Here is a 113,243-nt window from a genome sequence, read left to right on the forward strand (position 1 = left end):
GCCGGATGGCGACGGTCAGAGGCGTGGCGGTGTGGGAGGTCGGCTTCGACGATGACGAGCGCAGCCGGCGGACGTTCGCGATGCTGGCGCCGCCCGAGCTGGAGGCCAAGCTCGACGCGTGGGCCTGGACGCGTGGAGATGACCGGATGCCGCCGCTGGTGCGGCACCTCATGCACGCCGCCAAGCTCCGCTACGAGCTGCGCGTCTATCGCCAGGGCAAGGGCTTCCGCGCCGCCCGCCACCGGGTGGACGAACAGGTGGAGACCCTGCTGAAGACGCTCGGCGGCGACGACCTGCCGGCCGCTCGGCGTGAGCTGGCGGTCCGGCAGACCGCCGAGGCCGGCCTGATCTGGACCCTGACCAGGCTGCGGGAGATGCAGACGACCGTGGGGATCGCCCGGCACAACATGCGGGAGCAGTCCCTGGGCGACGACCTGGACCTGGCCGACTGGCTCCGCATGCGCCTGGACGACGATCTCGCCTACGCCGAGGCGACGCGGGAACGCGCCCGCGAGATCGGCGCCATCGCCGATCAGGTGATGGCGGAGCGGTTGCAGCGTAGGGCGGAGGAGACCGAGCGCCGCTGGGAGCGGTTCCGCGTGCTGGAGACGGCCGTGGTCGGGATGCTGCTCATGGTGCTGGCCGCGATTCAGGCACTGGGTTACCGCGTGCCCGTTCCCGAGAGCGTCAAGCCGGTCATCGTGGGAGGGCTGGGCCTGACGGCTTTCGCGCTGACCGCGTTCGGCTTCTTCAGATGGCGGAGGAGACCATGAACCCCGAGGTTCACATCGCCAGGTTCCTGCAGACCCGTGATCTGCGGGAGCTGGAGTCCGGCATCGCCGCCTACCACAGGGAGATCGCCCGCGACCCTGATCCGCTGCTGCTGACCGGCCTCGGCAACGCGATGAGCATGCGCTTCGACGCGCTCGGGCAGGAGCCGGACCTGACCGAGGCGATCACGCTGCACCGCCGCGCGGTGGCGGCCCTGGCGGGAAAGCCCGGATTGGCCGAGGCCCAGGCCGGTCTTGCGACCGTGCTGGGGAATCACCGGCACATCGCCGGCCATCACCTGGACGAGGTGCTGCAGCTGTATGCGTCGGCGCTGCGCGGTGACCTGGTGGACAGGCCGCTGGTGCTGGCCAACCACGGCATGGCGCTGGTGCTCGGCTACCAGATCACGGGCGACAGGCGGCACCTGCTCGACGGCATCGACGCGTTACGCGTGTCCGTGCGGGCCACGGACCCGGCGCACGCCGCCTACCTGTGGCGGCTGGCCAAACTGGCCAGCACCCTGGTGATGGCCAACGACGATCCGGACCGCGCCGCGGAGCTGAAGGAAGCCCTCCATGTCATCCGGGAGCGGTACGCGCAGGCCCCCGAGCCCGTCAAGCAGGAGATCCAACTGCTCGTCGGGGCGCTCCTGCACGCGGATGAGATTCCCGTCCTCCCGCCCGAGCAGTGGGAGCAGATCCGCCGCTCCATGGCCGGCCACCTGCCCTCCGGCCCGCAAGCCCGTCCCCAATTCCTGGCTGGTCTGGGCGGCATGCTGATCGAGGACGTGCGCCGATCAGGCCGGCTCGAACGTGCCGATCAGGCGGCCGAGCTGCTGCGCCAGGCCGTGGCTCAGACACCGCCCGGCTACCCCCAGCTGGCCGAGTTGTACATTGGGCTCGGCGCCGTCCTCGGCCTGCGCATGGAGTTCAGCGGCACGTACGAGGACCTCGACGAGATGATCGACGCCCTGCGACGCGGGGTCGCGGCGGCCAGGCCCGGCGACGACAACGCCGGAATGTACCACTCGGACCTGGGCAACGGGCTGATGCTGAAGTTCCGGCTCGGCGGCGGCCTGACCGTGCTCAACGAGGCCATCGCCTGTTACCGGCGGGCCCTGGCCGTCTCGCCGGACCATCCGGAACGGGCCATGGCGTACACCAGCCTCGGCTCGGCGCTGTTCTTCAGATACGACCTGACCGGAAAAGCGCCCGATCTCGACGAGGCGATCGACAGCCACCGCACGGCCACGTCGCTGACCGCTCCTGAGCACGCCAACTACGCGCTGTATCTGGCCAACCTGGGCGGCGCGTTGGAGCAGCGCTACAAGGTGACCCGCCGGGGCGAGGACTCCGAAGAGGCGGCGAAGGTGTTGCGCGAGGCGGTGGCCGCCACGCCGGAGACCAGCCCGTACCGCCCCGGCCATCTCGCGAACCTCGCCGAGATGCTGCTCGAGCGCTACAGGTTCACCGGGCAGAGCGCGGCGCGGGAGGAGGCCGACGAGCTGTTGCGCGAGGCCATGGGAACGATTCAGCCGGGAAACATCCAAGGGCCCTTGGTCCTCAACAGCCTCGGCACCGTGCTCATGGAGGGAGAGGAGGACATCGACGGGGCGATCGGCGTGTTCCGCCGCGCCCGCGATGCCGCCCCGGCCCGCACCTGGACGCGGACCCTCGCGACCGTCAACCTGGCCAATGCGCTGCTGTTGCGGTCCACGTCGAAGGAGACACCCAGGGCTCAGCTGGCGGCGATCACACGGCTGCTGGACCCGGCCGCCGAGAAGGGCATGTGGAGAAAACTGCTGCGGGGGGACCGCCGGGTGGAGGAGACGCCGGACCTGGACGAGGCGGTCGCGCTCTTCACCGAGGCGATCAAGGCCGACCCGCCCGGTGGTCCCGTCGCCTATAACGGGCTGGGCCTGGCGCTCAGCACGCGTTACGGACTCACCGGCAAGCCCAGGACACTCCTGCAGGCCGTCCGCGCCGCCCGCACCGCGGTCGAGACGTCGGCCCCCGGCGACTCGACCCGATCGATCGCGCTGTACTACCTGGCAGAAGTCCTTGTCGAGCAGTGGGAGCTGACCCGGGCGGAGGCCGACCGTGACGAGGCGCTGGCCCGTTTCCGCGAGGCCACCCAGGTGGAGACCGCCTCGGCCGGCTGGCGGGCGAGCGTGGGCAAACGCTGGGGCGAGGTCGCCATGGAGGCGGGCCTGGCCGTCGAGGCCGTCGAGGGGTTCGCCGTCGCGGTGGCCGCCCTGGACGAGGCGGCCTGGCGCGGGCTGGGCCGCGCCGACCAGGAGCGAATCCTGGGCGAATACGAGAGCCTGGCCCGCGACGCCGCCGCGGCGGCGATCAGGACCGGCGACGCCGGCCGGACGCTCGAACTGCTCGAACAGGGCAGAGGCGTCATGTTCGCCCAGGTCATCGGGGACCGCGCCGCCTACGACCGGCTGCGCGCGGCGGCGCCGGAACTGGCCGACCGATTCGGCGAGGTGCAGGATGAGCTGGACGCGGCCGAGCGTATGGACCTGAACGAAGACCTGGCCCTGTCCGGTGGCAGCGGCGGACCCGGAGCCCTGGGGATGGCAGGCGGCCCGAGTGCCGATCGCCGCCGGCTTCTGGATCACCGGCACACGCTGGCGCGCCGCCGCCGCGAGATCCTCGAGGCGATCAGGAAGCTGCCGGGCTTGACCGACTTCCTGCGCCCGCCGCACGCCGACGGCTTGCTGGCCGCCGCCGAGGACGGCCCCGTCGCGGTGGTGAACGTCAGCCGCCACGGCTGCGACGCGCTGCTCGTGACCTCCGAGGGCGTGCGGGTCGTTCCACTCGACTTCACCGCCTCCGCGGCCCAGGACCAGGCCGACCGGTTCGTCGCGGCCCTGCGCGGCAAGGCCGTCGACGAGGTGACCTCGTGCCTGGACTGGCTGTGGGCGCACGTCACCGGCCCGGTGCTGGAGGCACTCGGCCCGCTGCGCCGGATCTGGTGGTGCCCGACCGGCCCGCTGACCCTGCTGCCGCTGCACGCCGCCGGATCGGCACTCGATCTGGTCGTCTCCAGCTACACGCCCACGTTGCGGGCGCTCATGCACGCCCGCGGGCAGTCCGGGCCGCGGGCCGAGCGGCGTGTCCTGCTGGTCGGCGTCCCTGAGGTTCCCGGCGACGCCGCGCTGAAAGGCGTGGTCCGCGAGCTGGAGGCGGCCAGGCGCTGGCTTCCCGGCGCGCGGGAGCTGACAGCGGACGACGCGACTTGCGAGCAGGTGCTCAGCGCGCTGGATGACACCGCATGGGTGCACTTCGCCTGCCACGCCGCCCAGCGGCTGCACGACCCCTCCCACGCCAGGCTGATCCTGCACGACCGGCCGCTGACCGTGCGTGAGCTGGCCGCCCGCCGCCTCGGGCAGGCCGAGCTGGCGTTCCTGAGCGGGTGCGAGACCTCGCGCGGCGGGACCGTGCTGACCGACGAGGCGGTGAGCATCGCCTCCGCCATCCAGCTCGCCGGGTTCCCGCACGTGATCGGCACGCTCTGGCCGATCGCCGACGTGCACGCCCCGGCCGTGGTCGACGCGGTGTACGCGATGCTCACGGCCGGCGGCACCCGCGAGCCGCATCCGCACGGAGCGGCCGCCGCCCTGCACGCCGCCGTCCGCTCCCTGCGCGACCGCCGCCCCGGCTTCCCGATCTTCTGGGCCCCGTACGTGCACATCGGACCCTGACCGAAGATGATCTCGGGTCGGGGGATGGGCGAATACTGCAGGCAGCTCTCGCCGTCACATCGCCACAGCGCCCGGCGAATGCGCGGGGCCCGCAAACGGGGCCCGGCCACCTCACTTAGAATCTACCTCTGGGGAATTTCGGCCCGGGGCCGTATTTGACTCCGGTTCCCCCGCGTGCGTCTCCAATTTTCTCGAGTATTTGCCGCTCCCTCAGGCTGTTGAGCAGGTCGCGGGCGGCGTATACATGAATATCGAAGAGCCGACGAATCGTCTGGTTGGTGACGAAGCCGTACTCTCTCACATGGTCGACGACCTTCTGATCGGTGTCATCGACGGCGCGGCGCCGATACGAGACCGATCGTGACATTGCCGCGAGCACGTCAGACCGTAGCCGGTACGTTGGGAACGGCTTCTTGGCCGTTCTCTTGGTCGGCTCGACCAAGTCGTACTCCTCTGCCATGGCGAGCAAGACTTCTTGCGCCTCGACCGGAGTCCTCTGGATTATCCCAGCAAGTTTGCACGCTTCGATTCCGCTGTTGTGGCGGAGGTGCGCCATAGCGAGCAGCACATTCAGGTCTCGGCCCGCTTTGGGAGGCAGGTCATTGATGAAGCGCACGAATGCGTCATTTCCTATGCCACCCGCCAGCGTGGCGCGAACGAGTGTCCCGCTGTCCTCGAACAGGGGCGGCTCCTTGCCGACCCGCAGCATTTCCCGGTAGACCCGGTCCACTCCCTGTCCCGTGCGCTCCGCCAGTTGCAGAATGGAGACCGTTTCTGTGAGCAGTCGGTTTCTGGGCGTCGAAGGATATGTGAGGATGTTGGCGGGCGTCACCCCGGATACCAGGCCGCCGGGGCTGGTGATCACCAGGCGTTCGGGGGAGTGCTCGACGTCGACTGTGCCGCCCGTCTCGTACGATCGGTGAATAAGGGCGTTCACCACCAACTCTCGCACCGCTACGCTCGGATAATCGGTGAGTTGAAGCTGGATCCCGCCCGCCAGGTTGAGCGGATAGATTTCCCTGCGACTCTCTATGGCATCGGTCAGAGTCTGGATGGCCGCGATGAGTGGTCGGTTGCCCCGCATCCTTCCGGTGGCTTCACTTCCGGATGTGGGCCGGAATTGGTATGAGTATCCGTAGCCGGGCACGATCTCTGTGATCAGTGGTTCGCTGGCGAGTAGCAGTACGCCCGCGTTGGTGACGCTTCCGTTAGGTGCGATCAGCCGGAGAGACTCGAGAAGTGCCTGGTCTGACAAATGGGCGAGATGGTCACGACCAGCAGCTTCCAGAAGGCGGCGAAGTCTTTCGATTTCGACCCCACTGAGCCGGTCGATGCCGATGCTGGAGGCATCCGCCGACCAATCCACTTGGCCGCGTGCAATCATGACCTCCCGCTGTTGATGGGGAGGGAAGGGGAGACACTCTTTTCCAAGACGGCGCGTGGCCAATCCAGCCGCATTGCTGTGTGGCATGACACCCTGGGGAACGGTGACAAGCACGATGCGGACGCCGTCAATATATCTTTCGCTGACGAACGCCGTGATCGGCGGGCTCGTGCGGTCGAATATCCCTTTGCGTATAAGGTCGACCGTATAATTCGGCGGAACTCCGCGAAGCGCACGCTCGCGGTCGGTCGCCTTGTCGTCGATGCCAAGGATTACGGTGCCACCGCGAGCGTTTACGAAGCAGACAAGGGCGTCGGCGAGCATGTTGAGGCTCGCTTTGGGGGAGTTGGCGACAAGCTTGAAGTCCAGCGTGTCCGTCTCCAGGGAGTCCGCAGTGACTCCTTGCCCGAGCATGGCGAGTGCTGCGTCCGCTTCGGCGTGGTTCACGTCTCTGAGGCTAACTGAGAAGTGTAGTAATCACAACGCTTCTCAGTTGGTCCTCAATGAAAGGATGGCGGCGCGTCGTGTCGCCAGGCCTGTCGACCTGACCAGCCACGGGAGCCTTCGCGTCACCCGGACGGCCCCTTGCCCACTAGACGTCCTGGTTCCGGACTCGGCTCACGTCGCCTGCTGAGGTCGTCGATTCGCTTGTCATCATGGGTGGATGGTCGTTTGGGATGAGTCCGATTCCGTGGTGACGAGTCTGGAGTCGTTGCGGGGTCCGTTGACCGGATACTGCTATCGCCTCCTTGGCGCCTCGAGCGAGGTCGACGACGCCGTGCAGGAGACGATGCTCCGGGCGTTCCGGGCGATCGAGAGTTATGACCCGGATCGAGCGGGGCTCTCGACGTGGGTGCACAGGATTGCCACGAATGTCTGTCTGGACATGCTGCGGAGCGCAGAGCGACGGGCGTTGCCGTGGGACATGGGCCCGGCATCGAGTGGCACCGACATCGGTGTCCCTCTCTCGGCCGCGCGGTGGGTGGAGCCGTTGGCGGACTCTCGCTTGACGGGAACGGCCGACCCGGCGCACCTCGCCATGCGACATGAGACGCTGCGCCTGGCCTTCATCACCGCTCTGCAGTGGTTGCCGCCGCGTCAGCGTGTCGTGCTGGTGTTGCGGGATGTCCTCGGGTTCACCGCCACCGAGGCTGCCGCGATCATGGAGACGTCGGTGGCGGCGGCGAACAGCGCGTTGCAGCGGGCGCGGGCCACCCTGGAGAAGCACCGGCCGCGTCCAGCTGACGCGCCCGAGCCGGACGACGTGGCTCAGCGCGATCTTCTGCGGCGCTACGTGGACGCCTTCCAGACGCACGACGTCCACACGCTGGTCGGTGTGCTGGCCGACGATGTCCGGTCAGGGATGCCGCCCTTCCTGTGGTGGCTGGACGGGCCGGCGCATGTCGCCGCGGCGATGTCGAGTACGGATGCCTGTGCCGATGACCGTCTTGTCCGCGGCGGGCCGGCCAACGGGTGCTGGACGCTCGGTCAGTACCGGCCGGACGAGAGCGGGGTCCTGGTGCCGTTCGCCCTCTTGGTGCTCGAGCTCCGGAGTGGGCGCATCAGCGAGATCGTCACGTTCCTGGGCTATGGTGACCGCTTCGGCGCGTTCGGTCTGCCGGAATTCCTCGAAAACTGATCTAGGGCAACCGATGAGTCCAGCCGCCTTCCGTCGTACAAGGGATGACACGTCCACTACGACCCGAAGGTCACCTTCATGTCATCGACCGACGCAGACCTGAAGCAGCACATCCACGCCGAGAGAGAGCGTCTGGCGAGTCTGCTCGCCGGACTCCACGACAAGGACTGGGACCGTCCGTCCCTGTGCTCGGGATGGCGGGTGCGTGAAGTCGTCGCTCACATCACCGCACCCTTCCGCACGACCCTGCCCCGGCTGGTGGTGGGACTGGCCGCGGCACGGTTCTCCTTCGACCGGTACGCCGATCGGGCCGCCCGCATGGACACCACCCGCATGTCCGATGCCGAACTCCTCACTTCCCTGCGCGCCAACATCACCAACGCATGGCAGCCACCAGGCGGAGGGCCTGCCGGAGCACTGGCTCACGACACCATCCACGGCCTCGACATCACCGAGCCGTTGGGTCTGCCGTCGTCTCCGGTCGAGCGCATCGCCCTCGTGCTGGCTGGCACGAACGCCCGGAGCTTGTCGTACTTCGGGGTCGATCTCGCGGGCATCCAGTTGCGCGGCATGGACGCCGACGTACGCCTGGGCGAGGGCGAGCCCGTCGACATGCCGGTCAAGGACATCCTGCTGACCATCACCGGACGCCGGCCCCTACCGCAGGGCCGGGCCGCCTCGCACAGGGGAGAGTGATCGATGAGCACCGTAGACGAACTGCGCAGCCTGGTGCTCAGCCTGCCGGACGAAGCAGCCGCCTTGCGGTCTCCGGGGTCCATTGAGGTGATGGAGCGGAAGCCGATCGGTGTCCGAGCCGACATCGCCCGATGTGACGCCGGCCTTCTCGCCGACCTCGTCCACATCTGCTGGTCGCACGTCAAGGGTTAAGAGGCTCGGCGGAAAAGGCAGAAAGGGTGCCCATCGGGATCCAGGAGCACGCGGACATCCTCCTGCGGCTGGAACTCGGCCGGCACCGCACCGCACCCCACGGCCCACTCCACTGCCGCGTCCAGATCGTCGACCTCGATGTCGAGATGCTGGGAGGCGGTCTGCTTGCCGGAGACACTCGGCCACACCGGCCTTGCGTAACACCGCTCGTACTCGAAGTTGAGGGTGGGGGCGACCGTGTGCTCCGGCGGGCGGATCTGCGCCCAGCCGCCCTCCTCAGGTTCGTCTGGTGCCGGGCCTTCTTCGGTGGTGACGGGCAGGCCCAGCAAGTGGGAATAGAACCGCGCGAGCTCGCGCGGTTGTGATGTTCCGATCGTCACGGAGGTTACTTGCAGACGCGGCCGCATGGCCCGAGGCTCCCTTCGAAGGTCGCGTGGAGAAGAGCGATGACGCCGCTATGACAGAGCCCGGGCGGCGTGGATCAGCGGGACGTGGCTGAAGGCCTGGGGGAAGTTGCCCACGAGGCGGCCGTAGCGCGGGTCGTACTCCTCCGCCAGCAACCCCACATCGTTCCGCAGCCCGAGCAGCCGCTCGAACAGGTCCTTCGCCTCCTCCTTCCGCCCCTGCATCGCCATGACCTCCACCAGCCAGAAGCTGCACGCCAGGAACGCGCCCTCCCCGCCCGGCAGCCCGTCCACGTCGTTGTCCGCGGCGATCGGATAACGCAGCACGAACCCGTCCGACATGAGCTCCTTCTCGATCGCCGCCACCGTGCCCACGATCCGGGGATCGTCGACGGGCAGGAATCCAACGACGGGCATCATCAGCAAAGCGGCGTCCAGCTCCGACGATCCGTACGACTGCGTGAAGGTGTTCCGGCTCGGGTCGTACCCCTTGTCACAGATCTCCGCGTGGACGACGTCCCGCAACGTCCGCCACTTCTCCACGGGGCCGGTGCGGCCGAACCGCTCCACGTATTTGACCGCCCGGTCGAGCGCGGCCCAGCACATCACCTTGGAGTGCACGAAGTGCCGTCGCGGGCCCCGCACCTCCCACAGTCCCTCGTCCGGCTCGTCCCAGTGGTCCTCCACGTAGTCGAGCAGCTGCCGCTGGATCGTCCAGGCCCGGTCGTCGGCCGACAACCCTCGGCTGCGCGAGACGTAGAGGCAGTTCATGACCTCCCCGTACACGTCCAGTTGCAGCTGCTTGACGGCCTCGTTCCCGATCCGCACCGGGCGCGAGTCCTCGTAGCCGTCGAGCCAGTCCAGCCGCAGCTCCGGCAGGCGGCGTTCGCCGGCGACGCCGTACATGATCTGCAGGTCCTGCGGGCGGCCGGCGATCGCCCGCAGCAGCCACGAGCGCCAGTCCGCCGCCTCCTCCAGGTAGCCGGAGGAGATGAGCGCGTCGAGCGTCATCGTCGCATCGCGCAGCCAGCAGAAGCGGTAGTCCCAGTTGCGCACCCCGCCCAGGTCCTCGGGGAGCGAGGTGGTGGGCGCGGCCACGATGCCGCCGGTGGGCGCGTACGTGAGCGCCTTCAGCGTGATCAGCGACCGCATCACGGCGTCCCGGTACGGCCCGTCATAGGTGCATCGGGAGACCCAGTCCGCCCAGAAGGCCTCGGTCTCGTCGAGCTGGTCGTCGCAGTCGATCTGCGGCGGCATCGGCTCGTGCGAAGGATGCCAGGTGAAGATGAACGCCAGCCGGTCGCCCTCCTTGACGGTGAACGTGGCCCGGTGCGCGTAGTCGCCGCCCTTCAGCGGCACGGGGGAGTGCAGCCACGCCGAGTCGGGCCCGCCGATCGCCTGCAGGTGCCCGTTGGTGCGCCGCACCCACGGCACGATCCTGCCGTAGTCGAAGCGCACCCTGAGCACCGTGGACATCTCAACGGTCCCGGAGACGCCCTCGACGATCCGCACCACGTCGGGGTTGCGGTCGCGGGGCGGCATGAAGTCGACCACGCGGACCGTGCCGGTCGTGGTGTCCCACTCGCTCTCCAGAATGAGAGTGTCGGGCCGGTATCGCCGCCGGTCGGCGTGCCTGCGGCCGGTCGGGCCGAGCCACCAGTGACCGTTGCGTTCGCCGCCGAGCAGCGCCGCGAAACACGAGGGGGAGTCGAACCTGGGCAGGCAGAGCCAGTCGATGGAACCGTCCCTGGCCACGAGCGCGGCCGACTGCATGTCTCCGATCAGGGCGTAATCCTCGATCCGCATGCCTACAGACGCTACTCGCAAATGGGGTGATCCCGCGGCCGAGTCCGATCATGTCGCGTCATGTCCGGACCGGCCGCGGAGCTCACGTCAGCGGGAATCGAGCGGGAACCAGCGGGTGAACAGCTGCGTCAGCGGCCCGATGGCCAGCGCGAACGCCAGTGTCCCTATCCCGACGGTGCCGCCGAGCAGCCAGCCCGCCGCCAGTACGGTGATCTCGATGAGGAACCGGCCCAGGCGCACCGACAGCCCGAGCCGGACCAGGCCCGTCATGATGCCGTCCCGCGGTCCCGGGCCCAGGCCGGCGCCGATGTACAGCACGGTCGCCAGGGCGATCGCGACGACGCCCAGCGCCACGTACAGACTCTGCAACGCCAGATGCGCCGGCGTGGGCAGCAGGAAGATCGCGGCGTCGGCGAACAACCCCAGGAACACCACGTTGCTGATCGTCCCGAAGCCGGGCTTCTGCTTGAGCGGGATCCACAGCAGCATCACCAGCGCGCCCACGCCGATGATCACCGTGCCGATCGACACCCCGGCCCTGATCGCCACTCCCTGGTGGAACACGTCCCACGGGTCGTTGCCCAGTCCGGACTCCACCTGCAGGCCGATGCCCAGGCCGTAGAGGGCCAGCCCGCCGTACAGCCGGGCCAGGCGGGCGGGAAAGGAACTCACTCGGGGGACGGTCGTCTCGCTCATAATGGCCCCAGAGTGGCAGGCCACTGGCTTGCTAAAACAGGGCCAATCATGAAAAGTGGCCTTATGAGGCATCTCTCGGCGGCTCAGGTGGCCCGGCTGGTCAACGTCGACCCGGGCGCCCGCCCGTACTACCGGGCGCTCGCCGACGGCGTCCGCAACCTGATCATGGACGGTCAGATCCCGGTACGCGTCCGCATGCCCGCAGAACGCCACCTCGCAGAGATCCTCAAGGTCAGCCGCACCACGGTGACGTCGGCGTACGACCTGCTGCGCGAACGCGGCTACCTGGACAGCCGCCAGGGCTCGGGCAGCTGGACGGCCCTGCCCGACCCGGCCACCACGTCGGACAACCCCTGGCTCAGCACCGGCGGCGACGGCCTGATCCAGCTCCACTGCGCCGCCCCGCCCGCGCCCTCCGCCTTGCGGAGCGCGATGCTGGAGGCGGTCGAGGACCTGCCGAGATACGGCATGGGCAACGGCTACGACCCCATCGGCCTGCCGGCGCTCAGGGAACGCATCGCCGCCCGCTACACCGCCAGAGGGCTGGCCACCAGGCCGGAGCAGATCGTCGTCACCACCGGCTCCCAGCACGCCATCCAGCTCGTGCTCGGCCTGCTCGTCGGCTCCGGGGACCCGGTGCTGGTGGAGTCGCCGACGTACCCGCACGCCATCGACGTGGCCCGGCAGCGCTCCGCCCGGATCGTCCCGGTCGGCATCTCGCACGAGGGCTGGCAGGCCGACCTGCTGATCGGGGCCATGCGCCAGTCCGGCGCCCGCCTGGCCTACCTCATGCCCGACTTCCAGAACCCGACCGGCGCGCTCATGGACGACGCCACCCGCGCCGCCGTCGTCGGCGCGGCCCGGCGTACCGACACGCTGGTGCTGGTGGACGAGACCTGGCTGGAGCTGGCCTTGGACGAGGTGCCGCACACCTCTCCCATGGGCTCGTTCGACACCGACAGCCGAGTGATCAGCATCGGGTCGGCGTCGAAGTTGTGGTGGGGCGGGCTGCGCATCGGCTGGATCCGCACCACGGCGGCGCTGGCCCGCCGCCTGGCCGTGCACCGCTCGGCCGTGGACATCGCCAGCCCGGTGCTGGAGCAACTGGTGGTGGCGGGGCTGTTCGACCGGCTGGAGGAGACCCGCGCCGAGCGCCGCCGCACCCTGCGGGCCTCACGGGAGGCGCTGGTGCCGGCGCTGCGCGAGCAGGTGCCCGAGTGGACGTTCACGGTGCCGCGCGGCGGCGGCACGCTCTGGGTCCGGCTCAACGGCGACGCCGCCACTCCGCTGGCCGAGGCGGCCGCCGCCCATGGTGTGCGCCTGGCGCCCGGCCCGTGGTTCGGGTTGGAGGGCACGCTCGAGGGCTACCTGCGGCTGCCGTACACGTTGCCGCCCCAGGTCCTGTCGGAAGCGGTCACCCGCCTGCGCGCCGCCCGCGACCACGGCCCCCTCGGCGCCTCCCGCCCGCCGGACCCGCTCATCGCCATGGTGTGAGCGGACGCACCTCGGCCGTCGCCTGGTGACCGCACGCCCCCGCGACGACGATCACGCTATTCGCTGACCCCCCTGGCCAGCGGCGCGCGCCACTTCCGGCGCATCGCCGCGATCCGCAGCCCGAACGCCAGCACCGCCGCCCCCAGCGTCGCCGCCCACCCGTGCAACCCGTACGACCACTCCGCCGCCATCACCCCCGACCCCAGCATCGCCGGAACGGCGTACAGCTGGCGGTCGTACAGCAGCGTCGGGATCTCCCCGGCCAGCACGTCACGCAACATCCCGCCGCCCACCCCCGTCACCACCCCCAGCAGGGCCGCGTGCAGCGGGCTCAGCCCGTACTCCAGCGCCTTCTCCGTCCCCACCGCGCAGAAGAGCCCCAGCCCCGCCGCGTCCAGCACCAGGATGGCCGGCATCAGCCGGGCCACGTGCGGGTGCCAGAAGAACACGATCACCGTCGCCGCCACCGGCACGAGCACGTAGCCGACGCTCTGGAAAGCGGCCGGCCGCACGTTGAGGATGAGGTCGCGCACCACGCCGCCGCCCAGGGCGGTCATTCCGGCCAGCACCATCATCCCGACCACGTCCAGCCGTTTGCGCACTCCCATGAGCGCACCGGACAACGCGAAGACGAAGATGCCGACGAAATCGAGAAGCTGAGACACGGCATCCTGTCTACAGGATGGCCTCGGCGTGGTAGTGCTCCGCCATCAGCACCCGCAGCCGCCGCGTGAACATGAACAGCGCCACCCCGGCCACGATCGCCAGCGCGGCCAGCACCAGGTAGTACGCGGGATCCGACAACACCCGGCCCAGCCGCCCGGTCTGCCCGCCGACCGCGTCGCCCACCGACACCGCGATGAACCACACCCCGAGCATCTGCGCCTTGAACGCTTCCGGCGCCAGCTTCGTCGTCACCGACAACCCGACCGGGCTGAGCGACAACTCGCCGAACACCTGGATCACGTAGACCAGCACCAGCCACCACACCGACACCCGCCCGGCTCCCGCCAGCCCGGCCGCGATCGCCATGGCCACGAAGCTCAGCCCCACCATGACCAGCGCGAACCCGAACTTCTGCGGCGTGCTCACCCGCGTGCCCAGCCGCACCCACAGCGCCGCGAACACCGGCACGAAGATCATGATGAACAGCGGGTTGAACGACTGCGTCGTGGCCTGGTGGGTCCGCACTCCGAACAACGACAGGTCGGTATGGTGCTGGGCGAAGTACGCGACCGGCACCGCCAGGATGATCACCGTGATCACGATCGTGAGCCGGTCGATGGTCAGCGTGCCGGTCGCCGCCCACAAACCCAGCGCGACCACCGCCACGCCCGTCCCGAGGCCCGCCAGCCGGCCGAAGCGGCGCCGCTCGCCGGGGGACAGGCGCAGCCCCGGCCGCTCGCCGACGCCGCGCAGGGACCGGCCGCCCCACACGTACTGGATCAGGCCGAGCGCCATGCCGACCGTCGTAGAGCCGGCCCACCATGACCGAGGCGTTGGGCTTGAGCAGGCCCGTGCCGGAGATGATGAGCAGCAGGCCCAGCCACACGAACAACGGCGTCGTCACCGGGATCGCCATGCTGATGTGGCCCGACCCGGCCCAGTCCGCCCTGCGCCGGGTACGCCGCCAGGAACGTGGCCAGGATGGCGCGCATCCCGTACCAGCTGAACCGCTCCCACATCTCGGTGCCGAACAGCGTCGCCAGTCCCCACGGGTGCCCGAAGAACGTCCTGCCGACGGCCATGGATGAACCCCCCCCGAATCGCATCCGTTCGATCACTCTATGTGAACGCCGTCTGCGAGGTCTTGTCGCTACCCGGCACGTGTGGTGCGATGCATGCCACTCGTGCAAGTGAATACTGACGGGAGGCGCGCCATGGCCGAAGTCCTCGAGGTCCGAGCCGAGATCGAGCAGCAGATAGCCGGCCGTACCGTATGCCTGCAGCTCCAGCAGGTGGCCGAGCGGCATCCCGACGCACCCGCCTATTCCGACCCTGAGGGCGACGGCTGGCGCACGCTGACGTACGCGCAGGCGCGGCAGCGGGTCCTGGAGATCGCGGCCGCCTTCGCCACGCTCGGGCTCGAGCCCGGCGACTCCGTGGCGCTGATGATGGTGAACCGCAGCGAGCACGTGCTCGCCGACCTCGGCGCGGTGCACGCGGGCGGCGTCGGCTGCACCGTCTACTCCACGTTCGCCCCCGAGCAGATCGCGTTCGTGGCCGAGAACGTGGGCGCCAAGTACGCCGTCCTCGGCGGCCCCGCCGAGCTGGCCCGCTGGCAGCCCGTGCTCGACCGCCTCACCGGCCTGCGCAGGATCATCATGCTGGACGGGGCGCCGTCCGGCGACGACCGATTCATGACGTGGGCCGACTTCCTGGAGCTCGGCCGCGCCCGCCTCGCCGACGACCCCGCCCAGGTGGAGGACCGCTGGCGCGCTGTGACCCCCGGCGACGTCGTCACCGTCCTCTACACCTCCGGCACCACCGGCATGCCGAAGGGCGTCCCGCTCACCCACGGCAACGTCTTCTACGAGGTCGCCGCCACCGACCGGCTCACCTCGCTGCCGACGCTGGGCACGCAGATCTCCTACCTGACCTACGCGCACATCGCCGAGCGCATCCTCAGCCTCTACCTGCCGCTGCTCAAGGTCTCCCACGTGCACTTCTGCACCGACCTGGCCAACCTGGGCGCCACGTTAGGACAGGTCAGGCCGATGATGTTCTTCGGCGTGCCACGCGTGTGGGAGAAGATGATGGCCCGCCTGCTCGCCGTGCTCGCCACCCAGCCGGAGGAGCAGCAGGCCGCCGTGCGCGCGGCCATGGCGGCCGGCCAGGCGTACGTCGAGGCCGGCCAGTACGGCCACACCATCACGCAAGAGATCCGGGAGGCCTACGAGAAGGCCGACGCCTCCCTCCTGTCGATCATCCGCGGCATGATCGGGTTCGACCGCGCCGAGTGGACCGCCACCGGCGCCGCCCCCCTCGCCCCCGAGGTGCAGAACTTCTACGCCGGCCTCGGACTCAAGGTCATCGACGTGTACGGCATGACCGAGACCACCGGGGCGTTCACCGGCAACAGCCCCGCCTGCTACCGCCTGGGCACCGTCGGCAGGGCCGAGCCCGGCGTCGAGATCCGCATCGCCGAGGACGGCGAGATCCTCACCCGCAGCCCGCTCAACACCCGCGGCTACCTCAACCGCACCGAGGCCACCGCCGAGCTGATCGACGCCGGCGGCTGGCTGCACACCGGCGACATCGGCACGGTCGACGAGGACGGCTTCTACCGGGTGGTGGACCGCAAGAAGGAGCTCATCATCACCGCCGGCGGCGAGAACATCTCCCCGGCCGAGATCGAGAACCATCTCAAGCAGCACCCGCTGATCGGCCAGGCCCTCGCGTACGGCGACCGGCGGCCGCACCCGGTGGCCGTGCTGACGCTCGACGGCGAGGTCGCGCCCGGCTGGGCGCAGGCCCGGGGCATCACCTTCGCCTCGCTCGCCGAGCTGGCCGAGCACCCCGAGGTGCTCAAGGAGGTGGGGGCCGCCGTCGAGGCCGCGAACGCCAAGCTGGCCCAGGTGCAGCAGATCAAGAAGTGGGCGCTGCTGGGCACCGAGTGGACCGCCGAGACCGAGGAGCTCACCCCGAGCCTCAAGCTCAAGAGGCGGATCATCCACGCGAAGTACGCCGACGTCATCGAAGGGCTCTACGGCGAGCCGCGATAGCGGCACCGGTTTTGCCATTCGGGGCGTGTGTTGTGGTCCTCGCCATGACCGGGCGGTTCCTACCGTCTCGATCATGACCAGAGGACTGCTTCTCGTCTCGCTCACGGCGGGGGCGCTCACGGCGCTCCCCGCGCCCGCGCCCGCCGCCGTGACCCCAGCCGTGACCGAACTCGCCATCCGAGCCATCACCGTACGTCCCGCCGAGCCTGTGGTCGGGGCTCAAGGCTCCGTCCGCCTGGTGGTCGACGTGGTCGCCAGGGGTGCGCGGCCCAAGAACGGCGTCACCGTCAAGGTCGATCCGGGCGCCCCGCCCGGGCCGTTGCTGGTGTCCAAACCGCCCATCACGGACCCGACGGTCCCGGCACCGTCGCCATCGGACCCGGCCGGTTCGGTCCCGTCACCGCCGGCCGCCCAACCGGGCTCGCTCCACCCGATCGACCCGCTCCCCGCATACGACCCGTCCCAGTCCGGTCAGCCGCCGCAGAGCGCGGGACCGATCCAGCGCAGGGAGCCCTTCCAAGGAACAGAGCCGGTCCAAGGAACAGAGCCGCTCCAAGGCGCAAAGCCGGTCCAAGGCGCAAAGCCGGTCCAGGACGCAGAGCCGGTCCAGGGCGCAGAGCCGCTCCAAGGCGCAAAGCCGGTTCAGGGCGCAGAGCCGGTTCAGGGCGCGCCGGCCCCAGGGCCGCTCCAGGGCGGGGCGCCCGCGGTCCAGGACGGGAGCCTTGAGCGCGGTACGCGACCCGTCGCCGCCCCCGCCCTCCCGCCGCGGCTCGTGTGGCGCCTGGCGGCGAGCCCGCCCGCCCGGATGTCCAACGGCTGGCAGACCTGGCGTTTCCTGCCCGACAAGCGCCTGAGCCGCTTTTACCCGACCGGCACCTGGACCGTCACCGCCATCGCGCGGGGCCAGGACGGGGCGACGGTGACCGAGTACGCGTCGTTCCAGCTCCGGCGCGAGACCAAGCTCTCGGAGGTGCAGGCCGAGCGCGCCAGGGGCGCGGTACGCCTGCGCGGCTCGCTCACGAGGGTGGACCCGCGCGGCCTCACCGACTTCGGCCCGTTCGCCAAGCAGCGGCTGGAGATCCTGTGGCGCCAGGACGACGCCGCCGGCTGGGAACGGGTCGGCGAGGCGGTGACGGACGCCTCGGGGGCGTTCGACGGCACGATCCTGGGCCGGGCGGGTGGCCAGTTCCGCGTCCGCTACGCAGGAACGGCGCACTACGCCCCAGATGTCTCCAAATCCCAGCAAATAGCCCAATAGTCGGCCCGGCATCGCGCGGGCGTTGCGGAATCGTGATCAACTTTACTTCAACTTTTCCTTACCCTTACGCGTCATTGGCAGATGACGCGCCCCACTTGGGGCTCGTTTGACACGGGGAAGGAAAGTCACGTGAAGATGCGACGTCTCGCTGCCGGCCTGGCGGCCGCCGCACTGGGCGCCACCGTGGTGGCCACCGCGGCTTCGCCCGCGTTCGCGGACGAGGTCGACCCTGACTTCGCAGGCGGCAACACGAGCCTGGCGTTCGACGCGAACCCGGAGCCCGCCTGGCGCGGCAAGCCCATCGACCTCGAGGGCAAGCTCTCCGTGGAGTGCGAGGAGGACTACATCAGCGGGTTCGTGTCGGTGCACCACGCCGACACCTGCAAGAAGCAGGAGCGCTGGCACCGTCTCGGCTGGAAGCGGATCGTGATCCTCTTCCAGCCGGACGGCAGCGGCAAGTGGGAGTACGTCGAGACGGTCAGGACCGGCCGCAACGGCTACTTCCACACCACGGTGCCGGCCCGCACGTCGGGCACCTGGCGCGCGGTCTTCGAGGGCGCCAAGTGGCTGGAGCCCTCGGAGGGCACGGACTGGGTCAAGGTCATCGGCCGCCACCACCACTAGCGTCACCTGGGACGCCCGGCCGGTTCCGGCCGGGCGTCCGCCATGTCCGGGCGCCCAGTAGTCAGCACGCGTCAGTAGGACACGGCGACGTGCACGCGGTGATGCCGGCCGTCGCCGGCCTCGTCCACCACCGCCACCGCCAGGTCGGCGAACGAGAACACCGGCCCGCCCGCCGTCGCGTCCGGCACCCGCCCGTCGCTGATCCGGTACCGGCCGGTCCGGTCCGCCTCCTCGTCGAGGAACACCGGTGGCGGCGCGAGCACCACCCAGTCCAGGCCGGACTCCTCGTAGACGGGCAGCTCCGCCGCGTGCCCCAGCGAGAACGCCCGGGCGTCGCCGGGGAAGCCGGGCGTGTCCGCCAGCCGGACCCCCGGCGCCACCTCCAGCAGGCTGCCGACGCCGACCGCCACCAGGCGGCGCACCCCCGCCCGTGCCAGTCCTTCGACCAGAGCGCGGGCCGCCGCCGCGTAGAACTCCTCCGCCGGCACGTCCATCCGGGCGGCCGCCTGGACCGCCGCGTCCTGCCCGGCCGCGACGGCCGCCACGCTCGAGGCGTCGGTGACGTCCCCGGCGACCACCCGGACCCCCTCGCGCGCCAGGCCCTCGTGCCTGCCGGGATCGCGTACCACCGCCGTCACCTCGTGCCCGCGCCCGGCCGCCTCCGCGACCACCCGGCGCCCGGCCCGTCCGCCCGCGCCGAAAACCACGATCCTGCCCATGCCGGCACTCCTCTCCCCGGCCGGGCTTCCCGGCCGCTGCGCCGACGGTAGAGGGCGACCTGTCGCTTTCCGCAACGATAGTTACCTACGATGACGTCATGGTGCCGCTCGATCCCGACATGTTCACCGGCTGCCCGCCGGTCGCCGCGCCCATCCGCATCGGCGACAAGTGGACCGCGAAGATCATCCGCTGCCTGGAGTCGGGGCCGCGGCGCTTCACCGAGCTCCAGACGCCGCTGCGCGGCATCACCCCGAAGGTCCTCACCGAGTCCCTGCGCGCCATGGAACGTGACGGCCTGCTCACCCGCACCCCGTACGACGAGATCCCGCCACGGGTCGAGTATGCGCTCACCGACCTCGGCCGCACCCTCCTCGAACCCATGAACGCCGGCTGCGAATGGTCCAGGAGGCACCTGGCCGAGCTGATGCGCGCCCGCGAGAGCTGGGAGTCGGCCAGGCTGGGGGCATGAGAGCCCCGACGCCACCGAGGGACAGCGGAATCGATCTAGGCGCGGATGCGTTGTCGTGCGCAGAAGGGGCGATGGTGAGTGGCCGCCGACAGGCGTCGTAGGCTGGCCCTCTGGCGAACGAATAGGAGGTGACGCCCCGTGTTGCGAGACTCGTTCGGACGGGTGGCGACAGATCTTCGGGTGTCCCTCACGGACAAGTGCAACCTGCGCTGTACGTACTGCATGCCACCCGAGGGCCTCGACTGGCTGCCCAACGCCAAGCTCCTCACCGCCGACGAGATCGTCCGCCTGGTGCGGATCGGGGTCGAACGTCTCGGCGTCACCGAGGTCCGCTACACCGGCGGCGAGCCGCTGCTGCGGCGCGAGCTGGTCGACATCGTGGCCCGCACCACCGAGCTCCAGCCGCGGCCGCAGGTCTCGCTGACGAGCAACGGCATCGGGCTGGCCCGCCTGGCCGGGCCGCTGGCCGCCGCCGGGCTCGACCGGGTCAACGTCTCGCTCGACACGCTCGACCCCGAGACGTTCAAGCGGCTCGCGCACCGCGACCGGCACGCCGACGTGATCGCCGGGCTCGCCGCGGCGGACCGGGCCGGGCTGCGTCCGGTCAAGGTCAACGCCGTGCTCATGCGCGGCCTCAACGAGCACGAGGCGGTCCCGCTGCTGCGCTGGTGCCTCGAGCAGGGCTACGAGCTGCGTTTCATCGAGCAGATGCCGCTGGACGCCCAGCACGGCTGGAGCCGCGCGGACATGGTCACCGCCGACGAGATCCTGGGCCTGCTGGCCGACGGGTTCGACCTCGTGGCCGACGACCTGGAGGAGCGGGGCAGCGCGCCGGCCGAGCGGTTCCTCGTCGACGGCGGGCCGGCCAGGGTCGGCGTGATCGGGTCGGTGACGCGGCCATTCTGCGGCGCGTGCGACCGGGTCAGGCTCACCGCCGACGGTCAGGTCCGCAACTGCCTGTTCGCCACCGAGGAGTCGGACCTGAAGACCGCCATGCGGGCGGGCGCGTCCGACGAGGAGCTGGCCGAGCGGTGGATCGCGGCGGTGGCCCGCAAACGCGCCGGGCACGGCATCGACGACCCTTCCTTCCTCCAGCCCTCCCGCCCGATGTCCGCCATCGGCGGCTAGGCCCCGCGGCGATGGGGCGGAGCACACGATGACCCCCACCCACGCCTTCGGAACCGGCGGCGCGCCGTCGCCTTCCGCGCGGCCGGCAGCGGCCACCGGCGACGGCGGCCGTGGAGGGCCCGCGGAGCGGGCCTACGACGCGGTGATCCTGGCCGGGGGACAGGCGCGGCGGCTGGGCGGGCGGGACAAGCCCGCTCTCACCGTGGGCGCCAGATCCCTGGTCGAGAACGTCGTCGCCGCGGCCTCGGGTGCCCGCCGCACGATCGTCGTCGGCCCGGAGCGCCCTCTTCCGGGTGTCCTGTTCGCCCGTGAGGATCCGCCCGGCAGCGGCCCCATACCCGCCCTGACCGCCGGTCTGGCACACGTCACGGCCCCGTGGGTGGCGCTGCTCGCCGGCGACCTGCCGTTCCTGACCACGGCGCACGTACGGGCCCTGCTCGACGCCGCCGGCCCCGGCGCCGGCGCGGTGATGGTGGACGACGGCGGGCGCGAGCAGTGGCTCGCCGGCGCCTGGCCGGCCGCGGAGCTGAAGCAGGCCCTAGCCGCCTACGGCGGACGCTCGCTCAAGGGCCTGCTGGCTCCCCTTGCCGGCACGCGCCTGGCGCTGCCCGGGCGGCCGTGGTTCGACTGCGACACAATGGACGACCTGGAGGAGGCTCGTATGAACGTGCTCAACGAATGGACCGCGCTGGCCTGCAAGGAGCTGGGCATCGACCCGGCGACCGTGGACCGCGACCAGATTCTCGACCTGACCAAGGACGTCGCCCACGGTGTGGCCCGCCCGGCCGCGCCGCTGACGGCCTACCTGCTCGGGCTGGCTCAAGGGGCGGGCACCGCTCCTGAGGACGCTGTGGCGAAACTGACCACATTGGCGAAGAACTGGAGCCGCGCCACCACCGAGACGCTGACAGACGACTGACACTCGAACGAACTCTTGAAGTCAAGCCCGCGCCTGCCTGAAAGTTTCCTGTGAATTTTGGGGCGGGAGCGGGTGTAAACGATTTCGGGAAAGCGGCCCTACCCGATCTGTCTGGTGGGCGCCGCACTAGATCGTCCGGCCGGCAAAGGTTCGCCAGAAAAGGGCGACGCCGGGTGGTTACGGGGGCAAACCACCCGGCGTCGCTTCATCGGCGTTCCGACGGGGGCCCGGAACGCCGGCACCAGCACTCCGACGGGGGACCGGAGCGCTTGGCTAAAGCGTACACCTACAACCCATGGGATGCGTCAAGACTTAGTCACGACCCGATCTCGCGTCGATGCAGCGGTATCTCGGTTTGGTTAGCTTCAGGGCTCTGAAAGGTAGGAGGCGGGGCAGCCTTCCCCCTCTCATTGGCCCCGATTACCGCTATGTATGGCAAAAAGACCGCTGCCGCGATGAACAGCAGCCGGTACGGCCACGGCACCGGCACCACGACAGCCAGGATCAGGCAGATCGTGCGAAGCCCCATCTTGATGAGGTAGCTGATCTCACGCTTGCGGATGTCCGCCGACAGCGACGGCCTGGCGTCGGTGACCTGGTGGACATCTGGTTTCCTGCGCCACCCCTTCATAGCTTCCACGGTAGACCTCGCAGGAGCCGGGTGCGACGGCGCACCCGGGTGGTGACGGGGGTCATGCGATCATGGCCTTCGGGTAAGGAGGAGAGGGCGATGACGGATCGAACGTACCGGGTCACCGAGATCGTCGGAACGTCGACGGAGAGCGTCGACCAGGCCATCCGCAACGGCATCCGGCGGGCCGCGCAGACCCTGCGCCACCTCGATTGGTTCGAGGTGACCGAGATCCGCGGCTACATCGACGCGGGTGAGGTCGCGCACTTCCAGGTGGGGTTGAAGGTGGGCTTCCGGCTGGAGGACGCCTGAGCGTCGTCCTGAGGGCCTTCCCGGGGGTGGCAGGGCGCGGGGCGGCCGGGCCGGCGCCATCCGCCGCTCGTGATCCGATCTGAGCGGTTAGATTGGCCGATGTGAGTGCCGAATTCCGACTTCTCCTGGTCTGTACGGCCAACATCTGCCGTTCCGCCATGGCAGAAGTGATCGCCGGGGCGATGCTCCAGTCAGCGCCCTTGCCCATGGCGACGGCCAGCGCGGGGGTGCGCGCCATGGTCGGCCACCCCATGGCGCCGCACGCGGTCGCCGCGCTGGCCAAGCTCGGCCTCGACGGGCGGGCGCACCGGGCCCGGATGCTGGACCGGGACCTGGTCCGCTCGGCGGACCTGCTGCTGACGATGGAGGCCGCGCACGTGCCCGTCGCTGTGGGCCTCGACCCGGAGGCCGCGCCCAAGACGTTCACGCTGCCGGAGTTCGCCGCTCTCGCCGCCGGGGCCGGGGGCCGGCGCTACCGCTCCGACACGGTGGAGCGGGCGCGCGCCATCGTCCAGTCGGCCGCCGCCCGCCGCGACCGCAGGCGCGTCCTGGACGTCTACGACCCGTACGGCGGCCCGCCCGAAGGCTACGACGCCTGCGCCAAGACCGTCGGCGAATCCCTCAGCCACGCCCTCGGCGCCCTCCTCGGCCCCCGCTGACCTGCGCGACCGGCGGCCGGGTCGTCAGCTCGCCTGGCTGACCGTGGACATGTTGAAGTCCGGCACCCGCACCGGCGGCATGATCGTCCGCTGGAAGTAGTCGTTCCACTCCCGCGGCAACGTCCGCTCGCTCGCCCCCACCTCCGTCAGCCGCCCCAGCAGGTCCACCGGGCTCTCGTTGAAGCGGAAGTTGTTCACCTCGCCCACGACCTCGCCGTGTTCCACCAGGTAGACCCCGTCCCGGGTCAGCCCGGTCACGAGCAGCGTCTGCGGGTCGACCTCCCGGATGTACCACAGGCAGGTGACGAGCAGCCCGTGCTGGGTGGAGGCGATCATCTCCTCCAGTGACCGCCCGCCCCCGGCTCCCGTCATGATCAGGTTGTCGATGCCCGGCGTCACCGCCAGCCCGCTCAGCTCCGCCGAGTAACGCGTCTGCAGCAGCGCCTCCAGCCGCCCGTCCTTGATCCATTCGGTCGGCCCCAGCGGCAGCCCGTTGTCGAAGACCGAGCTCTGCCGGCTGGAGGCGTGCGCCGTCACGAACGGCGCGCACGCGATGCCCGAAGCGGCCGGATCGCTCGACAACGTCACCGGGAGCGTGCCCAGTTGCTCGCCCACCCGGGTGCCCCCGCCCGGCTTCGAGAAGACCGAACGCCCGTCCAGCGCGTCCCTGGCCCCCGACGACCAGAACAGGTAGATCATCAGGTCGGCGACCGCGCTGGGCGGCAGCAGCGTCTCATAGCGCCCGGCCGGCAGGTCCACCCGGGTCTTGGCCCACTCCAGCCGCTGCGCCAGCGAGGAGTCGAGCGCGGCCACGTCCACGTCGGTGAAGTCCTGCGTGGACACGCCCGTCCACGCCGAGCGCTTCAGGTCGGCGGACTTGGCGTTGAGCTCCATCCGCCCCGTCGGCTGGTCGTGGCGCAGCCGCACGCCCGTGGACGTGCCGAGGAAGGTCGTAGTGAACGAATGCTCGGCGAAGCCGTAGAGCTTCCTGCCGCCCGCCTCGGCGGCGGCGAAGGCCTCGCCGAGCGCCGGCGCGAACCCCTCGAACACCCCGATGTCGGTCGGACGCACGTCAGCGTCCCATTGCGACGACGCAGGCACGCCCTCGACGAGCGAGCGGGCGTCCTCGGCCGGCTGCGCGTCCCGCGCCGCCGCGTCCGCCGCCGCCACGACGTCGGCGAGCTGCTCGTCGCGTACGGAGGCCCGCGACACCACCCCCACGCCCTCGCCCGCGATCGAGATCACGGTCAGCCGCGAGGAGCGGGCGACGCCGTTCGTGGTGAGCGTGTTGCCCGCGAAGCGCAGATTGGCCGTGGACCCCTCGTCCACGAGCACCACGCAGCCGTCGTTCCGGGAGAGCTCCAGCGCCCTCTCCACCATCTCTTGAGGCGTCACTTCCCACCCTCCTGCACGGTGTTGAGGATCCGCACGCCCTTGAACAGCGCCGACGGACATCCATGACTCACGGGGGCGACCTGCCCCGGCTGTCCCTTGCCGCAGTTGAACGCCCCGCCCAGCACGTACGTGTCAGGCCCGCCGACCGCCTCCATCGACCACCAGAAGTCCGTCGTCGTCGCCTGGTAGGCGAAGTCCCTGATCTGCCCGGCCAGCTTGCCGTGCGAGATCCGGTACGCCCGCTGCCCGGTGAACTGGAAGTTGTAGCGCTGCATGTCGATCGACCAGCTCTTGTCGCCGACGATGTAGACGCCCCGCTCGACCCCGGCGATCAGCTCGTCGGTCGAGGGCCCGTCGGGCGCCGGCACCAGCGACACGTTCGCCATGCGCTGGATGGGCATGTGCCCGGGCGAGTCGGCGAACGCGCATCCGTTGGACCGCCCGAGCCCCTTCATCAGCGCCATCCGCCGGTCCAGCTGGTAGCCGACCAGGATGCCGTCCCTGACGATGTCGAAGCTCTGCCCCTGCACGCCCTCGTCGTCGTAGCCGATCGTGGCCAGGCCGTGCGTGACGGTCCTGTCGCCGGTCACGTTCATCAGCGGCGAGCCGTAGACCAGCTCACCCAGCTGGTCGAACGTGGCGAAGCTGGTGCCCGCGTACGCCGCCTCGTAGCCCAGCGCCCGGTCCAGCTCGGTGGCGTGGCCGATCGACTCGTGGATCGTCAGCCACAGGTTGGACGGGTCGATCACCAGGTCGTAGTCGCCCGCCTCGACCGACGGCGCCGCCAGCTTCTCCGCCAGCAGCTCCGGCAGCTGGTCCAGCTCGGCCGGCCAGTCCCAGCCGGTGCCCGTCAGGTATTCATAACCGCGCCCGACCGGCGGCGCGATCGTCGACATGTCGTCGAAGCCGGTCTCGTGCGCCTTCATCACGTTGAGCTTGGGATGCACCCGCACCCGCTGCTGCGTGGTCACCGTGCCGGCCGTGTCGGCGTAGAACTTCTGCTCCTTGACCTGCAGCAGCCGCGCCGACACGTGGTCGGCGCCCTTCATCAGCCCGGCCGACCACGCCGCCAGCAGGCCCACCTTGTCGGCCTGCGGCACCTCGAACGGGTCCACGTCGTAGGACGACACCCACACGGCCTCGGCGTGCACCGGCTCCGGCGCCAGCTCGATCGGCTCTCTGTTGATGGGCGCGCTCACCTCCGCCACCCGCACCGCCTGCTCGGCCACCACCGCGGCGGCCTCGGGCGTCAGGTGGATGCCGGCGGCGAACCCCCACGTGCCGCCCTTGACGACCCGGACGGCGTAGCCCAGGTCGTCGGCGTCCATGGCGCCCTCGAGCCGGGTGTCGTAGAGGCTGAGCGTCTCGGCTCTGACGCGTTCGAGCCGGAAGTCGGCGTGTTCGGCACCGAGGTCGCGAGCGCGTTGCAAGGCGGCGTCCGCCAGCTGCCGCAGCGGCAGCTCCAGGAAATCGGGATCGATCTGGCGCATGTCCACGATCCTAACCCCGTGATCTTGTGCCACCCGGACAAGCCGATACCGGCGGGTAGGAGATAACGTCAGGTTCCATGGCACGCTCAGTACTCGTCACCGGGGGCAATCGCGGCATAGGCCTCGCGATCGCCCGTGAACTCGCCGCGGCCGGCGACGCCGTCGCGGTCACCTACCGATCGGGGGAGCCGCCCGAGGGCCTGTTCGGCGTGCGCTGCGACGTCACCCGCACGGCCGAGGTCGAGGCGGCCTTCGACAAGGTCGAAGCCGAGCAGGGCCCGGTGGAGGTCCTGGTCTCCAACGCCGGCATCACCAAGGACACGTTGCTGGCGATGATGAAGGAAGACGCCTTCACCGACGTCATCGACGCCAACCTGACCGGCGCCTACCGCGTGGCCAAGCGGGCCATCCGCCCGATGATGAAGCTCAAGCGCGGCCGGATCATCCTCATCTCCTCCGTCGTGGGCCTGTCCGGCCAGGCGGGACAGGCCAATTACGCCGCCTCCAAGGCGGGCCTGGTCGGCTTCGCCCGCTCGCTGGCCCGCGAATACGGCTCGCGCAACATCACGGTCAACGTGGTCTCGCCCGGCTTCGTCGCCACCGACATGACGGCCGACCTCGATCACGAGAAGATCGTCGCGAACATCCCTCTCGGGCGGCAGGCGGCCCCCGAGGAGGTCGCGCGTGTCGTGCGCTTCGTGGCGAGCGACGACGCCTCCTACATCACCGGGGCCGTGATCCCGGTCGACGGCGGACTCGGAATGGGGCACTGACGTGGGCATTCTCCAAGGCAAGCGGATCCTGGTGACCGGCGTGCTCACCGACGCCTCGATCGCGTTCTCGGTGGCCAAGCTGGCACAGGAGGAGGGCGCCACGGTCGTCCTCACCGGGTTCGGCCGGCTGAGCCTGGTCGAGCGCATCGCCAAGCGGCTGCCGTCCCCGGCGCCGGTGCTGGAGCTCGACGTACAGAACACCGAGCACCTCGACACGCTGGCCGCGCGGGTCGGCGAGCACGTCGATGGCCTCGACGGGGTCGTCCACTCGATCGGCTTCGCCCCGCAGAGCGCGCTCGGTGGCAACTTCCTCAACACCTCGTGGGAGGACGTCGCCACCGCGCTGCAGGTGTCGACGTACTCGTACAAGTCGCTGGCCGTGGCCTGCCTGCCGCTGATGAAGGAGGGCGGCGCGGTCGTCGGCCTCGACTTCGACGCCTCCAAGGCGTGGCCCGTCTACGACTGGATGGGCGTGGCCAAGGCCGGCCTGGAGTCCTGCAACCGCTACCTGGCCCGTGACCTCGGCAAGCAGAACATCCGCGTCAACCTGGTCGCGGCCGGGCCGCTGCGGACGATGGCGGCCAAGTCGATCCCCGGCTTCAAGGAGTTCGAGGACAGCTGGCCGGAGAAGGCGCCGCTGGGCTGGGACCTGGGTGACACGGTCCCGGCGGCGAAGGCGTGCGTGGCCCTGATGTCCGACTGGTTCCCGGCCACGACCGGCGAGATCGTCCACGTGGACGGCGGCGTCCACGCCATCGGCGCCTGACCTGATCCCTCGGGCAACGTCTGCGCCCGCGCCGAGACGGGCTCCCGGCCGCACCTGACCGTGTGACCGGGGGCGTTCCCCGGCCTATGCCAGGCGGTGGCGGCCACTGCCGACGCGGGCCGGCTCGAACGGGATCGACTCCACCTGCTCCGTACGCTGCCGCCGCTGCTGCACGATCCGCGCGGCCAGCACCGCCGACCCCAGCAAGGCGATCGTCAGCGCCGTCCCCAGCACGTCGGAGGCCGGCGGCGTGGGCCGGACCACCTGCCGGTCCTGCATCGGCACCGTCAGCTCGTGCGCGAACGGGTTGGGCCACAGCAGGTCGACCCGGGGCTCGTCCGTGTCGGCGGTCGGCCGCTCGGTCACCGGCCGCTCGTTGTCCATCTGCTGCGGCCGGCTCTCCGGTGGTGTGGGCGCGCCGGTCGGCACGGCAGTGGAGTCCTTCTCGCGCGAGCCGGTGCGGTCGGGGGAGGGCGTGGGGGACGACGCCTTGTCCTGCACGCTCTTGTCCTCGCAGGCCAGCACGGGCAGGCACACGTCGCCGAGCCCTTCGGGCACCAGCCCGGTCTTGGTCGGCGTGGCCGACGGCTCCGATGGCGTGGACGGGGTGGACGTGCCGGTAGGGACCGCCTCGCCGACCCGGCCGAGCACGTCGTCGGTGGTCTTGTCCACCCCGCTCGTCACCGGGTCGGTCGTGCCGCCGGTCAGCGAGTCGACGGTGTCGGTGACGGTGGTGACGACGTCGCACAGGGTGTTGGTCACCCCTGACAGCAGGCCTCCGCCCTTTGCGCAGTCCTGGCCCGTGGCGGACGTGGTGGCCGCCGCCGCGGCCGGGGCGGCAACCGGGACGGCCGACAGCGCCACCGCGAGAACTCCGGCCGAGATCGCGGTCCTGCTCCCCATCCGTCCCCTCCTGCCTCGCCTCCGAAGGAAATCTTTATGGATATCGCTCGTCAGACGCAGGCTTTTCGCGGGTAAAGTTGCGATTCGGTATCGACTAGTGATACGTGAGTGATGCTCTCGTTCGTGATCAGTCAAGTGACGACACGTCATCGAGGGCCTCTCGGATCTCTATGGGCAGCACCACGTCCTCGGCCGGCAAGGCCCCGGTGAGCTGCGCGTGCGTACGGGCGCCGACGATGGCCGAGGCCACGCCCGGCTGGTCGCGCACCCATGACAGGGCCACGGCCAGCGGCGACACCCCCAGCCCGTCGGCCGCCGTCATGACGGACTCGACCACCCGGCGGCTCCTCTCGTCGAGGTAGGGGCGTACGAAATCGGCGAAGTGCGGGGCCGCGGCCCGGGAGTCGGCCGGGATGCCGGTGCGGTATTTCCCGGTCAGCACCCCCCGGCCCAGCGGAGACCAGGCCAGCACCCCGACGCCGAGATGGGCCGCGGCGGGCAGCAGCTCGCGTTCGGGCTCGCGGGCCAGCAACGAGTATTCCACCTGAGCCGAGGTGATCGGGATGCGTCCGGGGATCATTTTCTGGGTGACTGCCGCGGCGGCCAGCTGCCAGCCGCTGTAGTCGCACACGCCCGCGTAGACGGCCCGGCCGGAGGCGACGATGGCGTCGAGCGCGGCGAGCGTCTCCTCCAGCGGCACTTCCTCGTCGTAGGTGTGCAGCTGCCACAGGTCGACGTAGTCGAGCCCGAGGCGGTTGAGCGAGTCGTCGACCGCGGCGATCAGGTGGCGCCTGGAGGCGTCGCGCGGCCGCCGGCCCGCCGGCGTCACCACGGCCTTGGTGGAGATCACCAGCTCCGCGCGCGGCACGGAGTCGCGCAGCAGCCGGCCGAGGAGCCGCTCGGCGTCGCCGCCGGTGTAGACGTCGGCCGTGTCGACGAGGGTGCCGCCCGCGTCCACGAACGTGCGGAGCTGGGCGGCCGCCTCGTCCGCGTCGGTGTCACGGCCCCAGGTCATCGTGCCGAGCCCCAGCCGGGACACCGACAGGCCGCTGTGGCCGACATAGCGCTGCTCCATGATCCCGCCAGGTTACCGCTCGGGCGGCCTCGACGTCGTGCCTCGGCGGCCCGCGCCACCCACGCCCGTCCGCCCGGCTTCGACACGGTGATCGACGCCTGCGACACTTGCGGGGTGACCACGCTGCTACTGGCCCGGCACGGGCTGACCCACCTCACCGGGCCGGTGCTGGCCGGCCGCACTCCGGGGGTGCGGCTGAGCGAGGCGGGCCGGGCGCAGGCCGCCGCGCTCGCCGAGCGCATCGCGGGCGTCAGGCTGGACGCCATCGTCTCCAGTCCGCTCGAACGCTGCAGGGAAACGGCCGAAGCGGTGGCCGAGGGCCGGGAGCTCGGCGTGGAGCTCGACGAGCGGTTCATCGAGTGCGGCTACGGCGGCTGGACCGGGCGGCCGCTGAAGGAGCTCGCCCGCGAGCCGCTGTGGCAGGTGGTGCAGGCGCACCCGAGCGCGGCGACATTTCCGGATGGGGAGTCGCTGGCCGGAATGCAACATAGGGCCGTCTCGGCGGTCCGGGAGTGGAATCAACGCCTGGGGGAGAAGGCTGTCTACCTGGTTTGCAGCCACGGCGACGTGATCAAGTCGATCGTCGCCGACGCTCTGGGGCTCCACCTGGATCAGTTTCAGCGGATAACGGCTGATCCGGCGGCTCTCACCGTCATTCGCTATGCCCCCTTGCGTCCCTTTGTTCTCAGACTCAACGATATGGGGGAATTGCGGCTTCCCGAGGATTCGGAGGAGAAAGACGGGGGAGAAAACATCACCGGGAGCGATGCCGCCGTCGGTGGCGGGTCCGGAACCACGTAAGGTCAGGCTATGCCGGTCTTCGACTACGACCCACCAGAGAGGTTCGTCGCCGGTGCCCTCGGGCAGCCGGGTGCGCGGGTTTTCTTTCTGCAGGCCAGGGCCGAGGGCAGACTGACCACGGTGGCGCTGGAGAAGCTCCAGGTGGCCGCGCTCGCGGGCAGGCTGGACGAGTTGCTCGACGAGGTGCTGCGGCTCAGCGGGGGCACCGCGCACGTGCCCGCACTGGCGCCGGCCGACCTGGCCGACGACGCGCCGCTCGACGTGCCGGTCGCGGAGGACTTCCGGGTGGGCACCATGGCACTGGCGTGGGACGCGGAGAGATCCCAGGTGGTGATCGAGGCGCAGGAGGTCATCGAGGAGGAAGATCTCGAGAGCCCGGACCCCGCGGTGCTGCGCGTGCGGATCAGCGCGGGCGCCGCGCGCGCCTTCACCCAGCGGGCCCTGCAGATCGTCGCGGCGGGCCGGCCGCCGTGTCCGCTGTGCGGGCAGCCTCTCGACGCCGCCGGGCACGTCTGCGTGCGCCTCAACGGATACCGCGGGGGTGAGGCGGCTACGTGAGCGAGCGAAGCGAGGGAACAATCAGACGCAGCACCTTGGTCGCGAGGCCGACGAAGGAGGCCTTGTGACCGCTTCGGAGAGCGAACCGGCCGTCAAACCGTCCAACCCGCCGGGCATGCATGACGAGGACGCCCTCACGCTGCTCCGCGACGGCCGCCTGGAGGTGGCCGGACGCCTCGTCGAGGCCACCAACATGACGCTCTACTGCTCGGTCAAGCTGGGCGAGAGCTCGGCCGCCTGCGTCTACAAGCCGGTGCGCGGCGAGCGCCCGCTGTGGGACTTCCCCGACGGCACCCTGGCCGCCCGCGAGGTGGCCGCCTACGAGGTGTCGCAGGCGACCGGCTGGCGCATCGTGCCCCCGACGGTCTACCGCGAGGGCCCCTTCGGCCCCGGCATGGTGCAGCTGTGGATCGACACCGAGCGCGAGATCGACCTCATGCGGCTGGTCAAGAGCCGCAACCCGGTGGTGCGCCGGATGGCGGTGTTCGACGCGGTGGTCAACAACGCCGACCGCAAGGGCGGTCACCTGCTGCCGCTGCCGACGGGGCACGTCTACGGGGTGGACCACGGGGTGTGCTTCTCCGTCGAGGACAAACTGCGCACGGTGCTGTGGCAGTGGCGCGGCAAGCCGCTGGCCAGGGAGGCGGTGGCCGTGCTGGCCAAGCTGGAGCGCGACCTGGAGTCCGGGGCGCTCGGGCGCAGGCTGCGCGAGCTGCTGACGCTGGCGGAGGTCGAGGCCACCTGGCAGCGGGTCAGGCGGTTGCTGGACACCGGCGTGCACCCCTACCCGTCGGAGGGCTGGCCCGCCATTCCCTGGCCCCCCATCTGATCGCCTGAGCCGGTTTAATACCCTTTGCCCATGTGCACGCTGATCGTGAGAACCGGGCAGCAACTGACCCTCATGGGCGTGAGAGACGAGTTCGCCGACCGTCCGTGGGAGGGGCCGGGGGAGCACTGGCCGGACTACCCGGGCGTGATCGGCGGGCGTGACCTGAAGGCCGGGGGCACCTGGCTGGCTCTCCACCCGGCGGCCCGCCGCGCCGCCGCTCTCCTCAACGCCTCCGGCATCCCCGCGCCCGAGACGACGAAGATCTCGCGGGGCGACCTGGCGTTGCGGGCGGCGTACACGGGCGAGCTGCCCGACGCGGACCTGACCCGCTACGACCCCTTTCACCTCGTGCTCGCCGACCTGCCGGCCGATGGGGCGCGGGTGCGGCTGTTCAGCTGGGACGGCGAGCGCAGCACCGTCTCCGGCCTGCCCGAGGGCACCAGCATGATCGTCAACTCGGGCCTGGACCCGGCCAGCGAGCGGGTCGTCGCCTACCTGCCCAGGTTCGAGACCGAGGTCTGGCGGGAGCTGATCACGGCGGCGCCGTCCGCCGACCCGGGCGCGCTCATCGTCCGCCACGAGCTGCCCGACGGCCGGATCTTCGCCTCCCTGTCGGTGATGGAGGTCGCGCTCGCGCCGGACGGCGTGACGTACGACTTCACCGACCTGACCGCAGAACGGGACGGATAGGCTCAGGGACATGAGATCGTGGTCTGCCCAGAACGTTCCAAAGCTCCCTGGTGAGAGCATTCCGCTGCGTCTCTACGACACCTCCGCCAAGCAGGTGCGGCAGACCGATCCCGGGCCGACCGCCAGGATGTACGTCTGCGGCATCACCCCCTACGACGCCACGCACCTCGGCCACGCCAACACCTACCACGCCTTCGACCTGGTCGGCCGGCTGTGGCGGGACGCGGGCCACGAGGTCCACTACACGCAGAACGCCACCGACGTGGACGACCCGCTGCTGGAGCGCGCCGCCCAGACCGGCGTCGGCTGGCAGGACCTGGCCGAGCGGGAGATCGAGCTGTTCCGCGGCGACATGGAGGCGCTGCGGATCCTGCCGCCCCGCGAATACGTCGGCGTCACCGAGGTCGTCGGCGGGGTGGCGGAGCTGATCGCCAAGCTGTCGGCCAAGGGCGTCACGTACGCCCTCGACGGCGACGTCTACTTCAGCGTGGCCGACGCCCCCAAGTTCGGCCAGGTGTCCGGCTACGACGAGACCGAGATGCTGGCCCTGTTCGCCGAGCGCGGCGGCGACCCGGACCGGGCCGGCAAGCGCCACCCGCTGGACTGGCTGCTATGGCGGGCCGAGCGGCCGGGCGAGCCGTCGTGGGAGTCACGGCTGGGCAAGGGCCGCCCCGGCTGGCACATCGAGTGCACCGCGATCGCCCTGGACAACCTCGGCGCCGGCTACGACGTGGCGGGCGGCGGCTCCGACCTGATCTTCCCGCATCACGAGTGCGGCGCCTCCGAGGGGCACGCGGCCACAGGGGAGTGGCCGTTCGCCAAGTTCTACACGCACGCCGGCATGGTGGGCCTCGACGGTGAGAAGATGTCGAAGTCCAAGGGCAACCTGGTCTTCGTCTCCAAGGTGCGCCGGGAGCACGACCCGATGGCGGTCAGGCTCGTACTGCTGGCCCACCACTACCGCGCCGACTGGACCTACGTCCCCGCCCTGATCGCCGACGCCGAGCGCAGGCTGGCCCGCTGGCGCTCGGCCGTCCGCCTGGCCTCCGGCCCGGACGCCGGCGAGGTGCTGGCGCGGGTGCGTGAGCGCCTGGCCGACGACCTCGACTCGCCGGCCGCGCTGGCCGCGATCGACGCCTGGGCCGACGCAGCCCTCGCCGGCGGCGGCTCGGATCCCGACGCCCCCGACCTGGTCAAGGACCTGTCCGACGCCCTGCTCGGCGTCGCGCTCTAACCCTCGCGAAAACCCGCGCCACGCCGGGTTTTCCCATGGGCATAGCCGCCGGCCCCGCGCCCGCCTCAGGGCGCGGGGCGAGCCGCGCTCGCGGCGCCCGTCCCCCGCTCAGGCCCGCACCCGCTCGAGCCGCTCGATCGCGGCCAGCTCGGCCGAGAACCACGCGATCGTGCGGCGCAGCCCCTCCCGGGCGGGCACCTGGGCCCGCCAGCCCAGCCGCTCGGCCGCCAGCGTCGTGTCCGGCCTCCTGACCTTGGGATCGTCGGCGGGCCGGTCGACGAACACGATCGGCGACGACGATGCGGCCAGCTCCCTGATCGTCGTGGCCAGCTCCAGCATGGTCAGCTCGTCCGGGTTGCCGATGTTGACCGGCCCGGCGAAGTCGCTGCGGGCCATGGCCAGGATGCCCGACACGGTGTCGTCCACGTAGCAGATCGAGCGGGTCTGCGCGCCGTCGCCGGTGATGGTGATCGGCTCGCCGGTCAGCGCCTGCCTGATGAACGTCGGGATCGCCCGCCCGTCGAACGGGCGCATGCGCGGGCCGTACGTGTTGAAGATCCGCACGATGCCGGTGTCGGTGCCGCGTGAGTGGCGGTAGGCCGTGGTCAGCGACTCGGCGAAGCGCTTGGCCTCGTCGTACACGCTGCGCGGGCCGACCGGGTTCACATTCCCCCAGTACGTCTCCTTCTGCGGGTGTTCGAGGGGGTCGCCGTACACCTCGCTGGTCGAGGCGAGCACGAACCTGGCGCCCTTCCCCCTGGCCAGCCCCAGCGCGTGCAGCGTGCCCACGCTGCCCACCCGCAGCGTCTCGATCGGATAGCGCAGGTAGTCGGCCGGCGAGGCGGCCGAGGCGAAGTGCAGGACGAGGTCCAGCCGGTCGGGCACGTGCACGAACCCGGTCAGGTCGCACTCGATGAGCCGGAACTCCGGCCGGTCCATCAGATGCTCGACATTGCGCGGCCCGCCGGTCAGGAAGCTGTCCATGCAGACGACCTCCGCTCCGTCCTCCAGCAGCCGTTCGCACAGGTAAGAGCCGAGGAATCCGGCGCCCCCGGTGACCAGAGCCCTCATGACGTGACCTCCAACGCAGCGTCGACGACTTCGGAAACCTCGATCTTCAGCAGGCCGGGATCGACCCGCTGGCCGTGCGGATCCCCGTTGCGGCCGGCCCACAGCGCCACGTGGCGCCAGCCGGGCGGCGGGCCCCACAACGCCGGTGAGACCGGCCCGAACAACACCACCGACGGCACGCAGAACGCCGTCGCCAGGTGCGCGACGCCGGTGTCGCCGCAGACCACGAGTTTGGCCCTGCTGACCAGGTCGATCAGGTCGGCCAGGCAGGTCTGGCCGGCCAGCATGCGCTCGGGCGGCAGCCCGGCCAGCTCGGCGACCTTCCTGGCGATGGGCACCTCCTCGGCGGTGCCGGTGACGACGACGTCGTCCAGCGTGGCCGCGACCTGCGCGAACCGATCGGGCGGCCAGCGCCGCGCCGGGAAGGCGGCCCCCGGGTGCACGATCGCCGGCCCCGTACGGTCGGAGATGCCGAGCGTCAGGTCGCCCGGATCGGCCGGGATGCCGTGCCACTCCAGCAGCCCGCACCAGCGCCGCACCTCGTGCACGCCGTCCTGCCACGGCGGTCCCGTGCCGAAGCTGATCAGCCGCGCCGGCTCGGTGCGCCGCAGCGCGTCGATGCTCTGCGGCCCCTTTCCGTGCAGGTTGACCGCGATGTCCGGCCGCTCGAACGGCACCCTGTCCATCGGCACGGGGCCCGGCCCCGACACATCCACGTGGCCGTCCACCGCGCCGGTCAGCGGCAGCAGGGCCTCCAGTGTCCGCGGTGCGGCAAGGGTGATCCTGTGCCGCGGGAACGCCTGGCGCAGGGCCCGCAGCGCGGGCACGGCCGTGAGCAGATCGCCGAGACCGAGCCCGCGCAGCACCAAGAGCTCTAGGGCCATGACGTCTCCGTCGAGGGGCACACGACGAGCTCTCTCACCTCGCATCCGGCCGGCTGCCGCAGCGCGAACACCACGGTCTGCGCGACGTCGGCCGGATCGTTCAGCCCGGCCTCGGGACCCGGTTTGTACTGTTCCGGCCGCCCGTCGAAGAAGCTCGTCCGCATGCCGCCCGGAATGAGCAGGGTCACCCCCACTTCGCCGCGCAGCTCCACCGCCAGCGCCCGGGTGAGGCCGACGACGCCGAACTTCGACGCCGAGTACGCCGACGCGTCGCTCAGCGGCCGCAGCCCCAGCGTGGAGGCGCAGGTGACGACCCTGCCGCGGGTGTGCTTCAGGTACGGCAGCGCGGCACGCACGACGGACGCGGTGCCGAGCAGGTTCACCTTGATGACCCGCTCCCAGTCGTCGGCCGGCACGTCCTCCAGACGCCCGCACGCGTCGATGCCCGCGGCCGTCACCACGCCGTCGAGGCCGCCGGCCCGCTCGGCCAGCTCGCGTACCGCCCGCTCGGCCTCGCCGCGGTCGGCCAGGTCGGCGGTGACGTGATCGAAGCGCTGGTCCGGCTCTCGGACGTCGACGACCAGCGCCCGCCAGCCCTCCTTCTCCACGGCCTCGGCGGTGGCCAGACCGAGCCCGGAGGCTCCCCCGGTAATCAAGATGTTCACTGGATCTCCCTGATCAGATTCGTTGTCGATCGTCCCGGCAGGGTGCTCAGCACGACGATCTGCGCGCCGAGCCTGGCCAGGACCTCGGATTCGGGCAGGACCTCCCCCTCGTAGTCGCCGCCCTTCACCCACACGTCGGGGCGCAGCAGCTCGATGGCGCGGGCCGGGGTGTCCTCCTCGAACACCAGCACGGCGTCCACGCAGCCGAGCGCCCTGAGCACCTCCACCCGGTCACGCACGTCCACGATGGGCCGCGCGGGGCCCTTCAGCCGGCGTACCGAGGCGTCGGAGTTGACGCAGACGACGAGCGCGTCGCCCAGCGCCCTGGCCCGCCGCAACAGGCTCACGTGGCCCGCGTGCAGCAGGTCGAAGCAGCCGCCCGTGGCGATCAGCCGGCCGCCGTTGGCGCGGGTGAGCCCGGCCACCTCCAGCGCCGTGCGGGGCCGGTCGCCGAGCCGCTGCTCCTGGATCTTGATGGAGGCGGCGCCGCCGCGCTCCACGAAACGTGACGCCTCGCCGACGCCGATCGCCACCGCGTCCGCGGCGCCGTGGCCGTCGCGCAGCGCCAGGGCCGCGGCGGCGGCCAGCCGGTCGCCCGCGCCGCACGCGTCGTGGGCGCCGGCCCGCACGGGCGGCGGCACCCGGATGAGCGGCCCGCCCTCGACGGCCAGCGCGGCCCCGCACGCGCCCGTCGTGACGGCCACCGCCCTGGCCCGCAGCTCCCGCACCAGCCGGCGGGCGGCCTGGTCGGGGCTGCGGTAGGTGGACGGGCACAACACCCGCGCCTCGGCCTCGCTCGGCGTCAGCAGCGCGCAGCCCGGCATGGGGCGCTCGCCTCTCGGGTGCGGGTCCCACACCACCGGCACGGCGCTGTCGCGCAGCAGCTCGCCGGCCATCTTGGCCACGCCTCTGCCGTAGTCGGACACCAGCACCGCGCTGGCCCCGGTGATCGCCTCGGCGGCCGCCTGGCTGGGGGCGTACCTGGCCGTGCCGTCCCCGGTGTCCAGCCTGACCAGCGTCTGGTCTCTGGCCCTGACCCTGGTCTTGCGTACGGTGCCGCCGCGCAGCGGCAGCCGCACCAGGTCGAGCTCTCCCGACAGCAGCCCGCACAGGCGGTGCCCGTCCGGGTCGTCGCCGATCGCGGTGATCAGCACGACGTCGGCGCCGTCGCGGGCGGCCAGCAGCGCGGCCAGGCCGGCCCCGCCGGGGCGCGCCTGCTCGGCGGTGACGTCCACCACCGGGACGGGCGCGTCCGGGCACAGCCGCTCCGCCTCGCCCTCGACGTCCACATCGAGCAACGTGTCCCCGAGCACCACGAGCGGACCCATCAGAGCGACTCCTCCACCGCATCGCACAGCAAGTGGATCAGCGCGAGGTGCACCTCCTGCACGGTCGCCGTCTCCTCGGCCGGTACGGCCACCGCGTCGTCGCACAGTCCGGCCAGCGGATTGGGCGCCGGCCCGGTCATGGCCCAGGCCAGAATCCCGCCCTCCTGCGCCGCCTTGGCCGCGGCCAGCACGTTCGGGCTGGTGCCACTGGTGGACAGGCACAGCAGCACGTCGCCGGGCCGGCCGTGCGCGCGCACCTGGCGGGCGTAGACCTCCTCGGCGCCGAAGTCGTTGGCGATCGCCGTCAGCGACGAGCCGTCGGCGTGCAGCGGGATCGCCGCGTACGGCGGCCGGTCGTCCCTGAACCGGCCCACCAGCTCGGCCGTCAGGTGCTGCGCCTCGGCCGCCGAGCCGCCGTTGCCGCAGACCAGCAGCCGGCCCCCGGAGCTCAGCACGCCGGCCAGCTTCGCGCCCCACGCGCGCACCCCGGCCGCCTGGCCGTCGACCTTCTCCAGCGTGGTCCAGAGCTTTTCCAGATGAACGTCCACGATCAACCCCCCAGAGCCGCCAGACCGCACAGCTTGCCGTCGATGACCTGCGTGTACACGGCCTCGGTCCGCTCGGCCACGTGCGGCCAGCCGTACCTCTCACGGGCCCGCCTGGCCCCCGCCGCCGCGAGTTCGGCCCGTTTGCCCGGGTCGCCGAGCACGTCCTTCAGCGCCCTGGCCAGCGCGCGCGGGCGGCGGGGCGGCACGAGCACGCCGCAGCCGGCGACCGTGTCCAGGTGCCCGCCGACCGCGGAGGCCACGACGGGGACGCCGCACGCCATCGCCTCGACCGGGACCATGCCGAACGGCTCGTACCACGGCACCGTCACCACGACGTCGGCCGCGCGCATGAGCGCCGGCACCTGCGCGCGCGGCACGCTGCCGATCACGTGCACCCGCTCGTCGAGGCCGTACGCGGCGGCCAGCTCGCGCAGCCTGACGGCCTCCTCGTCGTCCGGGCTGCCGCCGGCGATCACCAGGTCGGCACCGGGCAGCCGGTGCAGCGCCGCGATGACGGTGTCCACGCCCTTGCGCGGCACCATCCGGCCGATGCACAGGATCATCTGTCCCCTCGGGCGCGGCGCCACCGGCCCGTCCGGGCAGAACGCCGTCAGGTCCACCCCGCACGGCACGACCATGATCCGCCGCTCCGGCACGCCCATCGCGCACAGCTCGCCCACCTCGTCGCTGCAGGTGGCGAGCACCGCGTCGGCCCGCTTGCCGATCTCGCGCTCGGTGTCGAGGCGGTGCGCCGGGCTGGTGTCCGCCTCGCCCTGCCAGCGCCGCTTGACCGTGCCCAGGGCGTGGAACGTCTGCACCACGGGGATGCCGTCGGCCGCCGCCTGCAGCGCCGCCTGCCCGCTCATCCAGAAGTGGGCGTGCGCGATGTCCGGCGGATCGATCGCCCAGTGGTCGGCGAGGCGGTCGGTGAACTCCGGCATGTACGGCGGCAGCTCGTCCTTCGGTATCGGCACCGGGGGACCGGCCGGCACGTACTCGACCGTGATGCCGGGCGCCAGGGGCACCGACGCCGGCTGCGACGTCGACGTGCGCCGGGTGTGGACCGTGATCGTGTGCCCGCGCTCGGCCAGCGCGACGGCCAGCGCGGCGACGTGCACGTTCTGGCCGCCCGCGTCGACGCCGCCGACCGCGGCCAGCGGGTCCGCGTGCTCGGAGATGAGATCGACCTTCACTGAGTCAGCTCCCTCACTGCCTTGACCACCTGCTCACTTGTCACCTGGGACAGACATGGGTGTCCGGGGATCGGGCACGTGCGCGCCCTGCTGTCCTTGCAGGGCGCCTGCTGATCGCCGAGCAGCACCGCGGGGACCCCGTACGGGGCCCAGCGCGCCGCCGGGACGACGGGGGCGAACAGGCTCACGACCGGCGTGCCGACCGCCGCGGCCAGGTGCGCGGGGCCGGTGTTGCCGGCCACGAGCACGCTGGCGTGTTCCAGCACGGCGGCCAGTTCGCCGAGAGTGGTCGCGCCGCCGAGGTCGGCCGCGTCGTCACCGGCCACGTAGGCCGTGAGATCACGTTCCGTGCCGGTCACGACGACGCGATGCCCGTCTTGCGCCAGCTCGTGTACGGCCTGCCGATGCTTTTCGGCCGGCCATGTCCTCGCGGGCGCCGACGTCCCCGGGTGCACCACGACATACGTGCTTTTGCCGGCATCGGCGCCGACGCTGGGCAAATGCCCCGTAAATTTGTCTATATCCGGCAATGGCCGCTGAACAGCGAGTTTGCCGTCATCGCCCGGTGGCAGCTCGAACCCCGCCGCCCGCGCCACGGCCAGCATCCGCTCGGCCTCGGGCACATCGAGGCTCTCGTCCACGACGTGGCGCACGTCCAGCAGCGAGCCGGGGTAGTCGTTGCTGATCGCCGTGATCCTGCGGACGCCGGCCAGCCTGAGCAGCAGCGCCAGCGGGAGCGCCGACTGGTGGAACGAGGTGAGGACCACCGCCTCGTCGATGCCGTGCAGCCGCCCGACCAGTCCGGCGACGTGCGCCTTGCTGACGGGCGGGGGAGTGTGGTCGATCCACGGGGCCTGCCACTCCACGACGTGGTCCACGCCGGGCAGCAGTTCGGCGGCCGCCCTGCCGTTCGGGCCGGCCAGGAAGACGACCTCCTCGGCCAGCGTGCGCACGGCCCGGACGGCGGGGCCGGTCAGCAGTACGTCCCCGGCGTCGTCGAGCCGCGCCACCAGCACCCGCCCCCGGCCGCCGGCGCTCTTGGCGGCGGCCCGTTCGGTCTGCTCGGCGCTCGCCCTCGCGGGCGTGGCCTTCGCGGCGGAGCCGCATCGCGCGGCGCCCGCCGTCGTGCACGGGCCCACACCGTACAGCACCGCTCCCGGCACGCGAGCGCTCATCGCCGCACCCTCCATTCCCCCCGCAGCCGGTGCGCGCATGCGACCGGCGGGATCACCACGCTGGTGACGACCATCCGCCACACCTCGTCGGGGGTACGCGGCCCCGGCGCGATCCGCCGCCACGCGAACTCCGCCGTCAAGGCGGCCCACACGGCCCCGGCGAGTCCGGCCAGGACCGCCGGTCCCCGCCCCAGGACCTCGCGGCGAGCCCCGACGATGCCCCGGGCGGCCAGGGTCAGCGCCGCCAGCCCGGCCACCGTGGTCACCGCGTGCGTTCGCAGCCGGCCGCGGCCACCGCCTATGGCCGCCCGCCACCCGGGCCCGTGCACGTGCCGCATCAGCGCGTCGTCGGCGTTGCCCCGCTGGAAGCGCACGCTGGCCCAGAACCCGTCCGGCCGCACCGGATGCGCCGTCACCCGGTCGCCGCGCACGAGCCGGTGGCCCGCCCGCGCGACCCGCAGCGCGAGGTCGGCGTCCTCCCGGTAGGCCCGGGGGAAGCGTTCGTCGAATCCGCCGACCGCCTCCAGCACCGATCGCCGGTAGGCCATGTCGGCCGTCACCCACAGCGCCCGCGCCAGCCCGGCGGTGTTGCGCTCGGCGTCGGTCGGCCGCCGGTCGGCCGGCAGCGGCACCACGATGCGGCCCTGGCTGCCCGCCACGTCCCCGGGCAGGTCCACTAGGTCCTTCCAGACCGCCTCGGTCCACCCGGGCTCGGGGATCACGTCGTCGTCGAGGAACACCACCCAGGGCGTGTCCGCGGCCCGCCACCCGGCGTTGCGCGCCGCGGCGGGTCCCCGGCCGCCCGATCGGACGACTCGTAGGCCCTCATGAGAAAAAGACGGCAGCGTCACACCACGCTCCTTCGTGCGACTGCCACCGCCACGACGAAGAGTACCCGTTCGATCGCGATTCGTAACCCGATCGTCCACCACGATCACCGGCACCCCGGAGCCCACGGCGGCGACCGTGTCGCCGAGCGTCGACCGTCCGATGGTGGGGATCACGACGGTGATCACGAGGCGAACACCTCCCCGCGCCGCACCACGTACGGCCCGAGCACGAGCACGTCCACCGGCGCCGACCCGAAGCATTCGAGCGCGTCACGCGGGTCGTCCACCATGGGCCGCCCCGCGGTGTTCAGGCTCGTGTTGACGATCACCGGCAGCCCCGTGCGGGCCTCGAACTCCGCCAGCACCCGCGCCATCAGCGGCTCGGCGGCGGGGGAGACCGTCTGGATGCGGGCGGTGCCGTCCACGTGCACGACCGCCGGGATGCGCGCCGCCCAGTCCGGGTGCACGTCGTGCACGAACAGCATGTACGGCGACGGCACCGGCCCCCGTCCGAAGATCTGGGCCGCCCGCGACTCCAGCACCATCGGCGCGATCGGCCGGAACTGCTCACGGCCCTTGACGTCGTTGAGCCGCTCGGTGTTGCGCGCGTGCCCGGGATGGGCCAGCAGCGACCGGTGCCCGAGCGCCCGCGGCCCGTACTCGGCCCGCCCCTGGAACCAGGCCACGATCTTGTCGGCGGCCAGCTCGGCGGCCACCGCCGCGGCCAGGTCGGCGGGCCGGGTGTGCGGCACGCGGGCCACCTCCAGCCACGCCCCCAGCTCCTCGTCGGTGAAGCCGCGCCCCAGCGCCGCGGTCGGCATGGGGGCGGCCGGCTCGCCGTACGCCTGCGCCAGGTGCAGCGCACCGCCCAGCGCGGTCCCCGAGTCGCCGGCCGCGGGCTGCGCCCACACCTCGTCGAACGGCCCCTCGTCCAGCAGCCGGGTGTTGGCCACGCAGTTCAGCGCCACGCCGCCGGCCAGCGCGAGCCGCCGCTCGCCGGTGCGCCCGTGCAGCCAGCGCACGAGCTCCATGAGGACCTCCTCCAGCCTGGCCTGCACGCTGGCGGCCAGGTCGGCGTGATCGGAGGTCCAGGCGCCGCCCTTGGGCAGGGCCTTGGCGTAGAGGTTCCAGTCGACGGGTTCGACGCGGAAACCGCCGTCGCCGGTCGTGTAGATCGCCTCGCGCAGCGCCTCCAGGTGGCGGGGCGTGCCGTAGGAGGCCATCGCCATGACCTTGTACTCGTCGCTGGAGCGCAGGAAGCCGAGGTGCTCGGTGACGTCCTCGTACATGAGGCCGAGGGAGTGCGGCAGCTCCTGGGTGGCCAGGACGTCCAGCTCGCCGTCGCGGTAGCGGCCCGCCAGGTGGGAGACGTTCTCGCCACGGCCGTCGCACACCAGCACTGCGCAGTCGCGCCCCTCCGTCGACCACTGGCAGGCTAGCCCCGCCGAGGCGGCGTGCGCCACGTGATGCGGCACGTAGCGGACCTGTCCGGGGTCCAATCCCGGCAATGCCGTGGCAAGGAACAGCGGGGCGCGCACCGCGTACGTCGTGCGCAGGTCCTCCCAATCGCCGTCCGGGCGCTGCGTCACCAGCGCCGGGTCGTACGAATAGGCGACCGCGTCGATGTCCTCGGGGGCGAGACCCGCCTCACGCAGGCACCAGGCGGCGGCCTGCTCGGGCAGTTCCCACGCCGAGAACGCCACCGGCCGCTTGCCATGCTTGCGGCGGCTGAAGCGTTCCTCCTCCGCCGCGGCCACGATCCTCCCGTCGGCCACCAGTGCCGCCGCCGGGTCATGAAAGATCGCGTTAATGCCGAGAAATCGCATATGTCCCCCCTCGGGATGTCGTGAACGGCTACCGAGAGAAGCGGTCCTCAAACCTGCCGCAGGCCCAGGAGATGGGGAAACAGGCGCGGCGCTCTGCGCTTTGTCACTGTAAGTAGTTGTTTGCCGGTTCGGTCCCCGGGTAGCTGCCCGGCATGCGACGGAGGTGAAAGGTGTTCGAAAAGCGACGTCCCGGCGCCGTGCTCTTCGATCGGGACGGGACCTTGATCAGGGACGTGCCCTACAACGGCGACCCGAGGCGGGTCGAGCCGATGCCGGGCGCGCTGGAGGCGCTGGGCCGGCTGCGGCGCGCCGAGGTGCCGGTGGCCGTGGTGACCAACCAGTCGGGCGTGGCCAAGGGCCTGGTCTCCCCGGACGAGATGGATCAGGTGAACGCGAGGGTGGAGGAGCTGCTCGGCCCGTTCGACGCGTGGGCGATCTGCGTCCACGACGACGCCGACGGCTGCACCTGCCGCAAACCCGCGCCCGGGCTCGTGATCAGGGCCGCCGCCGTGCTCGACGTCAGCCCCCGCGACTGCGTGGTGGTCGGCGACATCGGCAGGGACATGGAGGCCGCCAGGGCCGCCGGCGCCAGGGGCATCCTGGTCCCGACCGAGCAGACGCGGCCGGAGGAGATCGAGCAGGCCCCCGAGGTCGCCGACGACCTGACCGACGTCGTGGACCGTGTGCTCAGCGATGCCGAAGGCCCCGTGCCCGCCGGCGCCCGCGTCTCCGCGCCGTGGGCCCGCGCCATGGGCTGGAGCCGCTGGTGAGGATCCTCCTCTGGCACGTGCACGGCTCCTGGACGAGCGCCTTCATCCGCGGCAGGCACACGTACGTGCTGCCGCTCGTCCCCGATCGGGGTCCTGACGGACGGGGGCGGGCGGCCACCTACAACTGGCCGGACAGCGCCCGCGAGGTGCCGTGGGACCGGCTCCGCGACGAGCCTGTCGACGTGGCCGTCTACCAGCGGCCGCACGAGATCGACCTGGCCCGCGCATGGCTCGGCCGCGACGTGCCGGGAATCTACGTCGAGCACAACACGCCCAAGGGCGACGTGCCCGCCACCCGGCACCCGCTGGCCGGCCAGGCCGGCATCACGCTCGTCCACGTCACCCACTTCAACGACCTCTACTGGGACAGCGGCAAGGCGCGCACGCGCGTCATCGAGCACGGCGTCCCCGACCCCGGCCACCTCTACACGGGCGAGTTGCCCCGGGCCGGCGTCGTGGTCAACGAGCCGGTGCGCCGCACCCGGGTCGCCGGCACCGACCTGCTGCCGCGCTTCGCCGAGCGGGTCCCGCTCGACGTGTTCGGCATGAAGGTGAACGGGTTGCCGTACAGGGCCTACGAGGATCTGCCGCAGCACGTCATGCATGCCGAGCTGGCCAGGCGGCGGGTCTACCTGCACCCCTACCGGTGGACCTCCCTGGGGCTGGCCCTCATCGAGGCCATGACCCTGGGCATGCCGGTCGTCGCGGTGGCCGCCACCGAGGCCGTCGAAGCGGTGCCGGCGGAGGCCGGGGTGCTGTCCACGAAGGTCCACGTGCTGGCCGACGCCCTGCACGCCTTCGCCGCCGACCCCGAGAGCGCCGCGCAGGCCGGCAAGGCGGCGCGGGCCGCGGCGCTGGCCCGCTACGGGCTCGGCCGGTTCCTGTCCGACTGGGACCGGCTGCTCGGCGAGGTATGAGCGCCGGCGGCCTGGGTAGGCGCGAACGTCATGATGATGATGCTCGACTGGACACGCAGAGCCGCCTGCCTCGACCTGGACCCGGAATTGTTCTTCCCGATCTCCCTGGAGGGGCCGAGCCAGTCGCAGGTTGAGCGGGCCAAGTCGGTGTGCCACGGGTGCCCCGTGCGCGAGCCGTGCCTGGAGTACGCGCTGGCCACCCGGCAGGCGTACGGCGTCTGGGGTGGCACCGATCCGGAGCAGCGACGGGAGCTCAGCGTGGCAGGGCCGCCGCGAGAAAGCGTTCCCGCTCAGCCGCTTCGAGGTGGTCGCTGAACAACACGCCGTCCAGGTGGTCGGTCTCGTGCTGCAGCACTCGCGCCAGCACGCCGAGCGCCCGCACCGTCACGGGCTTGCCGAACATGTCGCGGCCCCGGGCGGTGACGAGATAGGAACGTTCCAGCGGCCACCACACACCGGGCGCGGACAGGCACGCCTCGTCGGCGACGATGCGCCGCTCCGACAGCTCCAGCCGCGGATTGACCAGATGGCCTGATCTGCCGTCGTAGCCGTAGACCAGCACCCGCACCGGCACCCCGATCTGCGGGGCCGCGAGCCCCGCGCGGCCGGCTTGCGCCCGCATCGTGGCGGTCAGCGACTTCACCAGCCGCCGCAGCTCCCGATCGAAGTCGTGGATCGGCTCCGCGACCGAGCGGAGCACAGGATCGTCGAACATGCGAATAGGCCGGACCGTCACCCGCCACTCCCCGATAAGCCGCGCCTTCAGGGTGAAGATTTCCCGTGATCGCCTCCGTCAATCGCGAATGCGCGGCCTTGTAGCACAGCGGTAACAAGAGAGACCCGTGGGCGAAACCACCCGAAAGCAGTATCGGAGGGTGATCTCACTTGCGTCACACGCGCGTGTGATGCCTGGCCGAGTGCTCGGGGCCCGGCCAGGCATCCTCGCATATCTGGAGGTAAAGGCATGAGTGCGCTCCCCCTGGAAGGCAGCGCCGCGCCGGAGACGGCGCCCGACGCGCTGTCGGGCTTCACGGTCGGCGTCACCGCGACCCGGCGGCGCGAGGAGTTCGGCGCCCTGCTGGAGCGGCGCGGCGCGCGGGTGGTCAGCGCCCCCGCGATCCGGCTGGTCCCCCTGGCGGAGGACACCGACCTGCTCGCCGCCACCAGACTCGCCCTCGAATCGCCGCTCGACGACGTCGTGGTCACCACGGGCGTGGGCTTTCGCGGCTGGATGGCCGCCGCCGAAGGCTGGGGGTTGTCGTCCGACCTGGGCGAGCACCTGGCCGGCGCCCGCCTGCTCACCCGCGGGCCCAAGGCCAGGGGAGCGGTGCGGGCCGCCGGGCTCAACGACCACTGGACCCCGGCCACCGAGTCCTGCGAGGAGGTCAAGCAGTATCTGCTCGACCAGGATCTGCGCGGCCGGCGCATCGCGGTGCAGCAGCACGGCGAGCCGCTCGACGACTTCGTGGCCGCGCTGCGCCAGGCCGGCGCCGAGGTGATCGAGATCCCGGTCTACCGGTGGCTGCCGTACCGCGACGTCTCGCCGCTGCGCCGCCTGATCAGCCAGACGATCTCCGGGTCGGTGGACGCGGTGGCCTTCACCAGCGCGCCCGCCGTACACGCCATGCTCGGCATGGCCCGGGCAGAGGGGCTGGAAGACGCGCTGCTCGCGGCGTTCGGCGGGCCCGTCGTGGCCGCCTGCGTGGGGCCCGTCACCGCGGGGCCGCTGACCGCGCGCGGCGTGCCGACCCTGCAGCCGGACCGCGCGCGGCTGGGCGCGCTGGCCCGCGCCCTGGCCAGGCACCTGCCCGAGCACGGCGTCACCAGGCTGGTCGCCGGCGACCACCATCTGGAGATCCGCGGCCACGCCGTGGTCGTGGACGGCGAGCTGCGGCCGCTGCCGCCCGCCCCGATGGCGGTGCTCAAGCGGCTGGCCGACAAGCCCGGGCATGTGGTCTCCCGCGCCGACCTGCGTACCGTGCTGCCGGGCAGCATCGCGCGCGACTCGGCTGAGCACGCCGTGGAGATGGCCATCACGCGGCTGCGCCGCGCGCTCGGCCCGAGCGGGATCGTCGAGACGGTGGTCAAGCGCGGCTACCGGCTCGCGTGCCAGTACGAGGCGGGGATGTGATGCCCACACTCGTCCTGGCCGCGCACGGGACCCGCAGCGCCGCGGGGGAGGAGACCCTGTCGGCCCTGACGCGGACCGTCGCCAGGGCCCGTCCAGGGCAGCGGGTCGAGCTCAGCTACCTCGAGATCAGCTCGCCCCTCCTCGCCGACGTCCTCGACGCCGCCCGCGGCCCGGTGGTGGTGGTCCCGCTGCTGCTGGCGGGCGGATACCACGTGCACATCGACCTGCCCGACGTCATCGCCGAGCACCGTCCCGACGCCGTGGTGGCCGGCTGGCTCGGCCCGCACCGGCTGCTGACGTCGGTGCTGGCCCGTAAGCTCGCCCGGGCCGGGCTGCGCTCCACGGACGCGGTCGTGCTCGGCGCGGCCGGCTCCTCCGACCCGGCCGCGCTCGCCGACGTGCGGGCCGCCGCGCACCAGCTCGCGCTACGCCTGGCCCGCCCGGTCACGGCGGCCTTCGCCTCGGCCGGCTCCCCATCGCTGGAGGAGGCCATGGAGCGGCTCGGCGCGACCCCGGCCGCCCGCGTGGCGATCGCCTCGTACGTGCTGGCGCCCGGCTTCTTCCACGACCGCCTGGCGGCGGCCGGCGCGGGGCTGGTGAGCGAGCCGCTGGGCGCCGACCCGGACGTGGCGGCCCTGATCTGGCACCGCTACGACGAAGCCCTGCGCGGCCGGCGCACCATGCCGCAGACCGCCCGGGCGTCACGGCGCTGAGAGCCCGGCGACCGCGGACCCTCCGCTGCCGCCGGGTCGTCAGGCGACCGTGGAACTGACGGGCTCCAGGCGCAGCTCCCGCACGATCTCGACCGCGCTCGCCTCGCGCGTCGGCCCCGCGTCGGCGCCGACGAACATCTCGATGTAGGCCCGGTGGAAGCAGCCCGCGATCAGCAGCCGGGCGCTGGCCTCCGGGTCGACGTCGGAACGCACCCGGCCCAGCCGCTGCTCGGCCGCCAGGTAGGCGGCCAGAGGCGCGGTTTCCGTGCGGGGGCCGAGCCCGTTGTCGCGGATGGCCTGGCGGAAGCGGACGGTCACGTTCGGCGAGGTGAAGGCGGGGAGCGCCGCGCTCTGTACGTCGATGTAGTAGTCAATGCCCGCCTGGGCAACAGGAAGGAGATTGTCTGCTACGCACCCTTTTCCGATGCGGTCGGAGACGGCATGGAGAATGCTGAGCCAGAGCGGAAGCCGGTCCTGCAGCAGGGCGAGGAAGTGATCCACGGAGCCGCCGGGCCGGTCGTCCCTGAGGGAGACGGCCATCTCCAGGACGCGCCGCCGGGTGTCCTGACTTCTTTGATGCGGATCTACATGGGAAGTCGCCATGGCGTGCCTAACTGCGCGGTGAGTGGGTAGGCATCACGGCGCGAAACCGAGGTTTCGCGATTTATCGGGTGGGTGGCCTTAAATCTGGGATCCCAACTTCATGCAATCTTGTGGTCCCCGATTATTACCCGAAAGCGCGAAAAATTGTCGGTTTTAATCCCTGAGGGTTAGCTGTCAGTGTCGCGGCTGGTGAGGCTCTCGTGGTCGCGGTGACGTCAGCCGTCGGTGCCGCTGTCCCGCCGGCGCAGGTAACGCTCGAACTCGGCCGCGATCGCGTCCCCACTGGCCTCGGGCAGCTCGGCGGCGTCCTTGCGCTCCTCCAGCTCCTTGACGTATTCGGCCACTTCGGTGTCCTGCGAGGCCAGCTCGTCGACGCCGTGCTCCCACGCGCGGGCCTCCTCGTCGAGGTCGCCGAGCGGCATCGGGATCTCCAGCACGTCCTCCAGCCTGCGCAGCAACGCCAGCGTCGCCTTCGGGTTGGGTGGCTGGGCCACGTAGTGCGGCACCGACGCCCACAGCGAGATCGCGTCCAGGCCCGCCTGGCCGAACTCGTGCTGCAGCACCCCCACGATGCCCGTCGGGCCCTCGTAGCGGCTCAGCTCCAGGTTGGTGGAGCGGGCCAGCGTCTCGTCCGTCGCGCCGCCCAGGATGGGCACGGGACGGGTGTGCGGAGAGTCGTTGAGGAGCGCGCCCAGCATGACGGCCAGCTCCACGCCCAGCTCGCGGCAGACCTCGATGATGTCGGCGCAGAACGAGCGCCAGCGCATGTTGGGCTCGATGCCGCGCAGCAGCACGATGTCGCGCTCCACGCCCTCCGGCCTGGCGCGCAGCAGCCGTGTCGTCGGCCACACGATCGACTGGGTCAGCCCGTCGTTCATCTCGACGACGGGCCGCGTCACCTGGAAGTCGTAGTAGTCGTCCGGGTCGAGCGCGATGAGCGGCTCGGCCTTCCAGGCGGACTCGAGATGGGCGATCACACCGCTGGAGGCCTCGCCCGCGTCGTTCCACCCCTCGAACGCGGCAATGAGCACCGGGTCGACGAGCTCGGGGAGCCCTTCAAGCTCTATCACGTGTCGCCTCCTCCCGCTGTTGTCGATGGTCGCGACCGCTTCGGCGCTCGTTGGCCCGTTCCTCGCTCTCTCGCGCCGAGCTCCTTCGCTCCATTGTCCCGCTAAGCCTATGCGGTAAGGAGGCATCGGCGTCACCGATCTCCTTGCGAACGCCCGGCCACCCCGCACCGCCCCTCCGGGCCGTCTCCGGCCGCCAGGCCCGCGACGCGGCCCTCCGGCGCCCCACACGAGCGCGAACGTGTTCGCGCTCGGCGCAGCCCCGTGCTCGGACGTTCTTGCGCTCTGTACGGCTTTGCGCTCGGCGCGGACTCGCCTCGCGTTCGGGGCGGACCCGCTCCAGCCGGTCAGCGCTTGCCGTCGGTGGTGTGCACGATCAGCACATCGCAGGAGGCGCGGTGGGACACGCCCGAGGGCACGGACCCGAGCAGCCGGCCGGCCAGGCTGTTGAGCCCGCGGTTGCCGACCACGATCAGGTCGGCGCGGTGCCTGGCGGCCAGCGAGACCAGCACGTCCACGGCGTCGCCCTGCTCGGCGGCGAGGACCACGCCGGCGGCGCCCGCCGCGACGGCGTGCTCGCGCGCCGCCCGCAGCGCGTCGTCGGCCGGTGTGGATCCGCTCACCTTGTACGCCAGCTCGCCGAGCCGGTCGGCGGCCGCCGCGCGCTCGCTCTCCCGCATGGGCAGATACGCGCAGGCCAGGACGAGAGTGGCGCCGGTCGCCGCGGCCAGGGACGCCGCCGCGGACACGGCGCGGAAGGACGAGGCGGAGCCGTCGGTGCCGACGAGTACGGTGCGGTAGGCCATGATGACCCCTATTGGACGCTGCGTTCAATGACCAGTCGGCAGCCTAACGCCTCGCCCGAAAGCGATCTCTCGAGCCCGGCTCGAACAGCCCTCGAAGCGCAGCCGATAAGCTCTACCCCATGAGCATTTCGCCGTCCTTCCGAGAAGTGTTGTCCCAGCGCGTGATCGTCGCCGACGGCGCGATGGGCACGATGCTCCAGGCCCAGGACCCGACCCTCGACGACTTCCACGGTCACGAGGGCTGCAACGAGGTGCTCAATGTCACCCGCCCCGACATCGTGCGCGGCGTCCACGACGCTTACTTCGCCGTCGGCGTCGACTGCGTGGAGACCAACACCTTCGGCGCCAACCTCGCCGCACTGGGCGAATACGACATCTCCGAGCGGGTCTTCGAATTCTCCGAGGCGGGTGCCAGGATCGCCCGCGAGTCCGCCGACCACTGGTCCACGCCGGACCAGCCGCGTTTCGTGCTCGGCTCGATGGGCCCGGGCACCAAGCTGCCCACGCTGGGCCATCTGCCCTACGCCAGCCTGCGCGACGCGTACCGGGACAACGCGGCCGGCCTGATCGCGGGTGGCGCCGACGCGCTGATCATCGAGACCTGCCAGGACCTGCTCCAGGTCAAGGCCGCCGTCATCGGCGCCAAGCGGGCCGCCGAGGCCTCCGGCCGGGACATCCCGATCATCGCCCAGGTCACGATCGAGACCAACGGCGCGATGCTGCTCGGCTCCGAGATCGGCGCCGCGCTGACCGCGATCGAGCCGCTCGGCGTCGACATCATCGGGCTCAACTGCGCGACCGGCCCCGCCGAGATGAGCGAGCACCTGCGTTATCTCGCCCGCCACTCCCGGCTCAAGCTCAGCTGCATGCCCAACGCGGGCCTGCCGGTGCTGACCTCCGACGGCGCCTACTACCCGCTGACGGCGCAGGAGCTGGCCGACGCGCACGGCACGTTCACCCGTGACTACGGCCTGTCCCTGGTCGGCGGCTGCTGCGGCACCACCCCCGAGCATCTGCGCCAGGTCGTCGAGCGGGTCCGCGGCCAGGAGGTGGCGCCGCGCCGGCCGCACCCCGAGCCGGGCGCGTCCTCGCTCTACCAGACCGTGCCGTTCCGGCAGGACACCTCCTACCTGGCCATCGGCGAGCGCTGCAACACCAACGGCTCCAAGGCCTTCCGCGAGGCCATGCTGGCGGGCCGCTGGGACGACTGCGTGGAGACGGCCCGCGACCAGGCCCGCGACGGCGCCCACATGCTCGACCTGTGCGTCGACTACGTTGGCCGCGACGGCGTGAGCGACATGAAGGAGCTGGCCTTCCGCTTCGCCACCGCCTCCACCCTGCCGATCATGCTCGACTCGACCGAGCCGGCGGTGCTGCAGGCCGGGCTGGAGATGCTCGGCGGCCGCGCCGCCGTCAACTCCGTCAACTACGAGGACGGCGACGGCCCCGACTCCCGCTTCCAGAAGATCATGCGTCTGGTGCGCGAGCACGGCTCGGCCGTGGTCGCGCTGACCATCGACGAGGAGGGCCAGGCCCGCACCGCGGACTGGAAGGTGCGCGTCGCCACCCGCCTCATCGAGGACCTGACCGGCAACTGGGGCATGCGGGTCGAGGACATCATCGTCGACTGCCTCACCTTCCCCATCGCCACCGGTCAGGAGGAGACCAGGCGCGACGGCCTGGAGACCATCGAGGCCATCCGCGAGCTCAAGCGCCGCTACCCGGGCGTGCAGACCACGCTGGGCCTGTCCAACATCAGCTTCGGGCTCAACCCGGCCGCCCGCATGGTGCTCAACTCGGTGTTCCTCAACGAGTGCGTCAACGCCGGGCTCGACTCGGCCATCGTGCACGCCTCCAAGATCCTGCCGATGGCGCGCATCCCCGACGAGCAGCGCCAGGTCGCGCTCGACATGGTCTACGACCGCCGCCGCGACGGCTACGACCCGCTGCAGCGGTTCATGGACCTGTTCGAGGGCGTCGACGCCGCCGCCATGCGCGCCGGCAAGGCCGAGGAGCTGGCCGCGCTGCCGCTGTGGGAGCGGCTCAAGCGGCGCATCATCGACGGGGAGCGCAAGGGCCTGGAGGCCGACCTCGACACCGCGCTCGACCAGCGGCCCGCCCTGGAGATCATCAACGAGGTGCTGCTCGACGGCATGAAGACGGTCGGCGAGCTGTTCGGCTCCGGGCAGATGCAGCTGCCGTTCGTGCTGCAGTCGGCCGAGGTCATGAAGGCCGCCGTCGCCTACCTCGAGCCCCACATGGAGCGCGTCGAGGGCGAGACGAAGGGCCGTATCGTGCTGGCCACCGTCAAGGGCGACGTACACGACATCGGCAAAAACCTCGTCGACATCATCCTGTCCAACAACGGCTACCAGGTCGTCAACCTCGGCATCAAGCAGCCGGTGTCGGCCATCCTGGAGGCCGCCGACGAGCAGAAGGCCGACGTCATCGGCATGTCGGGCCTGCTGGTCAAGTCGACGGTCATCATGAAGGAAAACCTGGAGGAGATGAACTCCAGGGGCCTGTCGCAGAAATACCCCGTGCTGCTCGGCGGCGCCGCCCTGACCCGCGCCTACGTCGAGCAGGACCTCGCCGGGCTGTTCGAGGGCGAGGTGCGCTACGCCCGCGACGCGTTCGAAGGGCTGCGGCTCATGGACGCGTTCATGGCCGTCAAGCGCGGCGTGGCCGGGGCGACCCTGCCGCCGCTGCGCGAGCGGCGCGTCAAAACCGGCGCCGTGCTCACCCGCACCCCGGTCGAGGAGCTGCCCGCCCGCTCCGACGTGGCCGTCGACAACCCCGTGCCGGCGCCACCCTTCTCCGGGGACCGCATCGTCAAGGGCATCTCGCTGACCGACTACTCCGCCTTCCTTGACGAGCGGGCGCTGTTCCTCGGCCAGTGGGGGCTCAAGCCCACCAGGGGCGGCGACGGGCCCGGCTACGAGGAGCTGGTCGAGACCGAGGGCCGGCCGCGGCTGCGCATGTGGCTGGAGCGCATCCAGACCGAGGGCCTGCTGGAGGCGGCCGTCGTCTACGGGCACTTCCCGTGCGTCAGCGACGGCGACTCGCTGATCGTCCTCGACGAGGACGGCGGCGAGCGCACCCGCTTCACCTTCCCCCGCCAGCGCCGTGACCGCCACCTGTGCCTGTCGGACTTCTTCCGGCCCAAGGACTCCGGCGAGGTCGACGTGGTCGGCCTCCAGGTCGTCACCATGGGCTCGAAGATCGCCGAGGCCACGTCCGAGCTGTTCGCCAAGGACGCCTACCGCGACTACCTGGAGCTGCACGGCCTGTCGGTGCAGCTCACCGAGGCCCTGGCCGAATACTGGCACGCCCGGGTCCGCTCGGAGTGGGGCATCGGGGGCGAGGAGTCGCTGGACGACATGCTCAAGGTCAACATCCAGGGGTGCCGCTACTCCTTCGGCTACCCGGCGTGCCCCAACCTCGAGGATCAGGTGCAGCTGTTCCAGCTGCTCGACCCCGAGCGCATCGGCGTCACGCTGTCGGAGGAGTTCCAGCTCCACCCCGAGCAGGCCACCTCCGCGCTGGTCGCGCACCATCCCGAGGCCAAATACTTCAACGTCTGACCCGCCCCGGCCGCTCTGCCGCCCCGCCCGCTCTGCCGCCCCGCCCGCTCTGCCGCCCCGCCCGCTCTGCCGCCCCGCCCGCTCTGCCGCCCCGCCCGCGTCGCCGGGCGGCGGTCGTGCCGTCGGCAGGGCCGCTGCTGATCGGGCGTCCGGGCAGTCGCCGTCCCCGCTCCTCGGCATGCCGCAGGAGGCCCGTTCACGGAGGCGGCGGTCGTTCTTCCGCCACCCGGCCGGACGCGTTCACCCGGCGAGCGCGACAATGGCGTGCACGTACCTACGGATCGGGGGCACATGGAAGCCGTCTTCTTCGACATGGACGGGCTGCTGGTCGACAGCGAGCGGGTGTGGCTGGAGATCGAGACCGAGGTGATGGGCCGGCTCGGCGGGCAGTGGACGCCCGAGCATCAGGCGCACCTGGTCGGCGGGTCCATGGAGCGGACGGTCGGCTACATGCTGGCCGTGTCCGGCTCCGAGGTGGCGGGTGACATCGTGCGGCAGTGGATGCTCGACGGCATGGTGGCGCGCCTGTCGGCGGGCGTATCGGTGATGCCGGGCGCCTCCGAACTGCTCGACGCCGTCCGGGCCGGGGGAGTCCCCGTGGGGCTCGTCACGTCCTCGCTGAAGGAGATCGCCGACGCGGTGCTCAAGAGCGTCGGCAGAGACCGCTTCGACGTCGTGGTCACCGCCGACGACGTCTCCCGCACCAAGCCGGACCCGGAGCCGTACCTGACGGCCGCGAGCATGCTCGGCGTGGAGCCGGTCCGTTGTGTCGTCCTGGAGGACTCGCCGAACGGCGTGGCCGCGGCCACGGCGGCCGGTTGCGCCGTCGTGGCGGTCCCCAGCCTCCTGCCCATCGAGCCGGCGCCCGGCCGGCTCGTGGTCTCCTCCCTGCAAGAGGTCGCGGTCGCCGACCTCAGGGCACTCCTGACGTTCTGAGGGCTCGTCCCCTAAGGGAAAAGTGGTTCTCGCGGAGGAGGCGACCGGGCGTTCGCGTGCCAGGATGGAGTTACGAGCCACACATTGAGGGGGCGGGACTATGCCTGTGGACATGTTCAACCAGCTTGCTTCGCTTTGGCTGCCGTTGTGTGCCGGTGCGACGGTCGCCGGGCTGGTGTTCAGCTTCCTGGCGTTCCGCCGCAGGGGTGCGGCTTCGGGGATGCGGGTGGCCGCATGGGCGCTGTTGCCCATGGCGGCCTATCTGACCGGCGCGTTGCAGGCGCTGTGGACCGTCGGCACGACCCTGGTGGGGTTCGTGACCGGGCTGGTGCTCAACCCGCTGGTCTGGGCCGGCGTGGCGGTCACGGGGCTGTCGGTGGTGCTGTTCGTCGTGTCCGGGGTCCTGCGTGGCAGGAGGCTGGCCGCGGGCAGGAAGAAGTCCGCTTCTGACACTCCGGCGCAACAGTCCGTTAAGCCTTCAGCGAACAAGTCGGCCGCCGCACCCAAGCCTCAGCCCGCCGTGGGCGCCCCGAAGCCGGCCAAGAGCGACGACGACTTTTCGGACATCGAGGAACTTCTCAAACGCCGTGGTATCGGCTGAATCCGGCTTGTGTCACAGTTCTGAGACTGAAACGGGACGTGCCCCAGACATACCGTTCAAGATCGATACGAATGAGTTTCGCATCAATCACAGATTAGCCACATAGCAGCCCGAGGGACTGGTCACAGCAGCTCAGGCCATAGATTCTGCCTCCTGAGGTCGCGACTCGCGGTCTAAAGTCATCTCTAATAGACAGCGTCGTCTAGATGCAGGGGGCAATTTCGCATGACCGCGCCGCTCGACGTTTCCGGTTCCGCGGCGGAGGCGCATCCGGAGTCGGTGCTCGCGGGAGCGGGCAAGGCCATCCAGGGCCGGTCACTCACCGGGATCGCCTGGATGCGGTTGAGGCGGGACAAGGTCGCGCTCGCCGGCGGAATCTTCGTCGTCTTCCTGATCCTGGTGTCCGTTTTCGCCTCGCCGATCATCGCCGCCTTCGGGCACCCGCCGCTGGAGTTCCACCAGGACGCGATCGACCAGAGCACGCTCCTGCCCAAGGGAAACTTCGGTGGCGTGAGCAGTGAATACCTGCTCGGCGTCGAGCCGGTCAACGGCCGCGACATCTTCAGCCGCATCGTGGCCGGCGCGGGGATCTCGCTGCTCATCGGCTTCCTCGCGACCCTGGTGTCGGTGCTCATCGGCACGGTCCTGGGCGTCCTGGCGGGCTACTTCGGCGGATGGGTCGACCAGGTGATCGGCCGGATCATGGACGTCTTCCTCGCCTTCCCGCTGCTGGTCTTCGCGATCGCGCTCGCCGGCGTCGTCCCCGACAAGGGGTTCGGCCTGGAGGGCAACGGACTGCGCGTGGCGATGCTCGTCTTCATCATCGGGTTCTTCAGCTGGCCCAGCATCGGCCGCATCGTACGCGGGCAGACCCTGTCACTGCGGGAGCGGGAGTTCGTCGACGCCGCGCGCAGCCTCGGGGCACGCCACGGCTACATCCTGTTCCGCGAGGTCCTGCCCAACCTGATGGCGCCGATCCTGGTCTACGCGACCCTGCTCATTCCGACCAACATCCTGTTCGAGGCCGCGCTCTCGTTCTTGGGAGTCGGCATCAACCCGCCCACTCCGACGTGGGGCGGCATGCTCTCGGAGGCGGTGCGTTTCTACACACTCCCGCACTTCGTGCTCTTCCCGGGCTTGGCGATCTTCGTTACCGTCCTGGCGTTCAACCTGTTCGGCGACGGGCTGAGGGACGCCTTCGACCCGCGCGCGCATTGACCTTCGCCTACGCTCCATCCCCCATCTCACTAACAAGGGGTTAGTCAATGAGAAGGAAATCCGCACTGGCGGCGGCCGCGACAGCGGCGCTCGCCTTGGTGCTCTCCGCCTGTGGCGGAGGTGGCGGCCAGCAGCAGCCGGCCCAGACGGCCACCGCCGGCGGCGCCGCGCAACCCGCGGCGAACGTGGCGCTGACCCAGGTGTTCAACGCTTCCACCAAGAAGGGAGGCACGCTCAAGGCCGCGCACTCCTCCGACTGGGACAGCCTTGACCCGGCCGACACCTATTACGGCTACTCCTTCAACTTCGGCCGCCTCTACTGGCGGACGCTGACGATGTACAAGCCGGGACCGGGGCCTGAGGGCGCCACCGTGGTGCCCGACCTGGCCGAGGGTCTCGGCCAGCCGAGCGCCGACGGCAAGACCTGGACGTACAAGATCAAGAGTGGTCTGAAGTACGAGGACGGCACGCCGATCACCGCCCAGGACGTGGCGTACGCGGTGGCCAGGTCGTTCGACAAGGAGACCTTCACGCACGGCCCCTCCTACCTCAATGAGCTGCTGGCCTGGCCGAAGGACTTCAAGGGCGTCTACAAGACCCCCGATGTCGACTACAAGTCGGCCGTCGAGGCGACGGACGACACCACGGTCGTCTTCCACCTGACCAAGCCGTTCGCGTCGATGGACTACATCGTCCAGATGCCGATGACGGCCCCGGTGCCCAAGGCCAAGGACACCGGCGCGAAGTACCGCGAGCACGTGATCTCCTCCGGTCCGTACAAGTTCGAGAGCGTCCAGGCCGGCAAGAGCCTGGCGCTGGTGCGCAACGACCAGTGGAACGCGGCGACCGACCCCCACCGTCCGGCGCTGCCCGACCGCATCGAGGTCCAGCTCAACGTCAACGCCGACGACCTGGACAACCAGCTCATGTCCGGCAACATCCACCTGGACGTCCCGGGCACCGGCCTGCAGCCCGCCGCGCTGGGCAAGGTCCTGCCCGACCCGGCGATGAAGGCCCGTACGGACAACCCGGTCCTGCAGCGTCTGTGGTTCGTGTCGGTCATCCCCGACACCAAGCCGCTGGACAACCTCGACTGCCGCAAGGCCGTCATGTGGGCCGCGGACCGCGTCGCCAACCAGACCGCCTTCGGCGGCCCCGTCGCCGGTGGCGACATCGCCACGAACGTCATGCCGCCGCCCATCAAGGGCCAGCAGAAGTTCGACCTGTACCAGACGCCGGAGAACAAGGGCGACGTCACCAAGGCCAAGGAGGCCCTGACGGCCTGCGGCCAGCCCAACGGCTTCTCCACGACCATGTCCTTCCGCTCCGACCGGCCGCGTGAGAAGGCGCTGGCCGAGGCGATGCAGCAGGCGCTGGACAAGGTCGGCATCAAGCTCACGCTCAAGGGCTTCCCGTCCTCCAGCTACTTCTCCGACTACGCGGGTAACGTCGAGTACGTCAAGAAGAACGGCATCGGCCTGGCCGCCCACGGCTGGGGCTCGGACTGGCCCGACGGCTACGGCTTCCTGCAGGCCATCGTCGACAGCCGCACCATCCGCCCGGCCGGCAACTACAACCTCAGCGTCAAGAACCCTGAGGTGGACAAGCTGATCGACCAGGCCGCGTCCGAGCTGGACGCCACGGCCCGCGAGAAGCTCTGGGTCGACGTGGACAAGAAGGTCATGGAGGACGCCTCCATCCTTCCCGTGGTCTGGGCCAAGGCTCTGCTCCTGCGCGGCCAGAACGTGACGAACGTCGCCTACAACGAGGGCCAGCAGGGCTACGACTACATCATGATGGGCGTCCAGTGACCTGGCGCGCTTCGGGGATCTAGTAAAGGCAGGTGAAGGCGGGAGCGGCCTGGCCCGGCGACGGGCCGGGCCGCTCGGCCGGTAGCGGTGCTCACATATATCATCAGACGTCTGATCGGCGCAGTCGCGATGCTCATCGTGATCAGCATGGTCACGTTCGGCATCTTCTACATCGTGCCGCAGTGGGCCGGGGCCACCCCCGAGGCCCTCGCCTCACGGTACGTGGGCCGCGCGGCCACACCGGAGACGGTGCACCTGGTCGCCCAGAAGCTGGGCTTCTACGATCCGGTGGTCGTGCAGTACGGCCGGTTCCTCAAGAGCCTCATCTTCGGCGCCGAATACGACTACGGCGCGGGGGTCGAGCAGTGTCCCGCACCGTGCTTCGGCTACTCCTTCATCACCGGCCAGCCCGTCTGGCCGGACCTGCTCGACCGCCTCCCGGTGACCATCTCCCTGGCCATCGGCGCCGCCCTCATCTGGGTGGCGGTCGGCATCGGCGTGGGCGTGCTGTCCGCGCTGCGCCGCGGCAGCTTCTTCGACCGGCTGTCGATGGGCACCGCGCTGGCCGGCGTGTCGCTGCCGATCTTCTTCACCGGCATGATCACCCTGGTCTTCTTCAGCTACGGCCTGGGCTGGACCGCGCCCGGCGGCGCGTACGTCCCCTTCACCCAGAACCCGGCGCTGTGGGCCTACGACCTGCTGCTGCCGTGGATCACGCTGGCGTTCCTGTTCGCGGCCGGCTACGCCAGGCTCACCCGGGCGGGGATGCTCGAGACCATGGGGGAGGACTACATCCGCACCGCCCGCGCCAAGGGCCTGCGCGAGCGGGAGGTCATCGTCAAGCACGGCCTGCGCGCCGCGCTGACGCCCATCCTCACGCTCTTCGGCATCGACTTCGGCCTGCTCATCGGCGGCGCCGTACTCACCGAGACCACCTATACTCTGCCCGGGCTCGGCCAGTACGCCATCCTGGCGATCAAGAACCAGGACCTGCCGCAGGTCATGGGCGTGGTCCTCATGGCCGCGTTGTTCGTCGTGATCGCGAGCCTGGTCGTCGACATGCTCTACGCCGTGGTCGACCCGAGGGTGAGGTTGTCGTGAGCTTCCTTGACGTCAAGGACCTGAAGATCCACTTCCCGACCGACGACGGTCTGGTCAAGTCCGTCGACGGGCTGTCGTTCGGCGTCGAGCGCGGCAAGACCCTCGGCATCGTCGGCGAGTCCGGCTCCGGCAAGAGCGTGACCAGCCTCGGCGTGCTCGGCCTGCACAAGGGCGGCCGCGCAAGGATCTCCGGCGAGATCTGGCTCGACGGCGAGGAGCTCATCGGCGCCTCCGCCGAGCACGTGCGCACCCTGCGCGGCAAGAAGATGGCGATGATCTTCCAGGATCCGCTGTCGTCGATGCACCCCTTCTACACGGTCGGCCACCAGATCATCGAGGCCTACCGCATCCACCACAAGGTCACCAAGCAGGTCGCCCGCAAGCACGCCATCGACATGCTCGGCCGCGTCGGCATCCCCGAGCCGGCCAGGCGCGTCGACGCCTACCCGCACGAGTTCTCCGGCGGCATGCGACAGCGCGCCATGATCGCGATGGCGCTGTCGTGCGACCCCGAGCTGCTCATCGCCGACGAGCCGACCACCGCGCTCGACGTGACCGTCCAGGCGCAGATCCTCGACCTCATGGTCGACCTGCAGCGCGAGTTCAACTCCGCGCTCATCGTCATCACCCACGACCTGGGCGTGGTGGCGCAGGTGTCCGACGACATCCTCGTCATGTACGGCGGCAAGTGCGTCGAATACGGCTCCGCCGACGACATCTTCTACCGCCCCGAGCACCCCTACACCTGGGGCCTGCTGGGCTCCATGCCCCGCCTCGACCGCGAGCCCACCGAACGGCTGCTGCCGATCAAGGGCTCCCCGCCGTCCCTGATCAACGTGCCGCCCGGCTGCGCCTTCCACCCTCGCTGCCCGTACGCCGAGCGCACCGACGGCAAGGCGGACACCGAAGTGCCCGCGCTGGCCGAAACCGAAGGCGGCCACCTGGTGCGCTGCCACATGAGCAGGACCGAACGGCGGAGCCTGTGGGAGACCGAGATCAAGCCAGTGCTGGAGACCCAGTGAGCGAGCGTAGCGAGCGAACAATGAGACACAGCCGAATTTCGCTTATGCGGCCGACGAAGGAGGCCGCATGAGCGAAACTGAGCTGCTTCTTTCCGTGCAGAACATGGAGAAGCACTTCCCCGTGACGAAGGGCCTGCTCAAAAGGCAGGTCGGCGCGGTCAAAGCGGTCGACGGGATCAGCTTCGACGTGTTCAAGGGCGAGACGCTCGGCCTGGTGGGCGAGTCCGGCTGCGGCAAGTCCACGACGGGCCGGCTGGTCACCCGTCTGCTCGAGCCCACCGCCGGCAAGGTCGTCTTCGAGGGCCAGGACATCACGCACATGGGCCAGGGCAGGCTCCGCCCGCTCCGGCGCGACATGCAGATGATCTTCCAGGACCCCTACTCGTCGCTCAACCCCCGCCACACGGTCGGCGCCATCGTCGGCGCCCCGTTCCGCATCCAGGGCGTCAAGACCGAGCACGGCATCAAGAAGGCCGTCCAGGACATCCTGGAGCTCGTCGGGCTCAACCCCGAGCACTACAACCGCTACCCGCACGAGTTTTCCGGCGGCCAGCGGCAGCGCATCGGCATCGCCCGCACGCTCGCGCTCAAGCCCAAGCTCATCATCGCCGACGAGCCGGTCTCGGCGCTCGACGTGTCCATCCAGGCGCAGGTCGTCAACCTGCTGGAGGACCTGCAGAACGAGCTCGACCTCACCTACGTCGTGATCGCCCACGACCTGTCGGTAGTGCGCCACATCAGCGACCGCGTCGCTGTCATGTACCTGGGCAAGATCGTCGAGATCGCCGAGCGCAAGCAGCTCTACAGCGCGCCGATGCACCCGTACACGAACGCGCTGCTGTCGGCCGTGCCCGTGCCCGACCCGAAGGCCCGCAAGGAACGCGAGCGCATCCGGCTCGCCGGAGACGTGCCCAGCCCGCTCAACCCGCCGCCCGCCTGCCGCTTCCACACCCGCTGCTGGAAGGCGCAGGAGGTCTGCCGGACGGTCGAGCCGCCGCTGGAGGAGCTGGCCAGCGGCCACCGCGTCGCCTGCCACTTCCCGGAGAACGCCCCGGAGATCGCCGCGAAGGAGAGCCCGGCCGCGAAGTGAACCCGGCTGGGGCTCAGGACAACGCGCCCGGGGTGATCAGCCCCGTCTCGTAGGCCAGCACCACGGCCTGCACGCGGTCCCGCAGTCCCAGCTTGGTCAGCACGTTGCCGACGTGCGTCTTGACCGTCGTCTCGCTCACCACGAGCTTGGCGGCGATCTCCGCGTTGGACATGCCCTTGGCGATGAGCCGCAGCACCTCCAGCTCCCGCTCGGTCAGCCGGTCCAGCCGCGCCGGCGTGGCCTGCTCGTACGCCGACGGCAGCCTTGAGGCGAACCGGTCCAGCAACCGCCTGGTCACGCTCGGCGCCACGATCGCGTCCCCGGCCGCCACCACCCGGATCGCCTGCACCAGCTCATCGGGCGGCACATCCTTCAGCAGAAACCCGGACGCGCCCGAACGCAGCGCCTCCACGATGTATTCGTCCAGGTCGAACGTCGTCAGCACCAGCACCTTCGGCACGTGAGCCGACGGCGCCGCCTCCCTGACGATCCTGCGGGTCGCCTCGATGCCGTCGACCCCCGGCATCCGGATGTCCATGAGCACCACGTCGGGCAGCAGCGCCCGCGTCTGCTCCATCGCGACCTTGCCGTCCCCGGCCTGGCCCACCACCGTGATGTCGGACTCGGCCTCCAGGATCAGGCGGAATCCCGTGCGCAGCAGCGGCTGATCGTCCACCAGCAGCACTCTGATCGTCATTGTCCGTCCTTCAACGGGAACCTCGCCCGCACCTCGAAACCGCCCCCCGGCAACGGACCGATGTTCAGGATTCCACCATAGAGTGCCACCCGTTCGCGAATGCCGACCAAGCCATGCCCTGACCGCATGGGCAGATCCGGCCCGCCGTTTCCGTCGTCCTCCACCCGTACGTCCAGCTCGCGCGGTTTGTGCTGGACGGTCACCACCGCCTTCGCCCCGGCCCCGGCGTGCCGCAGGCTGTTGGTCAGCCCCTCCTGGACCAGCCGGTACGCGGCCAGGTCCACCCCTGCGGGCAGCGGCCGCGGCTCGCCCTCCACCTGGAGCCGGGCCGGCAGCCCCGCTTCCCGCATCTGCTCCACCAGCGCCGGCAGATCGTGCACGCCCGGCTGCGGACCCAGCTCGGCGCGGGCGTCGGTCCGCAGCACGCCCACGATGTTGCGCATCTCCGCCATCGCCATCCGGCCCGTCTGCTCGATCGCCGACAGCGCCTCGCCCGCCAGCTCCTGATCGGAGGCCAGCACCCGGCGGGCCGCCGCCGCCTGCACGATCATCACACTGACGTGGTGGGCGACCACGTCGTGCAGCTCGCGGGCGATCCTGGAGCGCTCCTCGGCGCGCGCGGCCCGCGTGTCGGCCTCATGCGCCCGCTCCAGCCTGGCCGACCGGTCCTTCAGCTCCTCCAGGTACGCCCGGCGCAACCGCAGGCTGCGGCCCGCGCCCCACACCGCGCCCAGCACCACCAGGACCATCACGTGGTCGGTCCAGCTCGTCGCGCTGACCGGGCCCGCCGCCGCCCCGAAGGCGTAGGCCGCCAGCGTTGCCCCCAGCCCGCCCAGCGCCATCGCCAGACCCCGATGCGAGGCCACCGAGTACAGCAGCACCAGCCCGGGCAGGCCCGGCACGCCGTTGCCGTATCCGGACGCCGTCACCACGGCCTCCGGCGCCAGGCCCGCGCACAGCGCCGCCAGCGGCCACCGCCGGCGGGCCGCCACCGGCACGCACGCGAGCACCACCAGCGCCGTCCCGAGCGCGTCCGGCGGGCGCAGGCCCCCCACCGGCAGGCCGTCGGCCGCGAGCCGGTCGGGGTCGTAGAGCAGGAACAACACGACCGACGCGACGGCCACCACCCCGGCGAGGACCGTGTCGTGGAGCCTGGTTCGGTCGATACGCACCGCTTCACTGTAAGACCAGGTGAGAGCCCACAACCTCCTCCCTTGGGAGGATTACCCGCCCACACCCGCTCGCCGCCGCCGATCAGCGCCGCCACGCTGACTCACCAGCCACCCCGCCGTGTCTGGCACTGCGCCCGGCCGTGTCCGGCACGCCACCCGGCTGCACCAGGCACCCGCACGTCATGGCATCCGCTCCCTGGCCGGAGAGCATCCCCCACGCGCCGGAAGCCGGCGCGGGGGCCATGCGGGTGCGCGACTTGGGGGTGTCCGATCCCGTGCACGCGCCCGACGCCGCGGGAGACACCGCGTCAACGTCCGGCCCGGCTGCGCCGTGGAGGCAGCAACCTGGGAAGCTCGGCTTCGCCGGCTGCACCGTGCACGCCTGCGGCCAACCTGGGATGCTGGGCTGCGCCACCGGCACCGTGCATGCCTGCAGCCACCTGGAATGGCCATTGGGCCGGCTGCACCTGGACGCCAGCGGCCACCTGGGATGCCAGGTTGCGCCGTCGGCACCGTGTACGCCTGCCGCCACCTGGGACGCTGAGCTGCGCTACCCGCGCCGTGCACGCCTGCGGCCACAGGCGATGTGCCGCCGGTCCGGCCGCGCACGGCCGGACCGCTGGGCGGCCGTTACAGCTCGTCGGTGGCCGAGCGGCGGTTGCTGCGGACCGTGTCGCCGGGCCGGCGGTCGGGGACCGGGGGAGGGGTGCCGCCGAACTCCGGGCACAGCGCCTGATGGTCGCACCAGTCGCACAGCCGGCTGCGCCGGGCCCGCCACTCGCCGGTCTCCATCGACCGCTCGATCGCCGCCCACAACGCCATCACCTTGCGCTCGGTGGCCAGCAGGTCGGCCTCGTCCGGCGCGTACCTCAGCACCTCGCCGGCTCCGCCCAGGTAGACCAGCTGCAGCAGCCGCGGCACCTGCCCCCGCAGCCGCCACAGCACCAGGGCGTAGAACTTCATCTGGAACAGTGCCTTGGCCTCGAAGTCCGGCCCCGGCGCGCTGCCCGTCTTGTAGTCGACCACCCGGACCTCGCCGGTCGGCGCCACGTCGAGCCGGTCGACGTAGCCGCGCAGCATCAGCCCGCCGTCCAGGACCGCCTCGACGTAGAGCTCGCGCTCGGCCGGCTCGAGCCGCGTCGGGTCCTCCAGCGTGAAGTAGCGCTCCAGCATGCCCCGCGCCTGCGTCAGCCACTCGGCCTGCTCGGCGTCGTCGGCGAACATCTCCGCGAACTGCGGGTCCCCCGCCAGCAGCTGCGCCCACTGCGGCTCCAGGAGCTCCACCGCCGCCTGCACCGAACGGCGCGGCGCCGGCAGGTCGTAGAGCCGCTCCAGGACCGCGTGGACCACCGTGCCGCGCACCGCCGCCTGCGAGGGTCTCTCCGGCAGCTGGTCGATCACCCGGAAGCGGTAGAGCAGGGGGCAGGTCATGAAATCGCCCGCCCGGGACGGGGAGAGAGCTCCGATGATCACCGGCTCGGTCAACGTCATGCACCGCACTCTAGGTCAAGACCCCGACAGAATAGGTCCCCGCGAAACGAGGTTCACGTGCCGCGGCGCGTAGCATCAAGGGCAGCGACACCATGTATCGGCGGGAGGACCGCGCCCCTGACGGGCCCCCGGCGACAAGGACGTACAAGGAGTGCGGTGAGCGAGCAAAGCCCGCGGCAGGAGTTCTCCGGCCTTCGGATGGGCAAACCGTTCGGGATTCCCGTCTACGTCTCATGGACGTGGTTCCTCGTGGCGGCCTTCATCACGGTGATGTTCGGGCCGCAGATGCAGCAGATGCTGCCCGAGCTCGACAGCGCCGCGGCATACGCGGTGGCGTTCGTGTTCGCGGTGCTGCTGTACGTCTCGGTGCTGCTGCACGAGCTCGCGCACAGCGTCCTGGCCAAGTGGTACGGCCTGCCGGTGCGCAGGATCACCCTCTATCTCCTCGGCGGCGTGTCGGAGATCGAGAAGGAGCCGCCGACGCCGGGCAAGGAGTTCGCGATCGCCGCGGCCGGCCCGGCGCTCTCCCTCGGGTTGGCCGGGGTGGGCGTGGCCGCCGACATCTTCATGATCAACAGCGGCGGCATCGTCGAGGCGCTGACCTGGCAGCTGTGGGTCGCCAACCTCATCGTCGGCGTGTTCAACCTGCTGCCCGGCCTGCCCCTCGATGGCGGCAGGATGCTGCGCGCCGGCGTGTGGAAGCTGACCAGGAACCCCGGCTCCGGCACCATCGTCGCCGCCTGGGGCGGGCGGGTGCTGGCCGTGGTGCTGGTGGGGTTCGCGCTGGCGACCACCCTGACGGGCGACCGGGAGGCCGACTTCACCAACCTCGTGTGGCCGCTGGTGCTGGCCTCGTTCATCTGGATGGGAGCGACGCAGTCGCTGCGCGTGGCCAAGATCAGGGCCAGGATCCCGCAGGTCAACGCCCGCGCACTGGCCCGCAGAGCGATCCCGGTGACGGCGGAGACGCCGCTGTCCGAGGCCCTGCGGCAGGCCGCCGAGCAGCGGGCGGGCGCCCTCGTCGTGGTCGACCACGACGGCACGCCCCTGGCGATCGTGAACGAGGCCGCCGTGCAGGCCACCCCTGAGCACCGCCGCCCCTGGGTGAACGTCGCCTCCCTCGCCAAGTCCCTCGACCCCACCATGGTGCTCGACGCCGGCCTGACCGGGGAGCCGCTCATCGACGCCATGCGGGAGGCCCCCGGCAGCGAGTATCTGCTCGTCGAGCCCGGCGGCGCAGTCTACGGCGTGCTGGCCACAGCCGATGTGAACCGGGTTTTCACCGGCGTCTGATTTGTCCCACTCGTTTAAGCGGCGGCCCCCGGATAGGGTCGTGTCCAGCAGTTTCGGGCGGGCCGCTTCTGACTCCGGCGATTTCTGCGATGCGATGACTGGCCGATAGTGTTCGGTTTGGCCAAACTTGCACAGTTAAGGGGTTTGTTGCGGTCCACCGGTTCACCGAATCGAGACGACGGGGGCAGCGACACGCCCTCGCCGTCTGGGTATGCGTATGGCTGGTGGGGCCACCGCAAGCCAGCACAGCAGTGCGGGTGCCGTGACATCGCCGGCTTCCGGGGAGGAGAGTTGAGTGACCGAGCGAAGCGAGGGCACCAATGAGCGCAGCACGGTCGTCATGAAGGAGGACGCATGACCGACCAAGGTTTCGGAACGGTGCGTCCGCTTCCTGGAAATGGACTGGTCGCCTACGTGGGCGGGCTGCTGCTGGTGTGCGACCCGGATGAGGCCACCGCCGACGGCCTGCTCGAGGCGCTGCGCGAGACGGCCGCCTCGGGCGGGGACGGCAGGGCGCTGGCCCGCCGCGCCGCGCAGGTCCTGGCGGCCAACATGGCCGGCGACCCGGCCACGTGCGCCGTCGCGGGCGTCGTGAGCGGCGGCGTGGCCGTGCTGGTCAGCGGCGCGGCGTCGGCCACCATCGGCACCTCGTCGGGCGAGACGCGGCTGGCCGGCAGCGACTCCCTGACCTGGGCCGACCGGCTCGTCACCGGCACCGTCGAACACGTCGAGCTGAGCATGCCCGGCGCCGGCAGCCCTCACCCCGCCGTGCGTTTCGAGGGCGGCGTGGTTCACGGCGGCGGCCTCATCGGCGACCTCACCGACCAGCCGTTCGCGCCCGCCCCGTCCAGGCCGCTGACCAGCGAGATGCCCGCCACGGCCTTCCACCTCGAGGCCGACCTGATCCAGCCGCCCGCACAGCAGCAGGTCGAGCGGCCTCCCTACCCGCTGGCCGACCAGCCGCCGGTCCTGCAAGGGCCGCCCTCGGGCCCGCAGCCCGCGCCGCCGGCCGCGGAGCAGCCGCCGCCTTACCAGCCGCCGCAGGACCAGCCCCAGCCGCCGTACATCCCGCACCAGGAGCAGTCTCCCTTCCAGGGGCCGCAAGAGCAGCCGCCCTACCACCAACCACAAGAGCAGCCCCCCTACCAGCAGGAGCAGCCGCCGCCTTACCAGCCGCAGGACCAGCCGCCGCCCCTGCCGGAGCCGCAGCAGCAGTTCCCGTCCTACGACGAGCCGCCGCCCTCCGGCAACGGCGCCGGCGAGCCGCAGGTCCCGCAGCACATGGGCCCGCCGGAGCACTTCGACCAGCACGCGCCGCCCCTGCTCGGCCCGCCCGACCACTTCGACCATCCGGGGCCGCCGCCTCAGGAGCAGCAGCAGTCCGAGCACGGCGACCGCCCGCTCGTCTACGGCGTCGACTGCAAGAACGACCACTTCAACGACCCCCGCGTGCCCTACTGCGCCGTCTGCGGCATCGCCTTGGTCCAGCGCACGCTCGTCCCCTACAAGGGTCCGCGCCCCTCGCTGGGCGTCCTCATCCTGGACGACGGGACCGCGCTGCCGCTGGAGAGCGACTACCTGCTCGGGCGCGACCCCGAGCGGGCGCCCGAGGTGGCCGGAGGCACCGCCAGGCCCGCCAAGGTGACCAGCCCGGACGGGTCGGTGTCGCGGCGGCACCTGCGAGTGGCGCTGGACGGCTGGGACGTCAACCTGGTGGACCTCGGCTCCGTCAACGGCACCCAGATCCAGCCGCCCGGCGACCCCAACTTCTACGACATCCCGCCGAACGAGCCCGTCACCATCGCACCGGGGACCACGGTCCGCGTGGGCGTCTCCCGCACGCTCCGCTTCGAGGCGCACCGAGGGTAGGACGGCCCGTCATACCGACCGCGTCCCCGGGCCCTGTGGGTCCGGGGACGCGTGCGTTCGAGGGCACGGCGTGGAGGCCTGGTCGCGATGACGCGGCCTCGCGCCGGTCGCGCGTCCCTGGCCAGGCCCAGGTGCGGCATTCGCGGCCTGCCGTCGCGACGCCGGCCCTCGTCGCGACGCCGGCCCGCCGGAGCCGTCGGAGGGGACGGGCGCTGGGGCGGTCGCCGCTCTCGTGAGGAGGCACGCTCGCAGGGGTGCAGCAGGCAGTCAGGGGGCCGAGCCGGCGGAGCTGAAGGGACGCTGACACCGGAGCAGGGCCGTGTTGATGCAGGCGGTGGGGCTGGGCTGCTGGAGGCAGTCTGCGGGTGCAGGAGGCGGCCAATGGTGTGGAGCCGACGGGTGCAGGGGTGCAGGCGGTCGCCGGTGGCGTGCTGGAGGCGGGCACTCGGTGGGATGCGGGCCTGTCGGCTTGGACGGGGTCGGGCGGGGTCGGGACGCGCACCTGGTCGGGACGCGCATGGGGCCAGGGCGCGGACAGGGTCAGGGCGCGGACGGGGTCAGGCGCGGCCGGGGTCGGGACGCGGACAGGGTCGGGACGCGGACGGGGCCAGGGCGCGGACAGGGTCAGGGCGCGGACAGGGTCAGGGCGCGGACGGGGTTGGGACGCGGACGGGGTCAGGGCGCGGACGGGGTCAGGAATGCGTGGGCGCCGCGGAGGTGGGTGCGGAGCCGTCGTTGCGTCGCCGTGCAGTCCAGGCGGACGTCGTACGGCCCGGGCAGGGCCGTGTCGGCGCGGCGGCCGGTGGGCAGGCGCCCGGCGTCGAGGCCGTCCCTGCGGGCGATCAGCACCCCCAGCTCGTGGCGGCTCAGCGCGTCGGTGCCGGCCAGGTGCCACATGCCCGCGTCTCCGCGGACCGCCAGCTCCACGAGCGCCGCCGCGAGGTCGGCGACGTGCACCGGGCACCGGACATCGTCCGTGAACAGAACCCCGTCCCCGCGCCCCGCGGCGAGCGCCCGGACGAACGCCTCGTGTGGGGACCCGCCCCGCCCGATGATCAAGGATGTCCGGGCGATCGCGGCGTCGGGCAGGATGGCCCGCACGGCCGTCTCGGCGGCCGCCTTGGCGGCGCCGTACGGGTTGACCGGGTCCGGCACGCAGGTCTCGTCGTAGCGGGGTGCGGAGCCCGAGAAGACGGCGTCGCTGGAGACGTGCACCAGCCGCCCGCCCGCCGCCGTCACGGCCAGGGCGAGGTGCGCCGCGCCGTCCGCCGTGGCCGTCCAGTCCCGCTGCCGGTACGCCGCGTTGATCGTCACCTCCGGCCGGAAAGCCCTGACGACGGAGGCGGCCTTCGCACGCGAGCGCACGTCCAGAGGCAGCCACGCGACTTCTGGGACCTCCCCGGCCCGGGTCAGGTACGTCGCGCCCACGTCATGACCCGACGCCACGCACAGGCGTACAAGCTCGCCTCCGAGAAAGCCGCTCCCGCCCACGATGAGAATCCGCACGAACACCACCTTCGTCAATACCGCCCCCGGAGACCAGCTTGTTTCTTCGGCCCATCCATGCGCAAATACGACATATCAGGCAAGGGGTGTTCGTGCGGGTGACCGGAACCCTGTCGGAGGCCACCCATGATCGGCTGGCCGAGGGCGGGAGCCCCGGGACTCAGGGGCTCGCCGCCGCGCGGACCGCGGGTCGGGGAGGAGTGGTACGAGGAACATTCCGCCGTCCCCGGGTAAATGCTCCCGCCATTGTAGATAAATCGCCAAATAGCTGAAAAATCATCGGAAAATGTGGGTTGTCGAAACGACCTCACATCCGCATGACCAACGCATTGCCGCCCGGTAACCGGCCACCCCTTTCCCGGTGATCCGGACGCCCTCAACGCTAGGCCGGTCGGAAGGCCCGGATGCCGCGCAGCATCCGTACCGCTGCCTCCAGCCCACTGGCCGCCTCCAGCGCCCGCCCTGCCGCCGTCGCGAACCTGCCCAGCAGATGCTCGTCCGCGTCCCCGAAGCCGCGGCCCGCGACCCACACGAACGTGTGCTCCCGAGCCACCACCGGCACCAGAGTGGCCAGGAACCCCGGCTCGCCCAGAGCCGCGTCCTGAGCCAGCCGCAGCGTGCCCGCCGATAGAGCGAGCTCCTTCAGCACTCCCGATTCCGCCAGCCACCGGCCTATCCGCAGCGGATCCCCGGGTGGGCCGTGCAGGTGGACCGGCAGCGCCTCACGCCGCAGCGGGTCCACCCGCACGAACCCCGCGTAGGCGGTGCCCGCGACGGCGGCGGCGGCGTGCGCCAGCCGTTCGACGAGGTCATCGGCCTGCAGACACGAGAAGTCGGCGACGAGTTCACGCATGGCGACATCGACACGGTTGTACAGCATCGCGATGATCCCTCAAGCGGAGGCGGCGAGATCGCGCGGCCCGGTCGCGCGACTCGAGTGCGGGTGCCCCGACTATCACTCCCGACGAGGCCCTTGACTAGCCCCACATCAGGAAATCCAGATTTTTGCCCATTTCGGTCCTCGGGCGGGACCCGCCGTATGGCCGGCCGGCGAGCCGCCACGACGAGCGCGGTCCCGCCCACGCCAGGTCCGCCACGCCACAGCCGCACCCACGCGACGTGTACGACGGCCGCAGCCGCGCCCACGCGGCGTCTACGACGGGCGCAACCGCGCCCACGCCACGTCGTCGGCCCGCCCGCCGCCCGGCTTCGGGAACAGCTCGCGGTGCACGCCCTCCCTGCGGAAGCCGGCCCGTTCCAGCACCCGGTGCGAGGCCGTGTTCCCCGCCTCGGTCCCGGCCACGATCCGGTGCAGCGCCGTGTTCGCGAACGCCCACTCCACCAGCAGGTCGACCGCCCGCGTCATGAACCCCTTGCCCCGGAACTCCGGCACCAGCGAATAACCGATCATCGCCTGTCCCAGCACCGGCGCCACCTGCGTCAGCTGCACGTGCCCCGCGAACGCCCCGGAGCCCGCGTCCCTGATCGCCACCTCGATCCTCTGCCCGGACGTCCACCAGTATCCGGTGTAGCGGCAGCGCCGCTCGTCGTCCTCCATCGTGCTCGGCGGCCCCACGAAGTAGGCCGCCACGCTCGGCTCGGTCACCATCCGGTGGAAGTCCGCGGCGTCCTCGACGGCCAGGGGTTCGAGCCGCACCACGCCGTCCGACAGCCACCCGTCCTCGAAGAACGGCAGGTACGGCTCCGCCGCCTCCACCACATCGCCCCTCAGCCTGGCGAAGGCCACGAGGTCGGCGTACCGGCCGTCGCGCATCGACCGGGCCTCCCGCTTGCGTCCCTCCTCGCGGAAGCCGCACTTGTAGGCCACCCGCAGGCTCGCCACGTTCTCCACGGCCGCCTGCAGCTCCACCCGGCGTATCCCGTGGTCGAACAGCCAGTCGGTGACGGCCCTGACCGCCCTGGAGGCCACGCCCTTGCCCCGCGCCCACGGCGCCACCATGTAGCCGATCTCGGCCACGTTCCACGGGTCCGGTGGCCGCACGCCGACGGAGCCGGAGTAGCGCCCGTTCTCGATGATCGCGAACTCCGCGCCGCCGCCTTCCCACTTGGCCGCCGCATGGGCGAAGTAGTCGCGCGTGTCCTCGATCCGGTACGGCGACGGCAGGAGCGGCAGGAACCAGGCCGTCACCGGATCGTCGCACGTCTCGACGATCCCCTGGGCGTCGCCTTCCACGGGAGGCCGCAGGATCAGGGGACCGCTGGAGATCACGTCGCGCGGGAGCATCCCCCATAGATACCGTGCGTCCGGACGCGCTCGAAAGCCCTATAACCTTGCGGCCATGGGTTTCCGCAGGCATGGGCCTTTTCAGGCGGGGGATCAGGTGCAGCTCACCGACCCCAAGAACAAGCGCCACACGATCACGCTGAAGCAGGACGGCGTCTTCCACACCCATAAGGGCGCCATCCCGCACAGCGACCTGATCGGGCAACCTGAGGGCTCCGTCGTGCGCTCCTCCGGCGGCACCCAATACCTCGCCTTCCGCCACCTGCTGCAGGACTACACGCTCGCCATGCCGCGCGGCGCGGCCGTCATCTACCCCAAGGACGCCTCGATGATCGTCGGCATGGCCGACATCTTCCCCGGCGCCCGGGTGATCGAGGCCGGAGTAGGCTCGGGCGCGCTGACCTGCTTCCTGCTGCGGGCCGTCGGCCCCGAGGGCCACGTGACCTCCTACGAGCGGCGCGAGGAGTTCGCCGACGTGGCCCGCAAGAACGTCGAGAAGTTCTACGGCGGGCCCATGGACGACAACTGGCGCCTGGTCGTCGGCGACCTGGTCCACTCCATCGACGAGGTCGACGTCGACCGCGTCATCCTCGACATGCTCGCCCCGTGGGAGTGCGTCGACGCCGCCGCGAAGGCGCTCACGCCAGGCGGCGTGATCTGCTGCTACGTCGCCACGACCACGCAGATGTCCAAGACGGTCGAGACGATCCGCGATCACGGGTGTTTCACCGAGCCGCATGCGTGGGAGACCCTGGTTCGCGACTGGCATGTCGAAGGGCTCGCGGTAAGACCCGATCATCGGATGATCGGCCACACGGGCTTCCTCGTCACCGCCCGCCGCATGGCGGACGGGGTGACGCCCCCGCCGCGACGCCGTCGACCGAAGGGGACCACTGAAGAACTATGACAATTTGGCCACGAGGGTGCGTTCGTGCGTGACACGGGAACAGATTGCCGTGTTCCTATGCTGGGAGTATTAAACGCACTATTGAGGATTATTCACCGAACACTGAATGTCACTCTACGAACACTGCCCGGCCAGGTTACGGAGGGGCCCGAGATAGGTAAGGTCCTAAGTAGTCGCCCTCGACTGGGAAGGAGGTGACGGGGCGTGGCAGCTCGCGATGATGCTGAGGCTCGAGCCGCGCAGCGCGAACGGGAGGTCGCTGATCTTTCAACACAGGTCTCCTTCCTCCAGGAGGAGATCACCGCGCTGAGGCGGAAGCTGGCCGAGTCACCCCGTCAGGCCAGGGTCCTCGAAGAACGTCTCCATGAGGCACAGGCGAACCTCGCGGCCGTGACCGGCCAGAACGAACGCCTGGTGGCCACACTCAAGGAGGCCAGGGACCAAATCGTCGCTCTCAAGGAGGAGGTCGACCGGCTGGCGCAGCCGCCATCCGGCTTCGGCACCTTCCTCGAGGCCAGAGAAGACGGCACGATCGAGGTGTTCACCGGCGGCCGCAAGCTGCGGGTGAACGTCAGCCCCGCCGTCGACATCGACTCGCTGCGGCGTGGCCAGGAGGTCATGCTCAACGAGGCGCTCAACGTGGTCGAAGCACTCGGCTACGAAGAGGTCGGCGAGATCGTGATGCTCAAAGAACTGCTCGACGAGGGCAAGCGGGCCCTGGTCATCTCGCACGCCGACGAAGAGCGTGTCGTGCGTCTGGCTGAATCGCTGGTCGGCCAGCCCATCAGGGCCGGCGACTCGCTCCTGCTCGAACCTCGCTCCGGCTACGTCTACGAGCGCATACCCAAGTCCGAAGTCGAAGAGCTCGTGCTCGAAGAGGTCCCCGACATCTCCTACGAGGAGATCGGCGGCCTCAGCAGGCAGATCGAGCAGATCAGGGACGCCATCGAGCTGCCCTACCTGCACGCCGACCTGTTCCGCGAGCACAAGCTGCGGCCCCCCAAGGGCGTGCTGCTTTACGGCCCGCCCGGCTGCGGCAAGACGCTCATCGCCAAGGCCGTCGCCAACTCCCTGGCCAAGCAGGTCGCGGAGAAGACCGGCCAGTCAGGCAAGAGCTTCTTCCTCAACATCAAGGGCCCGGAGCTGCTCAACAAGTACGTCGGCGAGACCGAGCGGCACATCCGCCTGGTCTTCCAGCGGGCCCGTGAGAAGGCCTCAGAGGGCACCCCGGTGATCGTGTTCTTCGACGAGATGGACTCGATCTTCCGCACCCGCGGCTCCGGCGTGTCGTCCGACGTGGAAAACACCATCGTCCCCCAGCTGCTGTCGGAGATCGACGGCGTCGAGGGCCTGGAGAACGTCATCGTCATCGGCGCCTCCAACCGCGAGGACATGATCGACCCGGCGATCCTGCGGCCCGGCCGCCTGGACGTCAAGATCAAGATCGAGCGGCCGGACGCCGAGGCGGCCAAGGACATCTTCTCCAAGTACCTGGTCGCCGACCTGCCGCTGCACCCCGAAGACCTCTCGGAGCACAGCGGGTCTCGCGAGGCCACGATCGGCGGCATGATCCAGAGCGTCGTCGAGCGGATGTACACCGAGAGCGAGGAAAACCGCTTCCTCGAGGTGACCTACGCCAACGGCGACAAGGAAGTCCTCTACTTCAAGGACTTCAACTCCGGAGCGATGATCCAGAACATCGTCGACCGGGGCAAGAAGATGGCCATCAAGCAGTTCCTCGAAAGCGGCCAGAAGGGCCTGCGGGTGCAGCACCTGCTCACGGCCTGCGTGGACGAGTTCTCCGAGAACGAGGACCTGCCCAACACCACCAACCCCGACGACTGGGCCCGCATCTCCGGCAAGAAGGGCGAGCGGATCGTCTACATCCGCACGCTCGTCTCCGGCAAGCAGGGCACCGAGGCCGGCCGTTCCATCGACACCGTCGCCAACACCGGTCAATACCTGTAACACCACACGAGAGCGGGAGGGCCGGGCGGCCCTCCCGCTCTCGTGTTTCCCACGGCCGTCCCGACCCGGCGAACGCGCCTGACCACCGGCACCCCGCCTACCGGCCCACGCCCGTTCACACCCTGCCCCGGCCTGACAGGCACGCAGGCCGTGCACGTCAAGGACGAGAGCGGCCGCATGGGGGACGGCGGCTTCACCAGCGCTTGGCGGCGGCTACGCCGGTCACCTGCCCGCCCATCGGCCCGGCCGCGTCCCGGTCGTCTGCGCCGGCGCCGGCAACCATGGGATCTCCGTCGTTTCCGTCGCCTCCGGCGCGCGCGAGTCCGGCGAGCCGTGCGCCGTCTACGTCAGCCAGGGCGTCCCCGAGGCGTTCGCGCGGAGCTGCGCGCGCCCGGGGGTGCGGCGCGACGGCGACGACTACGGGGCCGCCATGGCCGCCCGGGTAGCGGGCCGCGCACGAGCGCGGGTGGCGGCTCGTCGCCGACAGCTCGTGGGAGGGCCACACCGAGGTGCCGCTGGACGTCATGCGCGGGTATACGGCCCTGTTCGACGAACTCGCCGTCGCGCACCTGCTCCGCTCCGACGCCATTCGTCGCCGGCGGCCACGATCACCCGATCGCCGCCTCCGTCGTGGACCGGCAGGACCCTGGCGAGCCAGGCACCGCCTCCTGACGCGCCTCGCCGACCTCACCATCACTGACGGCCAGGCCGAGGCGACCGCCCGGCGGCCCGCCGGCCACGGCGCCGCTCTGTCGACTGCGGCGCCGCTCTGTCGGCCAGCCGCTCTGTCGGCCACGGCGCCGGCGGAGCCGCAGGCCTGCTCTCCCTCGGTCCTTCAGGTCGCACCGCTCTCGGCCTCGGCGCCGCCTCGCGCGTGTTGCTCGTGGGAACAGAGGGGCGAATGGAACCAAAGTGACCTTATTTCCGTCAAAGATGGCGTGCATTCCCCCAACCGGCCCAAACACGCTCGGGAGAACGGCCGGTTGGCCGAACTCGACCTCCTGCGCTTCGTCGCCGCTCTGGCCGTCGTCGCCTTCCACTACCTGGTCGCCTTCGCCTCCGTCTGGGGCGACCGGCCCGCCGAGCTGTTCCCCGCGCTCGCGCCGTTCGCCGGGCTCGGCATCCTCGGCGTCGAACTGTTCTTCATCATCAGCGGGTTCGTCATCCTCATGACCGTCTGGGGGCGCGGCCTGGGCGCGTTCGCCCGCTCCCGGCTCGTCCGCCTCTACCCGGCGTACTGGCTCAGCCTCGGCGCCGTCGCCGCCCTCTACGGGCTCACCGGCATCAAAGTGCTCGACCCAAAACTTTCCCCAGGCGAATACCTGGTGAACGCCACCATGTTCCAGCGGTTGTTCAAGATCACCGATGCCAGCGGCGTCTACTGGTCGCTGTGGGCCGAACTCCGCTTCTACCTGCTGATGGCGATCCTCGTGATCATCGGCGTCACGTACGGGCGCGTCCTGGCCTTCGCCGGCCTCTGGCTGGCCGCCGCCCTGGCGGTCAAAGTGCTCGGGTACGCCGGGATTCTCGACAATCCGGTCCTCGATGAGATCGTCATGCCCGACTACGCCCCCTACTTCGTCGCCGGCATGAGCCTGTACCTCGTTCGCCAACACGGCAGTTCCTGGCTGCCCTGGCTCTACGTCGCCGCCGCGTACGGCATGTCGATCGACTCCGCGCTCGCCCGCGTCCACCGGCGCATCGACGCCGCCGGGTTCAAGAACATGCCCGTCACCGACACCAGCGTCATCATCACCATCACCGTGATCTTCGCGGTGATGGCGCTCGCGGCGCTCGGCGTTCTACGCCTCAAACCCTCCAAAACGCTCACCGCGCTCGGAGGCACCACATACCCTCTTTACCTGTTCCATGGGGTCGTCGCCGCCGTCCTCATTCCCGCGCTCACCGGCGACCTGCCCCCCTGGGCCGTCGCCGTCATCGCCACGCTGACGGCCATCCTGCTGTCGTACCTGGTCTACTCCTTTGCCGAACGCCCCATCCAGCGGCTACTCAAGCCCCGCAGAACCACACAAACCCCAACAGCTCCGGCCGTACAGGTGGAAAAGGCGTCGGTGCCATAACTCTGTGACCCTGGGGCACTGTGAAGGGCATAGGCTCGGGCATATAAACGGCGGATAGACAGATCCGGACGAACAGAGGGTGTTGCATGACGGTGCGTCGGGTGATGGGCATCGAGACCGAGTACGGCATCTCCGTACCCGGCCAGCCAGGCGCCAACGCGATGGTGACCTCCTCACAGGTCGTGAACGCCTACCTGGCCGCCTCGGCGGCCCGCGCGCGCAGGGCACGATGGGACTTCGAAGAAGAAAACCCGCTGCGCGACGCGCGCGGTTTCGACCTCGCCAGAGAGGTCGCCGACCCCACCCAGCTCACCGACGAAGACCTCGGGCTGGCCAACGTCATCCTCACCAACGGCGCCCGGCTCTACGTCGACCACGCCCACCCCGAATACTCCTCGCCCGAATGCACCAACCCCCGGGCAGCCGTCATCTGGGACAAAGCCGGAGAACGCGTCATGTACGACGCCGCCACCCGCGCCTCCGCCATCCCCTCCAACGCGCCCATCCAGCTCTACAAGAACAACACCGACGCCAAAGGCGCCTCCTACGGCTGCCACGAGAACTACCTCATGCGGCGCGCCACCCCTTTCGCCGACATCGTCCGCCACCTCACCCCCTTCTTCGTCTCCCGCCAAGTCGTCGTCGGCGCCGGCAAAGTCGGCATCGGCCAGGACTCCCGCGGCGAAGGCTTCCAGATCAGCCAGCGCGCCGACTTCTTCGAAGTCGAAGTCGGCCTCGAGACCACGCTCAAGCGGCCCATCATCAACACCCGCGACGAGCCCCACGCCGACCCCGAGAAATACCGGCGCCTCCACGTGATCATCGGCGACGCCAACATGTCGGAGATCTCCACCTACCTCAAGCTCGGCTCCACCGCGCTCGTGCTGGCAATGATCGAAGAAGGCTTCCTCACCCGCGACCTGGCTGTTGAAAGCCCCGTACAGGCGCTCCGGGCCGTCTCCCACGACCCCAGCTGCAAGTACGAGATCCCCATGCGCGACGGACGCAAGCTCACCGCCATCCAGCTCCAGATGGAATACCTCGAGCAGGCCCGCAAATACGTCGAAGAACGCGGCACCGCCCAGGACGAGATGAACAAGGACATCCTCGACCGCTGGGAATCCGTCCTCACCCGCCTCGCCGAAGACCCCATGCAGCTCTCCCGCGAGCTCGACTGGGTCGCCAAACTCGAACTCCTCGAGGGCTACCGCAGCCGCGACGGCCTCGCCTGGTCCCACCCCAGGCTCCAGCTCGTCGACCTCCAATACTCCGACATCCGGCCCGAGCGCGGCCTCTACAACCGGCTCGTCGCCCGCGGCCGCATGCAACGCCTCGTCACCGAAGACGAAGTCCAGCGGGCCGTGGAAAGCCCCCCGAACGACACCCGCGCCTACTTCCGCGGCCGGTGCCTGAGCCAATACAGCGAATCCGTCGCCGCCGCCTCCTGGGACTCCGTCATCTTCGACATCCCCGGCCGCGAATCGCTGCAGCGGGTGCCCACCTTGGAGCCCCTGCGGGGCACCAAGGCCCACGTGGGTGAGCTGTTCGACCGGTGCAGGACCGCTGCGGACCTCGTCGCGGCACTCACCGGCGGAGACTGACCCCTTACAGCAGCAGGCCGATCCCCAGCGTCAGCGTGCCCGCCGCCAGGCACGCGCCGCCGGCGAACGTCAGCCAGATCAGCCTGCTCGGCTTCGTGTCGCTCGGGCGCACCACCGACAGGAAGAAACCCAGCGGCATCAAGATGGGCGCTGCCACGATCAGCGTGCGCGTCAGCGCCTTCACGCCCTCAGGCAGGCTCGCCTGGTCCACGTACAGCATCGCCACCAGGCTGAACAGGACCAGGACGCCCGCATGCGCGTGGCCGGCCCGCCACAGGCCGCGGCGGACCGGGTTGTCCAGGTAGCCCGGGACGTTGCGCATGAGGAACTTGAGCAACGTGATGCCGCCGAAGGCCACGCCCGGGACTGTGATGAGGAGCACACCTGCGGTGCTCAGGGACGAAGGGGACATCCCAACCTCCTTGTGGGTACGGCATCCCAGTATTGGATAGGATGACTATCTAGTCAAGCTCGCAAGATCGCTGGGCGATCGGCGCGAAATGTCGGCTGGTTCGGGGAAGATATGCCTAGAGGCAGTCCCCCAAGTGGAGGTAGGACATGGCTACCAAGGACACCGGCGGTCAGAAGCAGACCGGGAAGCGTGAGGCCGAGGTCGAGGAGACCCAGGCTGCGGAGGCGTCTGACGTTCAGGAGCGGCAGGAGAAGCTCACTGACGATGTCGACGCGATTCTGGACGAAATAGACGAAGTTCTCGAAGAGAACGCAGAGGAATTTGTGCGCTCTTACGTCCAAAAGGGCGGAGAGTAGGGCAAAACGGACACGCGAAAGGGGTAAATCGGGTGGAAACGCCGGACGGAGTAAAGCAGTGCCCGGACTGTGGGGAGACTAAGGCAGTCTCTGAGTTCGGGCGCAATAAGCGTATGGCTGATGGGCTTGCGCGGTATTGCAAGGGCTGCTTCAGGAGGCGTTCCACTCAGAGTTACCGCAAGCGCATGGGTGAGCAAGGGAAAACCGTGCGCGATCGGGTTCAGGTTCCTGATGGGCATAAGTACTGCGCCCGATGCGCGGAGATAAAGCCCAAGGCCGAGTTCGGCAGCAATAGGGCTAGCAAGGATGGGGTGACCACCTACTGCAAGCCGTGTCATGCTGTCGTGACTCGCGAGAACAAGGTCAAGAAATACGGCAGTGAGCGGAACTATCTGCTCCAATACCGTTACGGCATCACCGAGGACGACTTTGAGCGCATGCTCGCCCAGCAGGGCGGGCTCTGCGCCATCTGCCGGGCCGTGCCGGGCACGTTCGTCGACCACAGTCACGCGACCGGGCAGGTCCGGGGCGTTCTCTGTTTCAACTGCAACAACGGGCTCGGCCACTTCGGCGACAACACGGTGCTGCTGGAGTTGGCCGCGCTCTATCTGGACGGGGAGGTTCTCTGGCCGGATTTCGTCATTCTGCCGGAGCAGCGTGACGGCGGTTCTGTGGCGCGGACGCGGACTTATCACCTGTCGCAGCGTTATCGGATGCGGCATGAGGACGTCGAGAAGATGGTCGCGGCGCAGCACGGCTTGTGTGTGGTGTGCTGGGATCGGCCGCCGGAGCATGTGGATCATTGTCATCGGACCGGTGATGTGCGGCATGCGTTGTGTTTGCCGTGCAATACCGGGATCGGGCAGTTCAGGGATGATCCGGCGGTGGTGTGGCGGGCGCTTTCGTATGTCGAGGCGGTCTCGCCGGATGATTTCGAGGAGGTGGCGGTCTCCGAGGAGGAGTTGGCGGAGTTGTTCCGGTCGGAGGAGGAGCCTCGTGCTGATTTCTATTCGCGGGCGACCCGGGTGGGTTGAGCCCGGTTATGTCTCCGGCATGGTGTAGTCGACTCCTACGCCGAGGAGGCGTACGGGGCGGTTGAGGTCGAAGCGGCCGAGGATGGCGACTGCCGTGCGGGACAGGGTGTCCGGGTCGGTGGTGGGGGTGGGGAGCTTCGACTGGCGGGTGCGGGTGAGGAACGGGGTGAAGCGGACCTTGACGGAGACGCGGATCACTTCGCGGCCTGCGGTGGCGGCGTCGTGGGCGACGTGTTCGGCGAGGGCGGCGACGTGGCGGGTGATCTCGGCCGGGTCGGTGAGGTCGTGGGGGAAGGTGGTTTCGCGGCTGTGGCCGCGGGCGATCCAGGGTGTGGTGACGACTTCGGCTTCGCCTTTGCCGAGGGCGAGGTAGCGCAGCCACGGGCCGTTGGTGGGGCCGAAGGCGCGGGCGAGTGCGGCGGGGTCGGCGGCGGCGAGGTCGGCGACGGTGTGCAGGCCGAGGGCGGCGAGTTTCTTGGAGATTTTGGCGCCGATGCCCCAGAGGGCGTCGGTGGGGCGGGCGTACATGATCTCGGCCCAGTTGTCGCTGGTGAGGCGGTAGATCCCGGCGGGTTTGGCGAAGCCGGAGGCGAGTTTGGCCTGGTTTTTGTTGTCGCCGATGCCGACGGAGCAGGACAGGTCGGTGCGGGCGCGCACGGCGTGCTGGAGGTCGGCGGCGAGGGCTTCGGGGTCGGCGGTGGCGGCGCCGATGAAGGCTTCGTCCCAGCCCCAGACTTCGACGCGGACGGGGAATTCGCGGAGCACGGCCATGACGCGTGCTGAGGCTGCTTCGTAGGCGGGTGGGTCGCTGGGGAGGAAGATCGCGTTGGGGCAGCGTCTGAGGGCGGTGCGCAGCGGCATGCCGGAGTGGATGCCGTGCTCGCGGGCTTCGTAGGTGGCGGTGGCGGCGACGGTGCGGGGTTGGGTGGGGTCGCCGCTGCCGCCGACGACGACGGGTTTGCCGCGGAGTTCGGGGTGGCGGAGGATTTCGACGGCGGCGATGAACTGGTCCAGGTCGACGTGCAGGATCCAGTCCCTGGCGGGGCTGGATGGCCTGGTGGTCATGTTGTCCAGTATGGCCGGGTGCGGGGCGGAGGGCCCCGTTGCGCCGCTTTCAGACGGCCTGGTGGTTCTCAACTGGTGTGGAGTGTCTCGTCGCGGTAGATGAGGCTGCGGCGCGGCACGGCCCAGGCTGGGGTGCCGGTGGGTGGTTCGTCGCCTTCGGGGACGACCAGTTGGATGAGGGTTTCCGGGGTTTCGAGGGTGACGAGGGTGTGGGTGCCGAGGTTTTCCAGGACGGAGACCGTGCCGGGGAAGGCGTCGGGGCGTGGGGTGGGGGACAGGTGTATGTATTCGGGGCGTACGCCGTAGGTGATGTGGTCGCCGGGGGCGAGGCCGGGCGGGACGGGGAAGGTGGCGCCGGCGACGTGGAGGGCGGCGGGGGTGACGTCGGCGGGGAGGAGGTTCATGGGGGTGGAGCCGATGAAGGAGGCGACGAAGGTGGTGCCGGGGCGGTGGAAGATGTCGGCGGGGGTGCCGACCTGGATCATGCGGCCGTGGGACATGACGGCGATGCGGTCGGCGAGGGCGAGTGCTTCGGCCTGGTCGTGGGTGACGAAGACGGTGGTGACGGCGAGTTCGCGTTGCAGCCGTTTGAGGAAGGTGCGGGCTTCGAGGCGGAGGCGGGCGTCGAGGTTGGACAGGGGCTCGTCGAAGAGGAAGGCGGCGGGGTGGCAGGCGATGGCGCGGGCGAGGGCGACGCGTTGTTGCTGGCCGCCGGACAGTTCGCCGGGGCGGCGGTGGAGGAGTTGGGTGAGGCTGAGCCGGGCGGCGACTTCGGCGGCTTTGGCGGTGCGCTGGGCGCGGGGGACCTTTTTGATGCGCAGGGGGTAGGCGATGTTGGCGGTGACGTCCATGTGGGGGAAGATCGCGTAGTCCTGGAAGACCATGGCGACGTCGCGGTCGCCGGGCGGGTGGGCGGTGACGTCTCTGCCGTCGATGCGGACGCTGCCGGCGGTGGGGGTTTCGAGGCCGGCGATGGTGCGCAGGAGGGTGGTCTTGCCGCAGCCGGAGGGGCCGAGGAGGGCGAAGAACTCGCCGTCGGCGATGGTGAGCTCGATGCCGTCGAGGGCGCGCACCCCGCCGGGGAAGATCTTGGTGAGGCCGTGAAGAGAGATCACCGTTTGATCCCTCCGTGGAAGCGGAAGCCGTACCGCTGGGAGACGAACAGGTACATGACGACGACGGGCAGCGAGTACAGCAGGGAGAAGGTGGAGATGAGGTCGAGTCTGGGGGCGCCGCCTTCGGTGTAGAGGGTGTAGAGGATGACGGAGCCGGGGGCTTTTTCCGGGTCGCGCAGCAGGATGAACTGGAACAGGAAGCCGCCCCAGACGCTGGCGAGGGCCCAGACGGCGATGGTGGCGAGGCCCGGCCGGACCAGGGGGATGACGATGTGGCGCAGGATCTGCAGGGGTGAGGCGCCGAAGACGCGGGCGGACTCCTCGTAGGAGGTGGGCGTCTCGTCCATGAAGTCCTTCAGGATGAAGATCGCGGCGGGCAGGAGGCCGCCGGAGACGACGAGGATGACGCCGAGGTGGGTGTCGATGAGGTCGAGCCGGGTGGCGAGTTCGAAGATGGGCACCATGGCGGCGGTGCCGGTGACGACGGACGACAGCAGCAGGAGCAGGTAGAGCAGCGCGTCGCGGCCGGGTACGCGGACTCGGGACAGGGCGTAGGCGGCGAGGGCGGCGAGGGCGACGACGAGCGCGGCGGCGCCGCCGCCTTGGATGAGGGAGTTGCCGATGGAGCCGAGCGCGTAGGGGTTGTCGAGGATGGCGGCGAAGTTGCGCAGTGTGAACTCGGGGATCGATGTGGTGATGGTGGGGGTGTCGTCGAAGGGGGCGCTGGCCAGCCAGAGCATGGGGAGGGCGAAGAAGGCCAGGACGACGGCGATGAAGACGGTGGCGGCGAGGCGGCCGACGACGTGGCGGATCATGCGGGTGGTCCTCCGGCGGCGGCGACCTCCTGCTGGCGGCGCTGGCCGCGCAGCAGCCGCAGGTAGGCCAGGGCGAAGAGGAGGTTGATGAGCAGGATGAGGAAGGAGATGGCGGCGCCGGCGCCGAGCTGGCCGTCTCTGAGCGCGACGCGGTAGACGTACACGGGCAGGATCTCCGAGCGGCCTTCGGGGCCGCCGCCGGTGAGGACGAACGGCGTGAAGTCGTTGAACGTCCACAGGCTGATGAGCAGCAGGTTGGTCAGGATGTGCCGGCGGATGCGGGGGAAGACGACGTCGCGCAGCTGCTGCGGCACGCTGGCGCCGGCCAGGAGGGCGGTCTCCAGGTGTGAGGGGGGCACGTTCTCGAGTGCGGCCGCGTACAACATCATGGAGAACGCGGTGCCGCGCCACACGTTGAAGATGATGATCGACAGCAGCGGGTAGTCGAGCAGCCAGGCGAATCCGGGGGTGTGCAGCAGCGCGTTGAGTGTTCCTTCGTCGCGGTCGAGCAGCGCGAACCACAGGAAGCCGACGACGGTGCTGGGCAGGATCCACGACAGCAGCACGACGCCTTCGACGAGGCGGCGCACGGGGCCGGTGCGGGCGCGCAGGATCCAGGCCAGGGTGAAGCCGAGCCCGGCCTGGCCGATGATGGCCGAGCCGCCGACGTACAGGACGGTCAGCCACAGCGAGGTGAGGAAGCGGGGGTCGTCGAGCGCGCCGGTGTAGTTGTCCAGGCCGACGACCTGCGGGTTGGCCGCGGCCAGGCCGGTGAGCCGGTAGTCGGTCAGCCCGAGGTAGATGGTCCACAGCGCGGGGAAGACGAGGAAGACGGCGATGAGGACGACGGCGGGCAGGACGAACGTGATGGCTCTGCCCTTGCCCAGTCCGGCGGCGTCAGCCGCCGACGTTGGCCGCGCCACCGACCACTTCCTCCAGTTTGGTCTGGTAGGCGGCGGCCGCCTCGCCGGCGCTCTTGCCGCTGACGACGGCGGCAGTGGCCTCCTGCAGAGCGGTCGACACCTGCGGGTAGACGGCCAGTCCCGGCCGGTAGGCGGTGAGGGGCAGCACCTCGTCGGCGATGTACTTGAGCATCGGGTCGGCGGTGAGCACCTCGCTGTTGACGTCGGTGCGGGAGCTGATGCGCACCTGGCCGGCCAGCTGCGACTTCGTCGCCTCGGCGGAGTGCATGAAGGCGAGCAGGTCCCAGGCGAGCTTGGGGTTCTTGGAGAACGGGTTGAGCACGCGTACGGCGCCGCCTGACATGCTGACGTGATCCTGGCTGCGGATGCCGCCGCCGGGCTGCTTGGCGGGGATCTTGGTGTAGCCGACGACCTGGTCGCGGTCCTTCATGGGCGCGACGCCGGCGTTGGGCTCGACGACGGAGCGCCAGAAGTAGTCGCTCTCGGCCAGGATGCCGATCTTGCCTTGCGCGAATTGGGCGAAGGACTTGTCGCGGCCCTTGGCCTCCTGCTGGAGTTTGGGGTCGCCGAGGCCGCTGCCTCCGTAGATCTGCTGGTAGAAGCCGAGCACGTCCTTGACGGCCTGCGAGTCGCCGGCCCACTTGCCGGCGGCGTAGATCTCGGAGCCGGCGCCGGCCAGCAGCGGGAGCACGCCTTGCATGGTGGTGGCCTCGCCCATGGCGGTGCCGGCGTTGATCTGGATGGGGACGGGCACGCCGGCGGCCTTGAGCTTGTTGCCGGCGTCGATGATGTCCTGCCAGCTCTTGGGCTCCCATGTCTCGGGCAGCCCGGCCTTGGCGAACAGGGTCTTGTTGTAGAACAGGACGCGGCCGTCGGTGCCTTGCGGCAGACCGTACTTCTTGCCGTCGAAGATGCCCAGCCCTTGGACGGCCTGCGGGATCTGCGACCAGCCCTCCCACTGCTCGACGCCGGGCCCGCCGACGTCGGTCAGCGGCTTGATGTAGCCGGCCTGGGCGAACTCGCCCACCCAGATGCCGTCGACGTCGATGACGTCGGCGCCGGCCTTCGACTTGAGGTCGAGGGCGATCTTCGTCTTGTACTGCTCGTCGTCGACGCCGCTGGGCTGGAACAGCACTTTGACGTTCTGGTGGGTCTTCTCGAACTCGGGGATCACCCAGTTCTTGATCCAGGTGGCCGACTCGGAGTTCTTACCGCCCTGGATGGAGTTGGCGGCGATGGTGAGGGTGATGCTCCCCGGGCTGGTTTCGGTGCCCGTGCCGCAGGAGGTGAGGACGAGGACGGCGGTGGCGGCGATCACCGCAGGTCGGCTGGGGAATCGCATGTCGGCCTCCTGTGCAGGACGTGCAGACATACCGACAATCGCATGGGCCGTGGGCGGCGTAAAGAAACGATCTGGATACGAGGCCCGGCGTTTTCGGGGGTCACGCAGGGGAGGGGTTCGCCGTGAGCTGATCGTGGGAAGTGCAGACAGCAGCACAACATGAGTAGGGTCGCCCTAGGAACACTGACGTTTGGGAGGGAGTCGCGTGGCATCGCACAGGGATCTGCCCGCCGGCTTGGTGGACCATCTTTTCCGTAACACCGGGAGCTCTTCGTTCACGGAGTTCATGAGCTCGTATGCGCCGGAGTTGCTGCCGCTGCGGGATGAGGTTCTGGCCACTCCGATCGGCGACCAGGTTCCGCACGCGACCACGATCGTGGCCGCCACCTTCGCCGGTGGCGTGGTCATGGCGGGCGACCGGCGGGCGACGTCGGGCAACATCATCTCGCAGCGTGACGTGGAGAAGGTGTTCCGCGCCGATGAATACTCGTGCATGGGCATCGCGGGCACGGCCAGCACGGGCATCGAGTTCGCCCGGTTGTTCCGCGTGGAGCTGGAGCACTACGAAAAGCTCGAGGGCCTGGGCATGTCGGTGAAGGGCAAGGCCAACCGGCTGGCCACCATGATCAGGGGCAACCTGGCCATGGCCATGCAGGGGCTGGTGGTGGTGCCGCTGTTCGCCGCCTACGACCCGGACAAGGACGAGGGGCGCATCTTCAGCTACGACGTGGCGGGCGGGCCTTACGAGCGTGAGAGGTTCGACGCGATCGGCTCGGGCTCGATCTTCGCCCGCGGGTCGCTGAAGAAGCTCTACCGCGACGGCGCGTCGGCGGACGACATGGCGATGACGCTGATTCAGGCGCTTTATGACGCGGCCGACGACGACTCCGCGACCGGCGGTCCTGACGTGACGAGGAAGATCTGGCCGATCGTGGCGGTGATCGACGCCGATGGTTTCCGCCGGCTGAGCGAGGAGCAGATCTCCGGCTACGTCGACCAGATGCTGGAAGCCCGCCTGATCTCGCCCGACGGCCCCATCGCCCCGCTGCGCTAGAAAGGACCACCGCCTGTGTCCATGCCTTTTGGATATGCGTCCCCTGAGCAGATCATGCGGGACAAGGCCGACTACGCGCGCAAGGGCATCGCGCGGGGCCGTTCCGTCGTCGTGCTGCAGTATGTCGACGGGTTGTTGTTCGTGGCGCCCAACCCGTCGCGGGCGCTGCACAAGATCAGCGAGATCTACGACCGCATCGGGTTCGCGGCCGTGGGCCGCTACAACGAGTTCGAGGAGCTGCGGCGCGGCGGCATCCGCTACGCCGACATCAACGGCTTCACCTATGACCGCACCGACGTGACCGGCCGCGGCCTGGCCAACCTCTATGCCTCCAATCTGGGCCGCATCTTCACCGAGTCGATCAAGTCGCTGGAGGTGGAGGTCGTGATCGCCGAGGTGGGTGAGACCCCGGAGAGCGATGCGATCTACCGGTTGACGTTCGACGGGTCGGTGTTCGACGAGCACGGTTTCGCGGCCATGGGAGGCCAGGCGGAGGCGGTGGTCAGCCGGCTGAAGGAGCGTTACCGGGAGTCGATGTCGCTGGCCGACGCGCTGGAGGTGGCCCTGCAGGCGCTGACGGAGCCCGGTGGGGAGCGGCCGCCGGTGGGGCAGCTGGAGGTGGCGGTGCTGGACCGCAACCGGGAGCACCGTAAGTTCCTGCGGCTGACGGGCGCGCGCCTGGAGCGTCTCCTGGCTCAGACCTCTGCCACCCCGCCTCCGTCCGAGCCGCCGCTCACGGCCCCGTCTTCCGACACCCCGCCTCCCACCGGCCCCGAAGGGCCCGTGGACGACGGCTCCTCGCCTCTGTAGGTTCTCTCCCGGCTTCCCCCGGGGCCGTCGCTCGATCGGCGGTTCCCGGGCGGATGGCAGGGCCGTGCTCGGCCATCCGCCGATCCCCCGGCAGGGGTGCGCGGGGGCTGGACGGCGGCTCGGCGCGGATGTGTGCTGGGCGGTCGGCCCTCCGGCCTTCATCGGACGGCGGCTCGTGGACGACGGCTCGTCGCCTTGTAGTCCTCCTGACGTCCCCCTATGGCTGCTCTCCGGTCCGCGGCCCACGCGCCCCGGGTCTGGAGCTGTGGGAGCGGTGTGCTGAGCGGGTGAGGGCCGCAGGGGGCGCGGCATGTGCCGGACGCCGCGCCGGCCGGCGATGTGATCTGTATCACCCTGATGTGCCCGAACCGGCTGGCGTGATCGAGGATCTCAGAATCCGTGAACACTTCCCTGCGGGCCCTCGTGGCCGGCGGCGCGGCCGCTGCGGTGATGCTGACGTCGGGCGTGGCCGCCCACGCCGCCACCGCGTACCCGGACTACAAGGCGCCCAAGACCTTCGGCACCTCGTTCCAGCCCGACCCGAAGCATGACTTCACCAAGGGCATCCACTCCCGCCACGACGGCATCCTGCGCGGCTGGATCACCCACGTGCGAGGCGGCGTGGCCGAGTACGAGCCGATCAAGTGGAAGAAGGGCACCCACACCGAAGGGCACTTCGTGGGGCCGCCTGAGGGCGACGCGACGGCGTACGCCTCGCCCATCGCCAAGGACGTGCTGTTCCTGTCCGCGTACGGCTGCAAGGTGTCGATGGGGGATCTGACCGTGAGCAGCAAGACCGGCCTGGGCAGCAAGAAGTGCTCCAGGACCACGCTGATCAAGCGGCACGGCCGCACGCCGGTGCCCGCGCTCATCACCGTGCACAAGAGCAGGATCGTCAAGGTTCAGGAGATCTATACGCCCTGACGCGCACGCCTGCGAGCACCCGCGCCCCGTGGGGGCGGGCGCGGGATGAGGCGGGCCGTGCGCGCGCGGCGGAAAACACCTGGGAGGATCTCTCCCGCTGGCCGACCCGCGGGCATAGTGTGTGGTAATGGATCGTCGCATCTTCGGGCTGGAGAACGAGTACGGCGTGACCTGCACGTTCAGGGGACAGCGCAGGCTGTCGCCCGACGAGGTCGCGCGCTACTTGTTCCGGCGGGTCGTGTCCTGGGGCCGATCGAGCAACGTCTTCCTCCGCAACGGCGCACGTCTGTATCTGGACGTGGGCAGCCATCCTGAATACGCAACACCCGAGTGTGACAACGTCATCGAGCTCGTCACCCACGACAAGGCCGGCGAGCGCATCCTTGAAGGCCTCCTCGTCGACGCAGAGAAGCGGCTGCGCGAGGAGGGCATCGCGGGTGATATCTACCTGTTCAAGAACAACACGGACTCGGCCGGCAACTCCTACGGCTGCCACGAGAACTACCTGGTCGGCAGGCACGGGGAGTTCGGGCGGCTGGCGGACGTGCTGATCCCGTTCCTGGTGACGCGGCAGATCGTGTGCGGGGCCGGCAAGGTGCTGCAGACGCCCCGCGGCGCCGTCTACTGCGTGTCGCAACGGGCCGAGCACATCTGGGAGGGCGTCTCCAGCGCCACCACCCGGTCCCGGCCCATCATCAACACCCGTGACGAGCCGCACTCCGACGCCGAGCGGTTCCGCCGCCTGCACGTCATCGTGGGCGACTCCAACATGAGCGAGACCACCATGCTGCTCAAGGTCGGCGCCACCGACCTGGTGCTGCGCATGATCGAGGCGGGCACGGTGATGCGCGACCTGTCGCTGGAAAACCCGATCAGGGCCATCCGCGAGGTCTCCCATGACATGACCGGCCGGCGCCGGGTGCGCCTGGCCAACGGGCGGGAGGCGTCGAGCCTGGAGATCCAGCAGGAATACCTGTCGAAGGCGAAGGACTTCGTCGACCGGCGCGGCGGCGACGCCATCGCGCACCGGGTGCTGGAGCTGTGGGAGCGCACGCTGCGCGCCGTCGACACCGGCGACCTCGACCTGGTCTCGCGGGAGATCGACTGGGTGACGAAATACCAGCTGATCGAGCGCTACCGCAAGAAGTACGATCTGCCGCTGTCGTCGCCGCGGGTGGCGCAGCTGGACCTCGCCTACCACGACGTGCACCGCAAGCGTGGCCTGTTCTACCTGCTGCAGAAGCGCGGCTCGGTGGAGCGGGTGGCCTCCGACCTGAAGATCTTCGAGGCCAAGTCGGTGCCGCCGCAGACGACCAGGGCGCGGCTGCGGGGCGAGTTCATCCGCAAGGCGCAGGAGAAGCGCCGCGACTTCACCGTCGACTGGGTGCATCTCAAGCTGAACGACCAGGCGCAGCGCACGGTGCTGTGCAAGGATCCGTTCCGCAGCGTGGACGAGCGGGTGGACAAGCTCATCGCCGGGATGTAGCCATCGGTTTACCTCGGCCCTACCTGGGAGTCGGGTAGGGTGACGCGAATCTGCCGTCTTTTCCGAGGGAAGCGCATGCGCCGCGTTCTGGCCGTTCTGGCCGCCATGCCGTTGATCTTTTTCGCCGCCGCGTGCGGCTCTGAAGAGAGTCCCGCGACCGGCGCTTCCGCCGGGGTGAACGCCGGGGTGAAGGTCACCGGGAATGTGGGCGCCAAGCCCACAGTGACCTTCCCCTCCGGCTCGCCCGCGACCAAGTCGTCGTATGAGGTGATCCAGCCGGGCAACGGCGCCGCGGTCAAGGCCGGCGACAAGCTGATCGTCAACCTCACCGTCTTCAACTGGGACGGCAAGGGCAACGCCGTCCAGGGCTCCTCGTACGACACGAAGGCGCCCGAGACGATCCCGGTCAACGAGCAACTGCCGCAGGTGCTGCAGGAGGGCTTCACCAAGGTCAAGCACGGCGGCCGGCTGCTGGCCGTGCTGGCCAACGACTCGATCCCGCAACAGCAGCAGCAGACCGCGCCGGCCGAGCCGACCAAGGTGTTCGTGATCGACGTGGTCGGCGCGCAGCCGGCGGCGCTGAAGGCCGCCACCGGCAAGGAGACCGGCCAGAACCTCGCGGGCGTCAAGGTCGAGAACCCGGGCGGCGACAAGGCGCCCACGCTGACCACGAAGACCTCCGAGAAGCCGTCGGACAAGCTCGTCGTCAAGACGATCATCGAGGGCACCGGGGCGAAGGTGCAGCCCACTCAGACGCTGACCGTGCACTACACGGGCAAGATCTGGGGCACCGACAAGCAGTTCGACTCCAGCTGGGAGCGGGGGGCGCCGGCCGAGTTCCCGCTCAACGGAGTGATCAAGGGGTGGCAGCAGGGGCTGGCCGGGGTGCCGGTCGGCAGCCGGGTCGTGCTGAGCATCCCGCCGGACCTGGGGTACGGCGACCAGGCGCAGCAGAACATTCCCGCGAAGAGCACGCTGGTGTTCGTCGTGGACATCCTCGCCGCCTACTGACCCGCTTCGATGGGCGGCCACGGCAGGGTGTGCGTTGCCTGCACACTCTGCCCGGATCGCCGGGCCTCAGGTCGGCGCCGCAGCTGCCGGCGGCTCGGCGTCCGGGCGAGGGTGCGAGGCACGCGTCGAGGGTCGTCCTGCGCGGCGGGCGCTCATCGGGCACTGCGGCGGGCTGTGCGGCATTGTGAGGCATGAGGGGACATCGGGGCTCGCCCCGGTATGGGGATATTTCCGGGCTTGCTGACGTGTGATCTGGGGTCGCGGTAGCATCGCCAGGCCCGGCGGCGCAGCGTCGGCGGGCCGTTTCGCGTGGGAGGATCGATGCTCCGCCGTGCCGTCGCCCCGCTCCTGCCGGCGCTCCTGCTGGCGGCCGGCTGCACGGGCGCGCCGGCGGGGAGCCTGGAGCTGAAGGTGGGCGGCGCGTTCGGCGCCAGGCCCACGATCGCCTTCCCCGACGGCAGGCCGGCGGCCGGGCTGCAGGTGGACGAGCTGGCCACCGGCAAGGGCGCGCGGCTCGAGCCGGACGACGTGGCGATCGTCGCCTACACCGCGCACGTGTGGGACGGCGGCCAGAACCGCCTGGTCGACTCCAGCTTCAACCGCGGAGCCCCGGCGGCGTTCCCCGTGGGGCGGCTGCTGCCGGGCCTGGACCAGGCGTTGCGGGGCCGCACGGTCGGCAGCCGGGTGATCGCGGCGATCCCGCCCGAGCAGGGCTTCGGCCCCAACCCGCCGAGCGGCGTGCAGCCGGCCGAGGAGTTGTTCTACGTCGTCGACATCCTCGGCGCTCACCCCAAGGGCGCCTCGATCGACGGCCGCGGCGGCACGCTGGCAGGCGTGCGCGTCAGCGGCGGCGCACGCCCGAAGCTGACGGTGCCTGCGACGGCGCCGCCTGCGCGGTTCGCCGCCAAGGTGCTCGAGCGCGGCGCCGGGCGCAGGACGCAGGCCGGGCAGCTCGTGGTCGTCCAGTACACGGGCGCGGTCTGGGCCGGCCGCCGGATCTTCGACACGACCTGGACGACGGGGCAGCCGAAGGCGTTCAGGATCGGCGACGGCACCGTGATCAAGGCCTGGGACCGGGCGCTGGCAGGCGTCCCGGCCGGCAGTCGCGTCCTGATGATCGTCCCGCCCGCGTACGGGTACGGCGCCCCGGGTCACCCCGCATACGGGATCAAGGGCTCCGACACGCTCGTCTTCGTGGTGGACGTCCTGGCCGCGTACTGACGGCGAAACAGACGCGGACCAAGACACGCGGAGAAATAGACTCCGCGTGTGAGTACCGACGACCTCGAGGCGCTGGCCTTGCTGCACGACCCCGTACGCCGCAGCCTCTACGACGCCGTCACCGCCGGCGGCGGCGACGTGGGCAGGGGAGAGGCGGCCGAGGCGGCGGGCGTGTCCAGGACCCTGGCCGGGCACCACCTGGACAGGCTCGTCGAGGCGGGCCTGCTGGAGAGCGGGTTCCGGCAGCAGGAGAAGAAGGGCCCGGGCAGCGGCCGTCCCGCCAAGGTCTACCGCAGGGCCAGGGGTGAGCGGTCGGTGAGCCTGCCGCCGCGCGACTACGCCGCCCTCGCCTCGGTGCTGGCCGGCGTGGTGGACCTGCTCGGGGCAGAGGAGCAGGCCGAGGAGGCGGCGCGGCGCGCGGGCGAGCGCTTGGCCGGTCGGCACGCCGGGCAGCCGGTCGAGCGGGTGCTGGGGGAGCGCGGCTACGAGCCGTACGAGGAGGCCGGGGTGGTGCGGCTGCGCAACTGCCCGTTCCACGCCTTGTCCGAGGAGCAGCCGCTGCTGGTGTGCTCCATGAACCTGGCCCTGTGCCAGGGGCTGCTCCAGGGGCTCGGCGACGACCCGGCCAGGGCGAGGCTGGATCCGCGGCCGGGGGAGTGCTGCGTCGCCCTTTCTAAAACAAATATGGATTGACATAGAAGGGGCAGGGATGGTGTGCTGAGCGCCATGCATCTCGCAGAGCTGAACATCGCCCATTTGCGCGCGCCCGTCGACTCCGCCGAACTCGCCGAGTTCGTCGCCCTGCTCGAACCCATCAACGCCATCGCCGACGAGGCCCCCGGGTTCGTCTGGCGGCTGAAGGAGAGCGAGAGCGACCCCACCGCCACCGTCGTGCACGACTACGGCGACTACCTACTGATCAACTTCTCGGTGTGGGAGTCGCTCGACACGCTGTGGAACTACGTCTACCGCAGCGCCCACCTGGGCGTGCTGCGCCGCCGCAGGGAGTGGTTCCTGCGCATGGCGGAGCCGTACATGGTGATGTGGTGGGTCCCGGAGGGGCACATCCCGTCGCTGGCCGAGGGCATGGCGCGGCTGGAACGCCTCAAGGCGGAGGGCCCCAGCCCTGAGGCGTTCACGTTCAAGGACGCCTACGACAGCAGCGAGGCCGCCAGCCTGCCGGCCGCCGCCGAGGCCACGAAGTAGGCCAGGTCCTCCTCCAGCCCCCGGCCCATCGTCGACAGCTTGACCGGCGAGCCGCGCAGCGCCTCGTGCAGGCCGTCCACCGGCACCGGCACCAGACGGTGCCGGACGGCCAGTAGCTCGGCCTGGTCCCTGACCCGCTCGCCGAACTCGCCGGGCAGCTCCGGCACCGGCACGTCCGCCGGACTCAGCGCCACCCGGCCGTAGGCGGTCAGCGAGTGGTGCGAGACGCCGTAGTGGCGCTCGCGCAGGTCGCCCTCGCTGACCCGCAGCGCCGCCACCGGCCGTCCCCGCAGCACCCCGGCCGCGTTGACCGCCTCGCCCGCCGCCACGCCTGAGAAGCCCCACTTGGTGCCCGTGCCCAGGTTGCCCGGGCCCTGGGTGACGATCGCGACGTCGGCCTCCAGCACGTGCCTGGCCGCCAGCAGGCCCGTGTGCACGGTGACCGCCTCCACCTCGCCGCCGAACGCCTGCCCGACCGTCACCACGCCCGCCAGCCAGCCGGCTTCCCGCAGCCGCGCCGCGGCCATCGAGAACCACACCGGCAGCGCGCCGCCGTCCTGCATCACGTACGCCACCCGCGTGCCGGGCGCGGACTCGTACAGACCGCACAGGATCGGAGCGAGCGCCGAGTGCAGGTCGGCCACCACCACCGGCATCTCATCCAGCGCGTCCGCCTCGCGCAACTTGTCGTGATGAGGAGAATCCTGCTCGTCCGCGCCCAGCACTGTGGCCTGCAGCGGCGTGTACCGGGCCTTCACCAGGTGCCCGGGTCCCTCGGGATCTTGCGGCAAACGGTTCGGGACGGCCACCACCATGGCGTAACCTCCCGTACCGAGACCCATCGCGAGCGCGGTCGTGTTGAGCAGCACCTCGTCGCCGGGTTCCGGGCGGCCCACCAACGGCGGGTACGCGAGCGCCCGGCACTCCCCCTCGGGGACGGCGACGTCCAGCTCCACCGCTCCCGGCCACTCGCGTCGGATCCGTACGACCTCGCCCTTGCGCCATCTGATCACGGGGGCAGGGTAGCGTCATGAAGGAGGAGTGAGGCAGATGTCGCGCCGGAAAACGGAACGGTTGCTCAATCTGGTGATCTGCCTGCTCGCCACCCGGCGCCCGCTGTCGGCCGAGCAGATCCGCCAGGCCGTGCCCGGCTACGACCGGGACGGCGACGAGGCGTTCCAGCGCATGTTCGAGCGGGACAAGAACGAGTTGCGCGAGCTCGGCATCCCCATCGACGTGGTGCGCGACCCGTGGGAGGACGAGCCGGGCTACCGGATCGAGCGGCAGTCCTACGAGCTGCCCGAGATCACCCTGGAGCCCGACGAGGCCGCCGTGCTGGGGCTGGCCGCGCAGGTGTGGCAGCGCGCCAGCCTGGCCGAGGCGGCCTCAGGGGCGCTGCTGAAGCTGCGCGCCGGCGGCGTGGCCACCGACCAGCCTGTCGGCACCGGGGCCCTGGAGTTGCGCGTCGACACCCGCGACCCGGCCTTTCCCGCGCTGTGGGACGCCGTACGCGACCAGCGGGTCGTGCGCTTCGACTACCGCGGCGCCGGCAGCGAGAGCGTGCGCAGCCGCACCGTGGAGCCGTGGGGCGTGGTCAGCCGCCGCGGCAAGTGGTATCTGGCGGGCTTCGACCGCGACCGGCAGGCACCGCGCGCCTTCCGGCTCAGCCGCATCACCGGGCAGGTCGCCGCGCTCGGCAAGGCGGGCGCCGTGCAGGTGCCCGAGGGTGTCGACCTGCGGGCCATGGTCGGCTTCCCCGACGAGCCCATGGACGAGCGGGTCGCCGTCGTCCGCGTGCGCCAGGGGACGTGCGAGGGGCTGCGGCAGCTGGCCAGGGCCGTGCATCCGGGCATCGACGGGTGGGACGAGGCCGAGCTGGCCTTCTCCGACCCCGAGCGGCTGGCCGGGTGGATGGCCAGCCTCGGCGCCGACGTCGAGGTCGTCGAGCCGCCGGACGCCCGCGAAGCGGTCATCCGCAGACTGAAGGGGGCCATGGCATGAGGGGACTGGTGTTCACGTGAGCGAGCGCAGCGAGCGAGCAATGAGACGCAGCAGTGGGCCACTCATGCGACCGACGAAGGAGGGCGCATGAGTGGGTCGGCGGATCGGCTGCCGAGGTTGCTGGCGCTGGTGCCCTACCTGATGTCCCACCCGGGGGCGCAGGTCGGCGAGGTGGCCGCGGTGTTCGGGCTGAGCGAGAAGCAGCTCATCGACGACCTGCAGCTCGTGTGGATGTGCGGGCTGCCCGGCCACACCCCCGGTGACCTGATCGACGTGTCCTGGGACGGCGGCGAGATCATCATTGACAACGCCGACACCATCGCCAGGCCGCTGCGGCTCGGCATCGACGAGGCCAGCGCCCTGCTGGTCGCGCTGCGCATGCTGGCCGCCACTCCCGAGCTCGCCGAGGTGCAGGCCGGCAGTGACGCGCTGCCCCGGGTGATGGCCAAGCTGGAGCGGGCCGCGGGCGAGGGCGCCGCCACCGTCAGCAGCCAGGTCGCCGTCGACGTCGACGCCACCCCCGACGCGCTGCCGCGCGTGCGCGAAGGACTCAAACGGGGCCGCAGGCTGTCACTGCGCTACTACGTGCCCGGCCGCGACGAGGTGACGCCGCGCGAGGTCGACCCGACCCGGGTCGTGGTCGTCGACGGCCGCGCCTACCTCGAGGGCTGGTGCTACCGGGCCGAGGCGATGCGGCTGTTCAGGCTCGACCGGATGCTCGGCGTGGATGTGCTCGACGTGCCCGCCGACCCGCCGGAGGAGGCCGAGCCGATCGACGTCACCCAGGGCGTCTTCCGGCCCTCGCCGACCGACGAGCTGGTCGAGCTGGAGGTCAGCGCCGCCGGGCGCTGGGTGGCCGAGTACTACCCGTGTGAGCAGGTCACCGAGCTGGGCGAGGGGCGGCTGCGGGTGGCGTTGCGGGCCCGCGACGAGGACTGGATACTCAAGCTGGCGCTGCGGCTGGGCGACACCGGCAGGGTCGTCTCCCCGCCGCGGATGGCCGAGACCGTGCACCGGGAGGCCGGGCGCGCCCTGGCCCTGTACGCTCACCGGTCATGACGTGGATCTTCTTGACCGGCGGGCTCGTCCTGGCCGGGCTGGCCGTCCTCGCGGCCGCGGCCGCCCGCGTCGTGGCAGCGGCACGCGGGTTGAACAGGGAAATCGCTCAAATTAACGAGCAATTCAGGCTGAAAGAGGACCTCAAGGGATGAGGCAGAGCCGCTGGCAGCGTACGATCGGGGGGAAGTACAGCACCGCTCTCACCATGAAGGACGTCACATGAACTTGGGAGCTCCAGAGATCATCCTGATCCTGGTGGCGTTGGTCCTGCTCTTCGGGGCCAAGAAGCTGCCGGACCTCGCCCGTGGCGTCGGCCGGTCCCTGCGCATCTTCAAGGCCGAGACCAGCAAGATGACCGAGGACGATGACAAGCCGACGGTCGTGCAGGCCACGCCCGAGCCCCAGCAGGCGCCCGCGCCCCCGCAGCAGATCCCGGCCGCGCCGGTGATCTCCGCCGAGGAGCAGGCCCGCCGGCTCGAGGAGGAGGCCGCGCGCCTGCGTGCCGGCGCTCAGGCAGACAAGCGTCCCTGACCACCCCTCGTCCCCAGGACTGCTGAATGGCGCTGCTGAAACGGTCGGGTCCCAAGCCCAAGCCGGAGCCGGACCCCGAAGGCCGGATGCCGCTCATGGAGCACTTGCGTGAGCTGCGCAACCGGTTGCTCATCGCGTTCGCCGCCGTGGCGGTGGGCCTGATCATCGGCTGGATCGTCTCCGGCCCGGTGTGGGAGCTGCTCAAGGAGCCCTACTGCTCGACCCCGCAATCGCGCCAGCTCAACGGGGAGTGCAGTCTGACCTACAACGGCATCTTCTCGTCGTTCTTCATCACGCTGAAGGTCTCGTTGATGGTCGGCCTCGTGGTGTCCTCGCCCGCCTGGCTCTACCAGCTCTGGGCGTTCGTCACCCCGGCCCTCTACCGCACCGAGAAGCGTTACACGATGACGTTCCTCGCGCTGGCCATCCCGCTGTTCGCGCTGGGCGCGGCGCTGTCCTACATCATCATGGACACCGCCCTGGGGTTCCTGCTGGGGTTCTCCCTCGACGGCACGGTCGCCACCATCTCGATCGACGACTACCTCGACTACGTCCTGATCATGCTGATGATCTTCGGGGTGTCGTTCGAGCTGCCGCTGGTGCTGGTGTTCCTCAACATCATCGGCGTGCTGCCGCACGCGACGGTCGCCAAGCACCGGCGGCTGGTCATCTTCCTGATGTTCGTGTTCGGCGCCATCGTCACGCCCGGCGGCGACCCGATCACCATGATGGCGCTGGCGGCGCCGATGATCGTGCTGTTCTCGGCCGCCGAGCTGTTCATGTATCTGCGGGAGAAGCGGCGGCCGCAGAGCGAGTTCGCGGACCTGTCCGACGACGAGGCCTCGCCCCTGCCGGAGGACACACCGCTGCCGGAGGACACGCCGCTCGACGACGACGATCCCGACAAACGCCTTGAAGAGGACTCCGGTCCGGCGCGGTAGCGGACGGGGCACCGGGCCTCCGGAGCTCTCCAGGCCAGAAGAGGATTCCGGTTCCGGCCGATAGGCGATAGGTTCCGGGCGTGTCCCCGCAAATCGCGCTGCTCGTCAACCCGGCCGCCCGCGGTGGCCGGACGCTGCGCCTGCTCGAGCCCGTGGCCCGCCGGTTGCGTGCCGGAGGCGCCGAGCTCTCGGTGATCGTCGGCGACAACGCCGCGGACGCGCTCGAACGCGCCTGCACCGCCGTCGCCGAACGCCCCGACGCGCTCGTCGCCTTCGGCGGCGACGGCCTGGTCCACCTGGCCGTGCAGGCCGTGGCCGGCACCGACGTGCCGCTCGGCGTCATCCCCGCCGGCACCGGCAACGACATCGCGGCCGCGCTCGGCCTGCCCTGCACGGACCCCCTCGCGGCGGCACGGACCGTCCTGCGCATGAAGTCGCGGCCGATCGACGCGGCCCGCATCCGCGCCGGGGGCGTCGAAGAGCTGTTCGCGGGCGTGGTGTGCTGCGGGTTCGACTCGCGGGTCAACGAGCGGGCCAACCGGCGCACCTGGCCGCCCGGGATGGCTCGATATCTGGTCGCGACGCTGGAGGAGCTGCGGTCGTTCCGGCCGATCCCGTTCCGGGTCACCTTCGACGAGGACGAGGTGGTCGAACAGGAGGCCATGCTGGTGGCCGTGGCCAACACCTGCTCGTACGGGGCCGGGATGCGGGTGTGCCCGGACGCCCGGCCCGACGACGGGCTGCTGGACGTGGTGATGGTGGGCGCCATCTCCAAGCCGGAGTTCCTGCGGGCGCTGCCCAGCGTGTACCGGGGGACGCATGTCGGTCACCGGGCGGTGTCGGTGCGGCGGGCGCGCAGGGTGCGGCTGGAGGCCGCGGACGTGGTGGCGTACGCCGACGGGGAGCGGATCGGGCGGGCGCCGGTGGAGTGCGAGATACGGCCCGGGGCGCTGCGGATCATCGTTTAAGATCTACATTGTAAAGGCGTCCGGACGAGGCGGCCGGCGCGGAGGAACGGGCGGGACGGACCGGAATGGCGATTTCGGTAGGCTGGCGGGTATGACAACGCCAGCGGAACGCTACGCGGCCTTCCGTCAGAAGCACGGGGACGAAGGATCCGCACTCAGATCGTTCCGAGGTCTCTACGACTTCGAGCTGGACGACTTCCAGCTGGACGCCTGCCGGGCTCTCGAGGCCGGCGACGGCGTCCTGGTGGCGGCGCCCACGGGGTCGGGCAAGACGGTGGTCGGCGAGTTCGCCGTCCACCTGGCCCTGGAGCAGGGCCGCAAGTGCTTCTACACCACCCCGATCAAGGCGTTGTCCAACCAGAAGTACAACGACCTGGTCAAACGCTACGGCACCGCCAAGGTCGGCCTGCTGACCGGCGACAACAGCATCAACGGCGACGCCCCCATCGTGGTCATGACCACGGAGGTGCTGCGCAACATGCTCTACGCCGGGTCGGCCACGCTGGGCGGGCTAGGTTTCGTCGTCATGGACGAGGTCCACTACCTGGCCGACCGGTTTCGCGGCGCGGTGTGGGAAGAGGTCATCATCCACCTGTCGGAGTCGGTCCGGCTGGTGGCGCTGTCGGCGACGGTGAGCAACGCCGAGGAGTTCGGCGAGTGGATCGGCGAGGTGCGCGGCGACACCACGGTCATCGTCGACGAGGTCCGGCCGGTGCCGTTGTGGCAGCACATGATGGTGGGCAACAGCCTCTACGACATGTTCATGAACGACGAGCTGACGCCGCGCATCAACCCCACCCTGATGCGGGTGACCAGGGACGCCGAGCGGCTGACCGCGGGCCGGGGCCGGCGCGGCTACGGCCGCCCCCAGCGGTCCCGGCCGCCGGACCGGGTGCAGGTGATCGAGAAGCTCGACGCCGAGGCGCTGCTGCCGGCGATCACGTTCATCTTCTCCCGCGCCGGCTGCGACGCGGCGGTGCAGCAGTGCCTGTACGCCGGGATCCGGCTCACCACCGACCGCGAGCGGCACGAGATCAGGCAGCTCGTCGACGAGCGCACCGCGCACCTGCCCGACGAGGACCTGGCGGTGCTGGGCTTCCTGGAGTGGCGCGACTGCCTGGAGCGCGGGCTGGCGGCGCACCACGCGGGCATGTTGCCGGCCTTCAAGGAGGTCGTGGAGGAGCTGTTCACGCGCGGGCTGGTCAAGGCCGTCTTCGCCACGGAGACCCTCGCGCTCGGCATCAACATGCCGGCCCGCAGCGTGGTGATCGAGAAGCTGGACAAGTGGAACGGCGAGACCCACGCCGACCTCACGCCCGGCGAATACACGCAGCTGACCGGGCGGGCCGGGCGGCGCGGCATCGACGTCGAGGGGCACGCCGTGGTGCTGTGGCAGACGGGCATGGACCCGCTGTCGGTGGCGGGCCTGGCCGGCACCCGCACCTACCCGCTGCGCTCCAGCTTCCAGCCGTCCTACAACATGGCGGTCAACCTGGTGGGCCAGTTCGGCAGGGAGCGGGCGCGCACGCTGCTGGAGGAGTCGTTCGCGCAGTTCCAGGCCGACCGGGCGGTCGTGGGCCTGGCCAAGCAGCTGCGCAAGCAGGAGGAGGCCCTGGAGGGCTACCAGGAGGCCATGACGTGCCACCTGGGCGACTTCCCTGAATACGCGGCGCTGCGCCGCCGCCTGTCCGACCGGGAGGCCGAGCTGGCCAGGCAGCGGGGCGCCGCCCGGCGCGCCGCGGCGGTGCGGTCGCTGGAGGCGCTGCAGCCCGGCGACGTCATCCGGGTGCCCGGCGGGCGGCGGGCCGGATTGGCGATCGTGCTCGACCCGGGGCGCAACCCGCGCGGTCGCGCCGCCGGGACGGGGCCCACCCCGCTCGTGCTGACGATCGGCAAGCAGATCAAAAAGCTCGACCCGGCCGACTTCCCGGTGCCGGTCGAGCCCTTGGAGAAGCTGCGCATCCCGAAGAACTTCAACGGCCGCTCGCCCAAGGAGCGCGCCAACCTCGTCTCCACGCTGCTGGCCAAGATGGGCGACCGTGACCTGGGCAAGCCGGACCGGGTCCGCGACCACGCCGTGGAGGACGAGGAGGTCAACGAGCTGCGCCGGCGCATCCGCCAGCACCCCTGTCACGGCTGCGACGAGCGTGAGGACCACGCCCGCTGGGCCGAGCGCTACTACAAGCTGCAGCGCGAGACCGAAGGGCTGCGCCGCCGCGTCGAGGGCCGCTCGCACGTGATCTCCCGTACGTTCGACCGCATCTGCTCGGTGCTGGAGCAACTCGGCTACCTCGACGGCGAGGCGGTCACCGACGAGGGCAGCCGCCTGGGCCGCATCTACACCGAGCTGGACCTGCTGACCGCCGAGAGCCTGCGCCAGGGGCTGTGGGAGGAGCTGGAGCCGGCCGAGCTGGCGGCATGCGTGTCGGCGCTGGTGTTCGAGTCACGGGCCGCCGACGACGCCCGACGCCCCAAGATCCCCGCGGGGCGCGCCCAGGACGCGCTGACGGCGATGATTCGGCTGTGGGGGGAGCTGGAGGGCATCGAGTCCGACCACGGGCTGTCCACCATCAGAGAGCCCGACCTGGGGTTCGCCTGGGCGGCGTTCCGCTGGACGAAGGGGCACAGCCTGGACGCGGTGCTCATGGACGGCGTCAACGGCAACGAGCTGGCCGCCGGCGACTTCGTCCGGTGGATCAAGCAGCTGATGGACCTGCTCGGCCAGCTGGGGAACGCGGCCCCGCCCGGCAGCAAGATCAAGCAGACCTCCGTCAAGGCCGTGGACGCCATGCGGCGCGGGGTGGTGGCCTACTCCTCGCTCACCTGAGCATGTTCATGGCTGTCTAGTCGTCGTGGCGGAGTCCGAGGACCGTCACCATCAGGCCCAGCAGGCCTGCCACGGCGGCGACGGCGGTCAGCGCGCCGCCCTCGAACCACAGGTGCAGCAGGCCGAAGCTCTTGCCGAAGACGTGCTCGGCGACGAGCGCGCCGAAGCCCTGAATCATGAGGATGATGCCGAGGAACGTCATGCACCGATCGTGGCAGGCGTGGCGAAGCCTTTCATCGAACCAAAGTATCGGCCGTCCTCCTCCTCGGAACCAGTCCCCAGAAGCACCTTTGGTGGTCTGATTACCTACTTTAGGCATTCCATGGATTTACCCCTAATTTAAGTGGAATGCGGAATTGCCTTTCTGGGCTGGGCCGGCGGGTCAAGTCTCTTTTGCATCGGTGAATATCTCGTGATTTATCAGAATTAGGGTGCTAACGTCCGATTTGTGAATGTGTCGGCCATCCAATGGGGGAGGAATCATGGCTAACACGCAGTTCACGCAAGTCGGGTTCCAAGAAGGATGGGGTTGGGGCCGACGGCGGGGGTGGCGACGACGCCGCCGCTGCTGGGGCAGACGTCGTAAGTGGTGGTGGGGGTGGTAAACACACCCCGTGAGAGCCGGCGGCTGAGCCGCCGGCTCTCTTTCGTCGCCTCCGGCCGCGAACTCGCGCCGGCGATTTCCCTTCGCCGCACCTTCCGCGAGTTCTGGCCGGACACGCGCGGGCTGCGCCGGCTGTTCGTGGCCGGCCTGCTGCTCGCCATCGTGGCCGCGCTGTGCGAGGTCGCCGCGATCCGCCTGTTCGGCCACATCACCGACGAGGTGCTCGCCACCCGGAATCTGGGAGCCTTCTGGGTTCCGGCGCTCAGCTGGCTCGGGCTCGCCGCGGTCGCGGGGGTCGCGGCCTTCGCCGGCACGTACGCCACCGCGCTCGGCGCCGAACGGTTCCTGCTAGGGCTACGCGACCGGGTGTTCGCCCACATCCAGACACTCGCGCCGGACTTCTCGGAGAAGCGGCGCCTCGGCGACCTCATGGCCCGGCTCACCGACGACGTCGAGGCCATCGAGGAGCTCGTCGGCTCAGGAGTGGTCAAAGCCCTCACCGCGGCCGCCAGCGCGGTGTTCTTCGCCGGAGCCGCCTTCCTCATCCGGTGGGACCTCGCGCTCGTCACCTTCGCGCTCATCCCGGCGTTCCTGCTGGTGTCGAAGGCGTTCGCGGGCAGGTTCAGGACGGCCGCGGCACGCGAGCGGCACAGCAACGGCGTCATGAACAGCGTTCTGGAGGAAGGGCTGGCCAACCAGCCGCTCGTGCAGGCGTACAACCGGCAGCCGGCCGAGTCGCGCCGCCTGCACGCCGAGGGACGCACGTGGCTGCGTGCCAACATGGCGCAGGCCTGGCTGTCCGGCCTGTACGGCCCCGCCGTCCAGATCATCGAGACCGTCTGCCTGATCGTCATCCTCGGCGTCGGCGCGTGGGAGATCGCCGCGGGCCGGCTGACCATCGGCGGCCTGCTCGCCTTCGCCGCGTACCTGGCCCTGCTCTACCCGGCCGTGCAGAGCCTCGGCGAGCTGGCCCTGACGGTGTCGGAGGCGGCCGCGGGATCCGACCGGATCATCGAGATCCTGCGGACCGAGCCCGCCGTCACCGACGCACCCGGCGCGGTGGCCGCCGGAACTCACGGACGCAGTCGCGGGTGGGTCGAGTTCGACAAGGTCGGCTTCGCCTACCCGGGGCGGGCGCGGCCGGTGCTGCGGGAGGTGTCCTTCACCGCCGGGCCCGGCGAGCTGCTCGTGCTCACCGGGCCCAGCGGGGCGGGCAAGTCCACGCTGGCCAAGCTGCTGCTGCGCTTCTACGACCCGGACGCGGGGTGCGTCCGGCTCGACGGCGCCGACATCCGGGGCCTGACCCGCGAGTCGCTGCGGGCCAACGTCACCGTGCTGCACCAGGAGACACTCCTGTTCTCCGGGTCGGTACGGGACAACATCGCCTACGGGCGGCCGGACGCCTCGCACAAGGAGGTGATCAGAGCCGCCGAAGCGGCCGGGGTGCACGATTTCGTCAAACTGCTGCCGCAGGGGTACGACACGCCGGTCGGGCAGCGGGGGCGCCTGCTGTCCGGCGGGCAGCGGCAGCGGATCGCGATCGCCAGGGCCATCCTGCGCGACGCGCCCGTGCTGGTGCTCGACGAGCCCATGAACGGGCTGGACGAGGCGACGGCCGCCCAGGTCATGCAGCCGCTGCGGCGGCTCATGGCCGGTCGGACGACGATCCTCATCACCCACGACCTGCGGCATGTGCCCGAAGGGGCGCGGGTCGTCGAGCTGGAGCCGGTGCCCCGCGAGGATCGCCTGCGCCTCAAGCGCACCGGTACCCCGGCCCGCCGCCCGGCCCCGCGCCGCGCCGCCCAGCCGGCGCCGGTGCCGGGTACGGCGTGGCAGGCGACTGTGCCGCCGGGTGAGCCGCCTGCTCAGGGCCGGCACGCCGCGGCGCCACGCGAAACCGTCTCCGGCACACGCCAGGCGCCATCGCCTCCGTAGGCGCTCCCGCCCGGTCTCTGTCCCCGATAGAATCGGAGAGCGCTCTCCGCTTGTCAGGGACGAAGGCAGGTGCATGTCATGGGCGACGACCACAGCACGGGCAGGCCGCTGCGCGCCGACGCCCGCCGTAACCGCGAGCGGGTCCTGCAGATCGCTCAAGAGGCCCTGGCCAGCGACGGACTGACCATCTCCTTCGACGACATCGCCCGCAGAGCCGGGTTCGGGGTCGGGACCGTCTACCGGCATTTCCCGACCAAGGAGGCCCTGTTCGAGGCGGTGCTGCTGGGGCGGATCGAGCGGTTCGTGGCCGACGCCCGCGCGCTGGGCACGGCCGAGGACCCGGGCAAGGCGTTCTTCGGGTGGTTCGCGCAGGTGGTGGAGCTCGCCTCGGCCAACCAGGCGCTGTGCGACATGCTGGACAGCGGCTCCGGGATGGCGTTACGCCCGGGCTCGACGCTCGCGGACGACTTCGCCGGCGCGCTCGGCCGGCTGCTGACCAGGGCGCAGCAGGCCGGCGCGGTGCGGCCCGACCTGGTGACGGAGGACGTGCAGGACCTGTTGCGAGGGTGCCTGGCGGCGGAGCGGCGAGCCCGGGCCAGGGGCGGAGCCGTGCGGCTCGCGGAGGTCATCTGCGACGGGATGCGCGTCAGGCCAGGGTGAAGCGGACCTCGCGGGTTGCCGGGTCCGCTTGCGCCAGGCGTACCGTGACCTGCTCGCCGAGCGGGAGGGCCCCGTCGCAGCGGGCGATCACCGCGGGGTCGGTGAGCTGCACCTGCCCGCCGCCGCGCCGCTCGTCCACGTCGATCACCACCGCCTCAAACGCCTGCCCGAGCCGGTCCCGCAGCAGGAACGCCTCCACCAGGTCCACGCACGCCCGGTCCATGGCCGCCGCGCGCCGCCCCGAGGACGACATGACGGCGGGCAGGCTCGCCAGCCCCGCCCGCACGTCGGACGGCACCGGCTCGCCCGCGGCGACCGCCAGGCACACCTCGGTCGCGTACCGGTCGACCAGGCGCCGCAGCGGGGCCGTGACGTGCGCGTACGGAGCCGCCACCGCGGCGTGCCCGGCCTCCTTCGGCGGCGCCCCGTCGAAGGCCTCGTAACCGGAGCCGCGCAGCAGCACTCTCGACTCGTGCAGAAACGCCGCCTGCTGCGGGTCGCGCGGATCCAGGTCGTGCACCACCGCGCCGTAACCGGCGCCGTCAGGCCACGGCACGCCCAGCGCCCCCGCCACCCTGCGGACCTTGGCCAGGTCGTCGGGACGCGGCGGCGGCAGCACCCGCAGGATGCCGATCTCGGCGTCGAGCATCATGGCGGCCGCGGCCATGCCGGTCAGCAGCGAGATCTGCGCGTTCCACGCCTCGGCCGGCAACGGCAGCCGGAACTCCAGCCGGTAGCCGCCGTCGGCGGGGACCACCTCCTGCTGGGGCGTGGGCAGGGTGACGCCGCCGCGCTCGCGCTCCAGGGCCAGCCGGAGCCGGCCGATCTCGGCCAGCAGCCCCAGGACGCCGTCGGCGGTGCCGGTGTCGACGGCCGCCTGCACGTAGGCGTAGTCGAGGCGCTCGCGGCTGCGGACGAGGGCACGCTGCACGTCCGCGCCCACCGTGCGGCCGTCGGCGTCGAGGTCGATCCGCCACACCGCGGCCGGCCGCGGCGCGCCTGGCAACAGGCTGGCCGCGCCCTCCGACAGCACGCGGGGGTGCAGCGGCACCTTGCCCGCCGGCAGGTAGACGGTCTCGCCCCGGGAACGGGCCTCGGTGTCGATGATCCCGCCGGGCTGCACGAAGGCGCCGACGTCGGCGATGGCGTACCAGACGCGGTAGCCGGCGCGCAGCCGTTCCAGGTGCACGGCCTGGTCGAGGTCCATCGAGCCGGGTGGGTCGATGGTGACGAACGGCACGTCGGTGAGGTCCTTGCCGGTCGGTCGAGGCACCTCCGCCACCCATTCGGCCTCGTCGAGCACGGCCCGCGGGAAGGCGCCCGGCAGCGCGAGCTCGCGGCTGATCCGCTCGAAGCCGTCTTCCAGCTTGACCGGGATCTCTTCAGGAACCTGAATCATCGACACGCCCCCCAACCTACCGGGGTGCGCGGGCGGCGCCGATCAAGCGAGGTGGCCGTCGAGCCCGGTGATCCGCAGCAGCCGCCGCATGGCCGGCGGGACGCCCGCGATGCACAGCGGCGTGTGCTGGCGCCGGGCGTGGTCGTGGACGGAGACGAGCACGCTGAGCCCGGCCGCGTCGATGAAGGACAGGCGGCTGACGTCGATGACCACCGCGGCGTGCTGGGCGCGGCCGGCCTCCCGTAGCAGGGCGAGCAGGTGACCCCTGAGCAGCTCGGTGGTGGCGATGTCGAGCTCGCCGGACACGGCGACCGTCACGGTGCCGTTGCGGCGGCTGGTGGTCAGCTGTAGTGGATCCAAGTCCGGCTCCGCGCTCTGTCAGGGCCGGGAACACTCCTGTCGCTGTGCGCGGACCCGCCCTTGTCGTCGACACCAGATGCGATGCGCAGGTCACTCAACGCGACTGCGTGCTTCCGGAATGGAGTTTACCTGCCTGCTCGCGAACGTCGAGAGGCTGCGATGGTTTCGGGTAGACAGGAGAATTCCCCGGGAAAGCAATTTCGAATACCCGGTGGGAAAAACATCCCCCTCAGCCGTCGGCCGGTCCGGCCGACTGATCCCGAGCAGGGCGGGCGGCTCATGGAAGAGGGGCCCGTGGGGGAGTCGTGCTGCGCCTGCGCCCGACGTGGCGGCGCATGCGCTGCCGCGTGAGGTGGGGCGGACGAGGCGGGTCAGGCGTTGACCTCGGCGCGGCCGTGCCGCCAGTAGCCCATGAACGCCACCGCGCGCCGGTCCATGCCGCGCTCGGCCACCAGATGCCGGCGCAGGTTTTTGATCACCGCCGCCTCGCCGGCCAGCCACGCGTACAGGGAGTCGGCCGCCTCCTCCTCCGGCACCTCCCACAGTTCCTCGGCGTCGACGTCCACGTCGTCGAAGGATTCGGGCTGGGGCAGCGCCGGCAGCAGCCGCTCGGCCGCGGCCCGCACGGCGGGGACGAGCAGGCCGCCGCGCTCGGCGTCGTTCCTGGCCAGCCACGAGACCGTCACCGAGCAGGCGGTCTCGACCGGCAGGAAGTCGTCCTCGCACGGAACCTCCATGAGAGCCTCGCCCTGGACGCCGGCCGGCAGGCGTTCGAGGACGGAGCAGATCGCGGGCACGGCGGTCTCGTCGCCGGCGATGAGCACGGTCTTGCTGCCGGCCGGCGGGCGGAACTCCAGGCCGCCGTGCCATCCGTCGTAGCGGGCGTCGGGGCCCATGAGGACGGCCGTGTCGCCGGGCCGCACCTGCTCCGTCCAGCGGGCCACCGGGCCGTCGCCGCCGGGGTGCATGACCACGTCGACGTCGACCTCGCCGGCCTCCCGGCGCACCTGCCTGGCGGTGTAGGTGCGCATCGGGTTGCGCTTGTCGTCGTCGAGCCCCCGCCACCGCGTGAACCAGTCGGGGCCGGCCGGCAGGTGGGCCAGGCCGTGCTCCGGAACCGGCAGGATGAGCTTGATGCGCTGGTCGAACCCGTTGTCGGCGAAGTGATGGAGATCGGCTCCGGTGAACGTCACCCGCAGGAACGACGGGCTGAGCCGCTGCAGCCGCTCGACCTGGACGTGGAACATGTGAAAGGGCTCGCTCATCCCCGGCCTCTCGATCGATATTAGGTGAGCCTAACCTAAACGATCGCGGCCGGGATGGCCAATGCCGCCGGGCCGCCCGGGAAAAGCGCACGTCAGGGGTGGTTCGCACAGTGGGCGCCGCAGGACTGTGATGAAAGTTTCACGCCTCGTTGACAGCGGGAAAGCGCTTACCTATGTTGTGGCGTGTTCGCTCACACGTATGGCAGCCACATATGTGAACGATGCTCACCTGGGGGGCCACCATCTCGCAGGCCGGCTCGGCCTGCACGGGCCAGCAAGGAGCTTGTATCGTGCGACACAGAATCAGCGGCAGGACAGCCGCGGTCATCGCGGGCGCCATCGCCCTCGCCGGCACCACCGTGGCCGGCATCGTGGCGGCCTCCTCCGCGGCGGCGGCGCCAGCGCCCGGGACGTACACCGTGGTGAACAACGGCAGTGGCCTGTGCCTCACCGTGCCGGGGGCCACCACGTCCGACGGCGTCCAGCTCACCCAGACCGGCTGCGGCGGCTCCGGTCAGACCTGGAACCTGGCCGCGAGCGGGAGCGGCTACACGCTCAAGGCCGCCCACAGCGGCAAGTGCGCCGGCGTGCGGGACGCCAGCACGTCCGCGGGCAAGGCCGTGCAGCAGGAGAGCTGCACCGGCGCGTCGTCCCAGACGTGGACGCTGCCCGAATCGGGCAGCACCGTCCGGGTCGTCAACGCCAACGGCGGCAAATGCCTCAACATCAAGGACAACTCGACCGCGTCCGGCGCCCTGGTGCAGCAGAACTCCTGCGACTCGGTCGCGACCAAGCAGTGGCGGCTCGTCCCCGCCGGCGGCGGCGACCCCACCCCGACCGTGACGCCGACGACACCGCCTCCCGGCCCCGGGAACCCGACCGGACTGGTCGGCTGGGCCACCCAGGGCGGCGGCACCACCGGCGGCGGCGGCGCCTCGCCCGTCACGGTCACCTCGGCCTCGGCTCTGACCAGCGCCCTGTCGGCCAGCGGCGCGTCGGTGATCCGGGTGTCCGGCACGATCTCCTGCTCCGGCATGCTGCGCGTGGCGTCCAACAAGACCGTGCTGGGCAACTCCGGCGCGACCATCGCGGGCTGCGGGTTCAACATCTCCGAGGCGTCCAACGTGATCGTCCGCAACCTGACCTTCCGTGACTGGAACGACGACGCCATCAACATCCAGTACGCCACCCGCGTCTGGGTCGACCACAACTCCTTCAGCAACGGCTACGACGGCGCCGTGGACGTCAAGCGGGCCAGCGACTACGTCACGATCTCGTGGAACAAGGTCTCCAGCCACAGCAAGACCATGCTGCTCGGCCACGACGACGGCAACAGCGCCGAGGACCGCGGGCACCTGCGCGTGACGTACCACCACAACTGGTTCGACGGCACCAACAGCCGCCACCCGCGCGTGCGCTACGGCAACCCCGTGCACGTCTACAACAATTACTACGGCAACATCGGCGACTACGGCGTGGCCTCCACCCAGGAAGCCGGCGTGCTGGTCGAGGGCAACTACTTCGAGAACACCGACGACCCCTTCCACCGTGGCGAGGGCGACTCCGACCCGGGCAACCTGGTCGCGCGCAACAACCACTTCGTCAACTCCGGCGCCGGCGACCAGGGCGGCAGCGTCGGCTCCATCCCCTACTCCTACACGCTCGACACCCCGGCCAACGTCAAGTCCATCGTGACCGGGGGCGCGGGCGCGGGCCGCATCTCCGTCTGACGCCTCCCGCACGGCCCCTCCGGCTCCCGCCCCCGGAGGGGCCTCCCCGCGCCCGGTGACCATGAGCGCTTCAGGTAGCGTCTCCACTCAGGTCACGAACCCCCGCCTGAGTAAGGAGCCCGAACTTTGTCCCCCGTCATCCTCTCCGCCGCGGGCACGGCCCTGCTGCTCCTCACCGACGGCCAGGGCCTGCCGCGAGTGCGCCACTTCGGTGCGGACCTTGGCCCCGTCGCCGGGCCCGAGCTGCTTCCCGCGCTGACCTCATCGGCTCCCGCGCTGCCGCTGCTGCCCGCCCAGGGCGACGGCTGGTACGGCAGGGCGGGCTTGTCGGGCACCAGGACCGGCGAGCACTGGGCGGTGCGGTGGACCCTCGACCGGATCGACGCGCAGGCCACCCCCGGCGCCGGTGGCACGGTGACCGTCGCCGCCTCCGATGAGCGGGCGGGGCTGGCGCTGGTGAGCGAGCTGGCCATGGACGCGGGCGGCCTGGTGACGCTGCGGCACACGGTGACCAACACCGCCGCCACGCCGTACCGGCTGGCGGGGCTGACCTGTGCGCTGCCGGTGCCCGCGCGGGCCGGCGAGCTGCTGGACTTCACCGGCCGCTGGGCGCTGGAGAAGGTGCCGCAGCGCAGGGCGTTCGGGCATGGGGTGTGGAGCAGGGAGAACCGGCGGGGCCGCACCGGGCACGACGCCGCCGGGCTGCTCGTGGCCGGGACCGAGGGGTTCGGCTTCGGCGGCGGCGAGGTGTGGGCGGTGCACGCCGGCTGGAGCGGCAACCACGTGCACTACGCCGAGCGCTTCCACGAGGGGGTCGCTCTGCTGGCCGCGGGCGAGCTGCTCGAGCCCGGCGAGATCACCCTGGCCCAGGGGGAGAGCTACCGCACGCCGCCGGTGTACTTCACCTGGTCCGGGAGCGGCCTGGACGAGGCGAGCGCCCGGCTGCACGAGCACCTGCGGGCCGCCCACCCGCTGCCGGTCCGGCCCGTCACGCTCAACAACTGGGAGGCCACCTACTTCGACCACGGCCTCGACCGGCTGCTGGAGCTGGCCGAGAAGGCCGCGGCGGCCGGGATCGAGCGGTTCGTGCTCGACGACGGCTGGTTCCGGCACCGCCGCCACGACCGCGCCGGGCTCGGCGACTGGTACGTCGACGAGGGGGTCTGGCCCGACGGGCTGCACCCGCTGGCCGACCACGTGCGCAAGCTCGGCATGCAGTTCGGGCTCTGGTTCGAGCCGGAGATGATCAACGAGGACTCCGACCTGGCCCGCGCCCACCCCGACTGGATCCTCGGCCGGCCGGAGCGGATGCCGCCGCCGTATCGCCACCAGCAGACGCTCGACCTGGCCCGGCCGGAGGCCTACGACTACCTGCTGGAGCGGCTCGACACCCTGGTCGGCGAATACGCGCTCGACTACATCAAGTGGGACCACAACCGCGACATCGCCGAGCCCGTCCACGACGGCGTGGCCGGCGTGCACGCCCAGACGGAGGCGACCTACCGGCTGCTGGACGAGCTGCGCCGCCGCCACCCCGGCCTGGAGATCGAGTCGTGCTCGTCCGGCGGCGCCCGCGTCGACTACGGCATCCTCGCCCGCACCGACCGGGTGTGGACCTCCGACAGCAACGACGCCCTGGACCGGCAGGCCATCCAGCGCTGGACCGGGCTGCTCGTGCCGCCGGAGCGGATGGGCGCCCACGTCGGCGCGCCGCACGACCACGTCACCGGCCGGTCGCTGCCGCTGGCCTTCCGCGCCGGGACCGCGTTGTTCGGGCACATGGGCGTGGAGTGGGACCTGACCTCGGCGAGCGAGACCGACCTGGAGGAACTGGCCACGTGGATCGCCCTGCACAAGCGGCTGCGGCCGGTGCTGCACGCCGGGCGGGTGGTCCGGGCCGACCACCCCGACCCGTCGTCGCTGCTGCACGGCGTGGTGCTGCCCGAGCGCGGCGTGTATTGCTATGTGCAGGTGACCTCCCGGGTGGAGTCCGCGCCCGCGCCGCTGCGGCTGCCGGGCCTCGACCCCGCCGCCCTGTACGAGGTGCGCGTGGCGGGGCCCGTCCCGCAGGGCGCGGCGATGCCGCCGTGGGCCGCGATGCCGGAGTGGGCCGCGGCGCCGGTGCGGCTGCCCGGCGCCGCGCTGGCCGAGCTTGGGCTGCCGGCGCCGGGGCTGCGCCCGACGTCGGTGCTGGTCATCGAGGTGGAGCGGATCGCGGGCTAGTCCAGGTCCAGCCCGGAGCCGCCGAACCTGTCGCGCAGGAAGCGGCCCTGATCGCGCAGCGCCTGCTCGTCGCCCCGATGGATCGCCTCGGCGACCTTGCGCATCTGGGCGTCGAGCAGCGCCACCTGGGCCAGCAGCTCCTCGTGCGCGCTGCGCTCGCGGTCGGCCCGCTGGGTGAGGGCGTAGCGGCGCGGCAGGTTCGCGTACGCCTCCAGGCTGGCGGGCAGATAGCTGCGGATCGTCTGCGACACCACGTGCAGCTGGTCGGGGGAGGCGGTCAGCTGCTCGGCCCGGCCCAGCACGTCGTCGATGACCTCGCCCAGCGTCAGCACCGCCCGGTTCACGTCGGCAGGGAAGCGTCCCTCGATCCGCCGCAGCAGCGCGCGCAGGTCCTCGCGCAGCGCCCGCGTCTCGACCTCGGCGTGCGAGATCGTCAGCTTGACGCGGTCGGGCGGGGCCAGCAGCGCGCCGACCCCGTACAACGCGACCACGACCACCGGCCAGTACGCTCCGGCCAGCCCCAGGAAGTGGGCCAGCAGGCCGAGCAGCGCCAGGCACGAGCCGGCGATGTTCCTGTTCGAGCCCAGATACCGCAGCACCCGGTCACTGATAGCCACGGATCTCCTTGAACGCGCTGCTCAGCGACGTCGAACGGGCGTCGAACACCGCGCCGCCGGTCAGCTGCGCCACCTGGCGCATCTCCTCGACGTCGCTCTCGCCGAACAACACGACGAACGTCGGCGTGCGCCGCCGCTCCTCCGGCAACGACCGGTAGCGGGCCTCGAAGGCGGCGTAGTCGCCGCCGTCGGTGTTCTCGCCGTCGGTCATGAGCACGATCGAGTTGTAGCGGCCGGGGGTCACCGGCCGGTCGTAGGCCGCGCTGAGACTGTCGTAGATCGCGGTGCCGCCGCCCGCGTCCAGATCTTCGGCGAACGCCTTGATCTGCGCCAGCACCGGCTCGGGGTCCCGCTCGGGGATCGTGAACGGGACCGGCTCGTCCGGGTGGCCGCTGAACGGGATCATCGTCACGGTCTCCCGGTTGAGGAACCGCGTGAAGGCGCCGGACGCCGAGGCGTCCGCGCCGGTCAGCGCCACGAGTGCGGTGCGCAGCGCGTCGATCCTGTCGCCTTGCATCGACCCGGACGTGTCCAGCACGAACGTCGCCTCCGACGGGACGCGCACCTTGTTGAGGTAGGTGGAGATCAGCTCGTCGGCGGTGCTGCGCCGGTTCGGGAACGGCAGCTCGATGAGCTGCGCCGAACCGAACTTGGGGTCCTGCGCCTCGCCGGGCACGATCGGCCGGCGGTGCGTGCCGGTCATGATGTCCTTCTGCACGGCGGGCGTGCGCAGCCAGGCGGCGAGCTTACCGTACAGGGCCTTCTTCTCCTCCGGGGCGGAGGCGAGCAGCGTGAGCGGGTAGTCGGCGCTGACCACGCCGTCGCTCGGGTAGATCAGCGTGACGGGCTCGCGCAGGCCCAGGAGCACCGACTCGT

Annotated in this window: 107 protein-coding genes (2 of these 107 only partly in view); 61 read left to right on the forward strand and 46 right to left on the reverse strand. The window is 70.7% G+C overall.

Features of this window, described 5'->3' with window-relative positions; genetic code table 11:
• Both OHA25_RS33550 and OHA25_RS33555 read left to right on the forward strand, forming a co-directional pair.
• Window positions 1–773, forward strand: the 3' portion of a protein-coding gene (locus OHA25_RS33550) for a CATRA conflict system CASPASE/TPR repeat-associated protein (protein WP_327580927.1). 394 nt of this gene lie to the left of the window's left edge; 773 of the gene's 1,167 nt are visible here — the last part of the coding sequence; its start codon lies off the left edge, out of view; its stop codon occupies window positions 771–773.
• Complete coding sequence (locus tag OHA25_RS33555; protein WP_327580928.1) at window positions 770–4,483, forward strand: CHAT domain-containing protein; 3,714 nt, start codon at window positions 770–772, stop codon at window positions 4,481–4,483. The genes OHA25_RS33550 and OHA25_RS33555 overlap by 4 nt, the downstream gene beginning before the upstream one ends.
• A 115-nt stretch (window positions 4,484–4,598) precedes the next feature.
• Here the strand turns inward: OHA25_RS33555 and OHA25_RS33560 are convergent, their stop codons facing one another.
• Complete coding sequence (locus OHA25_RS33560; RefSeq protein ID WP_327580929.1) at window positions 4,599–6,314, reverse strand: ATP-binding protein; 1,716 nt, start codon at window positions 6,312–6,314, stop codon at window positions 4,599–4,601.
• A gap of 217 nt (window positions 6,315–6,531) precedes the next feature.
• Here OHA25_RS33560 and OHA25_RS33565 point away from each other — a divergent pair, with 217 nt between their 5' ends.
• The 3 genes from OHA25_RS33565 (at window position 6,532) to OHA25_RS33575 (ending at window position 8,394) form a co-directional block, all read left to right on the forward strand.
• The gene (locus OHA25_RS33565) at window positions 6,532–7,506 is read left to right on the forward strand and encodes an RNA polymerase subunit sigma-70 (protein WP_327580930.1); all 975 of its coding nucleotides are present in this window, start codon (window positions 6,532–6,534) and stop codon (window positions 7,504–7,506) included.
• A gap of 78 nt (window positions 7,507–7,584) precedes the next feature.
• Window positions 7,585–8,202, forward strand: coding sequence for a maleylpyruvate isomerase family mycothiol-dependent enzyme (locus OHA25_RS33570; protein ID WP_327580931.1), 618 nt, complete (start codon window positions 7,585–7,587; stop codon window positions 8,200–8,202).
• Window positions 8,203–8,205: 3 nt separating this feature from the next.
• Window positions 8,206–8,394 carry a hypothetical protein gene (locus OHA25_RS33575; RefSeq protein WP_327580932.1) on the forward strand — a complete coding sequence of 63 codons (189 nt, stop codon included), beginning with the start codon at window positions 8,206–8,208 and terminating at the stop codon, window positions 8,392–8,394.
• Here OHA25_RS33575 and OHA25_RS33580 read toward each other — a convergent pair.
• The 3 genes from OHA25_RS33580 to yczE all read right to left on the reverse strand — a co-directional run bounded on the left by OHA25_RS33580 (window position 8,391) and on the right by yczE (window position 11,300).
• A complete protein-coding gene (locus tag OHA25_RS33580) occupies window positions 8,391–8,774 on the reverse strand; it encodes a VOC family protein (RefSeq protein WP_327580933.1) in 384 nt (127 codons plus the stop codon). The genes OHA25_RS33575 and OHA25_RS33580 overlap by 4 nt on opposite strands.
• A gap of 75 nt (window positions 8,775–8,849) precedes the next feature.
• Complete coding sequence (locus OHA25_RS33585) at window positions 8,850–10,604, reverse strand: glycoside hydrolase family 15 protein (RefSeq protein WP_327580934.1); 1,755 nt, start codon at window positions 10,602–10,604, stop codon at window positions 8,850–8,852.
• A gap of 87 nt (window positions 10,605–10,691) precedes the next feature.
• Window positions 10,692–11,300, reverse strand: a complete 609-nt coding sequence (gene yczE, locus OHA25_RS33590) for a membrane protein YczE (protein WP_305921391.1) — start codon at window positions 11,298–11,300, stop codon at window positions 10,692–10,694.
• A gap of 63 nt (window positions 11,301–11,363) precedes the next feature.
• Between yczE and yczR the strand changes: the two genes are divergently transcribed.
• Window positions 11,364–12,794: a MocR-like transcription factor YczR gene (gene yczR, locus OHA25_RS33595; protein WP_327580935.1), complete on the forward strand. Its 1,431-nt coding sequence runs from the start codon at window positions 11,364–11,366 to the stop codon at window positions 12,792–12,794.
• A gap of 56 nt (window positions 12,795–12,850) precedes the next feature.
• Here yczR and OHA25_RS33600 read toward each other — a convergent pair whose 3' ends face one another.
• Genes OHA25_RS33600 through OHA25_RS33610 form a run of 3 tightly spaced genes read right to left on the reverse strand, consistent with a single transcriptional unit; the run spans window position 12,851 to window position 14,542 of the window.
• Window positions 12,851–13,459 (reverse strand): trimeric intracellular cation channel family protein, encoded by a 609-nt coding sequence (locus OHA25_RS33600; RefSeq protein WP_327580936.1) that lies wholly within the window; start codon window positions 13,457–13,459, stop codon window positions 12,851–12,853.
• A 10-nt stretch (window positions 13,460–13,469) separates the two neighbouring features.
• Window positions 13,470–14,255, reverse strand: coding sequence for an oligopeptide:H+ symporter (locus OHA25_RS33605; RefSeq protein WP_327580937.1), 786 nt, complete (start codon window positions 14,253–14,255; stop codon window positions 13,470–13,472).
• On the reverse strand, window positions 14,240–14,542 hold the full coding sequence (locus OHA25_RS33610) for a hypothetical protein (protein ID WP_327580938.1): 303 nt from the start codon (window positions 14,540–14,542) through the stop codon (window positions 14,240–14,242). The genes OHA25_RS33605 and OHA25_RS33610 overlap by 16 nt, the downstream gene beginning before the upstream one ends.
• A 132-nt stretch (window positions 14,543–14,674) precedes the next feature.
• Between OHA25_RS33610 and OHA25_RS33615 the strand changes: the two genes are divergently transcribed.
• From OHA25_RS33615 to OHA25_RS33625, 3 genes are all read left to right on the forward strand, one after another.
• Complete coding sequence (locus OHA25_RS33615) at window positions 14,675–16,519, forward strand: AMP-dependent synthetase/ligase (RefSeq protein WP_327580939.1); 1,845 nt, start codon at window positions 14,675–14,677, stop codon at window positions 16,517–16,519.
• Between the two features lie 73 nt (window positions 16,520–16,592).
• Window positions 16,593–17,777, forward strand: coding sequence for a hypothetical protein (locus tag OHA25_RS33620; RefSeq protein ID WP_327580940.1), 1,185 nt, complete (start codon window positions 16,593–16,595; stop codon window positions 17,775–17,777).
• A gap of 129 nt (window positions 17,778–17,906) precedes the next feature.
• On the forward strand, window positions 17,907–18,401 hold the full coding sequence (locus OHA25_RS33625) for a hypothetical protein (protein WP_327580941.1): 495 nt from the start codon (window positions 17,907–17,909) through the stop codon (window positions 18,399–18,401).
• A gap of 71 nt (window positions 18,402–18,472) precedes the next feature.
• Here the strand turns inward: OHA25_RS33625 and OHA25_RS33630 are convergent, their stop codons facing one another.
• Window positions 18,473–19,120 (reverse strand): NAD(P)-dependent oxidoreductase, encoded by a 648-nt coding sequence (locus tag OHA25_RS33630; RefSeq protein ID WP_327580942.1) that lies wholly within the window; start codon window positions 19,118–19,120, stop codon window positions 18,473–18,475.
• Window positions 19,121–19,218: 98 nt separating this feature from the next.
• On the opposite strand from OHA25_RS33630, the gene OHA25_RS33635 reads away from it, so the two are divergent.
• The 3 genes from OHA25_RS33635 (at window position 19,219) to OHA25_RS33645 (ending at window position 21,637) form a co-directional block, all read left to right on the forward strand.
• Complete coding sequence (locus OHA25_RS33635) at window positions 19,219–19,590, forward strand: winged helix-turn-helix transcriptional regulator (protein ID WP_327580943.1); 372 nt, start codon at window positions 19,219–19,221, stop codon at window positions 19,588–19,590.
• A 138-nt stretch (window positions 19,591–19,728) separates the two neighbouring features.
• Window positions 19,729–20,718, forward strand: a complete 990-nt coding sequence (moaA, locus tag OHA25_RS33640) for a GTP 3',8-cyclase MoaA (RefSeq protein ID WP_327580944.1) — start codon at window positions 19,729–19,731, stop codon at window positions 20,716–20,718.
• Between the two features lie 28 nt (window positions 20,719–20,746).
• Entirely contained in the window at window positions 20,747–21,637 is an 891-nt protein-coding gene (locus OHA25_RS33645) for an NTP transferase domain-containing protein (protein WP_327580945.1), read from the forward strand.
• Between the two features lie 316 nt (window positions 21,638–21,953).
• Here the strand turns inward: OHA25_RS33645 and OHA25_RS33650 are convergent, their stop codons facing one another.
• The gene (locus OHA25_RS33650; protein ID WP_305921401.1) at window positions 21,954–22,268 is read right to left on the reverse strand and encodes a DUF3099 domain-containing protein; all 315 of its coding nucleotides are present in this window, start codon (window positions 22,266–22,268) and stop codon (window positions 21,954–21,956) included.
• Between the two features lie 99 nt (window positions 22,269–22,367).
• Between OHA25_RS33650 and OHA25_RS33655 the strand changes: the two genes are divergently transcribed.
• Window positions 22,368–22,580: a dodecin gene (locus tag OHA25_RS33655; RefSeq protein ID WP_305921402.1), complete on the forward strand. Its 213-nt coding sequence runs from the start codon at window positions 22,368–22,370 to the stop codon at window positions 22,578–22,580.
• Between the two features lie 101 nt (window positions 22,581–22,681).
• Entirely contained in the window at window positions 22,682–23,239 is a 558-nt protein-coding gene (locus OHA25_RS33660) for an arsenate reductase/protein-tyrosine-phosphatase family protein (RefSeq protein ID WP_327580946.1), read from the forward strand.
• Window positions 23,240–23,263: 24 nt separating this feature from the next.
• Here the strand turns inward: OHA25_RS33660 and OHA25_RS33665 are convergent, their stop codons facing one another.
• Together OHA25_RS33665 and OHA25_RS33670 are read right to left on the reverse strand one after the other, a co-directional pair.
• Window positions 23,264–24,634: a metallopeptidase TldD-related protein gene (locus OHA25_RS33665; RefSeq protein WP_327580947.1), complete on the reverse strand. Its 1,371-nt coding sequence runs from the start codon at window positions 24,632–24,634 to the stop codon at window positions 23,264–23,266.
• Entirely contained in the window at window positions 24,631–26,124 is a 1,494-nt protein-coding gene (locus tag OHA25_RS33670; protein WP_327580948.1) for a TldD/PmbA family protein, read from the reverse strand. The genes OHA25_RS33665 and OHA25_RS33670 overlap by 4 nt, the downstream gene beginning before the upstream one ends.
• 77 nt (window positions 26,125–26,201) lie before the next feature.
• On the opposite strand from OHA25_RS33670, the gene OHA25_RS33675 reads away from it, so the two are divergent.
• Both OHA25_RS33675 and fabI read left to right on the forward strand, forming a co-directional pair.
• Entirely contained in the window at window positions 26,202–26,897 is a 696-nt protein-coding gene (locus tag OHA25_RS33675; RefSeq protein ID WP_327580949.1) for a beta-ketoacyl-ACP reductase, read from the forward strand.
• Between the two features lies 1 nt (window position 26,898).
• Window positions 26,899–27,663: an enoyl-ACP reductase FabI gene (gene fabI, locus OHA25_RS33680; protein ID WP_305921407.1), complete on the forward strand. Its 765-nt coding sequence runs from the start codon at window positions 26,899–26,901 to the stop codon at window positions 27,661–27,663.
• 84 nt (window positions 27,664–27,747) lie between these two features.
• On the opposite strand, the gene OHA25_RS33685 is transcribed toward fabI, so the two are convergent.
• The gene (locus OHA25_RS33685) at window positions 27,748–28,566 is read right to left on the reverse strand and encodes a hypothetical protein (protein ID WP_327580950.1); all 819 of its coding nucleotides are present in this window, start codon (window positions 28,564–28,566) and stop codon (window positions 27,748–27,750) included.
• A gap of 127 nt (window positions 28,567–28,693) precedes the next feature.
• Complete coding sequence (locus OHA25_RS33690) at window positions 28,694–29,641, reverse strand: aldo/keto reductase (protein WP_327580951.1); 948 nt, start codon at window positions 29,639–29,641, stop codon at window positions 28,694–28,696.
• Window positions 29,642–29,755: 114 nt separating this feature from the next.
• On the opposite strand from OHA25_RS33690, the gene OHA25_RS33695 reads away from it, so the two are divergent.
• The 5 genes from OHA25_RS33695 to mshC all read left to right on the forward strand — a co-directional run bounded on the left by OHA25_RS33695 (window position 29,756) and on the right by mshC (window position 33,753).
• Entirely contained in the window at window positions 29,756–30,442 is a 687-nt protein-coding gene (locus OHA25_RS33695; protein ID WP_327580952.1) for an MSMEG_4193 family putative phosphomutase, read from the forward strand.
• A 9-nt stretch (window positions 30,443–30,451) separates the two neighbouring features.
• Window positions 30,452–31,000, forward strand: coding sequence for a DUF3090 domain-containing protein (locus OHA25_RS33700; protein ID WP_327580953.1), 549 nt, complete (start codon window positions 30,452–30,454; stop codon window positions 30,998–31,000).
• Window positions 31,001–31,115: 115 nt separating this feature from the next.
• A complete protein-coding gene (locus tag OHA25_RS33705) occupies window positions 31,116–31,829 on the forward strand; it encodes an SCO1664 family protein (RefSeq protein ID WP_371825888.1) in 714 nt (237 codons plus the stop codon).
• Window positions 31,830–31,859: 30 nt separating this feature from the next.
• Entirely contained in the window at window positions 31,860–32,519 is a 660-nt protein-coding gene (locus OHA25_RS33710; protein WP_327580955.1) for an NRDE family protein, read from the forward strand.
• Window positions 32,520–32,529: 10 nt separating this feature from the next.
• Entirely contained in the window at window positions 32,530–33,753 is a 1,224-nt protein-coding gene (mshC, locus tag OHA25_RS33715; protein ID WP_327580956.1) for a cysteine--1-D-myo-inosityl 2-amino-2-deoxy-alpha-D-glucopyranoside ligase, read from the forward strand.
• A gap of 108 nt (window positions 33,754–33,861) precedes the next feature.
• Here the strand turns inward: mshC and OHA25_RS33720 are convergent, their stop codons facing one another.
• Genes OHA25_RS33720 through OHA25_RS33760 form a run of 9 tightly spaced genes read right to left on the reverse strand, consistent with a single transcriptional unit; the run spans window position 33,862 to window position 43,273 of the window.
• Window positions 33,862–34,824, reverse strand: coding sequence for a UDP-glucuronic acid decarboxylase family protein (locus OHA25_RS33720; protein ID WP_327580957.1), 963 nt, complete (start codon window positions 34,822–34,824; stop codon window positions 33,862–33,864).
• Window positions 34,821–35,708, reverse strand: coding sequence for a glycosyltransferase family 9 protein (locus tag OHA25_RS33725; protein ID WP_305921416.1), 888 nt, complete (start codon window positions 35,706–35,708; stop codon window positions 34,821–34,823). The genes OHA25_RS33720 and OHA25_RS33725 overlap by 4 nt, the downstream gene beginning before the upstream one ends.
• Window positions 35,699–36,373 (reverse strand): SDR family oxidoreductase, encoded by a 675-nt coding sequence (locus tag OHA25_RS33730; RefSeq protein ID WP_305921417.1) that lies wholly within the window; start codon window positions 36,371–36,373, stop codon window positions 35,699–35,701. The genes OHA25_RS33725 and OHA25_RS33730 overlap by 10 nt, the downstream gene beginning before the upstream one ends.
• Window positions 36,370–37,701: a PfkB family carbohydrate kinase gene (locus OHA25_RS33735; protein ID WP_327580958.1), complete on the reverse strand. Its 1,332-nt coding sequence runs from the start codon at window positions 37,699–37,701 to the stop codon at window positions 36,370–36,372. The genes OHA25_RS33730 and OHA25_RS33735 overlap by 4 nt, the downstream gene beginning before the upstream one ends.
• Window positions 37,701–38,249, reverse strand: a complete 549-nt coding sequence (locus tag OHA25_RS33740) for a D-sedoheptulose-7-phosphate isomerase (RefSeq protein WP_327580959.1) — start codon at window positions 38,247–38,249, stop codon at window positions 37,701–37,703. The genes OHA25_RS33735 and OHA25_RS33740 overlap by 1 nt, the downstream gene beginning before the upstream one ends.
• A 2-nt stretch (window positions 38,250–38,251) precedes the next feature.
• Entirely contained in the window at window positions 38,252–39,442 is a 1,191-nt protein-coding gene (locus tag OHA25_RS33745; RefSeq protein ID WP_327580960.1) for a glycosyltransferase, read from the reverse strand.
• On the reverse strand, window positions 39,439–40,617 hold the full coding sequence (locus OHA25_RS33750; protein WP_305921421.1) for a glycosyltransferase family 9 protein: 1,179 nt from the start codon (window positions 40,615–40,617) through the stop codon (window positions 39,439–39,441). Before OHA25_RS33750 ends, OHA25_RS33745 begins: the two co-directional genes overlap by 4 nt.
• A complete protein-coding gene (locus OHA25_RS33755) occupies window positions 40,614–41,633 on the reverse strand; it encodes a glycosyltransferase family 2 protein (RefSeq protein ID WP_327580961.1) in 1,020 nt (339 codons plus the stop codon). Before OHA25_RS33755 ends, OHA25_RS33750 begins: the two co-directional genes overlap by 4 nt.
• A complete protein-coding gene (locus OHA25_RS33760; RefSeq protein ID WP_327580962.1) occupies window positions 41,630–43,273 on the reverse strand; it encodes a carbamoyltransferase family protein in 1,644 nt (547 codons plus the stop codon). Before OHA25_RS33760 ends, OHA25_RS33755 begins: the two co-directional genes overlap by 4 nt.
• A gap of 170 nt (window positions 43,274–43,443) precedes the next feature.
• On the opposite strand from OHA25_RS33760, the gene OHA25_RS33765 reads away from it, so the two are divergent.
• From OHA25_RS33765 to OHA25_RS33775, 3 genes are read left to right on the forward strand one after another with little or no spacing between them, the layout of a single operon-like run.
• Window positions 43,444–44,043 (forward strand): D-glycero-alpha-D-manno-heptose-1,7-bisphosphate 7-phosphatase, encoded by a 600-nt coding sequence (locus OHA25_RS33765; RefSeq protein ID WP_327580963.1) that lies wholly within the window; start codon window positions 43,444–43,446, stop codon window positions 44,041–44,043.
• Window positions 44,040–44,960: a glycosyltransferase gene (locus OHA25_RS33770; RefSeq protein ID WP_327580964.1), complete on the forward strand. Its 921-nt coding sequence runs from the start codon at window positions 44,040–44,042 to the stop codon at window positions 44,958–44,960. Before OHA25_RS33765 ends, OHA25_RS33770 begins: the two co-directional genes overlap by 4 nt.
• Before the next feature lie 39 nt (window positions 44,961–44,999).
• A complete protein-coding gene (locus OHA25_RS33775; RefSeq protein ID WP_442942219.1) occupies window positions 45,000–45,275 on the forward strand; it encodes a WhiB family transcriptional regulator in 276 nt (91 codons plus the stop codon).
• On the opposite strand, the gene def is transcribed toward OHA25_RS33775, so the two are convergent.
• Window positions 45,214–45,675 (reverse strand): peptide deformylase, encoded by a 462-nt coding sequence (gene def, locus OHA25_RS33780; protein WP_305921426.1) that lies wholly within the window; start codon window positions 45,673–45,675, stop codon window positions 45,214–45,216. The two genes, OHA25_RS33775 and def, sit on opposite strands and share 62 nt — an antisense overlap.
• 249 nt (window positions 45,676–45,924) lie before the next feature.
• On the opposite strand from def, the gene OHA25_RS33785 reads away from it, so the two are divergent.
• Together OHA25_RS33785 and OHA25_RS33790 are read left to right on the forward strand one after the other, a co-directional pair.
• Window positions 45,925–47,091, forward strand: coding sequence for a uroporphyrinogen-III synthase (locus tag OHA25_RS33785; RefSeq protein WP_327580965.1), 1,167 nt, complete (start codon window positions 45,925–45,927; stop codon window positions 47,089–47,091).
• A complete protein-coding gene (locus OHA25_RS33790; RefSeq protein WP_327580966.1) occupies window positions 47,091–47,804 on the forward strand; it encodes a sirohydrochlorin chelatase in 714 nt (237 codons plus the stop codon). Before OHA25_RS33785 ends, OHA25_RS33790 begins: the two co-directional genes overlap by 1 nt.
• 39 nt (window positions 47,805–47,843) lie before the next feature.
• On the opposite strand, the gene OHA25_RS33795 is transcribed toward OHA25_RS33790, so the two are convergent.
• From OHA25_RS33795 to OHA25_RS33805, 3 genes are all read right to left on the reverse strand, one after another.
• Window positions 47,844–48,344, reverse strand: coding sequence for a hypothetical protein (locus tag OHA25_RS33795; RefSeq protein WP_327580967.1), 501 nt, complete (start codon window positions 48,342–48,344; stop codon window positions 47,844–47,846).
• A gap of 278 nt (window positions 48,345–48,622) precedes the next feature.
• Window positions 48,623–49,477 carry a PAC2 family protein gene (locus OHA25_RS33800; RefSeq protein ID WP_305921430.1) on the reverse strand — a complete coding sequence of 285 codons (855 nt, stop codon included), beginning with the start codon at window positions 49,475–49,477 and terminating at the stop codon, window positions 48,623–48,625.
• Between the two features lie 344 nt (window positions 49,478–49,821).
• Window positions 49,822–50,280 (reverse strand): universal stress protein, encoded by a 459-nt coding sequence (locus tag OHA25_RS33805; RefSeq protein WP_442941928.1) that lies wholly within the window; start codon window positions 50,278–50,280, stop codon window positions 49,822–49,824.
• Window positions 50,281–50,399: 119 nt separating this feature from the next.
• Between OHA25_RS33805 and metH the strand changes: the two genes are divergently transcribed.
• The 8 genes from metH (at window position 50,400) to OHA25_RS33845 (ending at window position 61,643) form a co-directional block, all read left to right on the forward strand.
• Complete coding sequence (metH, locus tag OHA25_RS33810) at window positions 50,400–53,864, forward strand: methionine synthase (RefSeq protein ID WP_327580968.1); 3,465 nt, start codon at window positions 50,400–50,402, stop codon at window positions 53,862–53,864.
• A 291-nt stretch (window positions 53,865–54,155) separates the two neighbouring features.
• Entirely contained in the window at window positions 54,156–54,800 is a 645-nt protein-coding gene (locus tag OHA25_RS33815) for an HAD family hydrolase (RefSeq protein WP_327580969.1), read from the forward strand.
• A 112-nt stretch (window positions 54,801–54,912) separates the two neighbouring features.
• Entirely contained in the window at window positions 54,913–55,401 is a 489-nt protein-coding gene (locus OHA25_RS33820; RefSeq protein WP_327591078.1) for a cellulose synthase, read from the forward strand.
• Window positions 55,402–55,626: 225 nt separating this feature from the next.
• Window positions 55,627–56,619, forward strand: coding sequence for an ABC transporter permease (locus tag OHA25_RS33825; protein ID WP_327580970.1), 993 nt, complete (start codon window positions 55,627–55,629; stop codon window positions 56,617–56,619).
• A 47-nt stretch (window positions 56,620–56,666) separates the two neighbouring features.
• Entirely contained in the window at window positions 56,667–58,430 is a 1,764-nt protein-coding gene (locus tag OHA25_RS33830) for an ABC transporter substrate-binding protein (protein ID WP_327580971.1), read from the forward strand.
• Window positions 58,431–58,517: 87 nt separating this feature from the next.
• Window positions 58,518–59,531: an ABC transporter permease gene (locus OHA25_RS33835; protein WP_327580972.1), complete on the forward strand. Its 1,014-nt coding sequence runs from the start codon at window positions 58,518–58,520 to the stop codon at window positions 59,529–59,531.
• A complete protein-coding gene (locus OHA25_RS33840; protein WP_327580973.1) occupies window positions 59,528–60,553 on the forward strand; it encodes an ABC transporter ATP-binding protein in 1,026 nt (341 codons plus the stop codon). The genes OHA25_RS33835 and OHA25_RS33840 overlap by 4 nt, the downstream gene beginning before the upstream one ends.
• A gap of 67 nt (window positions 60,554–60,620) precedes the next feature.
• Window positions 60,621–61,643, forward strand: coding sequence for an ABC transporter ATP-binding protein (locus OHA25_RS33845; RefSeq protein WP_327580974.1), 1,023 nt, complete (start codon window positions 60,621–60,623; stop codon window positions 61,641–61,643).
• A gap of 13 nt (window positions 61,644–61,656) precedes the next feature.
• Here OHA25_RS33845 and OHA25_RS33850 read toward each other — a convergent pair whose 3' ends face one another.
• The 3 genes from OHA25_RS33850 to OHA25_RS33860 all read right to left on the reverse strand — a co-directional run bounded on the left by OHA25_RS33850 (window position 61,657) and on the right by OHA25_RS33860 (window position 65,003).
• Window positions 61,657–62,340: a response regulator gene (locus OHA25_RS33850; RefSeq protein ID WP_305921438.1), complete on the reverse strand. Its 684-nt coding sequence runs from the start codon at window positions 62,338–62,340 to the stop codon at window positions 61,657–61,659.
• Complete coding sequence (locus OHA25_RS33855; RefSeq protein ID WP_327580975.1) at window positions 62,337–63,512, reverse strand: sensor histidine kinase; 1,176 nt, start codon at window positions 63,510–63,512, stop codon at window positions 62,337–62,339. The genes OHA25_RS33850 and OHA25_RS33855 overlap by 4 nt, the downstream gene beginning before the upstream one ends.
• A gap of 630 nt (window positions 63,513–64,142) precedes the next feature.
• Window positions 64,143–65,003, reverse strand: a complete 861-nt coding sequence (locus OHA25_RS33860) for a RecB family exonuclease (protein WP_327580976.1) — start codon at window positions 65,001–65,003, stop codon at window positions 64,143–64,145.
• Window positions 65,004–65,159: 156 nt separating this feature from the next.
• On the opposite strand from OHA25_RS33860, the gene OHA25_RS33865 reads away from it, so the two are divergent.
• Together OHA25_RS33865 and OHA25_RS33870 are read left to right on the forward strand one after the other, a co-directional pair.
• A complete protein-coding gene (locus OHA25_RS33865; RefSeq protein ID WP_327580977.1) occupies window positions 65,160–66,296 on the forward strand; it encodes a site-2 protease family protein in 1,137 nt (378 codons plus the stop codon).
• A 354-nt stretch (window positions 66,297–66,650) separates the two neighbouring features.
• Window positions 66,651–68,165 carry an FHA domain-containing protein gene (locus OHA25_RS33870; RefSeq protein ID WP_327580978.1) on the forward strand — a complete coding sequence of 505 codons (1,515 nt, stop codon included), beginning with the start codon at window positions 66,651–66,653 and terminating at the stop codon, window positions 68,163–68,165.
• A 675-nt stretch (window positions 68,166–68,840) separates the two neighbouring features.
• Here OHA25_RS33870 and OHA25_RS33875 read toward each other — a convergent pair.
• The 3 genes from OHA25_RS33875 to OHA25_RS33885 form a co-directional block, all read right to left on the reverse strand.
• Entirely contained in the window at window positions 68,841–69,671 is an 831-nt protein-coding gene (locus tag OHA25_RS33875; protein ID WP_327580979.1) for an SDR family oxidoreductase, read from the reverse strand.
• Window positions 69,672–70,053: 382 nt separating this feature from the next.
• Window positions 70,054–70,551, reverse strand: coding sequence for a hypothetical protein (locus OHA25_RS33880; protein ID WP_327580980.1), 498 nt, complete (start codon window positions 70,549–70,551; stop codon window positions 70,054–70,056).
• Between the two features lie 273 nt (window positions 70,552–70,824).
• A complete protein-coding gene (locus OHA25_RS33885) occupies window positions 70,825–71,916 on the reverse strand; it encodes a GNAT family N-acetyltransferase (protein ID WP_327580981.1) in 1,092 nt (363 codons plus the stop codon).
• Between the two features lie 55 nt (window positions 71,917–71,971).
• On the opposite strand from OHA25_RS33885, the gene OHA25_RS33890 reads away from it, so the two are divergent.
• On the forward strand, window positions 71,972–72,823 hold the full coding sequence (locus tag OHA25_RS33890) for a tRNA (adenine-N1)-methyltransferase (RefSeq protein WP_305921446.1): 852 nt from the start codon (window positions 71,972–71,974) through the stop codon (window positions 72,821–72,823).
• A 204-nt stretch (window positions 72,824–73,027) separates the two neighbouring features.
• On the forward strand, window positions 73,028–74,791 hold the full coding sequence (gene arc, locus OHA25_RS33895; RefSeq protein WP_327580982.1) for a proteasome ATPase: 1,764 nt from the start codon (window positions 73,028–73,030) through the stop codon (window positions 74,789–74,791).
• Between the two features lie 193 nt (window positions 74,792–74,984).
• On the opposite strand, the gene OHA25_RS33900 is transcribed toward arc, so the two are convergent.
• A complete protein-coding gene (locus tag OHA25_RS33900) occupies window positions 74,985–75,317 on the reverse strand; it encodes a hypothetical protein (protein WP_327580983.1) in 333 nt (110 codons plus the stop codon).
• Between the two features lie 412 nt (window positions 75,318–75,729).
• Here OHA25_RS33900 and OHA25_RS33905 point away from each other — a divergent pair, with 412 nt between their 5' ends.
• Together OHA25_RS33905 and dop are read left to right on the forward strand one after the other, a co-directional pair.
• Window positions 75,730–76,872, forward strand: a complete 1,143-nt coding sequence (locus OHA25_RS33905) for an acyltransferase family protein (RefSeq protein ID WP_327580984.1) — start codon at window positions 75,730–75,732, stop codon at window positions 76,870–76,872.
• 86 nt (window positions 76,873–76,958) lie between these two features.
• Entirely contained in the window at window positions 76,959–78,473 is a 1,515-nt protein-coding gene (gene dop, locus OHA25_RS33910; protein WP_327580985.1) for a depupylase/deamidase Dop, read from the forward strand.
• Between the two features lie 4 nt (window positions 78,474–78,477).
• Here dop and OHA25_RS33915 read toward each other — a convergent pair whose 3' ends face one another.
• Window positions 78,478–78,885, reverse strand: a complete 408-nt coding sequence (locus OHA25_RS33915; protein WP_327580986.1) for a hypothetical protein — start codon at window positions 78,883–78,885, stop codon at window positions 78,478–78,480.
• Between the two features lie 146 nt (window positions 78,886–79,031).
• Between OHA25_RS33915 and OHA25_RS33920 the strand changes: the two genes are divergently transcribed.
• Both OHA25_RS33920 and OHA25_RS33925 read left to right on the forward strand, forming a co-directional pair.
• Window positions 79,032–79,241 (forward strand): ubiquitin-like protein Pup, encoded by a 210-nt coding sequence (locus OHA25_RS33920; protein WP_305921452.1) that lies wholly within the window; start codon window positions 79,032–79,034, stop codon window positions 79,239–79,241.
• Window positions 79,242–79,426: 185 nt separating this feature from the next.
• Window positions 79,427–80,275 (forward strand): endonuclease VII domain-containing protein, encoded by an 849-nt coding sequence (locus OHA25_RS33925; RefSeq protein ID WP_327580987.1) that lies wholly within the window; start codon window positions 79,427–79,429, stop codon window positions 80,273–80,275.
• A gap of 6 nt (window positions 80,276–80,281) precedes the next feature.
• Here OHA25_RS33925 and OHA25_RS33930 read toward each other — a convergent pair whose 3' ends face one another.
• From OHA25_RS33930 to OHA25_RS33950, 5 genes are all read right to left on the reverse strand, one after another.
• Window positions 80,282–81,340 carry a DNA polymerase IV gene (locus OHA25_RS33930; RefSeq protein WP_327580988.1) on the reverse strand — a complete coding sequence of 353 codons (1,059 nt, stop codon included), beginning with the start codon at window positions 81,338–81,340 and terminating at the stop codon, window positions 80,282–80,284.
• Between the two features lie 68 nt (window positions 81,341–81,408).
• Complete coding sequence (locus OHA25_RS33935) at window positions 81,409–82,455, reverse strand: ABC transporter ATP-binding protein (RefSeq protein WP_327580989.1); 1,047 nt, start codon at window positions 82,453–82,455, stop codon at window positions 81,409–81,411.
• Entirely contained in the window at window positions 82,452–83,270 is an 819-nt protein-coding gene (locus tag OHA25_RS33940; RefSeq protein WP_327580990.1) for a carbohydrate ABC transporter permease, read from the reverse strand. The genes OHA25_RS33935 and OHA25_RS33940 overlap by 4 nt, the downstream gene beginning before the upstream one ends.
• On the reverse strand, window positions 83,267–84,193 hold the full coding sequence (locus OHA25_RS33945; RefSeq protein ID WP_327580991.1) for a carbohydrate ABC transporter permease: 927 nt from the start codon (window positions 84,191–84,193) through the stop codon (window positions 83,267–83,269). Before OHA25_RS33945 ends, OHA25_RS33940 begins: the two co-directional genes overlap by 4 nt.
• Window positions 84,168–85,535 carry an extracellular solute-binding protein gene (locus OHA25_RS33950; protein ID WP_327580992.1) on the reverse strand — a complete coding sequence of 456 codons (1,368 nt, stop codon included), beginning with the start codon at window positions 85,533–85,535 and terminating at the stop codon, window positions 84,168–84,170. Before OHA25_RS33950 ends, OHA25_RS33945 begins: the two co-directional genes overlap by 26 nt.
• A gap of 286 nt (window positions 85,536–85,821) precedes the next feature.
• On the opposite strand from OHA25_RS33950, the gene prcB reads away from it, so the two are divergent.
• From prcB to OHA25_RS33990, 8 genes are all read left to right on the forward strand, one after another.
• Window positions 85,822–86,589 (forward strand): proteasome subunit beta, encoded by a 768-nt coding sequence (gene prcB, locus OHA25_RS33955; RefSeq protein WP_327580993.1) that lies wholly within the window; start codon window positions 85,822–85,824, stop codon window positions 86,587–86,589.
• A gap of 21 nt (window positions 86,590–86,610) precedes the next feature.
• A complete protein-coding gene (gene prcA, locus OHA25_RS33960; protein ID WP_327591079.1) occupies window positions 86,611–87,399 on the forward strand; it encodes a proteasome subunit alpha in 789 nt (262 codons plus the stop codon).
• A gap of 399 nt (window positions 87,400–87,798) precedes the next feature.
• Window positions 87,799–88,323 carry a hypothetical protein gene (locus OHA25_RS33965; protein ID WP_327580994.1) on the forward strand — a complete coding sequence of 175 codons (525 nt, stop codon included), beginning with the start codon at window positions 87,799–87,801 and terminating at the stop codon, window positions 88,321–88,323.
• 127 nt (window positions 88,324–88,450) lie between these two features.
• On the forward strand, window positions 88,451–89,809 hold the full coding sequence (gene pafA / locus OHA25_RS33970; RefSeq protein ID WP_305921461.1) for a Pup--protein ligase: 1,359 nt from the start codon (window positions 88,451–88,453) through the stop codon (window positions 89,807–89,809).
• A gap of 75 nt (window positions 89,810–89,884) precedes the next feature.
• The gene (locus OHA25_RS33975; RefSeq protein ID WP_327580995.1) at window positions 89,885–90,820 is read left to right on the forward strand and encodes an FKBP-type peptidyl-prolyl cis-trans isomerase; all 936 of its coding nucleotides are present in this window, start codon (window positions 89,885–89,887) and stop codon (window positions 90,818–90,820) included.
• 321 nt (window positions 90,821–91,141) lie between these two features.
• Window positions 91,142–92,041: an FKBP-type peptidyl-prolyl cis-trans isomerase gene (locus OHA25_RS33980; protein WP_327580996.1), complete on the forward strand. Its 900-nt coding sequence runs from the start codon at window positions 91,142–91,144 to the stop codon at window positions 92,039–92,041.
• Between the two features lie 48 nt (window positions 92,042–92,089).
• The gene (locus tag OHA25_RS33985; protein ID WP_327580997.1) at window positions 92,090–92,734 is read left to right on the forward strand and encodes a helix-turn-helix transcriptional regulator; all 645 of its coding nucleotides are present in this window, start codon (window positions 92,090–92,092) and stop codon (window positions 92,732–92,734) included.
• Window positions 92,735–92,767: 33 nt separating this feature from the next.
• Entirely contained in the window at window positions 92,768–93,247 is a 480-nt protein-coding gene (locus OHA25_RS33990; protein ID WP_327580998.1) for a DUF3291 domain-containing protein, read from the forward strand.
• Here OHA25_RS33990 and OHA25_RS33995 read toward each other — a convergent pair.
• Window positions 93,193–94,260, reverse strand: a complete 1,068-nt coding sequence (locus OHA25_RS33995; protein WP_327580999.1) for a DUF3866 family protein — start codon at window positions 94,258–94,260, stop codon at window positions 93,193–93,195. The genes OHA25_RS33990 and OHA25_RS33995 overlap by 55 nt on opposite strands.
• Window positions 94,261–94,297: 37 nt before the next feature.
• Here OHA25_RS33995 and OHA25_RS34000 point away from each other — a divergent pair, with 37 nt between their 5' ends.
• The 7 genes from OHA25_RS34000 (at window position 94,298) to OHA25_RS34030 (ending at window position 101,574) form a co-directional block, all read left to right on the forward strand.
• The gene (locus OHA25_RS34000; protein WP_327581000.1) at window positions 94,298–95,248 is read left to right on the forward strand and encodes a helix-turn-helix transcriptional regulator; all 951 of its coding nucleotides are present in this window, start codon (window positions 94,298–94,300) and stop codon (window positions 95,246–95,248) included.
• An 87-nt stretch (window positions 95,249–95,335) separates the two neighbouring features.
• Entirely contained in the window at window positions 95,336–96,307 is a 972-nt protein-coding gene (locus OHA25_RS34005) for a helix-turn-helix transcriptional regulator (RefSeq protein ID WP_327581001.1), read from the forward strand.
• Window positions 96,304–96,459 carry a hypothetical protein gene (locus OHA25_RS34010; RefSeq protein ID WP_327581002.1) on the forward strand — a complete coding sequence of 52 codons (156 nt, stop codon included), beginning with the start codon at window positions 96,304–96,306 and terminating at the stop codon, window positions 96,457–96,459. The genes OHA25_RS34005 and OHA25_RS34010 overlap by 4 nt, the downstream gene beginning before the upstream one ends.
• A gap of 67 nt (window positions 96,460–96,526) precedes the next feature.
• Entirely contained in the window at window positions 96,527–96,838 is a 312-nt protein-coding gene (gene tatA, locus OHA25_RS34015; protein WP_327581003.1) for a Sec-independent protein translocase subunit TatA, read from the forward strand.
• 26 nt (window positions 96,839–96,864) lie between these two features.
• Window positions 96,865–97,779, forward strand: a complete 915-nt coding sequence (gene tatC, locus OHA25_RS34020) for a twin-arginine translocase subunit TatC (RefSeq protein WP_327581004.1) — start codon at window positions 96,865–96,867, stop codon at window positions 97,777–97,779.
• An 80-nt stretch (window positions 97,780–97,859) separates the two neighbouring features.
• Entirely contained in the window at window positions 97,860–98,747 is an 888-nt protein-coding gene (locus OHA25_RS34025) for a diacylglycerol/lipid kinase family protein (protein ID WP_327581005.1), read from the forward strand.
• Between the two features lie 91 nt (window positions 98,748–98,838).
• Window positions 98,839–101,574 (forward strand): DEAD/DEAH box helicase, encoded by a 2,736-nt coding sequence (locus OHA25_RS34030; protein ID WP_327581006.1) that lies wholly within the window; start codon window positions 98,839–98,841, stop codon window positions 101,572–101,574.
• Between the two features lie 16 nt (window positions 101,575–101,590).
• On the opposite strand, the gene OHA25_RS34035 is transcribed toward OHA25_RS34030, so the two are convergent.
• Window positions 101,591–101,776 (reverse strand): hypothetical protein, encoded by a 186-nt coding sequence (locus tag OHA25_RS34035; protein WP_327581007.1) that lies wholly within the window; start codon window positions 101,774–101,776, stop codon window positions 101,591–101,593.
• A gap of 396 nt (window positions 101,777–102,172) precedes the next feature.
• Here OHA25_RS34035 and OHA25_RS34040 point away from each other — a divergent pair, with 396 nt between their 5' ends.
• Entirely contained in the window at window positions 102,173–104,113 is a 1,941-nt protein-coding gene (locus OHA25_RS34040; RefSeq protein WP_327581008.1) for an ABC transporter ATP-binding protein, read from the forward strand.
• Window positions 104,114–104,191: 78 nt separating this feature from the next.
• Window positions 104,192–104,773 (forward strand): TetR/AcrR family transcriptional regulator, encoded by a 582-nt coding sequence (locus OHA25_RS34045; protein ID WP_327581009.1) that lies wholly within the window; start codon window positions 104,192–104,194, stop codon window positions 104,771–104,773.
• Here OHA25_RS34045 and OHA25_RS34050 read toward each other — a convergent pair.
• The 3 genes from OHA25_RS34050 to OHA25_RS34060 all read right to left on the reverse strand — a co-directional run bounded on the left by OHA25_RS34050 (window position 104,760) and on the right by OHA25_RS34060 (window position 107,797).
• The gene (locus tag OHA25_RS34050; RefSeq protein WP_327591080.1) at window positions 104,760–106,172 is read right to left on the reverse strand and encodes an RNB domain-containing ribonuclease; all 1,413 of its coding nucleotides are present in this window, start codon (window positions 106,170–106,172) and stop codon (window positions 104,760–104,762) included. The genes OHA25_RS34045 and OHA25_RS34050 overlap by 14 nt on opposite strands.
• 42 nt (window positions 106,173–106,214) lie before the next feature.
• The gene (locus OHA25_RS34055; RefSeq protein ID WP_327581010.1) at window positions 106,215–106,532 is read right to left on the reverse strand and encodes an STAS domain-containing protein; all 318 of its coding nucleotides are present in this window, start codon (window positions 106,530–106,532) and stop codon (window positions 106,215–106,217) included.
• Window positions 106,533–106,903: 371 nt separating this feature from the next.
• Window positions 106,904–107,797: a siderophore-interacting protein gene (locus OHA25_RS34060; RefSeq protein ID WP_327581011.1), complete on the reverse strand. Its 894-nt coding sequence runs from the start codon at window positions 107,795–107,797 to the stop codon at window positions 106,904–106,906.
• Between the two features lie 290 nt (window positions 107,798–108,087).
• Here OHA25_RS34060 and OHA25_RS34065 point away from each other — a divergent pair, with 290 nt between their 5' ends.
• Both OHA25_RS34065 and OHA25_RS34070 read left to right on the forward strand, forming a co-directional pair.
• Complete coding sequence (locus tag OHA25_RS34065; RefSeq protein WP_327581012.1) at window positions 108,088–109,527, forward strand: pectate lyase family protein; 1,440 nt, start codon at window positions 108,088–108,090, stop codon at window positions 109,525–109,527.
• A 126-nt stretch (window positions 109,528–109,653) separates the two neighbouring features.
• Window positions 109,654–111,750: an alpha-galactosidase gene (locus OHA25_RS34070; protein ID WP_327581013.1), complete on the forward strand. Its 2,097-nt coding sequence runs from the start codon at window positions 109,654–109,656 to the stop codon at window positions 111,748–111,750.
• Here the strand turns inward: OHA25_RS34070 and OHA25_RS34075 are convergent.
• Together OHA25_RS34075 and OHA25_RS34080 are read right to left on the reverse strand one after the other, a co-directional pair.
• Window positions 111,747–112,367, reverse strand: a complete 621-nt coding sequence (locus tag OHA25_RS34075; protein WP_327581014.1) for a hypothetical protein — start codon at window positions 112,365–112,367, stop codon at window positions 111,747–111,749. The two genes, OHA25_RS34070 and OHA25_RS34075, sit on opposite strands and share 4 nt — an antisense overlap.
• On the reverse strand, window positions 112,354–113,243 hold the 3' portion of the coding sequence (locus tag OHA25_RS34080; RefSeq protein WP_327581015.1) for a vWA domain-containing protein. It continues 664 nt past the right edge of the window; the window shows 890 of its 1,554 coding nt (coding positions 665–1,554); the start codon falls outside the window, past its right edge; its stop codon occupies window positions 112,354–112,356. Before OHA25_RS34080 ends, OHA25_RS34075 begins: the two co-directional genes overlap by 14 nt.

Origin of the sequence: Nonomuraea sp. NBC_00507 (genome assembly GCF_036013525.1) — a bacterium.
In the GTDB taxonomy this organism is placed as follows: Bacteria; Actinomycetota; Actinomycetes; order Streptosporangiales; family Streptosporangiaceae; genus Nonomuraea.

Coding starts and splice junctions, on each gene's coding strand:
- OHA25_RS33575 (WP_327580932.1), top strand. CDS start 8,206: ATGAGCACCGTAGACGAACTGCGCAGCCTGGTGCTCAGCCTGCCGGAC.
- tatC (WP_327581004.1), top strand. CDS start 96,865: ATGGCGCTGCTGAAACGGTCGGGTCCCAAGCCCAAGCCGGAGCCGGAC.
- OHA25_RS33915 (WP_327580986.1), bottom strand. CDS start 78,885: ATGTCCCCTTCGTCCCTGAGCACCGCAGGTGTGCTCCTCATCACAGTC.
- tatA (WP_327581003.1), top strand. CDS start 96,527: ATGAACTTGGGAGCTCCAGAGATCATCCTGATCCTGGTGGCGTTGGTC.
- OHA25_RS33790 (WP_327580966.1), top strand. CDS start 47,091: ATGCCCACACTCGTCCTGGCCGCGCACGGGACCCGCAGCGCCGCGGGG.
- OHA25_RS33565 (WP_327580930.1), top strand. CDS start 6,532: ATGGTCGTTTGGGATGAGTCCGATTCCGTGGTGACGAGTCTGGAGTCG.
- OHA25_RS33615 (WP_327580939.1), top strand. CDS start 14,675: ATGGCCGAAGTCCTCGAGGTCCGAGCCGAGATCGAGCAGCAGATAGCC.
- OHA25_RS33700 (WP_327580953.1), top strand. CDS start 30,452: ATGCCGGTCTTCGACTACGACCCACCAGAGAGGTTCGTCGCCGGTGCC.
- OHA25_RS33555 (WP_327580928.1), top strand. CDS start 770: ATGAACCCCGAGGTTCACATCGCCAGGTTCCTGCAGACCCGTGATCTG.
- mshC (WP_327580956.1), top strand. CDS start 32,530: ATGAGATCGTGGTCTGCCCAGAACGTTCCAAAGCTCCCTGGTGAGAGC.
- pafA (WP_305921461.1), top strand. CDS start 88,451: ATGGATCGTCGCATCTTCGGGCTGGAGAACGAGTACGGCGTGACCTGC.
- OHA25_RS33795 (WP_327580967.1), bottom strand. CDS start 48,344: ATGGCCGTCTCCCTCAGGGACGACCGGCCCGGCGGCTCCGTGGATCAC.
- OHA25_RS34010 (WP_327581002.1), top strand. CDS start 96,304: ATGACGTGGATCTTCTTGACCGGCGGGCTCGTCCTGGCCGGGCTGGCC.
- OHA25_RS33975 (WP_327580995.1), top strand. CDS start 89,885: ATGCGCCGCGTTCTGGCCGTTCTGGCCGCCATGCCGTTGATCTTTTTC.
- def (WP_305921426.1), bottom strand. CDS start 45,675: ATGTTCGACGATCCTGTGCTCCGCTCGGTCGCGGAGCCGATCCACGAC.
- OHA25_RS33735 (WP_327580958.1), bottom strand. CDS start 37,701: ATGGGTCCGCTCGTGGTGCTCGGGGACACGTTGCTCGATGTGGACGTC.
- OHA25_RS33870 (WP_327580978.1), top strand. CDS start 66,651: ATGACCGACCAAGGTTTCGGAACGGTGCGTCCGCTTCCTGGAAATGGA.
- OHA25_RS33710 (WP_327580955.1), top strand. CDS start 31,860: ATGTGCACGCTGATCGTGAGAACCGGGCAGCAACTGACCCTCATGGGC.
- OHA25_RS33610 (WP_327580938.1), bottom strand. CDS start 14,542: ATGGCCGTCGGCAGGACGTTCTTCGGGCACCCGTGGGGACTGGCGACG.
- OHA25_RS33920 (WP_305921452.1), top strand. CDS start 79,032: ATGGCTACCAAGGACACCGGCGGTCAGAAGCAGACCGGGAAGCGTGAG.
- OHA25_RS33880 (WP_327580980.1), bottom strand. CDS start 70,551: ATGCTGTACAACCGTGTCGATGTCGCCATGCGTGAACTCGTCGCCGAC.
- OHA25_RS33885 (WP_327580981.1), bottom strand. CDS start 71,916: ATGCTCCCGCGCGACGTGATCTCCAGCGGTCCCCTGATCCTGCGGCCT.
- OHA25_RS33820 (WP_327591078.1), top strand. CDS start 54,913: ATGTTCAACCAGCTTGCTTCGCTTTGGCTGCCGTTGTGTGCCGGTGCG.
- OHA25_RS33750 (WP_305921421.1), bottom strand. CDS start 40,617: ATGAGCGCTCGCGTGCCGGGAGCGGTGCTGTACGGTGTGGGCCCGTGC.
- OHA25_RS33785 (WP_327580965.1), top strand. CDS start 45,925: ATGAGTGCGCTCCCCCTGGAAGGCAGCGCCGCGCCGGAGACGGCGCCC.
- OHA25_RS33815 (WP_327580969.1), top strand. CDS start 54,156: ATGGAAGCCGTCTTCTTCGACATGGACGGGCTGCTGGTCGACAGCGAG.
- OHA25_RS33725 (WP_305921416.1), bottom strand. CDS start 35,708: ATGGCCCTAGAGCTCTTGGTGCTGCGCGGGCTCGGTCTCGGCGATCTG.
- OHA25_RS34050 (WP_327591080.1), bottom strand. CDS start 106,172: ATGATTCAGGTTCCTGAAGAGATCCCGGTCAAGCTGGAAGACGGCTTC.
- OHA25_RS33705 (WP_371825888.1), top strand. CDS start 31,116: ATGCATGACGAGGACGCCCTCACGCTGCTCCGCGACGGCCGCCTGGAG.
- prcB (WP_327580993.1), top strand. CDS start 85,822: ATGAGCTCGTATGCGCCGGAGTTGCTGCCGCTGCGGGATGAGGTTCTG.
- OHA25_RS33940 (WP_327580990.1), bottom strand. CDS start 83,270: ATGATCCGCCACGTCGTCGGCCGCCTCGCCGCCACCGTCTTCATCGCC.
- OHA25_RS33900 (WP_327580983.1), bottom strand. CDS start 75,317: ATGACGTCCAGCGGCACCTCGGTGTGGCCCTCCCACGAGCTGTCGGCG.
- OHA25_RS33930 (WP_327580988.1), bottom strand. CDS start 81,340: ATGACCACCAGGCCATCCAGCCCCGCCAGGGACTGGATCCTGCACGTC.
- OHA25_RS33650 (WP_305921401.1), bottom strand. CDS start 22,268: ATGAAGGGGTGGCGCAGGAAACCAGATGTCCACCAGGTCACCGACGCC.
- OHA25_RS33860 (WP_327580976.1), bottom strand. CDS start 65,003: ATGACGTTGACCGAGCCGGTGATCATCGGAGCTCTCTCCCCGTCCCGG.
- yczR (WP_327580935.1), top strand. CDS start 11,364: ATGAGGCATCTCTCGGCGGCTCAGGTGGCCCGGCTGGTCAACGTCGAC.
- OHA25_RS33830 (WP_327580971.1), top strand. CDS start 56,667: ATGAGAAGGAAATCCGCACTGGCGGCGGCCGCGACAGCGGCGCTCGCC.
- prcA (WP_327591079.1), top strand. CDS start 86,611: ATGCCTTTTGGATATGCGTCCCCTGAGCAGATCATGCGGGACAAGGCC.
- OHA25_RS33775 (WP_442942219.1), top strand. CDS start 45,000: ATGCTCGACTGGACACGCAGAGCCGCCTGCCTCGACCTGGACCCGGAA.
- OHA25_RS33630 (WP_327580942.1), bottom strand. CDS start 19,120: ATGGGCAGGATCGTGGTTTTCGGCGCGGGCGGACGGGCCGGGCGCCGG.
- OHA25_RS34005 (WP_327581001.1), top strand. CDS start 95,336: ATGAGTGGGTCGGCGGATCGGCTGCCGAGGTTGCTGGCGCTGGTGCCC.
- OHA25_RS33620 (WP_327580940.1), top strand. CDS start 16,593: ATGACCAGAGGACTGCTTCTCGTCTCGCTCACGGCGGGGGCGCTCACG.
- OHA25_RS33760 (WP_327580962.1), bottom strand. CDS start 43,273: ATGCGATTTCTCGGCATTAACGCGATCTTTCATGACCCGGCGGCGGCA.
- OHA25_RS33980 (WP_327580996.1), top strand. CDS start 91,142: ATGCTCCGCCGTGCCGTCGCCCCGCTCCTGCCGGCGCTCCTGCTGGCG.
- OHA25_RS33690 (WP_327580951.1), bottom strand. CDS start 29,641: ATGGAGCAGCGCTATGTCGGCCACAGCGGCCTGTCGGTGTCCCGGCTG.
- OHA25_RS33675 (WP_327580949.1), top strand. CDS start 26,202: ATGGCACGCTCAGTACTCGTCACCGGGGGCAATCGCGGCATAGGCCTC.
- OHA25_RS33950 (WP_327580992.1), bottom strand. CDS start 85,535: ATGCGATTCCCCAGCCGACCTGCGGTGATCGCCGCCACCGCCGTCCTC.
- OHA25_RS33570 (WP_327580931.1), top strand. CDS start 7,585: ATGTCATCGACCGACGCAGACCTGAAGCAGCACATCCACGCCGAGAGA.
- OHA25_RS34060 (WP_327581011.1), bottom strand. CDS start 107,797: ATGAGCGAGCCCTTTCACATGTTCCACGTCCAGGTCGAGCGGCTGCAG.
- OHA25_RS33635 (WP_327580943.1), top strand. CDS start 19,219: ATGGTGCCGCTCGATCCCGACATGTTCACCGGCTGCCCGCCGGTCGCC.
- OHA25_RS34045 (WP_327581009.1), top strand. CDS start 104,192: ATGGGCGACGACCACAGCACGGGCAGGCCGCTGCGCGCCGACGCCCGC.
- OHA25_RS33825 (WP_327580970.1), top strand. CDS start 55,627: ATGACCGCGCCGCTCGACGTTTCCGGTTCCGCGGCGGAGGCGCATCCG.
- OHA25_RS33925 (WP_327580987.1), top strand. CDS start 79,427: ATGGGTGAGCAAGGGAAAACCGTGCGCGATCGGGTTCAGGTTCCTGAT.
- OHA25_RS34035 (WP_327581007.1), bottom strand. CDS start 101,776: ATGACGTTCCTCGGCATCATCCTCATGATTCAGGGCTTCGGCGCGCTC.
- OHA25_RS33720 (WP_327580957.1), bottom strand. CDS start 34,824: ATGAGGGCTCTGGTCACCGGGGGCGCCGGATTCCTCGGCTCTTACCTG.
- OHA25_RS33645 (WP_327580945.1), top strand. CDS start 20,747: ATGACCCCCACCCACGCCTTCGGAACCGGCGGCGCGCCGTCGCCTTCC.
- OHA25_RS33850 (WP_305921438.1), bottom strand. CDS start 62,340: ATGACGATCAGAGTGCTGCTGGTGGACGATCAGCCGCTGCTGCGCACG.
- OHA25_RS33990 (WP_327580998.1), top strand. CDS start 92,768: ATGCATCTCGCAGAGCTGAACATCGCCCATTTGCGCGCGCCCGTCGAC.
- yczE (WP_305921391.1), bottom strand. CDS start 11,300: ATGAGCGAGACGACCGTCCCCCGAGTGAGTTCCTTTCCCGCCCGCCTG.
- OHA25_RS33670 (WP_327580948.1), bottom strand. CDS start 26,124: ATGCGCCAGATCGATCCCGATTTCCTGGAGCTGCCGCTGCGGCAGCTG.
- dop (WP_327580985.1), top strand. CDS start 76,959: ATGACGGTGCGTCGGGTGATGGGCATCGAGACCGAGTACGGCATCTCC.
- OHA25_RS33655 (WP_305921402.1), top strand. CDS start 22,368: ATGACGGATCGAACGTACCGGGTCACCGAGATCGTCGGAACGTCGACG.
- OHA25_RS33845 (WP_327580974.1), top strand. CDS start 60,621: ATGAGCGAAACTGAGCTGCTTCTTTCCGTGCAGAACATGGAGAAGCAC.
- OHA25_RS33585 (WP_327580934.1), bottom strand. CDS start 10,604: ATGCGGATCGAGGATTACGCCCTGATCGGAGACATGCAGTCGGCCGCG.
- metH (WP_327580968.1), top strand. CDS start 50,400: ATGAGCATTTCGCCGTCCTTCCGAGAAGTGTTGTCCCAGCGCGTGATC.
- OHA25_RS33685 (WP_327580950.1), bottom strand. CDS start 28,566: ATGGGGAGCAGGACCGCGATCTCGGCCGGAGTTCTCGCGGTGGCGCTG.
- OHA25_RS33605 (WP_327580937.1), bottom strand. CDS start 14,255: ATGGCGCTCGGCCTGATCCAGTACGTGTGGGGCGGCCGGTCCCTGCGC.
- OHA25_RS34030 (WP_327581006.1), top strand. CDS start 98,839: ATGACAACGCCAGCGGAACGCTACGCGGCCTTCCGTCAGAAGCACGGG.
- OHA25_RS33890 (WP_305921446.1), top strand. CDS start 71,972: ATGGGTTTCCGCAGGCATGGGCCTTTTCAGGCGGGGGATCAGGTGCAG.
- OHA25_RS33805 (WP_442941928.1), bottom strand. CDS start 50,280: ATGGCCTACCGCACCGTACTCGTCGGCACCGACGGCTCCGCCTCGTCC.
- OHA25_RS34000 (WP_327581000.1), top strand. CDS start 94,298: ATGTCGCGCCGGAAAACGGAACGGTTGCTCAATCTGGTGATCTGCCTG.